This is a genomic window from Candidatus Acetatifactor stercoripullorum (genome assembly GCF_944382095.1).
GTDB classification, from domain to species: domain Bacteria; phylum Bacillota; class Clostridia; order Lachnospirales; family Lachnospiraceae; genus Acetatifactor; species Acetatifactor stercoripullorum.
This window is the reverse complement of record NZ_CALWMU010000005.1, coordinates 1-99,946: the sequence shown is the minus strand read 5'-3', so window position 1 is coordinate 99,946 and position 99,946 is coordinate 1. Positions and strand designations below refer to the sequence as shown.

Annotated in this window: 92 protein-coding genes; 19 read left to right on the top strand and 73 right to left on the bottom strand. The window is 49.1% G+C overall.

The annotated features are described in order from the left end of the window. From SHK35_RS02795 to SHK35_RS02785, 3 genes are all read right to left on the bottom strand, one after another. Positions 1-890: ATP-binding protein (locus tag SHK35_RS02795; protein WP_318708453.1), on the bottom strand; the 890-nt coding region annotated here is incomplete at its 3' end. Between the two features lie 190 nt (positions 891-1,080). After that, positions 1,081-1,932: an SIR2 family NAD-dependent protein deacylase gene (locus SHK35_RS02790; protein ID WP_318708451.1), complete on the bottom strand. Its 852-nt coding sequence runs from the start codon at positions 1,930-1,932 to the stop codon at positions 1,081-1,083. Then, positions 1,929-2,717: a protein-ADP-ribose hydrolase gene (locus tag SHK35_RS02785; protein WP_318708450.1), complete on the bottom strand. Its 789-nt coding sequence runs from the start codon at positions 2,715-2,717 to the stop codon at positions 1,929-1,931. Before SHK35_RS02785 ends, SHK35_RS02790 begins: the two co-directional genes overlap by 4 nt. A 286-nt stretch (positions 2,718-3,003) precedes the next feature. On the opposite strand from SHK35_RS02785, the gene SHK35_RS02780 reads away from it, so the two are divergent. After that, positions 3,004-3,321: a winged helix-turn-helix transcriptional regulator gene (locus tag SHK35_RS02780; protein ID WP_318703711.1), complete on the top strand. Its 318-nt coding sequence runs from the start codon at positions 3,004-3,006 to the stop codon at positions 3,319-3,321. A gap of 12 nt (positions 3,322-3,333) precedes the next feature. On the opposite strand, the gene SHK35_RS02775 is transcribed toward SHK35_RS02780, so the two are convergent. Genes SHK35_RS02775 through SHK35_RS02755 form a run of 5 tightly spaced genes read right to left on the bottom strand, consistent with a single transcriptional unit; the run spans position 3,334 to position 7,037 of the window. Further along, on the bottom strand, positions 3,334-3,753 hold the full coding sequence (locus SHK35_RS02775) for a GNAT family N-acetyltransferase (RefSeq protein ID WP_318708449.1): 420 nt from the start codon (positions 3,751-3,753) through the stop codon (positions 3,334-3,336). Between the two features lie 12 nt (positions 3,754-3,765). After that, entirely contained in the window at positions 3,766-4,635 is an 870-nt protein-coding gene (locus SHK35_RS02770; RefSeq protein WP_318703709.1) for a carbon-nitrogen hydrolase family protein, read from the bottom strand. A 56-nt stretch (positions 4,636-4,691) separates the two neighbouring features. Continuing rightward, positions 4,692-5,267 carry an HDIG domain-containing metalloprotein gene (locus tag SHK35_RS02765; protein WP_318708447.1) on the bottom strand — a complete coding sequence of 192 codons (576 nt, stop codon included), beginning with the start codon at positions 5,265-5,267 and terminating at the stop codon, positions 4,692-4,694. A 50-nt stretch (positions 5,268-5,317) separates the two neighbouring features. Then, positions 5,318-6,547, bottom strand: a complete 1,230-nt coding sequence (locus SHK35_RS02760) for a glycoside hydrolase family 28 protein (RefSeq protein ID WP_318708445.1) — start codon at positions 6,545-6,547, stop codon at positions 5,318-5,320. Positions 6,548-6,557: 10 nt separating this feature from the next. Next, a complete protein-coding gene (locus SHK35_RS02755) occupies positions 6,558-7,037 on the bottom strand; it encodes a methylglyoxal synthase (RefSeq protein WP_318703705.1) in 480 nt (159 codons plus the stop codon). 183 nt (positions 7,038-7,220) lie between these two features. Here SHK35_RS02755 and SHK35_RS02750 point away from each other — a divergent pair, with 183 nt between their 5' ends. After that, positions 7,221-7,829 (top strand): histidine phosphatase family protein, encoded by a 609-nt coding sequence (locus SHK35_RS02750; protein ID WP_318703704.1) that lies wholly within the window; start codon positions 7,221-7,223, stop codon positions 7,827-7,829. A gap of 4 nt (positions 7,830-7,833) precedes the next feature. Here SHK35_RS02750 and SHK35_RS02745 read toward each other — a convergent pair whose 3' ends face one another. The 7 genes from SHK35_RS02745 to cls all read right to left on the bottom strand — a co-directional run bounded on the left by SHK35_RS02745 (position 7,834) and on the right by cls (position 17,055). Beyond that, positions 7,834-8,892, bottom strand: coding sequence for a DUF5688 family protein (locus SHK35_RS02745; protein WP_318708443.1), 1,059 nt, complete (start codon positions 8,890-8,892; stop codon positions 7,834-7,836). Between the two features lie 149 nt (positions 8,893-9,041). Beyond that, complete coding sequence (gene recQ / locus SHK35_RS02740; protein ID WP_318708441.1) at positions 9,042-10,907, bottom strand: DNA helicase RecQ; 1,866 nt, start codon at positions 10,905-10,907, stop codon at positions 9,042-9,044. After that, positions 10,900-11,730: a deoxyribonuclease IV gene (locus SHK35_RS02735; RefSeq protein ID WP_318703701.1), complete on the bottom strand. Its 831-nt coding sequence runs from the start codon at positions 11,728-11,730 to the stop codon at positions 10,900-10,902. Before SHK35_RS02735 ends, recQ begins: the two co-directional genes overlap by 8 nt. Beyond that, complete coding sequence (locus SHK35_RS02730) at positions 11,730-12,950, bottom strand: C40 family peptidase (protein ID WP_318703700.1); 1,221 nt, start codon at positions 12,948-12,950, stop codon at positions 11,730-11,732. Before SHK35_RS02730 ends, SHK35_RS02735 begins: the two co-directional genes overlap by 1 nt. Positions 12,951-12,959: 9 nt before the next feature. Next, positions 12,960-14,351 carry an asparagine--tRNA ligase gene (gene asnS / locus SHK35_RS02725; RefSeq protein WP_318703699.1) on the bottom strand — a complete coding sequence of 464 codons (1,392 nt, stop codon included), beginning with the start codon at positions 14,349-14,351 and terminating at the stop codon, positions 12,960-12,962. A gap of 67 nt (positions 14,352-14,418) precedes the next feature. Continuing rightward, complete coding sequence (gene tig, locus SHK35_RS02720; protein ID WP_318703698.1) at positions 14,419-15,480, bottom strand: trigger factor; 1,062 nt, start codon at positions 15,478-15,480, stop codon at positions 14,419-14,421. Between the two features lie 102 nt (positions 15,481-15,582). Beyond that, positions 15,583-17,055, bottom strand: coding sequence for a cardiolipin synthase (gene cls, locus SHK35_RS02715; protein ID WP_318708440.1), 1,473 nt, complete (start codon positions 17,053-17,055; stop codon positions 15,583-15,585). 191 nt (positions 17,056-17,246) lie between these two features. Between cls and SHK35_RS02710 the strand changes: the two genes are divergently transcribed. Then, entirely contained in the window at positions 17,247-17,723 is a 477-nt protein-coding gene (locus SHK35_RS02710; RefSeq protein WP_318708438.1) for a hypothetical protein, read from the top strand. Between the two features lie 44 nt (positions 17,724-17,767). Here SHK35_RS02710 and SHK35_RS02705 read toward each other — a convergent pair whose 3' ends face one another. The 5 genes from SHK35_RS02705 to ispE form a co-directional block, all read right to left on the bottom strand. Further along, complete coding sequence (locus SHK35_RS02705) at positions 17,768-18,190, bottom strand: DUF1934 domain-containing protein (RefSeq protein ID WP_318703693.1); 423 nt, start codon at positions 18,188-18,190, stop codon at positions 17,768-17,770. A gap of 26 nt (positions 18,191-18,216) precedes the next feature. Beyond that, positions 18,217-19,041 carry a glutamate racemase gene (murI, locus tag SHK35_RS02700; protein ID WP_318708436.1) on the bottom strand — a complete coding sequence of 275 codons (825 nt, stop codon included), beginning with the start codon at positions 19,039-19,041 and terminating at the stop codon, positions 18,217-18,219. 21 nt (positions 19,042-19,062) lie between these two features. Next, a complete protein-coding gene (locus SHK35_RS02695) occupies positions 19,063-19,326 on the bottom strand; it encodes a hypothetical protein (RefSeq protein ID WP_318703688.1) in 264 nt (87 codons plus the stop codon). An 83-nt stretch (positions 19,327-19,409) separates the two neighbouring features. After that, on the bottom strand, positions 19,410-20,096 hold the full coding sequence (locus SHK35_RS02690; RefSeq protein WP_318703686.1) for a GntR family transcriptional regulator: 687 nt from the start codon (positions 20,094-20,096) through the stop codon (positions 19,410-19,412). 35 nt (positions 20,097-20,131) lie between these two features. After that, positions 20,132-20,989: a 4-(cytidine 5'-diphospho)-2-C-methyl-D-erythritol kinase gene (gene ispE / locus SHK35_RS02685; RefSeq protein WP_318703685.1), complete on the bottom strand. Its 858-nt coding sequence runs from the start codon at positions 20,987-20,989 to the stop codon at positions 20,132-20,134. A gap of 191 nt (positions 20,990-21,180) precedes the next feature. Between ispE and SHK35_RS02680 the strand changes: the two genes are divergently transcribed. Next, on the top strand, positions 21,181-21,792 hold the full coding sequence (locus SHK35_RS02680) for a hypothetical protein (protein ID WP_318708435.1): 612 nt from the start codon (positions 21,181-21,183) through the stop codon (positions 21,790-21,792). Between the two features lie 59 nt (positions 21,793-21,851). Here the strand turns inward: SHK35_RS02680 and SHK35_RS02675 are convergent, their stop codons facing one another. The 5 genes from SHK35_RS02675 to SHK35_RS02655 form a co-directional block, all read right to left on the bottom strand. Beyond that, positions 21,852-23,402, bottom strand: a complete 1,551-nt coding sequence (locus SHK35_RS02675) for a DUF3794 and LysM peptidoglycan-binding domain-containing protein (protein ID WP_318708434.1) — start codon at positions 23,400-23,402, stop codon at positions 21,852-21,854. A 62-nt stretch (positions 23,403-23,464) separates the two neighbouring features. After that, positions 23,465-24,373 (bottom strand): dihydroorotate dehydrogenase, encoded by a 909-nt coding sequence (locus tag SHK35_RS02670; RefSeq protein ID WP_318703679.1) that lies wholly within the window; start codon positions 24,371-24,373, stop codon positions 23,465-23,467. Then, the gene (locus SHK35_RS02665) at positions 24,373-25,143 is read right to left on the bottom strand and encodes a dihydroorotate dehydrogenase electron transfer subunit (protein ID WP_318708432.1); all 771 of its coding nucleotides are present in this window, start codon (positions 25,141-25,143) and stop codon (positions 24,373-24,375) included. Before SHK35_RS02665 ends, SHK35_RS02670 begins: the two co-directional genes overlap by 1 nt. Continuing rightward, positions 25,140-26,426 carry a dihydroorotase gene (locus SHK35_RS02660; RefSeq protein ID WP_318703796.1) on the bottom strand — a complete coding sequence of 429 codons (1,287 nt, stop codon included), beginning with the start codon at positions 26,424-26,426 and terminating at the stop codon, positions 25,140-25,142. The genes SHK35_RS02665 and SHK35_RS02660 overlap by 4 nt, the downstream gene beginning before the upstream one ends. Before the next feature lie 71 nt (positions 26,427-26,497). Further along, positions 26,498-26,905, bottom strand: coding sequence for a protease complex subunit PrcB family protein (locus SHK35_RS02655; RefSeq protein ID WP_318703675.1), 408 nt, complete (start codon positions 26,903-26,905; stop codon positions 26,498-26,500). 105 nt (positions 26,906-27,010) lie between these two features. Here SHK35_RS02655 and SHK35_RS02650 point away from each other — a divergent pair, with 105 nt between their 5' ends. Continuing rightward, on the top strand, positions 27,011-27,757 hold the full coding sequence (locus tag SHK35_RS02650) for a lysophospholipid acyltransferase family protein (protein ID WP_318703673.1): 747 nt from the start codon (positions 27,011-27,013) through the stop codon (positions 27,755-27,757). Here SHK35_RS02650 and SHK35_RS02645 read toward each other — a convergent pair. The 9 genes from SHK35_RS02645 to SHK35_RS02605 all read right to left on the bottom strand — a co-directional run bounded on the left by SHK35_RS02645 (position 27,710) and on the right by SHK35_RS02605 (position 38,997). Further along, positions 27,710-29,209 carry a UDP-N-acetylmuramoyl-tripeptide--D-alanyl-D-alanine ligase gene (locus SHK35_RS02645; RefSeq protein ID WP_318708431.1) on the bottom strand — a complete coding sequence of 500 codons (1,500 nt, stop codon included), beginning with the start codon at positions 29,207-29,209 and terminating at the stop codon, positions 27,710-27,712. The two genes, SHK35_RS02650 and SHK35_RS02645, sit on opposite strands and share 48 nt — an antisense overlap. Positions 29,210-29,220: 11 nt before the next feature. After that, positions 29,221-30,249 (bottom strand): D-alanine--D-alanine ligase family protein, encoded by a 1,029-nt coding sequence (locus tag SHK35_RS02640; RefSeq protein ID WP_318703669.1) that lies wholly within the window; start codon positions 30,247-30,249, stop codon positions 29,221-29,223. A 30-nt stretch (positions 30,250-30,279) separates the two neighbouring features. After that, on the bottom strand, positions 30,280-31,572 hold the full coding sequence (locus SHK35_RS02635; protein ID WP_318703667.1) for a glycoside hydrolase family 9 protein: 1,293 nt from the start codon (positions 31,570-31,572) through the stop codon (positions 30,280-30,282). Between the two features lie 51 nt (positions 31,573-31,623). Continuing rightward, positions 31,624-32,835, bottom strand: coding sequence for an amidohydrolase (locus tag SHK35_RS02630; protein WP_318703665.1), 1,212 nt, complete (start codon positions 32,833-32,835; stop codon positions 31,624-31,626). Positions 32,836-32,847: 12 nt separating this feature from the next. Then, positions 32,848-33,780 (bottom strand): M23 family metallopeptidase, encoded by a 933-nt coding sequence (locus SHK35_RS02625; RefSeq protein WP_318708430.1) that lies wholly within the window; start codon positions 33,778-33,780, stop codon positions 32,848-32,850. Between the two features lie 89 nt (positions 33,781-33,869). Further along, a complete protein-coding gene (locus tag SHK35_RS02620; RefSeq protein WP_318708428.1) occupies positions 33,870-34,637 on the bottom strand; it encodes a SpoIID/LytB domain-containing protein in 768 nt (255 codons plus the stop codon). 208 nt (positions 34,638-34,845) lie between these two features. Beyond that, positions 34,846-35,931, bottom strand: coding sequence for a hypothetical protein (locus tag SHK35_RS02615; protein ID WP_318708427.1), 1,086 nt, complete (start codon positions 35,929-35,931; stop codon positions 34,846-34,848). A gap of 257 nt (positions 35,932-36,188) precedes the next feature. Continuing rightward, the gene (locus SHK35_RS02610; RefSeq protein ID WP_318703658.1) at positions 36,189-36,677 is read right to left on the bottom strand and encodes an SseB family protein; all 489 of its coding nucleotides are present in this window, start codon (positions 36,675-36,677) and stop codon (positions 36,189-36,191) included. 31 nt (positions 36,678-36,708) lie between these two features. Next, complete coding sequence (locus tag SHK35_RS02605) at positions 36,709-38,997, bottom strand: hydratase (protein ID WP_318708426.1); 2,289 nt, start codon at positions 38,995-38,997, stop codon at positions 36,709-36,711. Positions 38,998-39,383: 386 nt separating this feature from the next. On the opposite strand from SHK35_RS02605, the gene SHK35_RS02600 reads away from it, so the two are divergent. Further along, positions 39,384-39,764 carry a hypothetical protein gene (locus SHK35_RS02600; RefSeq protein ID WP_318708425.1) on the top strand — a complete coding sequence of 127 codons (381 nt, stop codon included), beginning with the start codon at positions 39,384-39,386 and terminating at the stop codon, positions 39,762-39,764. Between the two features lie 83 nt (positions 39,765-39,847). Here the strand turns inward: SHK35_RS02600 and SHK35_RS02595 are convergent, their stop codons facing one another. Further along, the gene (locus SHK35_RS02595; RefSeq protein ID WP_318708424.1) at positions 39,848-40,231 is read right to left on the bottom strand and encodes a hypothetical protein; all 384 of its coding nucleotides are present in this window, start codon (positions 40,229-40,231) and stop codon (positions 39,848-39,850) included. 161 nt (positions 40,232-40,392) lie between these two features. On the opposite strand from SHK35_RS02595, the gene SHK35_RS02590 reads away from it, so the two are divergent. Continuing rightward, a complete protein-coding gene (locus SHK35_RS02590; RefSeq protein WP_318708423.1) occupies positions 40,393-40,794 on the top strand; it encodes a hypothetical protein in 402 nt (133 codons plus the stop codon). A gap of 52 nt (positions 40,795-40,846) precedes the next feature. Next, positions 40,847-42,490 carry an O-antigen ligase family protein gene (locus SHK35_RS02585; protein ID WP_318708422.1) on the top strand — a complete coding sequence of 548 codons (1,644 nt, stop codon included), beginning with the start codon at positions 40,847-40,849 and terminating at the stop codon, positions 42,488-42,490. Here the strand turns inward: SHK35_RS02585 and SHK35_RS02580 are convergent. The 4 genes from SHK35_RS02580 to ileS form a co-directional block, all read right to left on the bottom strand. Next, positions 42,474-43,487, bottom strand: a complete 1,014-nt coding sequence (locus tag SHK35_RS02580; RefSeq protein WP_318708421.1) for a metallophosphoesterase family protein — start codon at positions 43,485-43,487, stop codon at positions 42,474-42,476. The two genes, SHK35_RS02585 and SHK35_RS02580, sit on opposite strands and share 17 nt — an antisense overlap. Before the next feature lie 116 nt (positions 43,488-43,603). Next, entirely contained in the window at positions 43,604-46,084 is a 2,481-nt protein-coding gene (locus tag SHK35_RS02575) for a glycogen/starch/alpha-glucan phosphorylase (protein WP_442867427.1), read from the bottom strand. Positions 46,085-46,178: 94 nt separating this feature from the next. Next, positions 46,179-47,558, bottom strand: a complete 1,380-nt coding sequence (locus SHK35_RS02570; RefSeq protein WP_318708418.1) for a DUF6056 family protein — start codon at positions 47,556-47,558, stop codon at positions 46,179-46,181. 87 nt (positions 47,559-47,645) lie between these two features. Beyond that, the gene (ileS, locus tag SHK35_RS02565; protein ID WP_318708417.1) at positions 47,646-50,798 is read right to left on the bottom strand and encodes an isoleucine--tRNA ligase; all 3,153 of its coding nucleotides are present in this window, start codon (positions 50,796-50,798) and stop codon (positions 47,646-47,648) included. 593 nt (positions 50,799-51,391) lie between these two features. On the opposite strand from ileS, the gene SHK35_RS02560 reads away from it, so the two are divergent. Both SHK35_RS02560 and SHK35_RS02555 read left to right on the top strand, forming a co-directional pair. Then, positions 51,392-52,672, top strand: coding sequence for a GGDEF domain-containing protein (locus tag SHK35_RS02560; RefSeq protein WP_318708416.1), 1,281 nt, complete (start codon positions 51,392-51,394; stop codon positions 52,670-52,672). 108 nt (positions 52,673-52,780) lie between these two features. Then, positions 52,781-54,235, top strand: coding sequence for a nicotinate phosphoribosyltransferase (locus SHK35_RS02555; RefSeq protein WP_318703639.1), 1,455 nt, complete (start codon positions 52,781-52,783; stop codon positions 54,233-54,235). A gap of 38 nt (positions 54,236-54,273) precedes the next feature. Here SHK35_RS02555 and SHK35_RS02550 read toward each other — a convergent pair whose 3' ends face one another. The 10 genes from SHK35_RS02550 to SHK35_RS02505 all read right to left on the bottom strand — a co-directional run bounded on the left by SHK35_RS02550 (position 54,274) and on the right by SHK35_RS02505 (position 66,374). Beyond that, a complete protein-coding gene (locus SHK35_RS02550; RefSeq protein WP_318708415.1) occupies positions 54,274-55,218 on the bottom strand; it encodes a glycosyl hydrolase 53 family protein in 945 nt (314 codons plus the stop codon). After that, positions 55,215-55,598, bottom strand: a complete 384-nt coding sequence (locus tag SHK35_RS02545) for a glycosyl hydrolase 53 family protein (protein ID WP_318708414.1) — start codon at positions 55,596-55,598, stop codon at positions 55,215-55,217. Before SHK35_RS02545 ends, SHK35_RS02550 begins: the two co-directional genes overlap by 4 nt. Continuing rightward, the gene (locus tag SHK35_RS02540; protein ID WP_318708412.1) at positions 55,595-57,634 is read right to left on the bottom strand and encodes a methyl-accepting chemotaxis protein; all 2,040 of its coding nucleotides are present in this window, start codon (positions 57,632-57,634) and stop codon (positions 55,595-55,597) included. Before SHK35_RS02540 ends, SHK35_RS02545 begins: the two co-directional genes overlap by 4 nt. Positions 57,635-57,662: 28 nt before the next feature. After that, positions 57,663-58,472: a carbohydrate ABC transporter permease gene (locus SHK35_RS02535; protein WP_318708410.1), complete on the bottom strand. Its 810-nt coding sequence runs from the start codon at positions 58,470-58,472 to the stop codon at positions 57,663-57,665. Continuing rightward, complete coding sequence (locus tag SHK35_RS02530; RefSeq protein WP_318708408.1) at positions 58,469-59,359, bottom strand: carbohydrate ABC transporter permease; 891 nt, start codon at positions 59,357-59,359, stop codon at positions 58,469-58,471. Before SHK35_RS02530 ends, SHK35_RS02535 begins: the two co-directional genes overlap by 4 nt. A gap of 74 nt (positions 59,360-59,433) precedes the next feature. Then, the gene (locus SHK35_RS02525) at positions 59,434-60,795 is read right to left on the bottom strand and encodes an ABC transporter substrate-binding protein (protein WP_318708407.1); all 1,362 of its coding nucleotides are present in this window, start codon (positions 60,793-60,795) and stop codon (positions 59,434-59,436) included. Between the two features lie 173 nt (positions 60,796-60,968). Next, a complete protein-coding gene (locus SHK35_RS02520) occupies positions 60,969-62,267 on the bottom strand; it encodes an ABC transporter substrate-binding protein (protein ID WP_318708406.1) in 1,299 nt (432 codons plus the stop codon). Positions 62,268-62,313: 46 nt separating this feature from the next. Then, on the bottom strand, positions 62,314-64,083 hold the full coding sequence (locus SHK35_RS02515; RefSeq protein ID WP_318708405.1) for a sensor histidine kinase: 1,770 nt from the start codon (positions 64,081-64,083) through the stop codon (positions 62,314-62,316). Then, entirely contained in the window at positions 64,067-65,608 is a 1,542-nt protein-coding gene (locus SHK35_RS02510; RefSeq protein WP_318703624.1) for a response regulator transcription factor, read from the bottom strand. The genes SHK35_RS02515 and SHK35_RS02510 overlap by 17 nt, the downstream gene beginning before the upstream one ends. 220 nt (positions 65,609-65,828) lie before the next feature. After that, positions 65,829-66,374 carry a stage V sporulation T C-terminal domain-containing protein gene (locus tag SHK35_RS02505; protein WP_318703622.1) on the bottom strand — a complete coding sequence of 182 codons (546 nt, stop codon included), beginning with the start codon at positions 66,372-66,374 and terminating at the stop codon, positions 65,829-65,831. Positions 66,375-66,522: 148 nt separating this feature from the next. Between SHK35_RS02505 and SHK35_RS02500 the strand changes: the two genes are divergently transcribed. Then, on the top strand, positions 66,523-68,118 hold the full coding sequence (locus tag SHK35_RS02500) for an ArnT family glycosyltransferase (RefSeq protein WP_318703620.1): 1,596 nt from the start codon (positions 66,523-66,525) through the stop codon (positions 68,116-68,118). 7 nt (positions 68,119-68,125) lie between these two features. On the opposite strand, the gene SHK35_RS02495 is transcribed toward SHK35_RS02500, so the two are convergent. The 6 genes from SHK35_RS02495 to SHK35_RS02470 all read right to left on the bottom strand — a co-directional run bounded on the left by SHK35_RS02495 (position 68,126) and on the right by SHK35_RS02470 (position 76,471). Continuing rightward, positions 68,126-69,148, bottom strand: a complete 1,023-nt coding sequence (locus tag SHK35_RS02495; protein WP_318703618.1) for a sugar kinase — start codon at positions 69,146-69,148, stop codon at positions 68,126-68,128. 315 nt (positions 69,149-69,463) lie between these two features. Further along, entirely contained in the window at positions 69,464-72,994 is a 3,531-nt protein-coding gene (gene mfd, locus SHK35_RS02490; RefSeq protein WP_318703616.1) for a transcription-repair coupling factor, read from the bottom strand. Positions 72,995-73,013: 19 nt separating this feature from the next. Next, a complete protein-coding gene (pth, locus tag SHK35_RS02485) occupies positions 73,014-73,610 on the bottom strand; it encodes an aminoacyl-tRNA hydrolase (RefSeq protein ID WP_318708455.1) in 597 nt (198 codons plus the stop codon). A 162-nt stretch (positions 73,611-73,772) separates the two neighbouring features. Continuing rightward, positions 73,773-74,051: a septation regulator SpoVG gene (gene spoVG, locus SHK35_RS02480; protein ID WP_318703613.1), complete on the bottom strand. Its 279-nt coding sequence runs from the start codon at positions 74,049-74,051 to the stop codon at positions 73,773-73,775. A gap of 30 nt (positions 74,052-74,081) precedes the next feature. Then, a complete protein-coding gene (gene glgD / locus SHK35_RS02475) occupies positions 74,082-75,200 on the bottom strand; it encodes a glucose-1-phosphate adenylyltransferase subunit GlgD (protein ID WP_318703612.1) in 1,119 nt (372 codons plus the stop codon). Between the two features lie 2 nt (positions 75,201-75,202). Then, positions 75,203-76,471 (bottom strand): glucose-1-phosphate adenylyltransferase, encoded by a 1,269-nt coding sequence (locus SHK35_RS02470; RefSeq protein ID WP_318703610.1) that lies wholly within the window; start codon positions 76,469-76,471, stop codon positions 75,203-75,205. Positions 76,472-76,758: 287 nt separating this feature from the next. Between SHK35_RS02470 and murC the strand changes: the two genes are divergently transcribed. The 6 genes from murC (at position 76,759) to SHK35_RS02440 (ending at position 83,213) form a co-directional block, all read left to right on the top strand. Continuing rightward, the gene (gene murC, locus SHK35_RS02465) at positions 76,759-78,156 is read left to right on the top strand and encodes a UDP-N-acetylmuramate--L-alanine ligase (protein ID WP_318708404.1); all 1,398 of its coding nucleotides are present in this window, start codon (positions 76,759-76,761) and stop codon (positions 78,154-78,156) included. 271 nt (positions 78,157-78,427) lie between these two features. Then, positions 78,428-79,483 carry a DnaD domain protein gene (locus SHK35_RS02460; protein WP_318708403.1) on the top strand — a complete coding sequence of 352 codons (1,056 nt, stop codon included), beginning with the start codon at positions 78,428-78,430 and terminating at the stop codon, positions 79,481-79,483. Between the two features lie 54 nt (positions 79,484-79,537). Then, entirely contained in the window at positions 79,538-80,530 is a 993-nt protein-coding gene (locus SHK35_RS02455; protein ID WP_318708402.1) for an ATP-binding protein, read from the top strand. A gap of 16 nt (positions 80,531-80,546) precedes the next feature. Further along, positions 80,547-81,731 carry a ribose-phosphate pyrophosphokinase gene (locus SHK35_RS02450; protein WP_318703602.1) on the top strand — a complete coding sequence of 395 codons (1,185 nt, stop codon included), beginning with the start codon at positions 80,547-80,549 and terminating at the stop codon, positions 81,729-81,731. Between the two features lie 236 nt (positions 81,732-81,967). Continuing rightward, the gene (locus SHK35_RS02445; protein ID WP_318708401.1) at positions 81,968-82,537 is read left to right on the top strand and encodes a biotin transporter BioY; all 570 of its coding nucleotides are present in this window, start codon (positions 81,968-81,970) and stop codon (positions 82,535-82,537) included. 169 nt (positions 82,538-82,706) lie between these two features. Then, on the top strand, positions 82,707-83,213 hold the full coding sequence (locus tag SHK35_RS02440) for a QueT transporter family protein (RefSeq protein WP_318708400.1): 507 nt from the start codon (positions 82,707-82,709) through the stop codon (positions 83,211-83,213). Here SHK35_RS02440 and SHK35_RS02435 read toward each other — a convergent pair. The 13 genes from SHK35_RS02435 to SHK35_RS02375 all read right to left on the bottom strand — a co-directional run bounded on the left by SHK35_RS02435 (position 83,191) and on the right by SHK35_RS02375 (position 94,636). Continuing rightward, a complete protein-coding gene (locus SHK35_RS02435; RefSeq protein ID WP_318708399.1) occupies positions 83,191-85,719 on the bottom strand; it encodes a hypothetical protein in 2,529 nt (842 codons plus the stop codon). The genes SHK35_RS02440 and SHK35_RS02435 overlap by 23 nt on opposite strands. Before the next feature lie 10 nt (positions 85,720-85,729). Further along, on the bottom strand, positions 85,730-86,920 hold the full coding sequence (locus tag SHK35_RS02430; RefSeq protein WP_318708398.1) for a class I SAM-dependent methyltransferase: 1,191 nt from the start codon (positions 86,918-86,920) through the stop codon (positions 85,730-85,732). A gap of 148 nt (positions 86,921-87,068) precedes the next feature. Beyond that, positions 87,069-87,470: a hypothetical protein gene (locus SHK35_RS02425; protein ID WP_318703592.1), complete on the bottom strand. Its 402-nt coding sequence runs from the start codon at positions 87,468-87,470 to the stop codon at positions 87,069-87,071. 78 nt (positions 87,471-87,548) lie between these two features. Beyond that, complete coding sequence (atpC, locus tag SHK35_RS02420; protein WP_318708397.1) at positions 87,549-87,953, bottom strand: ATP synthase F1 subunit epsilon; 405 nt, start codon at positions 87,951-87,953, stop codon at positions 87,549-87,551. Positions 87,954-87,974: 21 nt separating this feature from the next. Continuing rightward, positions 87,975-89,366, bottom strand: a complete 1,392-nt coding sequence (gene atpD, locus SHK35_RS02415) for a F0F1 ATP synthase subunit beta (RefSeq protein WP_318703588.1) — start codon at positions 89,364-89,366, stop codon at positions 87,975-87,977. 40 nt (positions 89,367-89,406) lie between these two features. Further along, positions 89,407-90,273, bottom strand: coding sequence for an ATP synthase F1 subunit gamma (atpG, locus tag SHK35_RS02410; RefSeq protein WP_318708396.1), 867 nt, complete (start codon positions 90,271-90,273; stop codon positions 89,407-89,409). A 41-nt stretch (positions 90,274-90,314) separates the two neighbouring features. Then, positions 90,315-91,817 carry a F0F1 ATP synthase subunit alpha gene (gene atpA, locus SHK35_RS02405; RefSeq protein ID WP_318703585.1) on the bottom strand — a complete coding sequence of 501 codons (1,503 nt, stop codon included), beginning with the start codon at positions 91,815-91,817 and terminating at the stop codon, positions 90,315-90,317. 28 nt (positions 91,818-91,845) lie between these two features. Further along, a complete protein-coding gene (atpH, locus tag SHK35_RS02400; RefSeq protein WP_318708395.1) occupies positions 91,846-92,394 on the bottom strand; it encodes an ATP synthase F1 subunit delta in 549 nt (182 codons plus the stop codon). Continuing rightward, the gene (gene atpF / locus SHK35_RS02395; protein ID WP_318703582.1) at positions 92,382-92,897 is read right to left on the bottom strand and encodes a F0F1 ATP synthase subunit B; all 516 of its coding nucleotides are present in this window, start codon (positions 92,895-92,897) and stop codon (positions 92,382-92,384) included. The genes atpH and atpF overlap by 13 nt, the downstream gene beginning before the upstream one ends. A 50-nt stretch (positions 92,898-92,947) precedes the next feature. Beyond that, positions 92,948-93,202, bottom strand: a complete 255-nt coding sequence (gene atpE, locus SHK35_RS02390) for an ATP synthase F0 subunit C (RefSeq protein WP_318684507.1) — start codon at positions 93,200-93,202, stop codon at positions 92,948-92,950. A 43-nt stretch (positions 93,203-93,245) separates the two neighbouring features. Next, positions 93,246-93,977 carry a F0F1 ATP synthase subunit A gene (atpB, locus tag SHK35_RS02385; RefSeq protein WP_318703580.1) on the bottom strand — a complete coding sequence of 244 codons (732 nt, stop codon included), beginning with the start codon at positions 93,975-93,977 and terminating at the stop codon, positions 93,246-93,248. A 4-nt stretch (positions 93,978-93,981) separates the two neighbouring features. Beyond that, positions 93,982-94,377 (bottom strand): hypothetical protein, encoded by a 396-nt coding sequence (locus tag SHK35_RS02380; RefSeq protein WP_318708394.1) that lies wholly within the window; start codon positions 94,375-94,377, stop codon positions 93,982-93,984. Then, positions 94,364-94,636 (bottom strand): AtpZ/AtpI family protein, encoded by a 273-nt coding sequence (locus SHK35_RS02375; RefSeq protein ID WP_318708393.1) that lies wholly within the window; start codon positions 94,634-94,636, stop codon positions 94,364-94,366. Before SHK35_RS02375 ends, SHK35_RS02380 begins: the two co-directional genes overlap by 14 nt. A 175-nt stretch (positions 94,637-94,811) precedes the next feature. Between SHK35_RS02375 and SHK35_RS02370 the strand changes: the two genes are divergently transcribed. Continuing rightward, entirely contained in the window at positions 94,812-95,348 is a 537-nt protein-coding gene (locus SHK35_RS02370) for a GNAT family N-acetyltransferase (RefSeq protein WP_318708392.1), read from the top strand. A 13-nt stretch (positions 95,349-95,361) separates the two neighbouring features. After that, on the top strand, positions 95,362-95,841 hold the full coding sequence (locus tag SHK35_RS02365) for a DUF402 domain-containing protein (protein WP_318708391.1): 480 nt from the start codon (positions 95,362-95,364) through the stop codon (positions 95,839-95,841). A gap of 62 nt (positions 95,842-95,903) precedes the next feature. Here the strand turns inward: SHK35_RS02365 and SHK35_RS02360 are convergent, their stop codons facing one another. Genes SHK35_RS02360 through SHK35_RS02340 form a run of 5 tightly spaced genes read right to left on the bottom strand, consistent with a single transcriptional unit; the run spans position 95,904 to position 99,785 of the window. After that, the gene (locus tag SHK35_RS02360) at positions 95,904-97,070 is read right to left on the bottom strand and encodes a cell wall hydrolase (protein WP_318708390.1); all 1,167 of its coding nucleotides are present in this window, start codon (positions 97,068-97,070) and stop codon (positions 95,904-95,906) included. A 21-nt stretch (positions 97,071-97,091) separates the two neighbouring features. Beyond that, a complete protein-coding gene (locus SHK35_RS02355; RefSeq protein ID WP_318703568.1) occupies positions 97,092-97,577 on the bottom strand; it encodes a deoxycytidylate deaminase in 486 nt (161 codons plus the stop codon). Between the two features lie 13 nt (positions 97,578-97,590). Beyond that, the gene (upp, locus tag SHK35_RS02350; protein ID WP_318708389.1) at positions 97,591-98,220 is read right to left on the bottom strand and encodes a uracil phosphoribosyltransferase; all 630 of its coding nucleotides are present in this window, start codon (positions 98,218-98,220) and stop codon (positions 97,591-97,593) included. A gap of 51 nt (positions 98,221-98,271) precedes the next feature. Continuing rightward, positions 98,272-98,703 (bottom strand): ribose 5-phosphate isomerase B, encoded by a 432-nt coding sequence (rpiB, locus tag SHK35_RS02345; RefSeq protein ID WP_318708388.1) that lies wholly within the window; start codon positions 98,701-98,703, stop codon positions 98,272-98,274. Further along, positions 98,700-99,785: an L-threonylcarbamoyladenylate synthase gene (locus SHK35_RS02340; RefSeq protein WP_318708387.1), complete on the bottom strand. Its 1,086-nt coding sequence runs from the start codon at positions 99,783-99,785 to the stop codon at positions 98,700-98,702. Before SHK35_RS02340 ends, rpiB begins: the two co-directional genes overlap by 4 nt. Positions 99,786-99,946: the final 161 nt, after the last annotated feature.

Below are 99,946 nucleotides of genomic sequence, written 5' to 3'. Positions count from 1 at the left end.
ACTGCAATGGAAGGATCCACAAAATAGCGGGTATTCGAAGTCCGTATTGCTGTTTTAGAGCGAAGATTCGGATTCCAGGCTTCCATTTCCTCAATTACAAATATTTTTTGTAATGCGTTGATATAAGAATATACCGTGTCTGTGTCAAGAGATTCCGCATCATTCGCCATAATGTCATCCTTAAGCAAGGTATTTGTTGCCTGTGAGCCCTGGTTTCTGGCATAAGAACGCATGAGGCGCTTTACCCGCTCCGGATTTCTTGTGATTCCATCCGCTCTGGAGATATCAGATTTTACAACCGCATCATAATAATCAAAGGCCTGTTCAAGCGCAACCTCTCCTTTCAGGTCGGTTGCCCTGGGCCAGCCACCGCGGCACACCAGAAAAGCCAATTGATTCAGGTCAAGCGAATTTTCGCCTTCGATCTGTTCCGGTGTCTCAAAAAGTGCTTTTAAACTCACCTCTCCAGTCGAGTTCAGAGATTCATATAAGCTCATCGGACGCATCAATATCCACGAGAAGCGTCCTGTTCCGGTATGATGAATATGCTCATGGGAAGCCGGAACTGCAGAGCCTGTTAAAATAAACTGTCCCATTTCATCCCTGTGATCGACCTCAAATCTGACGGCATCCCACAGCTTCGGCGCAATCTGCCATTCATCGATCAGCCGCGGGACTTTCCCCTTCAAAAGTCTCCCTGGACTAATTTCTGCCATTGTCAGATTTTGTTGTTCTTTTTCCGGATCTGCCATATAAAGAATACTGCCGGCAATCTGCTCAGCCGTTGTTGTTTTTCCACACCATTTAGCCCCTTCAATCAAAACAGCACCTTTTCCAAGCAGCCGTTTTTCTAATATTTTGTCTGCAATTCTTGCTTTATATTTTCTCATTTAACTTGAGCCTCCTGCCACACAATACCTATTTATATTTTCTCCTGTTCACCCAAAAGTATACCTGTTTTTCGGCATTTTGGCAAATACATTTTCGGCATTTTGGCAGTTGCTTTTTCGGCTATTTGGCTCTTTTATATTTCTTTCATCAATACACAGCGTCCATAGCAGAAACTGAACCTGCTTCTTTTCATTTTAATTTTTTTAATACTTCGCCAATATCCCCGTCAATGCAGATCGAGCGACTGGCAATTTCTTTTGGCGCGCCGGCTTCTCCCAGGTTGACGCAGGCATAAACCGCCTTGGGATTCTCCGCTGTCATTCTCCAGAAGGAAAATTTCACTATGCCCGGGGTATTCATGCCTACTCCCAGTTCCAGATAAAGCACTCGCATATTTTCATGCCTTCTGACAAAATCACTATACCTTTCCGAAGCCTGATACCAGCCCTGATCCTGAACAAAGGAATTGTCCGCCCGCAGATTCATGGTCATAGGCTCGCCGCAGACCGGGCAATGAGGGATCAAATCTGTGGGTACACGCATATCCCTCTGCCGCTCCATCATCCTTCGGACTGTTTCCTCGTTGTCATAGGTCTTGTCGTGACAGGGTTTGGAGCACTGCCACAGTCCGTAGTCCCCCTGGGTATAAAACAGCCGCTTCTTATCAAATCCGGCCTTTTGGAAGCAGTGGTCCACATTGGTGGTAAGGACAAAATAATCCTTATCCTCTATCAGCTGATACAAGTCCTGGTACACCGGCTTTGGCGCGTCCTGATAGCGGTTGATAAAAATATACCGGCTCCAGTAAGCCCAGTACTCTTCCAGGGTGTCATAAGGGTAAAAGCCCCCGGAATACATATCGTGAAAGCCATACTTTTCTGCAAAGTCCCCAAAGTACTGATGAAATCTTTCTCCGCTGTACACAAAGCCAGCCGAGGTAGAAAGCCCGGCGCCTGCGCCGATTAAAACGGCGTCCGCATGGTCAAGCGCTTCCCGAAGCTGCCCTATGGCACCTCTCATTCCACTTTCACGCTTTATCATCTGTCCACCCCCAGAATTCTTTCATAGATTTCCCTGTCCACATCCTTAAATACATTGAATATGACGCGAATATTATAATCACCTGCATCCAAAAAGGATTTTACTGTCTCCACTGCAAGTTCAGCCGCCTGCTCATTGGGAAAGTGAAACTCTCCCGTAGAAATACAGCAGAAGGCAATGCTTCTGCAGTCCTTTTCCACTGCCAGCTCCAGACAGGAGCGATAGCAGGACGCAAGCAATTCACAGTCCCGTTTCGTTACACCGCCGTAAATAATAGGCCCCACCGTGTGCAGAATATATTTTGCAGGCAGATTGAAGGCAGGCGTGATTTTGGCCTTCCCTGTGGGCTCCTCATGTCCCTGTTTTTTCATGATCTCATTGCATAAGAGCCTCAGCTGGATACCGCTTCGGGAATGGATGATGTTATCAATACAGGAATGGAGGGGATGAAAGCAGCCAAGCAGCGCACTGTTGGCGGCATTGACAATGGCGTCGGCCTTTAAGGTGGTAATATCCCCCTGCCATAAAATAAGCCTGTGATCTGAAGGGACAGGAGACAAAAGGGCACTGTCAACAACGCCCCGAAGCTCACATTCCCTGTGCAAATATTCGTCCTGTATTTTTAAAAACTCCTGGCTGACCGGCTTTGGCATACGCACATTCATCAGACTGCGCAGCAGGTCCTTTTGCTCTTTCTCCTGTGCCGGAATAGGAATTTTTTCATATTCCGGTTTCTCTGCCAGCAGTTGGCGGATCAGATAAATCCGTTTCTGGTCATGTGTCATGATCGTGCACCTCTTTCCTTTCTTAGCTTCCCATTTGTAAAATGATTATAGACCGTATTTTCGCCCCTGTTAAGTACGCACTTTTTGGTAACTTACTCCCCACAAAGGTAACCCTTTTATATCCTTTTCCCCAAAGCCATTAAAAAAAACCGGCGGCTGCCGGTTCTGCTTCTTGTTTTCTTTTGCATATAGAATTATAATGTGTTCATAAAGTCAAAAAAGAAATTAAAAGCATTTTGTTATAGTACTTGCCTTTTGGAAACAAATAGAAATTGGATGTCTGTCTATGGAAAAAACATTGCCTGCATGCCCTGTGGAAACCACTCTTATGCTCATCAGCGACCGCTGGAAGGTACTGATCATCCGCGATTTGCTGGAGGGCACAAAGCGTTTCGGGGAATTAAAGCGGTCTGTGGGAAACATATCCCAGAAGGTCTTGACCGCGAATCTCCGTTCCATGGAGGAAAGCGGACTTCTCACCCGCAAGGTATATGCCGAAGTGCCACCCCGGGTGGAATACACACTGACGGAAACCGGCTACAGTCTGAAGCCCATTCTTGACGCCATGGTGGAGTGGGGAACCCAATACCAGCAAAAGTTTTAACAGAGGGGAAAATCAGTTCAGCTTTTTAAACATCCACACATGAGGGCAGCCCTCCTCAAAATCAGGAGCGCCGTATTCTGCATAGCCTTGTTTTTCATAAAAGGGCTCTGCCTGTTTCTGTGCATGCAAAATCACGGTCTCGCCCCCGGCTCTCTTTATCTGTATCTCAGCCTGTTCCAACAGCTCTGCGCCCAAATGCTGTCCCCTGTACTGCCTAAGCACCGCTATCCGGCCAATGACATATTGCTTCCGCTCCCGGTCCAAAAAGAAGCGGCAGGTTCCGGCCGCCACTTCGCCGTCAAATAAAATCAAATGCTTTGCGTAATCATCGATTGTATCAAATTCCTCTTCAAATCCCTGCTCCTGCATAAAAACCATTTCTCTGATTTTTCTTGCCTCTTCCGGCAAATCGTCATACACTACAGTGCGCATTTCCATTTCCTCTCAAAACCTTTTTTCCCTCACAAAGGGTTCTGTGACCTCCTGAGAGATCAATAGCTGATATTTTTCAGGATGCCGGTAAGCATTGCCGTGAACCTCCTCGCGGCGGTACCTTCGCAGCATATCCAGATCAAATTCCGCACAGTAAATCCCTTCCTCCTCCCCAGCCTCCAAAATGCAGGTGTCCCTGGAATCAGCAAGCTCCGGCAGATAGGCGACGCCGTCAAAGGCGGAGGAATGCCCGTTGCAGTCCGGCCAGCCTTCAGGATAATTACAGGTGGCAATTCCCATCATATTTTCGTAGGCTCTGCCCCGCAGCTGGGAAAGACGGTTGATCTCCATAGGACAGGCATTGGGCACAAGCACGATTTCCGCCCCCTTCAGCATAAGGATTCTGGCGCTCTCGGGAAATTCCCTGTCAAAGCAGATCATGGCGCCGATCTTTACCATTCCCTCCGCTGTATCCAGATCCGTCACATAAAAATCATCTCCTGCAGTGAGCCTGCATTCCTCCCCAAAATCACAGGTATGCACCTTGGCATATTCCAGGACCTTTTTCCCATGGCGGTCAAATAGCGCCATCGTGTTTCTGGGAAGCGGCTCGTGACGCTCCAAAAAGGTTACTGCTATAGCCATATCAAGCTCCTTTGCCAGACGGCCAAAGGACATAACAAACTCGCCGTCCGCCGAAACAGCCTCCTGCCTGAGTTTCTCCACATCCTCTGAAATCTGATAGCCGCTGCTCCACATTTCAGGAAACAGTGCGATATCTGCACCCTGTTTCTTGGCCTTGCGGCACCATTCCATTCCAATTTTGTGATTTTCCTCCCGGGAAGCTCCCGGGAGAATCTGCAGTAACGCCACCTTTAGCATAATGGATTATCCTTCCCTTTATATGGCTTTTCTCAATCGGTTTCCCTCAAAGCCTTCTACAGCGTCCCCCTGAGGCCGATCTCATCGGCCCGTTCCTTCATGCCCTCAATAGCCTCCCGCATCACGTCATCCATATCCATGCCCAGCATCTCGCAGCCCTTTTTTATGACCTCTCTGTTTACCCCAGCGGCAAAAGCCTTATCCGTAAACTTCTTTTTCAGGGATTTCACCTCTAAATCCAGCACGCTCCTGGAAGGGCGCACCAGACAGGCCGCATTAATCAGTCCCGCCAGCTCGTCCACGGTATAAAGGGTCTTTTCCATTGGGCTCTCAGGCTTTACATCCGTGCACAGCCCATAGCCGTGGCAGCTCATGGCGCGGATGTAGACCTCATCGATGCCGCGCTCCCGCATAATCTCCTCTGCCTTTTTGCAATGCTCCTGAGGATACTTCTCATAGTCCAGATCATGCAGCAGCCCGGCCACGCCCCAGACCTCCTCATCCTCCCCGTTAAGCCTTGCAAAATGCCGCATAATGGCCTCCACAGCCTGAGCATGACTTAACAGCGCAGGCGTTTTCGTGTATTCCGTAAGCAGCTCCCAGGCTGCCTTCCTTTCCAATTTCTTTTCCATTATCGTTCTCCCTTCCGAAGCGTCACACAGACCACTCCTTATCCTTTTGGCTATTTCACAGCATTTTCCCCTTGACTTTTCCTGCCTGACACCTGTGTGTCCACAGACTGCAGATTTTGAATGTTTTTCGTCTCCATGCCATATTCTCCCGAAGCCTTCACATTTTCGAGGAAAATATTCCTATAGGGCATTTCGGGAAGCCCACAGAGATACACCCCATAGCCCTCTTGTGTATCCACCGTAATATTCTTAAAATAAATACCGTCCACCTCAGGGGTCGTCTCATCCACCTTTACGGGTGCATCCCAGTCAAATTCTTCCTCCCCGTAAAATCCATCCGCATAAATGGCTCCCCGGAACCATTTTGTGGCCTTTACCTCTTTGTCTGCGTTGACCAGCGTACAGTTTTCAAAATGAATATTTCTGATGTAGCCGCCTCTTCCCCGCACCGCCTTAATGCTGGCAAGGCTGAAGGTATTTTCAAAGGTACAGTTTCGCACAAAAACATCCCGGACGCCCCCGGACATTTCGCTTCCCACCGCCACGCCGAAGCCGCTTTTAAAAACGCAGTTCTCCACAGTAACATTGATGGAGGGGAGCCCTATACGCCTGCCCTCCGCATCTCTTCCCGATTTCACCGCAATACAGTCATCCTGGCTGGCAATCAGGGAATTTCGGATCAGCACATCCCGGCAGGAATCCACGTCGATGCCGTCTCCATTGAAAATCCCCTGATACTTTTCCCCGTTTTCATCGTATTTGCTGTGCACGGAAATCCCATCCAGCAGCACATTGTTACAGTAGATTAAATGCAGGCACCACGCCGGCGACTGGCGTATGGTCACATCCCTCAGGGTAACATTTTTGGCATTCCAGATGCAGACGGCACGCCCCCGTTTCCCCTTATTTTCCTCCATTTCCAGGGCAAACAGCTCCACACCGTTGGCGTCAAGAACGCCCTTTCCCTCTATTGTAATATTTTCACAGGGGGCTCCGTTTGTGTTGATCAGGCTCGCATAACAAAGCTGCATAAGCCCCTCAAAGGGACAGCCCACAACCGGAAAATCCCGGATGTCTCCGCTGCCCTTAAGCCTTGCGCCCTCTTCCAGAAACAGCGTCATATCACTTTTTAAAAACAGGGCGCCGGTGACAAATTCCCCCTTAGGAACATACACAATGCCGCCTCGGCCGCAAAGATCTATGGCCCTTTGTATCGCCTTCGTGCACACCATGCCCCCGTCCGGCACAGCTCCAAAGTCTGCTATGTTAAGCCGCTGCATGTTCTCTCCTTTATGCCTCCTGCATGCTCTGTGCCCGCAACGCAATATTCTTGTTAAAGTTGATTACATCATGGTCATAGCATTCATTCATCAGGCTGGAGTGCACCAGAAAATCCGCCGTGGCCTTATTGTTTGCAATGGGAATATCATACACCTGGGCAATGCGCAGAAGGGCCTTTACGTCAGGATCATGGGGCGCAGCCGTCAGGGGGTCGGAAAAAAATACCACGAAATCTATTTTCCCCTCCACAATCTTTGCTCCAATCTGCTGATCCCCGCCCAAGGGACCGCTGTTGTAGCCCTTTACGGGCAGCCCTGTCTTTTCCGTGATCATCCTTGCCGTAGTGCCTGTTCCACACAAAAAATGCCGTCTCAGAATTTCCTCATTGTCCTGACACCACTTTATCATTTCCTGTTTTTTGCCGTCATGGGCAATCAAAGCAATGTTTTTCTGCTTGCCGATCGTAAGTGTAATATAATCCCTTTCCATACCTTCCCGTGCTTCCTTTCCTTTTTTGACAGTCAATACCGTTTTATCAAATTTTACCTTCTTTGCCGCCTTTTGTCGAGTCCCTGCACAGACGCTATTTTCATTTTGTCCGGAAGATGCTATGATAGAAGCTGCTGAGGAAATAGACAAAAAAAACTATTTTCCTCTGAAAGGAGCACACCTATGATCATTTACCTGATACGCCACGGAGAAACCGACTGGAACAAGGCCTTCCGCTTCCAGGGGCAGTCCGATATCCCTCTGAACGCCTCCGGCATTGCCCTTGCCAAAAAAACCGCAGAAGCCTTAAGAACAGTTCCCTTTGAAATGGCCTTCAGCTCTCCTCTGTGCCGGGCTCTGGAAACTGCAAGAATCATAATCGGAGACCGCCAGATTCCCCTGTCCACAGACGACCGGCTCAAAGAAATCAGCTTTGGTGTCTGGGAGGGCACCGTAGTGCCGCCCCAGATGAAGGAGGGGGACTCCAATCCTCTCTATGATTTCTGGAAAAGGCCCAAGCAATATGTACCCGGTCAAAATGGGGAATCCTTCCACAGTCTGTATCAAAGAAGCGCATCTTTTCTGAAGGAGAAAATTCTCCCTCTGGAAGGGGTCTGTGAAACTGTCCTGCTTGCAGGACACGGCGCTTTAAACAGAAGCATCCTAAACACCATAGCGCAGATTCCCCTGGAGGATTTCTGGCATTTTTCGCTGAAAAACTGTGCAGTGTCACAAATTTCACTGAAAAATGGTCATTTCCGCATCTTGGAACCTGGCAGAACCTATGATTAGCGCCCTAAACCTCTATGAGCTCATTTCTCGCCCGGCAATAGCGGTACACCTTGTCGGTGAGCATTTCCCGGCGGTCAAATACAGCGTTGGTATGCTGGATGGCCGCCTTCATCTCTCCCAGAATTTTGTGCTGTACCGGATGAATTACCGCCTCGTGTATGCTGGTAAATCCCACATAAAAGTCCCCATCCAAAAGCTCTGCCAGACGCTGCCTTACACCGGGATAGAAGAATGCAACGGCTCCGTTTAACCATCTCACCGTGGTAAGCCGGTATCCGCACATTCCCTCCTCCTGAGACTGGGGATGGATTTCTATGCTGATTTTCCCTTCCTCCTCCATAAAAATTCCATCCTTCCAGTCATAGGAGGAGCGGATATCCATGCCATGATAAAGCCTGGGCGGCATCTGGGCAAAGGTATTCAGAAGGGCTCCCGTGAGAGCTTCCTCAAAAGATACACCCCATCTTTCCACCATGCCCCTGGTAACCTTCATGGTCATAAAATCCTCTTCCAGATCATAAAGCAAAGCATACAGCACCAGACCGATTTCTCCATAACTCCAATAAACACAGTGCTCCAGCTCCTCTCTGTTTTCCCATATATTAAGGGGCCTCAAAATGAGCCTGCCGCAGTTTTGCTCATAACCCTTCTCCCACAGGGACGCCTGGGGTTCCTGCCCCCTGCTGCCCTGAAGCTTCATGGCAATTTCCGGCAGAACGCTCTGCCAGCCCTCCCGCAGAAAGCGCTCATACAAGGTGCGCACCTTCCAGCAAAGGATTCCGGAATATGCAGGCGCCCTTCCTTCCTCTTTGCACTCCGGCAGAGTATTTGCCTGCAAAGCATTTTCCGCAGGAGCATACTGAAGCAGCACAAGCAGCATATCCTCCTTGACGACAGCGTCCTTTGCAGACGGGGCATTTTGGTTCATGGCTGCAATAGCCCCCATGACCTGCGGCTCCCGGCACACTGTTCCCTTTTCCACAAGCCTTGCCGTTTTTCCCCACAGCCGGGCCTGGTTCAAAGCATTGCGGTACAGTTCCTTCTTAAATTCTTCATAGGTCATAATCCTTCTCCTTTTCACAAAAATTTTATAGTATAAAATGGGTACAATCGGCGAAAAGCCGTTGAAAACAGGTGTGACAGCACATTCTCTGTGCGCCATCCTGAATGAGAAAAGACAAGAGCCCTCAGAAAGCTCTTGTCCTAAGACTATCACAACACCTGGTCTTTGTCCAGAAAAATTGCAAGAAATCTTCTGCCGTATTTCTCAAATTTATATTGTCCCACTCCTGTTACCTGAAGCATCTCCTCTTTGCTTTTTGGCTTTAACACCCCCATATGCTCCAGGGTCTTATCGGAAAAAATCAGATATGGAGGCACCTTTTCTTCCCTGGCAATCTCACTGCGCAATGCCTTCAGCCGGTCAAACATAGGTCTTTGCAGGGAAGCGTTGCGTCCTTTTCCCCGAAAATCTGCTCTCCTCTTTTCTTCTGCAAAAGTCTCCCTTTGCCACAGCTCTTTTTCTTCTTTGGGAAGCTTTGCAAATATACGCTCTCCCTTTTGAGAAATCCGGTCCGATTTGTCTGTCAGCTTCAGGACGGCATACTGGTCATCCGTGGATGCCAGATATCCCTGACACAGCAGGTCGTTTAGCACACTCCGAAGAATCTGTTCCGGTGTGCCCGCCAGTGCTCCGTAATATAGGTTGTAATTCATGCGGTATTTTCTGATTCTGGCCGTATCTGCTCCCCGCACCGTATCCAGAATCACGGAGATTCCAAAACGCTGTCTGCAGGCCGAGACACAGCCCACCAGTGCACCGGCTATCCTTGTCACCTCCACCGTCTCAAAGGAGGAAAGACAGTTGCTGCAGTTTCCGCAGTCATGAGTACCTTGCTCTCCAAAATATTTTAAAATATAGTCTCTCAGGCAATGGTGGGTAAAGCAGTACCATGTCATTTTTTTGAGACGTTCCCTGTCCTTTGCCTGAACCACCGCCCTGACTTCTTCCTCCAGCTCTTCGTTTTCCTGACTGTTTTCAATCAAAAACTGGTTAGTGACCACATCCTGTCCGCCGTAGAGCAAAATACATTCTCCCGGCTCCCCGTCTCTGGCACAGCGGCCTGCCTCCTGATAGTAGGACTCCAGATTCTTGGGCATATTGTAGTGCACCACGTATCTTACATTGGATTTATCAATCCCCATGCCAAAGGCATTGGTGGCAACCATAATAAGCTTTCTGTCATAGGTAAAATCCTCCTGACTGATTCTGCGCTCCTCGTCGGAAAGTCCCGCGTGATACCGGGTAGCGGAAAATCCCTCCTCCTGCAGCCTTTCGCACACCTCCTCCACCAGCCTTCTGGTGGCACAGTACACAATCCCGCACTGTCCCGGATGTCTTTCAATAAAGCTGCGGGCAGCCGCGTACTTATCTTTCGGACTGTATACTCCCAGATACAGATTGGGTCTGTCATATCCGGTGGTCACCACAAAAGGCTCCTGCAGCTTCAAAAGAGAAATCACATCCTGCCTCACCTCTTTTGTGGCAGTGGCTGTAAAGGCTCCCACCACAGGCCTGGCGGGAAGCTTTTGAATAAATTCCGCAATTTTTAAATAGCTTGGCCGAAAATCCTGTCCCCACTGTGACACGCAGTGAGCTTCATCCACCGCTACCATGGAAAGAACCGCATTCCCGGCAAAGTCAAGAAATTCCTCCGTCCCAAGCCGCTCGGGTGCCACATAAATAATAGAATACCGGCCCTGTGCCGCATACCAGAGAGCCTTGCGGTATTGTCCATAGGTAAGAGAGCTGTTTAAATAGGCCGCATGCACTCCTGCCTGGTTCAATGCCGCCACCTGATCCTTCATCAGAGAGATCAGCGGAGAAATCACCAGCGTAATTCCCGGAAGCATCAGCGCCGGAACCTGATAGCAGAGAGATTTCCCCGCCCCCGTGGGCATGATACCCAGCACATCCCTGCCGCTTAGCAGACTGTCTATCAGCGCTTCCTGTCCCTCCCGGAAGCTGTCATAGCCAAAATATTTCTTTAAAACCGCAAGCTTTTCCCCTTTACTCATAAAGCCCCCTGAGCAAAGCGATCTCAGCCTGATACCCCTCCAGCTCGTTTGGCGTCTCCAGATAAAAGGGCAGGTCTCTCAGTCTTGGATGATTGATGATCCTGCCAAAGGCCGCAAGGCCGATTTCTCCCTGACCTATCTTCGCATGCCGATCCTTATGGCTGCCAAGACCGTTTAAGGAATCGTTCAAATGAACTGCTTTCAGCCGCTCTAATCCCAGGATTCTGTCGAATTCCTCTAAAACCTGATCCAGCTTTCCTGCAATATCATAGCCGCCGTCCCATACATGGCAGGTATCCAGACACACTCCCAGCTTATCAGAAAGCTCTACCCGCTCCAGAATACGGGAAAGCTCTTCAAAACTGCGCCCCACCTCGCTTCCCTTGCCCGCCATGGTTTCCAAAAGCACGGTGGTGGTCTGTTCCCTGGTCAAAACCTGATTCAGGGTATCCGCAATGAGCTCTATTCCCTTCTGCGCTCCTTGCTGCACATGACTTCCCGGATGGAAATTGTACATACATCCGGGCAGAAGCGAAAGACGCCGCAGATCATCCTCCAGGGTCTCCAAGGCAAACCTGCGTATGCCCTCGTCCTTTGCACAGGCATTCAAGGTATAGGGGGCATGGGCCAGCAAGCAGCCGATTCCCTTTTTTTCACAAAAGGCAAGCATGGCCTCCACATCCTGTTTCTTCCATTCCTTTGCCGCCCCTCCTCTGGGATTCCTGGTAAAAAACTGAAAGGTATTGGCTCCGATATCTTCCGCCGTCCGGGCCATGGCCAAAAATCCCTTAGATGACGATAAATGGCATCCTATCCGCAGCATCAAATAATTCTCCTTACCGCCAGAATGGTTCTATAGTTGGCATTGCTCACCTTGATGCCCGTCCGCTGCGTGCTGGCGTGCACGATCAGCCCCCCGCCGATGTAGAGGGCCACATGTCCGTCGTAGCAGATCAGATCTCCCGGCTGCGCCTCGTCATAGCTGACTCCTGCACCCGCGCTTCTCTGCTCGTAGGAAGTTCTGGGCAGGCTATATCCGAAATCCTTGTAAACCCGGTAGGTAAAGCCGGAGCAGTCCGCTCCGTTTGTGAGGCTGGTGCCTCCCGCCACATAGGGATTGCCAATGTACTGGCAGGCGTATTTTGCTATCTTTTTCCCCAGATCGCTTCCTGACGCATTCTCAATGGTGGAGGTATAGGAGGTGGGTGTGTAGGTTCCGTTGGCAGCGGAAGAGCTGCTTCCCTGGTTTTGCTGAGCCTGCAGCTTCTTTAACTGGGCCTGCTCCTGCTGCAGCTGGGTCTTGAAAACAGCCGCCTCCTGCTGGGCTCTCTTGATCTCCGCCTCAAAATTGGCGGATTCCTGTTTTTTCTTGGCCAGCAGAGTATCCAGGTTGGCCTTCTGAGACTCTAATGCCGTCCGGTCCGCTTCCAGCTGGCTTTTGTCTGTCTCAAGCTGTGCTTTTTCTGCCTCCAGCTGATCCCAGAGATCGTGAACCTGATTCTTTGTCTCTATGTATTCCTCCAGCTTCTCCTTGTCATACTCATAGATTTTTTCAATGTAGTCCATGCGGTTTAGCATGTCCGCCAGACCCTCGCCCTGGAGAAAAATGCTCAGATAGGTGGATTTGCTGTTTTCGTACATCAGACGGGTGCGCACAGCCATATCCTCCTGCTGTTTTTTCTCCCGCTCCACGGCTGCCTCATACTCCAGCTGGGTTTCGTCAATCTGCACCTGCTTGTCAGAAATCTCCGTCTCCTTGGATGCGATTTCGTCCTCCTTCATCCCAATGCTTGTCATGGTATTGATGATCTCTGAATTCAGGTCGGCTATTTTTTCCTCCACCAGATCCTGCTCATCCGTAAGAGAGCTGATCTTGTCATTGATGCCGTCCAGCTGATTCTGCGTGTCCTTAATCTGGTTCTGGATATCCGTTATGGATGTGGCCTCCGCAACAAGGGGCTGGGGTGCCGCCGTCTGCACCGCTGCGGCGGTAAGTCCTGCAATCAATATAAAATTCATTATTTTAATGGTTTTTTTTCTCATACAGTTCCCTTACAAATCACAGTTGTTTACGGTGCGGGGGAAGGGAATCACATCCCGGATATTGCTCATGCCTGTGAGGTACATCACGCATCTCTCAAAGCCAAGGCCAAAGCCCGCATGACGCACGGAGCCGTACCGGCGCAGGTCAAGGTAGAAATCATAGTCCGCCTTGTTCAGTCCAAGCTCCTCCATCCTGCGCTCCAAAAGCTCCAGCTTATCCTCACGCTGGCTTCCGCCAATGATCTCTCCGATGCCGGGCACCAGGCAGTCCATGGCCGCCACCGTCTTTCCATCCTCGTTGAGCTTCATGTAAAAAGCCTTGATCTCCTTAGGGTAATCTGTCACAAACACAGGCCGCTTAAATTCCTTCTCCGTCAGGAATCTCTCATGCTCCGTCTGCAGGTCGCAGCCCCAGGACACCTGATACTCAAATTCCTCGTTGTGCTTTTCCAAAATTTCGATGGCCTGGGTGTAGGTCACATGGGCGAAATCAGAATTTGCCACATGCTCAAGCCTTTCAATCAGTCCCTTGTCCACAAACTGGTTGAAGAAAGCCATCTCCTCCGGCGCATGCTCCAGCACATAACGGATCACGTACTTTAACATGCTTTCCGCCAGCTCCATATCGTCCGTCAGGTCTGCAAAGGCCATCTCCGGCTCAATCATCCAAAACTCCGCCGCATGTCTGGTGGTATTGGAATTTTCCGCCCGGAAGGTAGGTCCGAAGGTGTACACGTTTTTAAAGGCAAAGGCATAGGTCTCCACATTGAGCTGCCCGCTTACGGTGAGATTGGTGGGCTTTCCAAAAAAGTCCTGGGTAAAATCCACCTTCCCATCCTGGGTTTTGGGAACCTTGTCAAGAGGCAGCGTTGTCACCTGGAACATTTCCCCGGCGCCCTCGCAGTCACTTCCGGTAATCAGGGGCGTATGCACATACACAAATCCTCTCTCCATAAAAAAGGTGTGGATGGCATAAGCGATCAGAGACCTGACCCGAAATACCGCCTGAAAGGTATTGGTTCTGGGGCGCAGATGGGAAATGGTTCTGAGATATTCAAAGCTGTGGCGCTTTTTCTGCAGCGGATAATCCGCCCCCGAGGGCCCCTCCACCGAAACCTCTTTTGCCTGCATCTCAAAGGGCTGCTTTGCGTTTGGGGTCTCTACAATGGTTCCTTTTACAACCAGCGCAGCTCCTACATTGATTTTGCGGATGTCGTCAAAATTGGAAAGACTGTCTCCATACACCACCTGCAGCGGTTCAAAGAAGGTGCCGTCGTTGATCACCAGAAAGCCAAAATTTTTAGAATCCCGGTTATTTCTCACCCAGCCGCCCACAGTGACTTCCTTGCCCGCAAACTGCTCTCTCTTACGATACAAATCTCTGATATCCGTTAAATTCATTTTTAACCTGTCCTTTCCTGTTCCTTCCATTTCTATTTCTATCGCCAGTCTTCGCCCCTGATCTGCGTCATTGACCTGTGCTTTGGTTTACCACCGCGTTTTCCGTAAGAAACGCAAGCACCTTCTCGTACATCAGATAATCCCTGTAATCCTCCAGAGAGGTGTCCCCAACGTATTCCTCCACCGTGTCGTAGCCTGCATTGTTTGCGTATTCCAGCAAAGTAGTGTTCAGCTCCTCGTCATCAATGTTAAGTCCCTCTCTGTTTGCCACCGCCTGCATGGCGATATCCTGCCTGACAGCCTCCTCCGAGTAGGTGCTCACAAAGGTATCCACGTCCATGCCGTAGAAATAGGAGGTCATGGTATCCGCATCCATGCCGTAGCTTTCCGCCTGGGTCTCAAGGCTTTCCCGCGTTACAGTCTCATACTCCTCCACCATGTACTGCGGCACCTCTTCAAACACGCAGTTTTGCATAAAGGCATCCAGCACTGCATTCTGCAGCTCTGTGTTATAGCTGTTTTCCGCATTGGCGTACAGATAGTCATAGGCATACTGACGCAGCTCCTCCACAGTGCCCACTCCCTCAATGCCCACAGAAGCAGCCACTGCATCCTCCATCTCCTGGGGAAGGATGAAATTCACAGTAACCGTAAACACCACATCCTGTCCCGCTAAATCTGCAGAACTATAATTTTCCGGGAAGGTCAGATTCAAATCCACCGTTTCGCCCGGTGTCACCCCGATCAGTCCCTCCTCAAAGCCATCGATAAACCTTCCTGAGCCGATAGTCAGAAGGCTTCCCTGTGCGGTGCCTCCATCAAAGGCTACGCCGTCCCTCTTTCCTTCATAGTCAATGTTTACCGTGTCTCCGTTTTCCACAGCCCGGTCCGTGATTCCCCCGTTTTCCAGCGTCACATTGTTGTTGTAGACCTCTCTCACCAGATTTTCCAGCTCGGTCTCGTCCACTGTGATGGGGTCAATGTCCACCTCAATTCCCTTGTATTCCCCGAGGGTCACGTAACTGTCCACATCCATATCCTTAAGGGGCACCTCTGTGTCACTGCCGCAGCCTCCCAGAATGCCTGCCGCAAGCACAGCCGCCATCCCTGCCATTACTTTCCTGTTCATCTTTTTCTCCATTTCTGATTTTTGTTTTCATTTCCGGCCGCTTTCGGCCAGAATCCTTAACGAACATCTTACCACAAAAGCCTCTCCATTAAAAGCCCCTTTCTACAGCAGAGGAGAGAGCAGCCGGCACACCTGTTCCTTTAAGCGGATGATCAGCGGCCTGGACGCATATACGTCCTTTGTAATCTGTCTGCAGCACTTTAAATCCTCTTTGAAAATCCGCTCCATCTCCTGTGCCTTCTTTTTGCTGTAAACCACTGCATTGACCTCAAAATTCAAAGAAAAACTGCGGATATCCATATTGGCGGTGCCATAGCAGAATACCTCTGCATCCGCCATCACTCCCTTTCCATGCAGGAAACCATTCTCATAGGTGTAACAGTTGGCTCCTGCCATGACCAGATCGCCAATATAGGAGTAGGTGGCCCAATACACAAAGGGATGATCCGGTTTGCAGGGAATCATAATATTTACCTCTATTCCTGAGCGCACGGCGATCAAAAGGGCCTGCAGCACCGCCTCATCCGGAATAAAATAAGGGGTTTGAATATAAATCCTCTCCTTAGCCTTGGTAATCAGCCGCATATAATTATCCCGGATCTGGTCTATGGTATTGTCAGGTCCGCTGGTAATAATCTGCATTTTACAGCCATCCCTTCTTCCCGGTGTGGGATTTATCAGAAGAGCCGGCCGCTGCAGCAGATTTTCTCTGGTAGCATAATTCCAGTCCAGAATAAACCTTAACTGCAGCCCCATCACGCCGCTTCCGCGAATACGAAGATGGGTATCTCTCCAATGTCCGAATCTCTCGCTTAAGCCGATATATTCCTTTCCAATGTTAAAGCCTCCCACATAGCCGATTTGATTGTCTATGACCACAATTTTCCTGTGGTTGCGGTAATTGATGCGCAGATGCAGCCTGCCAAGCCCCGGGGGAAAAAATTCCGCTGTCATAATTCCCTGGGCTCTCAGCTTCTTCCAATACCGGGAGCTTACCGACCTGCACCCCATGCCGTCGTACAGCACTCTTACCTCTACGCCCTGGGCCGCCTTCTCTATGAGCACATCCTTGATGCGGTTAAACAGCACATCGTTTTTGATAATATAATACTGAATGTGGATGAAATGCCTGGCCTTCTTTAAATCCTCTATCAGCGCCTCAAATTTTTCATTTCCTTCCGTAAAGATATCTATGTCATTGTCATCAGAAAGCACAGCGTCGGAGGTTTCCAGATTATACATCACAAGGTCCATGTACTCTCCAAGCTCCCCGCTGTCTTCCCCCGGTTTTCTGCTCTTTAGGCGGGATTCCTGCCTTCTGATGGCTTCGTTTACATGATCCTCCAGCTCTTTTATTTGAAACATTTTCCGCTTGTGCATGTCCACTCCCAGCACAAGGTAAAACACAAACCCCAAAAAAGGAATAAAGAACAGCAAAAGCAGCCAGGCCCATACGCTTTTTGGGTCTTTTCTCTGAAAAAACACGATGATAACGGCAAAAATCATGTTCCACCAAAAGAGATGTCCGAATAAAAATTCCAGCGCCGTCCCTGCAAATTCCCACAAATTTTCCATCCTGCGCACCTCCCGCCCCTCTTTTTCGTCCCGAAGCCGTCCTGTCAGCCATATGTGGCAAGTCCTTACAAGTATACCACAGTTTCCAAAAAAACTGTAGTTTTCTGTAAAATGTTTTATTGCCTATCCCAGCATACCTATGTTACAATGTCCTATATATTCCTATCTATTTATAAGGAGGTCTCAATGCAATGAGTCCAGTGACAATCACATTGTTAGTTATATTGGTGGTGCTTGTCATCGCCATCGTAGTGCTGTATTTTCTTGGAAAAAAAGCCCAGAAAAAGCAGGCCGAACAGCAGGAGCTTTTAGAGGCCAACAAGCAGACAGTCTCAATGCTGATTATTGACAAGAAACGGATGAAGCTTAAGGAAGCCGGCCTTCCCCAGATGGTGATCGACCAGACTCCCAAGCTTATGCGGGGTTCCAAGCTTCCCATCATCAAGGCTAAGGTTGGTCCACAGATTCTTTCCCTGATCAGCGATGAGAAGATATTTGACTCCGTCCCCGTAAAAAAGGAAGTAAAGGCTGTAGTCAGCGGCCTGTATGTTCTGGATGTAAAGGGGCTTCATGGAAAGCAAAATACCGTGCCGCAAAAGAAAAAGGGATTTTTCAAGCGCACCATGGAAAAGCTTCAGGAAAAAGCCGGAGCCAAGCCGGTGAAATAAAGAAAAAGGTGCGCTGCAGGGCGCACCTTTTTCTCCATGGGCCGTCACTTTTCCCTGACGCTGATACGCAGGCAGCTCTCCGAAAGGCTTTGCTCTCCGTGCCACAAGCCATATTTTATCACCACCTGTATTCCCCAAGGCCCTTCCTCCACCCTGACCTCTTTTGTGTCAATTTCCAGGGCAAATCTGCCGTAGGGCGTCACATAATCCGCAGGATGCCTTTTCTTCTCCTCAAAAACCATATGGGTACGGTTTTTCCCCCCTCTTACAAGCTCCATCCTGTCCTTCCCGATTTTGATTCTGCTTTTGGACCGTTCCCCGGTTTCCTCCTCCGTCTCCTCATAAAGCAGATAACGGCTTCCCTCTCTTTCATAATACACGGCGGAAACAGCCTGTTCCACCGGCTCGCCTTCCTCTCCCACACTGCTGTGCAGGCCGTTTATCAAAAGCTCTACCTCTTTTTTCATTTTTGCCCCGGATCCTCCAATGAGCCTCAATACTGCTCAATATTTACCGTTTTTGTAGACAGAATTCCATATTTTATAATGGAATTTGCAAATTGCTTAAATTTTTCAGCCCCGTCGCTTACATAAAACTGGTATTGATTGTCCCCCAGCTCCGGGGGCTCTTCATTCAATATACCCTTTTTGCCCAAAAGCTCCCTGAGCTCCCTGGCGGTCTCATAGGCCGGATTTACCAAAGTCACCTTTTCTCCCATGATTCTTCCCAGGGTGGAGCGGATCAAAGGATAATGGGTACATCCCAATATGAGAGTGTCAATGTCAATGTCGATCAGCTCCGTCAAATATCTCTTGGCGATCTCATCTGTGACCGGGTCCTGCCACAGCCCCTCCTCTACCAGAGGGACAAAAAGGGGACAGGCCTTTCCGTATATGGTCACATTCTCATTCAATTCTTGTATGTACTTGGAATAAATCCGGCTTCCAATGGTAGCCTCCGTAGCGATAACGCCGATTTTCCCGTTGCGGGTTACCTGAACCGCCGTCTTTGCCCCCGGCTTCACCACACCGATAATGGGAATATCCGTCTCCTTCTCCAGCTCATCCAGCGCATAGGCGCTGGCCGTATTACAAGCCACCACAATGGTCTTTACCTGAAAGCTTTGAAGGAATCTTACGATCTGCCTGGAAAAGCGGGTGACCGTCTCCTTGGATTTGCTTCCGTAAGGGACTCTGGCCGTGTCTCCAAAGTATATGATTTTTTCATTTGGTATCTGCCTCATGATCTCCCGCGCTACGGTCAATCCGCCCACGCCGGAGTCAAACACGCCGATTGGCGCCCCGTTTTCCCGCTTCATCTGCCTAAGTCCTTCCTTGCTTTATTTTTTCTGCGGCAATCTATGGTAAAGCTCCTCAAAGAGTCTGCTTTTAAAACTGATCTGGTCAGAATCTGCATTCAGAATTTCCCAGTAAATTTCACTGTCAAAGCTCCATTTTTGTGTTTCTGAGGGCTTTCCTTCCTCTGTGCCTGTCACCACGTAGGTGTCCGGCGTCATGGCAAACTCCGGATATAAAACGCCCCACCAGCCAAGAGCCGCGCAGATTCCCATTACAAGCTTGATTCCAGTCCATTTTTTCTTCATTCAATCTCCTCAGCTTTCCGGGAAAACTCTCCCTATGAGGATGATTGCCGCTTTTTCTTTTCTTATACCGGATTTTCCGCACTCTACTTATTTTTTTCTCTTTCCAGGCGTATCTGCCTGATAATGGCCTTCTTCTGATTATCTATGTGGAGCTTGGCTGCCAAAGAGGCCGTCTCCTTATCCTGATCCACAATTCCCTGATAAATAATTCTATGCTCCTCCACCAGCCTTTCATGCTGGCTGATATCCTTAATATACTCAAACCGATAGCGGTACATCTGTTCGGAAAGATTGTTGACCAGCTGAATCAGCCGGCTGTTGCCGGTGGCCTGTACAATAATATCGTGCAGCGCAACATCCGCCTGTGCAATCTTTTTCACGTCCTTGGTTTTCACCGCAAGCTCAAAGTTGTCGCAGGCCTGCTTTAGGCTTTCCAGCTCCTCCTTCGTAATCCGGTCGCAGGCCAGCTCCACGCACAGCGCGTCCAAAGCGCGCCTGACCTCCAGAACGTCGTTCATGCTCTTTTCCGTGATTTGAGCCACCTCAGCCCCTCTCCTGGGGATCATGGTCACCAATCCCTCCAGCTCCAGCTTGCGGATGGCCTCACGGATGGGAGTCCGGCTGACTCCCAGCCTGTTTGCCAGATGAATCTCCATAAGCCGCTCCCCAGGTTTGAGCTCTCCTGTCAGGATGGCCTGACGCAGTGTGTTAAACACCACATCCCTAAGAGGCAGAAACTCATCCATCTTTACCTGTAAATTATCCTGCATAGCTTCCCTCCATTCTTCTGTATATCCCATGTCCGTCAGCAGAATTCCGTTACAAAAATCTGTTTTGCCAGCTGTCTGCGCCGAATCTGTTCCCCTGCTCTTTTTGCCCGTTCCTCTTCCGTAAAAATTCCAAATACCGTGGGACCGCTTCCACTCATCAGACTGTTGACGGCTCCAAGCTCCTTCATCCGGTTTTTAATTTCCCCAATCACAGGATACGCCGGCACCGTCACCTGCTCCAGCACATTTTCCATGCGGTCTAAAATTCCCTGGAGGCTTCCCTCCTCAATAGCCTCCACCATGCCGTCAATGTCCGGATGGCTTTGGATTTTCCCAAGGTCCAGATGCTCATATACATATTTGGTGGACACACTGATATCCGGCTTTGCCACCAGCACATAGCAGTCCGGCGCCGGGGGAAGAGCCGTCAGCTTCTCTCCGATTCCCTCTGCCAGCGCAGTGCCTCCCATCACACAATAGGGAACATCCGCTCCGATGGCAACCCCAAGCTCCATAAGCTCCTTCAAAGTACAGCCCAAATCAAACATCCGGTTAATGCCCTTCATGACAGCGGCTGCATCCGTGCTGCCCCCGGCCATTCCCGCCGCTATCGGTATATTTTTCTTCAAATGAATGCGAAGCCCCTGGGAAATTCCATAATGCTCCTTCATCAGCCTTGCAGCCTTCCATACAAGATTATCCTGCCCTGAGGTCAGGCTTTCGCTGTCCGTGGTCAGAAGGATTCCTTCCTCCGTTTTTTCCAGGAAAAGCTCATCATAAATGCCAACAGTCTGCATTACCATTTTCACTTCATGGTACCCGTTTTCCAGTTTTCCTATCACATCCAAACCAAGATTGATCTTGGCATATGCCTTCATCAGATATTCATTCATGCTCCTTCCAATCTTCCTCCAAAATGTATTTTGTATACATAGATTGTATTTTATTATATACAAAAATTGGATTTTCGTCAACGCCGCCCCTAAGCTTTTCCCTCTCCCATGCCGATATAAATTACAAAATCAAGGATGATGCACCTTCTAAAATTATGTTTATGGCGCAGCGCGCCGGAAAAGAGGTAAGTATGAATGTAAATGGAATTACATCTACCCAGGCGGCCTACGACTATACGTCAAGCGTAAACACAAAAGAAAAACAGGCCTCCACAAACACTTCGGTTCCCAATACCGAAGAGGCGGGCGCAGTATATGAGCCCTCCAAGAAACAGCAGACAGACTCTGCAAAGAAAATCTATACTCCCGACACCAATCTGATCAACAAGCTGAAGGCAGACGCAGAGGCCAGAACGGCACAGCTTCGCAGCCTGGTAGAGCAGATGCTCTTAAAGCAGGGCACCGCCTACGGACAGGCCAACGATATCTGGCAGTTTTTAAGAAGCGGCAATTACACGGTAGATCCCGCCACCAAGGCACAGGCCCAGGCTGACATCGCCGAGGACGGATACTGGGGCGTAAACCAGACCTCCGACCGGATTATCCAGTTTGCAACGGCACTGACAGGCGGAGACCCCGACAAAATTGAAGAGATGCGGGCTGCTTTTCAAAAGGGCTATGATTCAGCCGAGAAAAAATGGGGAGGCTCCCTGCCGGAGATTTCCAAACGCACCTATGATGCCGTGATGGAAAAATTTGACCAGCTGGCGGCAGAGGCGGGCATTTCCTCCACAGAGGCCTAACCATCCCCTGAAATAAAAAATCAGGAAGAAATCCGGTTTCCCGGTTCTTCCTGATTTTTCTATTTTACGATCAAAAGCTTCTGTCCCGGCTTCAATTCATCACTTGCCAGGCTGTTCCATTCCCGCAGGGCATCCACAGGCACATAATATTTTTTTCCGATATTCCACAGATTGTCGCCTTCCTTCACCATATAGATGACCATGCCCGGCAGGCTGCTCATCTTGGCGCTGTCCAAATCGCTTACCTTCACCTGGCCAATCAGCTCCACAGGCACATTTTTGAAAACGGTGGTAGCAAAGACAAGCACCGCCTTTACGTCCATTTCCTCTCCATCCAGCATAGTCACCTGCAGCTGCTCCACCTCGGTATGCACTCTGCTTAAGTCCTCCGGGGCAATGTCCGGCACCTCCAGCGTATATTGATAGGGTATCTGGGCCTTTGCGCTTCCGTAAGGGTTCTCGTCATCCCCTGTTATGTACATCACCCTCACGGAAAGACTTCCCTTAAGGAGTATGCCGTTTTCTGTCACCTCCTGCTGATCCAGGGAAACGCATCCCTCACTGTGAAGCAGCTGCAGAATGGGCGAACCCGCCCCCGGCACCCGGATGTGATCCGTCACCTTTGTCTTTCCCGTCACTTTGGAAAGCAGTCTGCGCAGACTGGCAGGACGGCTTTCTGTCTCCACCTCCCTGGTAACCCCATAAACATCAGTTACCATCTCCGTCCTTTCTTCCTCATAGACACGTATGGAGATATCCAGCACCAGCTCAAGCCCCACGTTTCGTTCTTCTCCGTCAAAATCTGGCCGGATGACAAGCTCCTGCTGCCCCAGGCTGTAGCGGATATCCGGCACCATTCCGTCCCGACATCCATGACATTCTAAAACACCACTGAAAGGAAGAACCGTCTCAAAGGAGCGGATGGGATGCTCTTCCCCCTCCCCCTCATACAGGATAAAAAAGTGGATGTCCCCCTGAAGCGTCAGCTTTTCCTCCAAAACCTTAAATTCCACGTCCCCCAGGGAAACATGATTCCAGAGAATCTGAAAAATATTGGGATAATTGGATGGCAGGGAAACTTCTTCCTTTATGCGGAAAATATCATTTTTACTTATGGCAATCTGTGCTACGGTAACAGGCATTTTGCGGTACTGCACTGTCTCCTCCCCATGTATGCCGATGGGCACCTCCTCATCATAAAGCTCATCCACCACAGCGTGCAGGGTGACAACCGACTGTACATTAAGCTTTCTGGAATTTATGGTGCTTACAGTGAGGTCCTCCACCTCCCCCTCCACAGCTACGCAGTCGCCGGGAAGTGCTCCCTGGAGATTGATTTTCTCCTCAAAGGGTATTTTTCCCTCCAAAAGAGTCAGGCTCTTTCCTTCCTCCGAAGTGTGATATAAAGCATAAAAAAGCAATCTTCCCCTGACATTCACCACATCCGTTCCCGGCTTAATCTCATCTATAACCAGGACACCCTTTTCCAGATTCAGGCTGCCTACGTCCGGCTTGCTTTCAGGGATATTCACGTCATCCTCCAGGGTAATCTGGGTGAGCGCTTCCGCCCGGATGCGGTCCATATGTATATTCCTCTTTAAAAGCTCCACAAAAATACCTCCATATGTATACTTCTATAAATATACATATGAAGGCCTTTTTCTATTTATGACTATTCCTTCACTGCCCCGATGAGCTCCGTCACGTTTTCCACATGATACTGTTTCATATAGCTTTCAATTCCCTCAAGCACCTCCATGGTTGCACTGGGATTCACAAAATTCATGGCTCCCACGCTTACGGCGCTTGCACCGGCCAGCAGAAATTCTACGGCGTCCTCACCGTTTGCGATGCCTCCCATTCCTACGATAGGAATCTTCACGGCCTTTGCCGTCTGATATACCATGCGCACGGCAATGGGCTTGATGGCCGGTCCGCTCATGCCCCCTGTCTTGTTGGCAATGGCAAATTTGCGGCTGTGCACATCTATCTTCATGCCGGTTATGGTATTGATCAAGGAAAGAGCGTCCGCTCCAGCGGCCTCTGCGGCTTTTGCCATCTCCGTGATATCCGTCACATTGGGACTGAGCTTCATCATCACAGGCTGCTTTGCATGTCTTTTGATCTCGGAGGTAATATGATACAGAGCGTCCGCATTTTGTCCAAAGGCGATGGCTCCCTCCTTTACGTTGGGGCAGGATACATTGATTTCCAGCATAGCCACAGCGCTTTCCTCACCCAGTCTCTCCACTACCTCTACATAATCCTCCACGGTTTTTCCACAGACATTCACAATGATCTTCGTGTCATACTGCTTTAAGAAAGGAATATCCCTTTGCATAAACACATCAATGCCGGGATTCTGCAGCCCTATGGCGTTCAGCATTCCTCCGTACACCTCAGCCACTCTTGGCGTAGGATTCCCCGGCCAGGGAACATTTGCCACCCCCTTGGTCACCACTGCTCCCAGGCGGTTTAAATCCACAAATTCCGAGTATTCCATGCCGGAGCCAAAGGTTCCAGAGGCTGTCATAACAGGATTCTGAAAGGTCACTCCCGCAATCACTGTCTCAAGCTTCATCAGATTTCCACCTCCTCTGCTTCAAAAACCGGACCGTCTGTACAGATTCTGGCGTTGTGCACATGGGAGTGGTGGTCGATCTCCTTTGTTTTCACCACACAGCCCAGACAGGCGCCCACGCCGCAGGCCATGTGCTCTTCCAGAGAAATATAGGCGGGAATGTTCTTCTCCTGGGCATATGCCTTTATGGCCCGCAGCATAGGCATGGGCCCGCAGGCAAAAATCAGATCCGCCTCCAGACCCTTTTGTCTGACTGCATCCATAACATTTCCCTGCACTCCCACACTTCCGTCCTCTGTGGCAATCTGCACCGTCCCCAGTTTTTCCAGATCTTCCTTTAAAAACAAATGGTTATCCCGATACCCAAGAACAATCTGCTTGTCCCCTTTTATCTCCTGGGCCAGCTGTAAAATGGGAGGAATTCCGATACCGCCTCCCATGAGCAGCACTCTTTTACCCTCCCCTTTCTGAAAGGGAAAGCCATTTCCCAGAGGGCCCAGTATAAAGATTTCCTCTCCGGCTTTATAGGAGGAAAATTCTCTGGTTCCCTTGCCTGCAATCCGGTAAACAATGCGGATAGCCGTCTTTTGCTCGTTCACCTGGCAGATGCTGATGGGCCTTGGAAGCAGTGTGCTCTCACTTTTGGGGTAAATGCAGATAAACTGCCCCGGTCCCGCCTCCCCTGCAAGGTCCGTCTCAATCCACATATCGTAAATTTCCGGCGCTGTCTGTCTCTGAGAGAGCACTGCCGCCTTCTGTTTTTGCCTCATATGCTATCCTTCCTTTCCTTTTCTTCATACACCACCCGGCCTGCGCAGATCGTGGCCTTTACTCTTCCCTTAAGCCGCCAGCCGGTAAAGGGGGTGTTTGAGGCTTTGGATGCGTATTTTTCGAAAACTGTTTCCGCAGCCGTGTCGATGAGAACCAAGTCCGCAGGTCCGCCTTCTGCCAGATATCCCGCCCGCAAATGATACAAGGCCGCTGGATTACAGGTCATTTTGGCAAGAAGCTGCTTCATGGTAAGGTATCCTTCGTCCACAAGCTTTGTAATGCCCAGAGGCAGCGCCGTTTCCAGCCCGATGATGCCGCTTGGGGCCTCCGTGATAGGTTTTGCCTTTTCCGAGGCAGTGTGCGGAGCATGATCCGTGGCAATCAGATCAATGGTGCCGTCTGCCAGCCCCCGGATAATAGCCTGCCTGTCCTCCTCCTCCCGCAAAGGAGGATTCATTTTGGCCAAAGCCCCATACTCCAAAACCGCCTCCTCCGTCAGGGAAAAATGATGAGGCGCAGCCTCCGCGTGGATATGAGAGCCTTTCCTTTTGGCCTGGCGCACCAGCTCTACCGCCTCTTTGGTGCTGATATGCTGGATATTGATGTCAGCTTTCGTTTCCAGAGCCAGCTTAAGGTCCCGCTCCACCATAGTGATTTCCGCCTCTCTGGGAGAGCCCTCCACCCCCAGATTGGCGCTGACCTTCCCCTGATTGATGCCATTGTTCACAATATAGCCCGGGTCCTCCTCATGAAAGCTTATAGGCAGATCCAGCCTTGCAGCTTCCTCCATAGCCCGGCGCACCAGCCCTTCATCCAAAAGAGGCATGCCGTCGTCCGTAAAGCCTGCTGCGCCCCTCCCTGCCAGCTCCTCCATGGGAACCAGCTCCTTTCCCTGCATTCCCATAGTCACATTGGCGCAGGTCAGGACATGGATGCCTGTCCTTTTTCCCTTTTCCAGCACATACTCCAGGGTATCCACATTATCTACCGTCGGCTTTGTATTTGCCATCAGCACTACCGTAGTAAAACCGCCTCTGGCGGCTGCAGCGGCTCCGGTGGAAATATCCTCCTTCTGGGTAAAGCCAGGTTCCCTGAAATGCACATGCACATCCACCAGTCCCGGAGCCACCAAAAGCCCCTCCGCGTCTATCACCCTGCAGCCCTTTTTGGGCGCCTCAATCTCCTTTGCAATTTTTACAATGACGTCTCCCTCCGTAAGGATGTCATAATTGCCCTCTAAACCTGATTTTGGGTCTATCACATATCCGTTTTTGATCAGCATCATCCGTGCCTCCCTTGCCACATTTCACCTAAGTTTATCACGTTTTCCGGAAATAGGCAATCAGGGGAAGCTTACTCAAACATTACGGTCTGGTCCAGGTACTCCGTCTTAATCACAATATAAGGATAGGAAACGGTCTTATTGCTCTTTTCCTCCGGCTGCGGGCCCAGCAGACTGGTGTTTACATAGATGGCCGTATCTGTCAGGTACAGATCATTTACCGCAATGCTGTAGCCTCCCGTCTCCTGCGGGCCGTATCCGATACATATGTAAAGAGCTTCCCCATCCTTGTAGGTCAGCTGAAAGGCCTCGCTTTTTTTCTCCTCCAAAATCTCTGCAAGCTCCTGGGGTATTTTTTCCTCACTTAAAACCGTAAAATCCAAGTCTCTCAGTTTGACTCTCTCCTGGCTCATAAGAGTGCATCCACACAGGCACAACACGTTCAGGGCAATCAAAAGCCCCAAAAAAATCCGTCTCATTCTCTCAAATTCCCTGCTTTTGGGTTTTTCTCTATTCTATGTACAGAACGGGGATTTTATGATATACTCGGGAGGAAACGAAACTGGAAAAGGCAAGGTACTTTTATGATACGATTTCTGATAGTGGCACTGTTTGTCATTCTGTTTTTAATTCTCTCCATTCCTCTTCTGATTGCGGAATGGATCATTGGCAGGTTTAACCCGGCTCTCAAGGACAAAAGCTCTCTGGCTATCGTAAACTGGGCCTTCCGTCAGGTTCTGCGCCTGGCCGGCACCAGGGTGATTGTTCTGGGCGAGGAAAATGTGCCCAAGGACACGGCAGTCTTATACGTGGGCAATCACAGAAGCTACTTTGATATTGTGATGACCTATGTACGGGTTCCCCGGCCCACAGGCTACATCGCCAAAAAGGAAATGCTCAAATGGCCCCTTCTGACAAACTGGATGCGTAATCTCCACTGTCTGTTTCTGGACCGGGACGATATCAAGCAGGGGTTAAAGACCATACTGGCAGGAGTGGAAAAGGTAAAAAACGGGATTTCCATCTGCATTTTTCCGGAAGGCACCCGCAACAAGGTTCCCGACACCTTTCTGCCCTTTCACGAGGGAAGCTTTAAGATCGCAGAAAAGGGAAACGTTCCCGTGGTTCCCATGTCCATCGTAAATTCTGCGGCCATTTTCGAGGATCATATGCCAAAGATAAAGCCTGCCACAGTCATCATCGAATACTGCAGGCCCATCTATATCAATGAGCTGGACAAGGAAACCCGGAAAAAGCTTGGCTCCTACGTAAGCGGCATTATCTCAGAGCGGTACTTCATCAACAAGAAAGCATTTTCTGATCAGCTCTGAAAATTCCATGCCGTGAGAGGCCTTCACCAGCACCGTATCCCCCCAGGGGATCAAGGGTTCTCCGTTTTTTTCTCCGCTTTCCATAAGCGCCCTTTCCAGGTCCTGTCTGGCAGCAAAGTAAAGCACTGTCTGTTTTTCATCCGCTGCCCCAAGGGCCCCTTCATACATATGTCTGGCATTTTCTCCCACGCAGAAAATCCTGTGGATTCCTGCCCTTGCCGCCTGGCTTCCCACCTGGCGGTGCAAGGCGTCGGAATCCTCACCCAGTTCAAACATATCTCCCAGAATCGCTGTCTTTTCCGTATCCGCCATTGCAAGCAGATCAATAGCCGCCTTCATGGATACAGGATTGGCATTATAGCAGTCATCAATCAGAGTGTAATGGGAAAGGCGTATGAGATGGTTTCTGCCTGTGACTGCCTTCACCGTTTCTATGCCCCTGGCAATCTGCTCGGGCGTCAGTCCTAAAATACGTCCCACACAGGCTGCTGCCGCAGCGTTCAGCACCATATGCCTTCCCGGCAGAGGAATGTGTATCGGGATTGAAGAAACCACTGCCTCCCCTTCCCTGTTTTCTTCCCCGCATCGTGCGGCGCCTTGCGCAAAATACAAAATGGCATCACTGCCCCAAAGTCCCCTGCTCACAATGTCAGACGCAGAAACCTCCTGGCCCGGCTCATCACCCAGGCCAAAGAAATGCGGTTTTCTTCCCTTTACCTGCGCAATGGCTCTCAGCTTGTCATCCTCTCCGTTTAAGCACACCGCCGCATCCTCGGCCATAAAATCAAAAATTTCCGACTTTGCTTTTAAAATGCCGTCACGGCTTCCCAGATTTTCCAGGTGGCACTGGCCGATATTGGTAATCACGCATACATTGGGCCTTACCATCTTGCTCAACCGGTGCATTTCCCCAAAATCGCTGATGCCCATCTCCACCACTGCCGCCTGATGCTCCTTTCGGATGCGCAGCAATGTCAGAGGCACTCCCACCTCATTATTAAAGTTTCCCTCCGTCTTAAGCACACAATACTTTTGAGACAGCACTCCTGCAATAAATTCCTTGGTGCTGGTTTTTCCCACGCTGCCTGTGATACCCACAATGGGAATGGACAGCGTGCTTCTGTAAAATTCCGCCAAATCCTTCAGCGCCTGAAAGCTGTCCTCCACCAATAGATAGCTGCCCCACTCTTTCACAGGGCCTCCCTGCTCTGTCTCTACCTGCGCCTGGGTTTTTTCCACAATGGCCAGACAGGCCCCCTTCTCGAACACCTGGGAAACAAATTTGTGGCCGTCCACTCTCTGTCCCACAGTGGCCACAAACACTCCGTTTTCCGCAATCTGCCGTGAGTCCAGCGTCACACACGAAACGATTCTGCGGCGGTCTTTGGGATTTCCCTCCCATACCAGTCTGCCCTTACAGGCCTCTGCAATCTGTTCTATGGTAAGCTCCATATCCATACCTCTCATTTATCTGTTACGGCGTACTGCAGGATTTTCTCACACAGCTCCTCAAAGCTCATTCCCACAGCCGCAGCCTCCTGGGGCAGCAGGGAGGTGGGAGTCATGCCCGGAAGAGTGTTGGCCTCCAGACAGAAAAATTCTCCCTGGTCATTTTTCATAAAATCCATGCGGGCATAGCTTTTCATGCGCAGCGCCTCATAGGCAAGCTCCGCCAGCCTCTGAATTTTCTCTGTCTCTTCCCTGGAAAGCCTGGCAGGACAGGTTTCCACAGTGCTTCCCGCCTGATACTTATTTTTATAATCATAAAATCCCTGCTTTGGCGCGATTTCTATGACCGGCAGCGCTTTCCCGTCCATAACTCCCACAGAAAATTCTCTTCCCTCTATGTACTGCTCCACAATCACCTCATTGTCATACAAAAAGGCCTCCTCCTTGGCATTCTCATACTCTCCTTCGTTTCTGGCAATAGAGACGCCAACGCTGGAGCCTCCGCAGCAGGCCTTTACAATGCAGGGATAGGGCACTTTCTCCCGCTCCCTCTCCCCCTTTTTAAGCCGCAGGCCCGCTGGTGTGGGAATACCATATGCCCGGAAAATGTCCTTTGTGATTCCCTTGTCCATAGCAATGGCCGAGCTTACAAAATCTGTTCCCGTATAGGTAATTCCCATAAGCTCAAAGCAGGCCTGTATCTTTCCATCCTCTCCGTTTGCACCGTGCAGCGCCATAAATACGGCGTCCGCGCTTTTGCACAGAGAAAGGACATTGGGGCCGAAAAAATTTTTATCTCCGTCCGGCCTCATGGCTCTGATGACGTCCAAATCCGGGTTTTTCTCTGAGATGGCCCCCACCTGGGCCGCCCAGTCCTCATCCCGCTCAAAAATGCCGTCCACATTTCCTTCATATCCCAGATATACGTCCAGCAATATGGCCTGGTGTCCGTTTTTTTTCAATGCTCTGTAAATCATGCTGCCGGAGCTTAGGGATACATCCCGCTCCGTGCTTGTTCCTCCGGCCAAAACCACTACTTTCATAATCAATCCTCTTTTCTGCGTTTATCCGCGCTATTCATCTATCGTCTGTCCTTCTGTGATATCCGCTGTAGCCGCAAGCTGTGCGAACAAAAGCAGATAGCCGCTCTGAGCCTCCTTGGGGGAATAAAAGCAGACGGACTCTAAATTTTCTCCCATCAGATAATGAAGGAATTTCTCTATTACACTTGTATACTGATAATTATTCAGCACATAGTTTGCGCATGACAACTGTCCGGCCTGATTTAGCAGCTGTCCTGCTCCATTGTTTCTGGCCTCCAGCGGATGAATGATTTCCTCACAGCGCACCGATATCTCCTCGCCACGGTCCATAAGCTTTTCCATAAAAATGCTGCACAGCTCTCTGTCCACCTTCTGCCTGGTGGAAAGATACGTCATGCTTCCGTAAAGATATTCTTCTTCCTCCAGATAGCTTGTGTTGTTCTCAAAATAAGTCCTGTAATCCCGAATCTGTTTTCCGTATGTAGAAAGCCCCGTAGCCCTGAAAAGCTCTGTCAGCGCAAAAAAAATTTCCGTATCCTTCTGCAGCGTGCTCTGTGCCTTTTCAAACACCTGGCTGGCCTTCTGCAGGCACTGGGTTGCAAAGGTACGGTCATATTTCTGGTAAACGTAGCTGAATTTTGCCAGAAGCGCGGCATAGAGCGCATCATTTTCCTCAAAAGCCTCCGCTTCCTCCACAGTCTGTATCCACAGTCCGATTTCCTCTAACGTATCCGGTATCTGATTCTCATCTGCATCTGTCAAAAGCTGGGGATACCACTCGCAGGCGGTCAAAAGCTCCATAACCTCCCATACCTGGGCCGTATTTTCCGTGCACCTTGCCAATATTTCCTGTGACAGCTCTTCGTAAAGCTGTCCGTACAAGTTCTTCTGTATGGAAAAGGAATAGGACCTTCCAATGCCCTGGCATTCCAGATAATAGGTCCCCTCTCCGGTGTATTCGCTAAAGTCCGCGTATCCCATGTACAGCCCAAGCTCCTGGTCGCAGCTTTCCTCTTCAATGGTTCCCCGGTAGACTACCTCTCCCGTCTCCGCATCATACAGCCAAAAGGTCTCCGGAAGCTCCTTCCCCTTTACGGCAGCCTCCTTTTCCCTTCCCGCCTCATATCCGATGCTGTCCACCAAAATATTGGGCGTCAAGTGAGGAAGGGTGTAATCTATCACCGGCGTGCTCTCCATGCTCAGGACCGTTCCCCGGGACAGCCCCTGGGAAGCTCCCTGGGTGTCCGTCCCTGTGCAGCCGCCAAGAAGCAGTGCCGCCAGCCCCACACAGACCGCCGGGCCAATCCCCATGTATCTTTTCAAAACTTTCCTCCTGTGTTTCCGGGCACCCCTTACACGGGGCCCGGCATGAATTCATTTTATCACTATTTTTTGAGAAAGCAACGTCCTTTTTTCGTCCCTGTAAGCGTCGTACACAACTTCACCGTCGATTATGGTGTAAAGGGTTTTTGTAAAAATCTCCATGGGATTTCCATCATAAATGGCGATATCCGCATCCTTTCCCACCTCCAGGCTCCCCAAGCGGTGGGAAACGCCGCAGATGATTGCCGGATAAATGGTCATGGCCTTATAGCCTTCCTCCAGAGGAAGTCCCGCTTTTACCGCAAGACCCACGCAAAGGGGAAGTGTCTGAATCAAAGACACCGGGTGATCGGTTGTGATGGCCGTCATCACCCCCGCCTGATTCAGCACTCCCGCCGTTTTAAAGGCCATATTCTGAACCTCTATTTTATTGCGGCTGGTGAGATCCGGCCCTACAATAGCAGGAAATCCACTCTCTGCGATCTCTCTGGCGATCAAATGCCCCTCCGAGCAATGATCCAGCGTCAGCTTCAAGCCGAATTCCTCCGCAATGCGGATGGCAGTAAAAATATCATCGGCTCTGTGCACATGAGCCTTTAATGGAATTTCTCCGCGCAGCACAGGCAGCCAGCATTCCTTTTTAAAATCCTTTGGAAGGGATTCCCCTCTCTTTTCTGCGCTTTCCTTCTTCTCTTTGTATTCCAGGGCAGAAAACAGCTCCTCTCGAAGCAGTGAAGCAATGGCCATACGGGTACAGGGACTTTTGTTCTGCCCCGAATAATTTACCTTTGGATTTTCCCCGAAGGCTATCTTCATGGCTGCAGGCGCCTTAACGATCAGCTTATCCACCCTTCTTCCCCAGGTCTTTAGAAGAACAAACTGGCCTCCCACCACATTGGAGCTTCCCGGGCCTATCATGGCGGCGGTGATGCCGGCCCGGACGGCGTCGTCAAAGGCTGCGTCCATGGGATTGATGCCGTCAATGGCTCTTAGGTAGGGTGTAACCGGGTTTACGGTCTCGTTACAGTCATCTCCCTCCATGCCCTTTTTTTCCTCAGTAATGCCCATATGGCAGTGGGCTTCCAGCAGTCCCGGCAGAATAAGTCCTTCCTTTACCACAAGGACATGCTCTTTTTCCTTAGGGGAAATGGCGACCTCCCCTTTTCTCCCAATCTGCGCTATTTTACCGTCTGTGATGTGAATCACGCCCTCCGGTATCTCTTTTCCCGCCATGGTCTTGATTCTGCCGCCTACAATATACATGTCCTCCGCTCCCTAAAACAAGCTTTCCGGATTCACGCAGGCTCCGTCCTTTGTCAGTTCAAAATAGAGGTTGCTCCCCTCCACGCTGAAATATTTCGTGGGCGCCGCAACCGTTGCAATGATATCGCCCGCATTCACATAGCTGTCAAGGGTCACCTGTATCTCTCCAAGCTGTCCGTAGGTAGCCTGATATCCGCTTCCCAAATCCAGCGTCACAGCATGTCCGATTTCCTCGTTTTCAAAAATATTTACTACCCGGCCCTCTGCGCACGCCGCAACTGAAGCGCCCTCCTCTGCGGAAAAAATGACAGCCGGATTGTATTTATATTGATCCAGGGTGGCAAAATAAACACTGGCATCCATGCTGTAGGGTAAAAGCACCTGGCCGCTTACCGGCCTGATCAGTCCCTCACTCTCAGAAAAGCTCAGCTCCTTTAAGATCACTGCACTCTCCTTGGCATCCGTCTGTGCGCTGTCCGTCTCACTGCCCGTTTCCCCATCCTCCTGGCCAGACTCCTGCGCCAAAAGCTCCTCTTCGTTCTGGGTCAGAGCGCTGCCATCGGTAAGCCCGGGAATTTCCACCAGACTGGAGCCCGCCTCCATGGGCATATAATCCAGGTCGTCTTCCAGGACCTGGTCATCCTGCAGGATGTTATCCTGTGCGTCCAGACCTTCTTCCCCGGCCAGGGCGCTCTGCCCGTTTCCTTCCATATTCTCCTGCAGGCTGTGGCCGGACTCTGTGGACTGGTTATTTTGGGCGATATCCGTAATGTTTTCCTGCTCATCCAGAGCTGTAAAATCTATGGTATAACCGTCATCCTTGGACTCCACGTTTCCTTCCTTCATATAGATTCCTGTCAGGGTAAGTGCCGTCAAGACAAATGCGGAAGAAGCGATCATGATAATCCGCTCTTTTCTTATGCTGTTTTTCCTGTTTCTCTTCATTTTCCATTCCTTCCTTCCAAATACAGTGAACGCGCCATATGCACGGTTTTTTTCTTCTCTGTTAGTCTTGCCGAAACAGACGCATTTATTCAGGGCTGAAGGTATTTGTCAAATGTAATATTTTGAAAAAAATAGGAAAGAATGGTTTGATAATCAGCTCCCTGGGCAGCCATCTCGTTCGCCGCAAACTGGCTCATTCCAAAGCCGTGGCCTGCGCCTTTTACCTGAAAAAAAACCTTGTCCTGTTGTTCCTCCATGATGATGTGGGCGCTGGAAAGCTTAAGCTTTTTCCCGAGCCACTCACCGGTGTATTCCCGGCTTTCCCCACTATCCGAAGAGACTATGGTCACCCACTCCACATAGCCGGAGTCATCATAGGAAAGCTGTGCAATGGTTCCTCCCAGAAGCTTTTCCAGCTTGGTGCGGCTGTACTTTTCCTGGGTGAGGTAGTCCTGGGAAAGATAGTCCTTGGGACAATCCACCGCGGCCAGATAATCGTATCCCTGTCCCAGAAAGGTTCCTGCGGATCGTGTGCGCCCTGCGCTCACACGAAAAAAACAGGCTTCGATGGGCAGCCCCTCAAAGGTGAGATAAATTCCCCTGGTGCTGCTCACGGCCTGTCTGATTTTTTCCTGATATTCCGTATTATTTTCGCCCCACATTTCCTCCAGCTGCTCATGGGAAAGATAGGTATCCGCCTCCAGAATAAATTCCTGCTTTCCCTCTGCGACCTGCCTGGCAAACGCTCCGATCACCTGGGTCCTGAGAAGGACAGCCTGGGCCCGAAGGCACTCCTGTTCATACTGAACCGGAATTACTAAGGGCAGATAGCCGCAGAGATACTCTTCCATTGTCATGGTAAGCTTTCCCCGCTCATCCTCCAGACAAAGGACAATATCCTCTTGTAAGGACTGTTGGGTCTCTCCTTTCAGGCCTGTGTCATGTCTCCCGGACCAGAGCATGGAAAAAATGTAGGGCAGTAGAAAAATGAAACTGATTAGAACCAAAACTTGTTTTGACTTTTTTATGATAACAATTCCCGCTAAATACTATTCTCTTTTTATTCTATGCCTCCCCTTCATATTTTGCCACATCCACATGCTGAATGGTTCCAGCACTGCCGTTCTCGTATAGAAAAATGCCCGTGCTGCGGATCCTGCCGCTTATCCCGTCCTGTCCCTTCAGGGTAAAATCGGTGGAGACATTCTGCAGGCAGATGGCGCCTACTCCCTTATCTGCCAGACGGTAAAGCACATCCTGTCCGTTTTCATCCTTGCACCAAATCTGCAGCTTGGACCACACGGCGTCATTTTCGTCTATCCACCCGTTCCCATCCTCGTCATACTGTGCAAGATCACGGAAGCCGTCTCCGCTTGCGGTGCCAAACAGCTCCTTTCCGTCATTGATCACACCGTCTCCATTTTTGTCAAGGGCAAGATAGCCGCTGCCCTGTTCCAGCATGGATACCTGATCTTCAGCTCCGTCCCCGTCAATGTCAAAAAAGAATTTCTGGTCGGAAAAAGCGGCTGCGTCCGTGTCCAGATTGATCACCAGAGGATCACACATCTGAAAGGCGGCCAGATTCAGCTCCGTGCTGAAATATTCCTGAAACGCACGGCTCATTCCCACCTCCACATTAAAATGGATTTCCCTTCCGTCGGAGGTTTTTACGGTTCCCACCGTGGAAAATGAAGTACTCTCCCACTCCGTCCTCCAGGTTTCCCGCCGATAGTCTATCATTTTTGCATTGGACACAAACTGGGTATCGGCTGCAGTCTGCCGGGCTTCCTGGGACAGCTGTCTGTTTCGTCTCTCTTTTGGCGAGCCGAAAAGCAGCTCAAAAATATAGCGCACGGTCAACTCTTTCAGCTCCATCATGGTCCGGCTGTTTTCACTGCGCCAGGTCACTCTGTATGACGCTGTGCTGAAACGGTTGTTCCACTCCCATATGTCCGAGACGCTTTCTTTCAATGAGGTCTGGTCTTCCCCATAAGTATCTTCCTTCTCCTGGCTGACCATAGTCCCCACCGACGTACCGCTTAGGGTCACCCCGGTCAGATAGTCCGTAACCCTGTAGCGTCCCACTGTTACCTCAGAAGCCTGATAGCTTCTGGCAGATCCCATGTTTATGGTACTGGAATCAATTCTCAACTCCTTTCACGCTCCTTTGATGAGCACCCATTCTACACCGCCGCGCCGCCCGGCCTTCCCTGGCAGACCGGCGAAGCTTTATAGAACTTTTTTTATGACCAACATCCTGTCCCTCATAAAAAAGGATGGCAGCTATGGGGAGAATCCCTTCTCCCGCATAATTACCATCCGTGGTGTCATTTCTTATTACTCAAAGGCCTGCTGGCCCGGCAGCCTTTTGTAATAAGTATATCGACCTTACTGTTAAAAACTTTAGCTTATTTTTCCTCTGGATTTTTCCCCTTTGCCTTGGCCAGTCTGGCCGCCATAAGCCCCGCAGCCATCTCCTTAGAGATTACAATATTTCCACCATAGGGATTAATGACAAAGCCCAGCGCCGGGCTTGTATTGCCCTGAGCGTCCTTTCGAAGCAGCATGGCAGCATAATCCTCAAATTTTAAGGCAAAGGTCTGCTGGTTTTCCTCGTCCTTCCACTTTTTTAACTCCATCCAGTCTGTAAAGGCCATGAAAAACCGTTTTCCGTCCTTGGTGGTCAGCATGGGAAACTGCACCTTGCTGCCCGCAGCCAGCTTTACCTTTCCCGTCTCGTCAGGCTCCGGAGCCGGTTCTACGATAGCCGGAGCCAGAAAAAACGCCTTCATCATTTCATTTAAAAACATATTTCTGTGATCCGGCGTATCCTCAGCCTTCATCAGCTCTATGGCCCCCACCAGCATAGGATTGGATACAGGTTTGTTAAATTCCATTTTTTCCTCCATTCCGAAGCGTTTCTGCTCCTCATACCCTGTTATAGTTAATCAGGCAGCCCTTTAAAATAATCTGGCGCTCCTCGTCAGTCAAATCTCCCAGGCGCAGCGTAAATTCCTTCAGTCCTTCCTTTGTCACCACATAAGCCGTAATGACCTCCGCCTTCTCCTCCACAGCCTTCTTGATATCCGGCAGGAAAAGATAGTCCAGATTCCGGAAGGGAAGCTCTCCCTCCTCAATCAGGAAGGGAAGCATGCCCCAGTTGATCAGGTTGGAGCGGTAACGCTTGGTGGCATATTCGTTGGCAATATTCGCCCAGCCTCCCAGCACCTTCTGGCAGGAGGCAGCCTGCTCTCTTGCAGAACCGTCCCCGGGCTTTACCGCAAAAATAGTGGAGCCAAAGCCCGTGTTGGCCTGATAAGCCTCAGGGAATTTTTCGTTGATGACCGCCATAACCTCCTTAAGCTGTGGCAGCGCCTCACAGGTCTGCTTTCCCTCCATACGGGCCTTCTCCGCCTTCTGAATGGCCTTTGCACGTCCCACATACTCAGGGTCCTTGCGGCTTAAGGTAAATTCTGCAAGCCCCAGAGGATTGGAACGATAGGAGGAGGTTTCTCCGGAAGGAATCAGCTCATCCGTTGTGGTCACAGGGTCATGAATCTCGCTGACCACCTGCAGCACCAGATTCTCGGGAAGCTCTCCCATTGCAGGCCAGTCCTTGATATTGGGCCCAAAGTGAATCTCCACGTCAGGATCAGCCACGCCCTTGGAATCAAATACCCGGTTTGCATAAATTTTGCTGTCAAAATGATATTTGTATCTGCCAAATTCACCGTCAAAATCTGTAGCCGGGGTAAGAATGCCCTGGTTCGCAGCTGTTGCCGCAATGGAACGGGCGTCCATAAGCGCCACAGAGGCGATCTGTCCGCTCTGGAGCTTGGAGCCCTCACGGTTGGGGAAATTTCTGGTAGAATGCCGGATACTGAAGGCATTGTTGGCAGGCGTATCCCCCGCGCCGAAGCAGGGACCGCAGAAGGCCGTCTTCATCACAGCGCCGGTCTCCATCAGCGTCGCCGCGCAGCCGTTTTTAATCAGCTCCATGTAAACAGGCATGGATGCAGGATAAACACTCAGTGTAAATCCGTCGGAGCCGATATAGCGTCCCTTTAAAATATCCGCCGCCGCGCAGATATTTTCAAAGCCGCCGCCCGCGCAGCCTGCGATGATGCCCTGATCCACCAGGAATTTTCCGTCCTTTACCTTATCCTTTAAGGTAAACTCCACTGCGCCGTCCAAACTTACCTGTGCGCGCTTCTCCGTCTCATCCAGAATATCCAGAAGATTTGCGTTTAATTCCTCTATGGTATAGGTGTTGCTTGGATGGAAGGGCATCGCGATCATGGGCCGGATGGCGGATAAATCCACAACGATCATGCCGTCGTAATAAGCTACATCGCCGGGGCTCAGCTGTGTATAATCCTCCTTCCGTCCGTGAATCTCGTAAAATTCCTCTATGGTTTCATCCGTTACCCAGATGGAGGACAGGCAGGTGGTTTCCGTTGTCATAACGTCGATGCCGATACGGAAGTCGGCGCTTAAGGAAGCCACGCCAGGACCCACAAACTCCATCACCTTATTTTTTACATATCCGTTTTTGAACACGGCGCCGATAATTGCCAGGGCCACATCCTGAGGGCCTACCCCCTTTACGGGCTCGCCCTTTAAGTAAACGCCCACCACCTGGGGCATGTTGATATCATAGGTCTGATTTAGCAGCTGCTTTACCAGCTCCGGCCCGCCCTCTCCCATGGCCATGGTGCCAAGAGCTCCGTAACGGGTATGGGAATCGGAACCCAGAATCATCTTTCCGCCCCCTGCAAGCATCTCTCTGGCATACTGATGAATTACAGCCTGATGAGGAGGAACATAAACGCCGCCATATTTTTTCGCGCAGCTTAAACCAAACATGTGGTCATCCTCGTTGATGGTGCCGCCCACTGCACACAAGGAATTGTGACAGTTTGTCAGCACATAGGGCATAGGGAATCTGGTCAGTCCCGAAGCTCTTGCCGTCTGAATGATGCCCACAAAGGTGATGTCATGACTGGTAAGCTTGTCAAAGCGGATTTTGAGCTTGTCCATATTGCCGGAGGTATTGTGGCTTTCCAAGATGCCATAGGCCATAGTGGCCTTTGCCGCTTCCCTACTGGTAACCTCTTTTCCGGTTTTCTGCTTTATCTCCTGGGCCGCCTGCGGCGTATCAGCCACAAGCTCACTGCCGTTTATCAGGTATGCGCCGCCTGAGAATAATTCTATCATAGCTATTTCCTCCTCTTCTTCATGTCATAATGTAATATTATAAAGGATGAAATCTTGGGATGCAATGAAAAATGTTCTTTTTATCCATCGTCTATAGTCCTTTGAAAATGAAAATTCATAGTTTTATTTTTATTGTTTTCCGAATAAATTGTATATTATTGCAAATATCATTGACATACAAAATATTATATGTTAATTTTAAGAAAATATAAAGTAATGACAGGCGTTTGCGAAACTCGCAAACAAAGTCACGAAGCTGGTCATAATAACCAAAAACGGGTTCCGAAGCAGTGGCTAGTCACCCTTATTTTGGTTATTACGCCCAGCTTCTGATACCAGGGAGCGAGTTTCGCAATTACCTATAAAGCAATGGGGAGGATATAAAAATGAAGAAGATTCTTAACAGCCTGTTTCTTCTGGTGTATCCCTCGCTTTTAGCAACAGGCTTTTGGATTTTGCAAAAAGTCGATGAGGATGCCGCCAGAACCTTCCGTGTTCCCTTAACAGAATTTATTATATGGAATCTGTGCCTTGTCGTATCACTTGGATTGTTTGCATATATTTTTTTAGTGCAGGATTCTTCGTTCTTCGTATTTACAGCGATTCTTGGCATAGCTTCGCTTTTGGTTTTCTTGTGTCTTGGAATGGCAATCTTTAACTTCTCAGGCTCATTTACAGCATTGTCCCGTGGAACATATGTTTTTGAAGCCGTTTTTATAATGTACATAGCCCTTTTTATAAAGGAAAAAAGGAAACGGAAGCAATGATGAACGGTATGTCAGCTTGACATCAAAGAAGGGGTTTGGTTTGTGCCAAACCTCTTTTTAATTTTCTGCCTTCTTCAATATCCCTAGCCCCTCCCCGTAATGCGCAGCCTCAGGGCGCTGCCGTGAAAGAGCGCATCTCCCACAATCTGCGGCACATCCTTCTCCCCTTCTATCACATCCTTGTCGTAAAAGTGCACATGTCCGGCCAAAACCGCTGCCACGGGGCTGTCGGAAGCGGTGGTCATCTCCAGAAATTCCTGAGAGGTCTCATCGGGATAGATTCCGCCGAAATTTCCTCCGCCAATGACAACGCCGCCATTCCACACCTCTCTCGCCTTGGCAAGCACCGACTGGGTGAGAAAAGGCACATGGGCCAGCACAATCACAGGCTTCCCTTTCTCCAGCACCTCCTCGTATTCCTCCAATGCCTCAGGATTGACCTGTCCGGAGCTGTTGTCCACTGCCACCACCACAAACTCCCCGAAATTAATTCTGCAAATCCTTTCTTTCCATTTTAATTATTTGTGCACAATAATTCTCTTTTTTATGAACATAAGCTTGTTTAAAATAAGCTATTTTAGCGATAACATTTTAATACATTATTATTTTGTGTTTGGAGGAATTCATAATGATTAAAAGAAAACTAGCTAAAGCAATGACAGCATTAGGAGTATGTCTATTGATCAGCAGCTCATCGAAACTAAACGTGACAGCTATAGAAAGTGCAGCTACTGTAGATTATGCACCGTTGGCAAAAATTGAAGCTATCTCCGCAGAAATGCAGCAATCAGGTCATTTATGCTCTAATTGCAAAACTAATATGACCTACGCTGGAATGCAGATAGTCAGCCGTGTTCTTTATCAAACAGAAGTCTGTCCAGGAACAGTAGATGGGGGGGATGCCGCTCCCGGTTACCACTACTATTATCGCTCTACAGTACATTATAACTATAGATGCCCTAAATGTAGCAGTACCTATATTGAGGTTGGATACTTGACTGATATGGAATGTTCTGCTGGCATACATTAAATTATTATTGTATAATGTATATAATTATACCATGCAAATCAGGAGTATTGCCTTGTCTCATAAATTAGCCAAAGAAAGCCCTATAAACAAGCCCTCGCTGCTGCAGCTTATTTTAATAAAATACCAGAGCTTCACCGACCTTTGTATCAGTCTTTATATGATAATCGTCATTGTAGTTCTCCCGTTTTATTATACAACAGGCTATTACGGCATTGCCACGGCAAAGGAAGCTGTTTTTATGCTCTCCTGCAGGATACTCCTCCCCCTGCTTCTTGCAGAAGGAGGGCTGTTTCTTTTGGTTTTATTGCTTGGAGACGGCACCCTGAAGGAAAAAGGAATTTTACTTTTTAAAAAGCTTTCCACAACAGACCGGTTTGCGCTTCTGTATGTTCTCGCCCTTCTGCTTTCCTTTGCTTTCACCAATTATAAGGAAGAGGCCCTGTGGGGAGCGGATGGCTGGCAGATGGGATTTTTGCCGCAGCTTATGCTGGCTGCATCCTACTTTAAAATTGCGCACGCATGGAAGCTGAAGCTTTGGCTCCCCTTACTGCTTTTGCCCACATCCATGGTTCAATTTCTATTTGCCTGCATGAACCGCTTTGGCCTCTATCCAGTGCCTATGGACGGCGCCAATCCCCTGTTTATTGCCTTTATAGGAAACATCAACTGGTACTGTGGTTATATGGTAACCATTCTTTTTGGCGTGGTTTATTTCCTGTGGGCGGAATATCCTTGTAGAAAATGGCGCGGTTTCTTATACTGCTATCTGTTTCTTGGCTTTGCCAGTCTGATTACGCAAGGCAGCTTTAGCGGTATATTTACTTTTGTCGCATGTATGCTTCTGCTCCTTTTCCTTTCTGCTTTTTATGGCAGAAATTTGAATTCCCTTTTGCTGGTTTTGATGATATTTTGCATAGCCTGCTGTGGTGTCAGCCTGCTTTGCAGCCTCTTCCCGCAGACAGTCACCTACCCGGAGGGAATTCCTTCCTTACTTACAGCTTCTTCTTTTCCGTGGATTGCTTCTGTCTTTTTGATGATTTTGCTGCTGGCTATACGAAAATGGTCTGATAAGGCTTTCTTTTCAAAGATATTAAGATTTTTCTCCCTGATTTTTCTGTTCCTTATAGCTATGTCGGGAATTATTTTTCTGGCACTTCTTGTGAAAAACACGCTGTCTCCCGGCAGCATTGGCTTTCTGTCCAGATATTCTGTTTTTACCTTTACGCCGGAATGGGGGAGCAAAAGAGGGGCTACCTGGAGAGCCGGATTCCTTTGCTTTGCAGAGCAGCCCCTCCTTAAAAAGCTCATTGGAATCGGCCCGGACTGCATGGGGATTTATACCCTGCAGGATGCAGGTCTTCCCATAAAGGAACTGCTCCAAGCCCAGTTTAGCGGTCTCACGCTCACTAACACACACAATGAATGGCTTACTATTCTTCTCAATCTTGGTATTTTGGGGCTGTGCGGGTTTATGGGAATGACGGGCAGTGCCTGTTTTCGTTTCTTTTGCTGTGGAATAAAGGGCCATGGAAAATATTCTCATTTTATAGGCGCCTGCGGTATGTGCGTTTTTGCCTACACAGTCCATAACCTGTTCAGCTTCCAGCAGATTACCAATGTCACACTGCTGTTTCTACTGTTAGGAATCGGCGAAAACTGCCGCAAAGCAGAAGAATCTCCTAGCCCCTCCCCGTAATGCGCAGCCTCAGGGCGCTGCCGTGAAAGAGCGCATCTCCCACAATCTGCGGCACATCCTTCTCCCCTTCTATCACATCCTTGTCGTAAAAGTGCACATGTCCGGCCAAAACCGCTGCCACGGGGCTGTCGGAAGCGGTGGTCATCTCCAGAAATTCCTGAGAGGTCTCATCGGGATAGATTCCGCCGAAATTTCCTCCGCCAATGACAACGCCGCTTTTCCACACCTCTCTCGCCTTGGTGAGCACCGACTGGGTGAGAAAAGGCACATGGGCCAGCACAATCACAGGCTTCCCCTGATCCAGCACCTCCTCGTATTCCTCCAATGCCTCAGGATTGACCTGTCCGGAGCTGTTGTCCACTGCCGCCACCACAAACTCCCCGAAATCCAAGGTATGGAAGGCCGTGTTTCCTCCCATATAGGGGGACAGCATGGGAAGGTATTCCTGCTTTCCCTTGCTGGTCATATACTCCCAGGGATAAGTCCAGTCATGATTTCCGGGAGTATAGAGATAGGGCATGGAAAGTGTGGAAAGCTCTTCTGACAAAAAGGTAAGATTTTCCTGGGAGGGCGAATCAATGATATCTCCTCCCAGGAGAACCCCGTCCACTCCCTCTTCCCGGGCATAGTCCATAGCCTGTGCAAACATTTCCTGGGAGGAGGTTCCGTCCTGGCCGCAAAAGCCCTCGTATCTGGAAGCCGCATACTCCTGCCGGCGGCTCTCCTCATCCTGTGCTCCTGTCCCAGCCTGCGCTTCCCCGTTCTCCGTCTGTGCTCTCCCGTTCTCCGCCGCTTCTCCCAGAGATACCACATGGCTGTCTGTGAGAAACAAAAGATCGTATTCTCCGGAAATCCCCTGTATCACAATCTGTTCCTCTATAACGCTTTTTTCCCATTCTCCGCTGTCTTTGCCGCAGCCTGTAAGGCAGACGGCGCACACAAGAGAGAAAAACAGCAGGCGCCTTGCTGGACGCCTGCCCGTTTTTTCTGTTTTCATGCTGCCCTGCGCCCTTTCCAATTCATCCTCCGGCTGATGCCAGAGCCATCTTTTTCAGGCTTAGTATATCAGCTTTTTCCTTTTCTGACACGTAAACTTTCGATTCTTAAGAAAGCTTAAGATTTCAGCACAACCTTATCCAGATGCCAGATTTCATCCACATACTGCTGGATTGTCCTGTCCGAGGTGAATTTTCCGGCACAGGCAACATTCAAAATAGCGCTTTTTGCCCAGCCGGCTTCGTCCCTGTAGGCCGCCTCCACTCTTTTCTGGGCCTCCGCGTAGGGCTTAAAATCCTTTAAGATAAAATAGGTGTCCGCCTTTGACGTAGAAAGAGTGTTCAGCAGAGAGTTGTACAAGGGGCGGAACAGCTCCGGATCCTGGGGCGCATAGGTGCCGTTGATCAGCTGCATAAGCACCTTTCTGATATCCTGGTCATTGTTAAAAATCTCCATGGGGTTATAGCCCCCGTGGTTTTCATAATTTATGACCTCTTCTGCGGACAGGCCGAAGATAAACGCGTTCTCCTTGCCTACCTCCTCCACGATTTCCACATTGGCCCCATCCATGGTGCCAAGAGTCAGCGCGCCGTTTAACATGAACTTCATATTGCCGGTGCCGGATGCCTCCTTGCTTGCGGTGGAAATCTGCTCCGATACATCCGCCGCTGCAAAAATAATCTCCGCATTGGACACATTGTAGTTTTCGATGAATACCACCTTTATTTTGCCGTTGATGGAGCTGTCGTTATTCACCACATCCGCTACGGAATTGATCAGCTTAATGGTCAGCTTGGCATTGCGGTAGCCTGCCGCCGCCTTTGCCCCGAAAATGAAGGTTCTGGGGAAGAAATCCATCTCGGGATGCTCCTTTAACTCGTTATAAAGATACATCACATGAAGGATATTTAAAAGCTGTCTCTTATACTCATGGAGACGCTTCACCTGCACGTCAAAGATGGATCTGGGGTCTACCTCGATCCCGTTATGCTCCATGATATATCTGGCCAGCCGCACCTTATTCTGGTACTTGATATTCATAAATTCCTGCTGGGCCTTTTTATCCTCCGCATAAATTTTCAGCCGGCCAATCTGGGGAAGGTCTGTGATCCACTCTCTTCCCACGTGATCCGTCACCCAGTCCGCCAAAAGCGGATTGGCATGGAGCAGAAATCTTCTCTGGGTAATTCCGTTGGTCTTATTGTTGAAGCGCTCAGGATACATCTCATAGAAATCCTTAAGCTCCTGGGTCTTTAGAATCTCCGTGTGCAGACGGGCCACGCCGTTTACGGAATAGCCTGCCACAATAGCCATGTGGGCCATCTTTACCTGTCCGTCGTAGATAATGGCCATCTTACGGATTTTATCCTGCACATTTACACCGGGAACCCCTTCATATTTGTGCTGGATTTCCAAAATGAACCGACGGTTGATCTCCTCCACGATCTGATAGATTCTGGGGAGCAGTCTGGAGAACAGCTCAATGGGCCACTTTTCCAATGCCTCCGCCATAATAGTGTGGTTGGTGTAGGCACAGGTCTTGGTGGTCACCTCCCAGGCCTCCTCCCAGGTAAGATAGTAATCGTCCATCAGCACCCGCATCAGCTCCGCAATGGCCACCGTAGGGTGGGTGTCGTTGAGCTGGAAGGTGACCTTCTCATGGAATCTGCGGATATCATCATGCTTTCTCATGTATTTTTCCACAGCCTCCTGCACGGATGCGGAAATAAAGAAATACTGCTGCTTTAAGCGCAGCTCCTTTCCTGCATAATGATTATCGTTGGGATAGAGAACCTCCACAATGTTTCTTGCAAGGTTTTCCTGCTCCACCGCCTTCTGATAATCTCCCTTGTCAAAGGAATCCAGCTGAAAGCACTCTACCGGCTGGGCGTCCCAGATACGAAGCGTATTTACAATACCGTTTCCATAACCCACGATAGGCAGATCATAAGGGATTGCCTTTACAGACTGATAGCCCTCCTGGGTAAACACGTTGCGCCCTCTTTCATCGGTATGTACAGCCACATAGCCGCCAAACTTTACAATCTTTGCATACTCCGGCCTGCGCAGCTCAAAAGGGTTTCCGTCCGCAAGCCAGTTGTCCGGCACCTCTACCTGGTAACCGTCTCTAATTTCCTGCTTAAACATACCATAGCGATAGCGGATGCCGCAGCCGTAGGCGGGATACCCAAGGGTAGCCAGGGAATCCAGGAAGCAGGCAGCCAGACGTCCCAGCCCGCCGTTTCCCAGCGCCGCATCCGGCTCCTGATCCTCCACGAAATTCAAATCCAGCCCAAGCTCCTCCATGGCCTCCTTGATAGGCCCATATTCCTGAAGATTAATCATATTATTGCCCAGAGCGCGTCCCATGAGAAATTCCATGGACATATAATAGACCATTTTAGGGTCTTCCTTCTCATACGCCTTCTGTGTCTCCATCCAATTTTCCACGATCTGGTCCTTAACGGCGTAGGACACTGCCTGGAAAATCTGCTGTGGGGTGGCTTCCTCCAGCGTTTTTCTGTAAAGTGTTTTCACGTTGTACAGAACGCTTTTCTTAAAAAGCTCCTTGTCAAACTGATTTCTTTTTGTGATCAACTCTCTCAAAATGCCGTCTCCTTTCCAAAATCCCTCAATTCTTTTCAGAATCGTTTTCATTATAACAAATTTCCGCTTTCTTTCCAACTTCTTTTTACAACAGATTTCCTAAAATGCAGATTCCCAGATAACATGCCCCTGCTCCCTTCAGAAAAGTTCCGGGCTTTTGCCCCAAAAAATACTGCAGGTTTCTCAGGGTGACAATCAAGATGGCTGCGGAACAATAAATGGCCGTTCTGTCCCCGGAAGCGTAAAGAGTGGGAGAAAAGCCCACAATCACTCTGGACAAAAGGCCTGCTCCCAGAATCAAAAGCTGGAATCCGGTTTCCCTGCTCTTTCCGTAAAGAAGGGCTATGGTCAGGGCCACACAGGCCATCACAGCCAGATACACAAGGGTCTGAAACACAATGAGCTGTGTGGAAAAATAGGATAACCCCGGAAGCTGCCTGTTCTGGACAAGCACCCCCACGCCGTCTCTGCCTCTTGTAAGAATCCCGGAATCCAGCAGGAAATTTCCAAGATGTCCCACGCCCCAGTAAAAGGCCAGAGGGCACAGGCTTATGAAAAACAGGAGCCGTTTCTTTTTTTTCCCGGTCAGGCTTTTCCTTGCCCCAAGTACCGTCAGAAACAATCCCCCCGCCAAAAGACCGAATAGATAGCTTACCTGCTCATGTCCGGCAGCCAGATAGTAATGGCCCGTCTCAAGAAAGCCCATCCAGAGCTTTTCATATGCAGAAAAGGAGGCAAACTCCGGAAAAAAACGCTCAGTCTCGGAGATTGTCCGCTCGCCATTGCCCGGCGCCCACAGAATAAAGAGAAGGGAAAGCACCACAAGCCCAAGCTGTACGAAATAAAAAGGGGAAAGCTTCCTTTTTTCCGCAAGCAGATACAGCCCCATTACCAGATAAGCCCCCAGCAAAACAGCCCCCATCTGCTCCATGTTTGCCCCATACAGCACACACAAGGGGCAGATTATGTATTCCGCAGGCGGACATTTTTCCCCCTTCAGCCAATGCTTCAAGGGCCGCAAGGCCACAAGACCCAGGGTCAGAGTCCACAGATAATTCACCGTAGTGGTGATCCATCCGGCGCTGCTTAAGGAAAAAAAGGGCACCGTCCACAGCATGGCAAAAAACAATATCTGTGCCTGCAGCTTTTTTTCCGTTCCAAACAAATCTGCCGTAATCCACACAAGAAGCAGGAGCATTAACACATCCAAAATACGCCACACCCAGGGGGAAACCGCAGTAAGGGGCAGCATCACGGCCTCAATCACCACCCGGGAGGACCATTTCAAATAGCGCTCCTGTAAAAATGCAAAAAGGGGCTGTTTTCCCCATATCCCGGCGTAGGTCACATCGTCGCCGAAATCTGGACGGATCAGAGCATGGGCCAGTAAAAGGAGCAGGGCAAAGCCTCCAAAGGCCAGCCATTCATATAGAATATTGTTCTGCAGATGATCTCTTTTGTTCATTTTCCCTCATTCGTTTCCTTCCTGTTAAAAAACGCCGCCCCTTGTGGCAGTTCTACGCAGAAAGCTGTCCCAAGGGGCGTTTCCCAATTAAATCTTTTCTATGGAAATTACCACATTTTCTCCATTTACATTCCACTCCCTGGAAACGGCATAGCCCGCCTCTTTTGTAAACCCATCCGCCAATACCTTTGTACAGATAGCGTCACGGTTTCTCTCGGCAATGGCTGAGAGCCTGTCGTTTCCGCTTAAGGATACTCTGATATGATCCATCACCTCAAATCCCGCATCCTTACGCATGGTCTGTATTTTACTGATGATCTCGTACACAAAGCCTTCCTCCACCAGCTCATCGGTGAGATTGGTGTCTAACACCACCGTCATGCGGTTATCCTCCTGAGACACATAGCCCTCCTTCTGGGACACATCGATCAGAAGGTCCTCTTTGGAAAGCTCCACAGCGGCACCGTCAATGTCAAAGGACAGCCTGCCGTCCCTGTTGAGCGCATCCATGGCCTCATTGCCGGAGAGGGCCGCCAGCGTTTTCTGGATGCCGCCCAGCAGCCTGCCATACTTGGGCCCCACCGTCCGCAGCTGGGGCTTAAAGGTATAAGAGGTAAAGTCTCTCACATCATCAGTGAATATAACCTCTTTTACATTTAATTCATCCGCTATGATATCCTTGTAAAAATCACTGAGGGTGAAGTCCGCCTTCACATACATTTTGCTCACAGGCTGGCGGTTTTTGATATTGGCCTCATTTCTGCAGGCTCTTCCCATAACCACCGCATCCAGCACCTCTTCCATGCTCTCCTCCAGCTTCCTGTCGATAAAGGCTTCCTCCACAGCCGGGAAATCGCACAGATGGATACTCTCCGGAGCGTCCTGATCCACGCTTCTCACCAGATTCTGGTAAATCTCCTCCGTCATAAAGGGAATCATGGGCGCCGCCGCCTTACAGATGGTCACCAGAGCAGTGTACAGCGTCATGTAGGCATTGATCTTGTCCTGCTCCATCCCCTTGGCCCAGAATCTTTCACGGCTTCTTCTCACGTACCAGTTGCTCATTTCGTCCACAAAATCCTGCAGAACCTTTCCGGCCTCGGGAATACGGTACTGGTCAAGGTTTTTGTCCACCTGGCCTACAACAGTGTTAAGTCTGGACAAGAGCCACTTATCCATCACAGTCAGCTTATCATATTCCAGCGTATATTTGGAAGCGTCAAAGCCGTCAATATTGGCATACAGCACAAAGAAGGCGTAGGTATTCCAAAGGGTGCCCATAAATTTGCGCTGCCCCTCCTGCACTGCCTTGCCGGAAAAGCGCTTGGGCAGCCAGGGAGCCGAGCTTGTATAGAAATACCAGCGGATGGCGTCTGCGCCGTAGGTCTCCAGCGCCTCAAAGGGGTCTACCGCATTGCCCTTGGATTTACTCATTTTCTGACCGTTTTCATCCTGCACATGCCCCATGACAATAACGTTCTTGTATGGCGCCTTGTTAAACAGCAGAGTAGACTCCGCCAGCAAGGAATAAAACCAGCCTCTGGTCTGGTCCACCGCCTCAGAAATAAAATCTGCGGGAAACTGTTTCTCGAACAGCTCCTTATTCTCAAAGGGATAGTGATGCTGTGCAAAGGGCATGGCTCCGGAGTCAAACCAGCAGTCAATCACCTCCGGCACACGCTTCATCTGCTTTCCGCATTTAGGGCAGGTGATGGTGATTTCATCAATGTATGGCCGATGGAATTCCACGGTCTTTGCCCTTTCATCTCCGCTCATCTCACACAGCTCCTGCCTGCTGCCGATGGAGTGCATATGGCCGCACTCACACTCCCAGATATTTAAGGGTGTGCCCCAGTAACGGTTGCGGGAAATTCCCCAGTCCTGGATATTCTCCAGCCAGTTGCCAAAGCGTCCCTCTCCGATGGATGCAGGAATCCAGTTGATGGTCTGGTTGTTGCGCACCAGATCGTCTCTGACGGCGGTCATTTTAATAAACCAGGACTCTCTTGCATAGTAAATTAACGGCGTATCGCATCTCCAGCAGAAGGGATAATCGTGTTCAAATTTAGGAGCGGCAAACAGCTTTCCTTCCTTGTCCAAATCCTTTATGATCTCCGGGTCTGCGTCCTTTACAAATTTTCCAGCGTAGGGCGTCTCCTGGGTCATATCGCCCTTGCCATCCACAAACTGCACAAAGGGCAGGTCATAGGCTCTTCCCACTCTCGCGTCGTCCTCGCCGAAGGCAGGCGCTGTGTGCACAATGCCGGTACCGTCCGTCATGGTTACATAGGTATCGCAGGTGATATAATGCCCTTTTTTGTTCTGTTTTGCGGCAGCCTTTCCCGCACAGTCAAAGAGAGGCTCATATTCCCGGTATTCCAGGTCTTTCCCGCTGTAGGTTTCCAGAATCTCATAGGCCGCCTCTCCCTCCTTGGCAAGAGGCCCCAATACTTTGTCCAAAAGCGCCTGGGCCATGTAGTAGGTATAACCGTCCGCCGCCTTGGCCTTTACATAGGTTTCCTCAGGGTTCACACACAAGGCCACATTGGAAGGAAGGGTCCAGGGCGTTGTGGTCCACGCCAGAAAATAAGCGTCCTCTCCCACTGCCTTAAAGCGTACTACCGCCGAACGCTCCTTAACCGCTTTGTAGCCCTGGGCCACCTCGTGGCTGGACAGAGGCGTACCGCAGCGGGGACAGTAGGGTACAATCTTAAAGCCCTTGTAAAGAAGCCCCTTATCCCATATTGTCTTTAAAGCCCACCACTCGGACTCAATATAATCGTCGTGATAGGTCACATAGGGATTGTCCATGTCGGCCCAAAAGCCTACCGTGCGGGAGAAATCCTCCCACATTCCCTTGTATTTCCACACGCTCTCCTTGCATTTGTCGATAAAAGGCGCCAGTCCGTATGCCTCAATCTGCTCCTTGCCGTCCAGGCCCAGCTGCTTTTCCACCTCCAGCTCCACAGGAAGGCCGTGGGTATCCCATCCCGCTTTTCTGGGCACCATATATCCCTTCATGGTACGGTATCTGGGAATCATATCCTTTATGGTACGAGTTTCCACATGGCCGATATGGGGCTTCCCGTTTGCGGTAGGCGGGCCGTCATAAAAGGTGTAGGTGGGCCCTTCCTTTCTTGTCTCCATGCTTTTTTCAAAAATCCTGTTTTCTTCCCAAAATTTCTCTACGTTTTTTTCACGCTCCACGAAGTTTAGATTGGTAGATACCTGTCTGTACATTGTGTTTTTCCTTTCCTAATGAGTGACAGGCGCCTGCGAAACTCGCTTTCAAAGCCACAGACCTGGTCATAATAACCAAAAACGGGTTCCGCAATTACCTGCTTAATAAATGAAATGCTTTTTGTCTCTGCTGCGCTGCGTAAAAAAGGCTTCGTCCTGTAATAGGACGAAGCCTGAATCTTCGCTGACCACCTGTTACATCATACGTTTCCGTTTTGGAAGCCCGGCCTTTCACAGCACAAGGCCCTGCGCCCGAAAAAGACGGAAGTGATATGGCTTCCCGTAACGGAGGAATGCCGTCTGAAACTACTGGCACGGCTGTCCTGGGACTGCCTTCGTTGGTTTCAGCTGCTCGGAAGTGATTTTCCCCGCCTTTCTACTGGTACCGGTCTTTCACCCTCACCGGCTCGCTTTGACTTTCCAAATGCGGCTACTGTCTTCGTCATGGCATTTTTCGGTTGCTATTATCATATAGCCTGCTTTGGAAAATGTCAATACTTCCACTTATTTTTGTTGCGTTTCCGGCTTAAAATAGGTATACTTATAACAGAAAGCACTATTGTCAGACATCTTGGCGAAAGGGGGTTCCTTACATGAAGTCGTTAAACACAAAAAGCAAAATTTCGTACTCTTTGCTGGCAATCAACACCATTCCCTTGATTTTACTGGGTATTCTGATTATGTTTTTAAGCTCCGGCTGGTTTTCCAATGCGATGTATGGAGAGATCGAGGTGGAGCTAAAAAGCGTAGCCTCCACCATCATCACCATGCTGGACACCGCATATCCCGGAGATTACGAGCTGAGAGGAGAAACCGTCTACGATTTCTATAAGGGGGAGCACAACCTGTCAAACGACACCCCGCTGATTGATCATATAAAAGAGGAAACCGGCCTGGAAATTACTATTTTTTACGAGGACGTACGCATTCTCACCACCCTCCGTGACTTAAACGGGCAGCGTATCACAAACACCGCCGCCTCCGAAACCATACGAGACGAGGTGCTGCTTGCTGAGGAGTCCCATTTTTACGATAACGCCATGATTAACGGCACCGGTTATTTTTCCTATTACACTCCCCTGTACAATTCCGACAACACCGCAGCAGGTATCCTTTTTGTAGGAAAACCCCGGGAAAATGTGGATGCTGCCGTGGAAAGCGCCGTCTATCCCCTTCTTGCCGCAGACATTCTCTGCGCCGTTATCATTGCCGCCATTAACTTTATCTACAATAAGAAGCTGGCCCAGGGACTTTTGAAAATACACAGCTTTATGTCCGAGGTTTCCGCAGGGAATCTTTCCGCCAGGCTGGACCCTTCCGTGCTGAGACGAGGCGACGAGCTTCAGGAGATCGGATATTCCGCCATTCATATGCAGCGTACACTGACCACCATGATTGATCAGGATTCCCTGACGGAGCTTTTAAACCGCCGCAGTGCTGACCGCAGGCTGCGCCAAATCATCGCCAATTCCGTAAAAGAGCACACCCCTTTCTGCGTGGCCATTGGAGATATTGATTTCTTCAAGCGGGTAAACGACACCTACGGCCATGAGTGCGGTGATCTGGTGCTGAAAAATATTGCCGCCTGCCTGAAGCGCCATATGGCCGGGAAGGGCTTTGCAGCGCGCTGGGGCGGAGAGGAATTTCTTCTGGTATACGATCATATGGACGTCCGCGAGGCATACAGATACCTGCAGCGGCTCAACTTTGAAATTCACGATCTGGACAGCTGTTTTGACGGAAGGACTGTCCGCATCACCATGACCTTTGGTCTTGTTCCAGGAGACACCGACGATATTTCCCAGCTGCTGCGCAACGCAGATCAAAAGCTCTATGACGGAAAAGCTGCAGGACGCGACTGTATCATGTGCTAAGCCCTTGCTTTTTTGTTTGGATTGGTATATGATAACAGAAAATTTACACCTGTCTTGTCAGACAGGGCGCAGCATGTGCCGGAAGCTCCGGCCGGAATGAGAGGGATTATGGACAGACAAAATCTAACCTTACTGACAGACCTTTACGAGCTCACTATGATGCAGGGCTATTTCAAAAATAAGGACCGCAATGAAACCGTTATTTTTGATGCCTTCTACCGCACCAACCCCTGTGGCGGAGGGTATGCCATCAGCGCCGGACTGGAGCAGGTGATTCAGTATATCAAGGAGCTTCATTTTGACCAGGAGGACATTGCCTATCTGGCCTCCTTGGGAATTTTTGAGGAGGATTTTCTTTCTTACCTGAAGGATTTCCAATTTTCCGGCGACATTTACGCCATACCCGAGGGAACCGTTATGTTTCCCAGAGAGCCCGTGGTAAAGGTAATTGCGCCCATTATGGAGGCGCAGCTGGTGGAGACAGCCATTTTAAACATCGTCAATCATCAAAGCCTCATTGCCACCAAGGCGGCCAGAGTCTGCTATGCCGCCAGAGGAGACGGTATTATGGAATTCGGCCTGCGCCGGGCCCAGGGGCCGGACGCAGGAATTTACGGGGCGCGTGCGGCAGTGATCGGAGGCTGCATCGGCACCAGCAATGTACTGGCAGGACAGCTTTTTGACATTCCCGTAAAGGGCACCCATGCCCACAGCTGGATCATGAGCTTTCCGGATGAGTATACGGCCTTTAAGGCTTATGCCGATATGTATCCCCATGCCTGTATTCTTCTGGTGGACACCTACGATACCTTAAAGTCAGGAGTTCCCAATGCCATCCGGGTCTTTCAGGAAATGCGTGACGCCGGGATTCCCCTTACTTATTATGGTATCCGTCTTGACAGCGGCGATTTGGCATATCTGTCCAAAAAGGCCCGGAAAATGCTGGACGCCGCCGGTTTTACCGACGCGGTGATTTCTGCCTCCAATGATCTGGATGAGTTTTTGATTGACAGCCTGAAGGTTCAGGGTGCTGCCATCACCTCCTGGGGCGTAGGCACAAACCTGATTACCTCCAAGGATAATCCCTCCTTTGGAGGTGTATACAAGCTTGCCGCCATCAAGGGAGAGGACGGCAGCTTCATTCCCAAGATCAAGCTTTCCGAAAATACGGAGAAGGTTACCAACCCAGGCAACAAGATGATCTACCGTATCTATGAAAAGGACAGCGGCAAGATCAAGGCCGATTTGATCTGTCTTGTGGATGAGGTTTACAGAGAAGAGGACGATCTTTTGCTGTTCGATCCCTTAGAGCCCTGGAAAAAGACAAAATTAAAGGGCGGCTCTTATACGCTGCGCCCTATTATGAAGCAGATTTTTAAGAATGGGAAATGCTGTTATACTTCTCCCAGTGTCATGGATATCAGAGCGTACTGCAAACAGGAATTGGATACGCTCTGGGATGAGACAAGACGTCTGGTAAATCCGCACCAGGTTTATGTGGATTTATCGAAAAAGCTTTATGATATCAAGATTCAGCTTTTGGATCAGATGAGTGAAAAATAAAAAAGTGCCGTGAGCACTTTTTTATTTTTCACTGATTATTACTGAACAACCTGTATGAGCCACTTCTGGTTGTCATCCTCCACATCCGGCAGCTGTACGCACAGTCCACCTTCCAAGGCAGAGTTCCCCGACATTCCCAGAACCATTCCGCTGTTTCTGTTGATGATTTTGTAATAACCGTCTGTCGTTTCCTCAAGACACCACATCTGATTCCACCCTCCGTTATAGGTGTATTGAATACATGCCGCCCCCGAAGCCGTGGAAAGCCCGTTGATATCCAACACCCTTCCGGAATTTTTATTTACTATCTTATAATATCCGTCCTCAACCTCCACAAACTGCCATTTCTGACTGTCCCATTCACTGTATTCATACTGTTCAATATCTGCGGCATCAGACTTGGAGCCTCCAGCTACATTTAAAGCCATATCCGAATTTTTATTTTGAATTTTATAATACCTTACCGCATTGGGGAAAATTTCATAAGCGGATTTTTCAAAAGCAGTTACTGCATTTGTAAACCTTAGCGTCTTACTGCTTATCTGCTGTGTCATTCCCAAAGGATATCCATCTGGCAGAATATTGGAATTTGCTTCCGGTTCCCACCAGTAGACCCCCAGGCCCTTTCCTTCAGGAACAGAATGAACCGCATCAATTACGGCCTGCACAAGCTCATAACTGCCGGCGGCGTCTGCTTCGTCTGCCCCAATTTCACAGACCATCACTTCTTTTCCATATCTTTGCGCCATATCAGTGAGATTATACGCCAGATCGTCAATCGTATTTTCAAAGCTGCTTCCGATCCAGTAGGGATAATAGGACATTCCAATTACATCTGTTTTTCCCCCATATGTATTCAAAAAATTGTCAAAAAACCAGCGGAAGGTTTCATTATTCTGTCCGTTTGCCAGATGAGTGACTACTTTGGAGTTTGGGCTTACCGCCTTTACCGCATCATATCCGCTGTTCAGTAATCCCGTCAACTGTTCAAAGTTATTGCTGCTGCCATAAGGAAGAAGAATCCCGCATCCTTTGCACGCTGTGCCATGTAAAGCAGTCCGGTGGTATCGCAATATCCCAATATGCACTCCGTACCATCATTTTTCGTCCACTGGAAGGTAGACGGCGGCCGAACAAAAACTCTCAGTCTGATGGAATCTACTCCGTGTTCCTTCAATATTTCCAATACATCGCCCGTGCTTCCATCCACATCCTGCCAAGTATACCCGGATGCCTCCAGCTGGCTTAGCCACCCTACATCCGCCCCATAAGCAATATCCTGCGCATAAGCCTGTAGAGGAAACACAAACGCCAATACTACAGCAGCCAAGCTAAGCCCCATCCTCTTAAAAATCCTTCTCATATACCTTCTTCTCCTTTTTGCATCTTAAACTGCCGCAACGCCTCTTCCAGCTCCATAACCTGCTTTTGCATTTTATTTGACAACAGTGTCAGTTTTTTCACCTCCTCTTCCTGCAGCAAGGTCCTTTCATTTACTGTTCCAACCGACTCTGCCGCCTTCTGGGTCACCTTCGAAATGCTTTCCATGCTTTTTAACGCCGCTTCCTTTTGGGTTCCCATGCTCACAGCGCTGTCTGTTATCAAAGAAACCTTTTCCATCAGCTGCTTTAGCTGACTTAGCATATCAGAGAAAGCATTCATCGCATTGTCCACCGATTCATCCTGTCTTCCTATAATTTCCTCCGCCTGCCCCGCAGTCTGCACCACCGCAAGGGTGGTATCTGAAATGTCCCCTACAATATTGCCAATTTCCTGGGTTGCCGTCATCGTCTGATCCGCCAGCTTTCGAATTTCCTCTGCAATCACCGAAAACCCCTTCCCTTGCTCCCCGGCCTTGGCCGATTCTATAGAGGCGTTTAGAGACAACAATGCCGTTTCATCTGCAATTCCATAGACCGCGTGGATAATCTGGTGGATTTTTTCTGATTTTTCCTGCAGCTGTCTGATGGACTCCAGGATGCTGTAGGTAATCCGGGAGGTTTCTTTTGCCCTCTTCTTTAAAGAATCAATAGCTTCCCCGCTGTTTTGGATATAGGTCTTTGTGTTCTCTGTGATGGTTCCGATATCCCGGGCCTTCTCTGCCACCTCGCCAATCTGCTCTGCCAGTCCCTCCAGCCGCATACAGCAGGAGGCAGTATCCTTTGCCTGATTGGACATTCCCTCCTCCAGACTTCCCATGACGTCCGTAATAAGCCTGGTAGCTTCCTTTATGGAAAAAGAGGAGGCGTTTACCAGGTTTGCAGAATCCGACACCCCTCCCCCCAGCTTCTTGATTCTGGAAAGCAGTGCCGAGACACCATCCAGCATCCTGTTCATCTGGTCGGAAAGCCGGGCGAACTCCTTTTCCCCTCTGACCTGCATCCGCACATCCATATTCCCTTGTGCAATCAGGTTCATATTCTGAACCATATGCTGCACCGTCCGCTTCATTCCAAGAGAAATCCCCAGCGCAATTACAAGGGCAAGCACACTGGAAGCAAGCAGCGCCCCTACGGTCACATATTGGATTCCTGACACCTGGCTGGACAGCAGCTCGTTCGGAATCAACACACAGGCCATGGCCCTGGTATCCCCGATCCTTCGATAAATAAACAGATTCCCTGTTCCTCCAAAGACCACGTCCTCAATTGTGCCGCTTTTGTCCCCTCCGCCAACTGCAGTCTGATAAAACTCTGATTCATACAGACCCTCTAAGGAGCCGCCGTCCTGACGAATCACTCTTCCGTCTTCTGTCACAAACACAACGCTGCTGCCCTCCCCGGGAACCGCCTTTTCCAAAATCTCCTGGATAACCTCTTTATCGATGTCGATTAAAACAGCCGCGTCCGTCCTGTAAAACTGCTTCACCATCCTGACGGCATAGCTGTCTTTGTCCACGCCGAACATATCATCTATTTCCGGAATCTGGCCAAACCACAAAAAGGATTGACTCTCGGCCAGCGCCTCCTGCCCCTGTGCCGTCTCCAAGAAGGCGGAATATGTTTTTTCCAAAGATTTACTCTCAGTAGAAAGGGAGGGGGCCTGATCTGAAAGCAGATACAGGTTGCTGATAAATAAGTCTGCGCTCGCCTTATTAATCAGCGCCGTCCGGGTTCTGCTGTAATAGGATATCTGATCTCCTTGGGACATCCTGCCGCTTAGGTAGTTTCCCATTTCCGCGTCCGCCAGATAGGTCACAGCCTGTGCAGAGGCATTTTCAAGGCCATACTCTATGTACTCTCCAAGCATATCTAAGGACTGCATGGCAGAGGCCTTATAGCTTTCCATAATAGCCCTTGCCGCTACCGTATAGGATAAAAGCCCTACTACAAGAATACACACTGCCAGTACGCCGTAGGACAGCAAAAGCTTTGTGGTTATGTTAATTTTCTTTCCCACCTTTTTCCTCACATTCTTCTGTTCCCCATCAGCCCTTTACTGCTCCCACAATACCGTTCGCAAAGCTCCTCTGCAATACCAGAAACAGAATTCCTGTGGGGAGAGAGCAGATCAGCACACCCAGCATCAGCACACCATAATCTATGCTGTAGCCCACCGAAAGATTGGCCACCATCATGGGCATGGTCTGGGATGTGCCAGACATCATGATAACCCTGGGCCATAGGTAATTGTTCCAAGCGTTCATAAAGGTCACTGTCATTGCCGCAGCATAGGTAGATTTCATGGTTGGCATAAATATAGTCGCAAATATTCTCAATTCCCCTAATCCATCAATTCTGGCCGCCTCTATAATCTCTGTTGGAAAAGATCTGGCGCTCTGGCGAAACAACATAATCAAAAACGGTGTGGAAATCGTAGGCAGCACATACGCCACCCACGTGCTCTGCAGATGCAGCCCTGTAAACATTTTAAACAGCGGAATCAGCGTTGCCGCAAAGGGCACCATCATGGCAAGCAGCAGAATGGACATCAGTCTGTCTTTTGCCTTGTCATGGTATATTTCAAACCCGTAACCGGCAATGGAGCAGACCACTAAGGAAAGCAAGCTTAAAACGCTGGAGTAAAACAGAGAATTTCCAAATGCCCTTCCCACATTCTGCTGTTCCAGCAGTTTTTCAAGATTATTGAATAAATTCACGCCAAAAATCAGCCTGCCGCCCAGGATATCCGTGCTATTGTTGGTAGCCGCCGCGATCATCCAGTACAGGGGAAACACCGAGAGAAAGGAAACTACGGTCAAAACAGCATACGCCGCCAGATTTTTCAATTTTCTCATCTCTTATCACCTACTTTCATCTGAATAAACGACAATATGGCAACCAGTATAAATATCACATATGACATGGCGGCAGCATATCCAAATTGAGGATTGTATTCAAAGGAGGCTTTGAAAATGTAGTGGGACATTGTCAACGTGGAATTAGCCGGACCGCCGTTTGTGAGATTTACGGATTCATCAAACAGCTGCAGCGTTCCATTGATGGACATAATTGTGGTCAAAAGAATCGTTGGCCTAAGCAGCGGCACTGTAATTTTCATAAACACCTTTACAGGCCCTACCCCGTCAATTCTCGCCGCTTCATATAAGGAATCATCTATATTTTGAAGCCCGGCCAGATAAAAGACCATATTATAGCCGGTCCAACGCCAGATTAACGCGATAATAAGAATCACCTTCGCCGTTTCCACCTGCCCCAGCCAGTTGATTCTGGAGCTGATCAGCCCCATGTTCAGCAGAATCGTATTGATATACCCATCGTAGGCAAATAATGTCTTGAAAATAATAGAGTAGGAAACAAGCGCCGTACAGCAAGGCAGGAAAATTGCCGTTCTGAAAAACGCCTTACATTTTAAATCCTTTTTATTTAACAGGGAAGCCAGAACAATGGCCAGAAAAAGCATAATCGGAACCTGAATAATCAGATAAAAAAAGTTATTTGTCAGCGCCGTCCTGAAAACGGAATCCTCCAGCAGCCTCTTATAGTTGCTCAGTCCGCCCCACACCTGGTTATTGCCGATGCCTGTTTTAAAAGAAAGTATCAGCGCCTGGATCATGGGATAAAAGTTCATGGCAAAAATAAGCAATGTTGCCGGAAGCAGAAACACCCAGCCTGTAATATTATATTTTTGATTTACGGTTAAAGATTTTTTTGGGGAGCTCATACTTATTCCTTTCTCCAAAAAATATCCGAAGGATTGCCAAAGCCTTCAATCCTTCGGATAGTAATCGGTCAATCCTACTGTCCAATATTGAATTCCACAGTGGCCTGTGCTTCGGCAATCGCAGAATCTAAATCGGTGGTTCCGCCAAGTACATTCGCAAGAGCCACACCCAATGCTTCCTTTTCCTCCGACCAGTAAATTCCCTTGTTCACTGTAGGAATCATGCTGCCGTATGATACAATCTTGGAGTAAATCGCCTCCCCGCCAAAGTAATCGGAGGTTTGATTATAGGCCTCACTGTCCGCAGCCGGAAGATAGGTTGCAATAGCGCCCAGGTCTGTCAATATCCTGTCATAAAATTCAGTGCTTCCTGCCCATGTGGTGTTAAAAAAGTCAACTGCCAGATCGTAGTTGCTGCATGTTGAGGAAATCGCCCATGTAGAGCCGCCCTGTGCAGAATAATTGGCTGCCCCATCATAATCATTTAGCTTAGGCATATTGGTTACGGCCCAGTTGCCTTCCTGCTCTGCCTGATCGGTAGACATGATCGTCGCACAAATCCAGGAGCCATTAATGGTTCCCACTACAGTTCCGTTATTAATAGAGCCCTGATAGCCCGACCAGTCCGTCTGTTCCTGAAGAATTCCTTTTTGAACCAATTCCATATATATGTTCATGGCATATTTTAAGCCGTCATTGTCCACAAGGGCAATATTCCCCTGCTCGTCAAAAACAGAAATGCCGGCGGACTGCAGAATCATATTCAAAAGATCCGGTTCTCCCTGTACATTGGTAAGCATAGGCATACCGGTCTTGGCCAGCACATCCTCACCGATCGCAATAAACTCATCCCAAGTGATATCAGTCAGGTCATCAATGGTATAGCCTGCCTGTTCCAGATAGTCTGTTCTGTAGCATGCGATTACTGTGTTGCTGTCATAGGGCACACCGTAATTTCTTCCGCCGCTTACCGAATTCGCCACCTTAGAGGCCGCGAAATCAGAAAAATTAATTCCCGAATCTGTCAGGTCTGCAAATACCTCGGGATAATTCTGCAGATACTTTGCAAATACCTGATCGTCCATTAAGAAAATATCCGGAAGAGCGTTCAGTTCTCCGCTCATGGCATAGGTCTGTACCAGAGTCTGGATATCGCTTGAAACAGTCTCTACCACATCGATTTTTACACCCGGATGATCCGCTTCATAAATCTCTCCCGCCGTCTTCATGGCGTCCACGTTAAAGGAATCCCAGCACCACACCGTCAAGGTCTGCTCCTGCGTGGCTTCCGCCCCTTCCTGTGAGCCGCTCTCCGACACCTGCGTACTCTGCTGCGCTGCTTCACCGGAAGAAGTGGTTTCTTCTGTCTGGCCGCAGGCTGCGAAAGATACCGCCATAGCAGCCGTTAAAAGCGCTGTGATGATTTTTGTCTTCATAAAATAAACCTCCCATATATATGTTTTTGCTTTTGTAGTCTTATTCTAGCATTGGCGGGAGCGTTTCAAGTAGAAATATCTTTGTACTTTTTTTTCAGAATTTAGGAAACAAACAATTTGATTTGCACTTTTTTTATTTTTTTTCAAATAATTAGGAAAAGCAGTGATGAGACTTATTCTCTCACCACTGCTTCCGCCTTCATCTGCACCTTCTGCAGGCATTGCTCCAAATTTCCGTCAATCAGGGCCTCCTGAAATTCTTCCTCTAAAATATCTTCAATTTCATAGGTTTTACTGCCGTAATTTACCGTTTGGATTTCATCGGCCATCCCTGTAAGCAGTTTTGTCACCTGCTGATTCCCAAAGAAAGGGTCCTCCGCTTCATAGTTGGTAAAAACAGAGGGATTCTTTACTGCCGGCACAATGCCGATCTCGCTGATCAGCCTGTCTGTAAATTCATCATTTTCACCAAACATAGAAACCATAAACTCCGTGGCCGCCTGACTGTTTCGAGAGTTTTTTAGTATGTACCAAGCACTGCCGCCCACGTTAGAGGCGGCAGCCGCATTCTCATTCTGCGCTACAATGGGAATCGGCGCCACCCGCCACAATCCCGCTTGTTCCTGATTTTCCTTAATACTGGAAATAATCCATCCGCCGCTTAAAACAGTGGCGACCTCCCCCTTTTGAAAGGCCGATATGAATTCATTCCATCCATTTACGCTTTTTCCGATATTACATGACAGCAGTTCCCGGTAAATCTCCAGAGACTGTTTTAATGCTTCATTTTCTTGAACATCTACAGTGCGGCCGTCCTGCTTTACATACCAGCTTCCATTGCTCTGCATAATAAGCCGCACCAGAGGGAAATCCGTGGGGTCTAATGTAAGCATGGGAATTCCCGTTTCCGCATAAACGTTCCTCCCAATTTCCATATACTCATCCCAGGTCAAATCCTGCATATCCGCTTCGGTATATCCTGCCTTTTTTATAATATCTATCCTGTAAAAAAGAGCGGCGGTTCCGCTGTCAAAGGGAATTCCATACATCCGGCCATTTCTGGAGCACAGCTTCACCTTGAAATCTGCAAATTTGTCATAGTCAATCTCATCCGTCAAATCCACAAATTCATCCTCATACAGCACCAACACCTGCTGAACATCATAGTCCTCAATCATAATGATATCCGGCAGATTTTCATATAGTCCGGCTGACAAAATATTCTGGGTCTGTGCAAGGATTTCCTCCCTTTCCTTAGTCTCTATCAGAATCTGTACGTCCTCATTCTCTTTTTGGTATTCTGCTGCCGCCATCCGTGCCGCTTTTATATTAAAGGTATCGTCCCAGGCCCAGATAACGATTTCCTGGGCTTTGCTTTCCTGTTCCCGGGGCGCCGCTTCACCGCCGCATCCTGACAGAGAAAACATCCATACAGATATCCAAAGCAAGACAAGTTTATGTATCCTCTTCATCTTTTTCACTCCATTCATGCAGACAGCGCCCTTTACGCTTCCGCTTTTACGCCTCCTGTCTTCTGACCGGCAGAGTAATGACAACCTTGGTCCCCGCCTGTTTTATGCTTTCAATTCTGATGCCGTAGTCTCCGCCATATAAAAGCCTGAGCCTGTCCTGTACATTGTGAATTCCGATTCCGGAAAAATGTTCTTTTTTTGTTTCCTGCCTCACTACCTGCTCTGCCTTATTCTGATCCATCCCAATTCCGTCATCTTCAATACAGATTTCCAGATCCTTCCCCTTTTGTCCCATGAGAATTTGTATGGTTCCTATTCTTCCCGAGGGAAAGGCATGAAAAAAGGAATTTTCAATAAAGGGCTGCAAAATCATCTTGGGAATCAGACAGTCATAACAGTTTTGCGACACATAAAATTCCACCTTGACCGCCTCCCCGTATCTGGTGTGATTGATCAAAATATAATTTTTCAGATTTTCTACTTCCTGAGAAATGGTGATAAACTCATCTGCATTACTGATTGTATTTCGCAGCAGACTAATGAACGCGTCTATCATTTGAATGGTTTTTTCCGTATTATTCTGGTATACCAGCCATTTGATGCTGGCCAGGGTATTATAGATATAATGTGGGTTAATCTGCATCTGCAGCGCTTTGATTTCTGATTTCCTTTGCTCCTTCTGGGTTTTTAAAAGTTCTTCTATATAGTTCTTTATATCATCCAGCATATAATTGTAGGTGGCGGCCAGCTCCTGCACCTCATTCGTCCCTTCCACCGTCATATACTCCGCAAAATTTCCTTTCCGGATCATGGACATTTTCTGCACCAGCTTTGACAAGGGTCTGATGGTCTGGCGCGTAAAGATTAGGCAGACCGTCAGAATCAATATACCGATGCACACACATATCATTACAAGCAAGGGCATATTATACAGCTGGTCCAGCGCCAGATTATTATCCGTCACTCCGTACAAGCTGCAGTCTAAATAAGATAGCTCCCGGTGCATAACAGTATAATTTCCCTCATCTGTGTTCACAACAAATCGATTCTGCCCCCTATCTTCAGCCTGACGGTACCACTGTGTTTCCAGCCTGGATCCCACTGCTTTCCTGTCATCTGAGCATATTACAATCCCCTGGCTGTCCACCAAGTACAAGGAGGTATAATCCGTTGTAAAATAGTCGTAATATTTTTTCATGTCATCCAGGGTCAATGTAAGGAGAACCACTGCATATATTTCCTTACTTTCCTGAAAATACAATGCCTTTGACACAATAATCACATCGGAATCCATCGCTGTGGCGGTAAATGCGCCGTGAGAAAAGGTATAGTGCATTCTTTCCGGTTCCTCTATGGTCAGCCTGACAATATCACTTTGCAGAATATCTGCATCGCTCATGGAAATGGTTTCTGTCCTGGATAAATAATGCTTTCCGTTCATGCCAAGCACCAGAATGCTGGGACGCTCCATATCCGCGGGTTTCTTTTGCTCCAAATCCTTTTCCATCTGATAGATATTCTGAAAGGTCTGCACATTGTCCAAATCCTCCTCCCCATTCAGATAGAGACGAAACGCCCAGCTGGAATCAATCGCACTCATCATATCCTGCAGACTCTCATGAAGATCGTTTAATTCCTTTTCCACCTGCTCAAACACCTTTTCCTGGGATTTTCCATAAGTTTCTGTAAAAGCATCCTGAGACATGGCAAGCACTACTGTGCTTACGGTTACCGCAATCAAAAAAATTCCCAGCATAACCATGAATACGATGCGGCCCTGAAAGCTGTTGGCACAGTTCTTAAAATTTTTCTTCATAATAGCGGCTCCTTCTCCATAAGGATGGAGTTTTTCCTGTGACCCTCTTAAATACCCGGCAGAAATAGCTGTGCTCTGAATATCCCACCTCGCTGCTCACCTGAGAAATCGAAAGATCGCTTTCCTCCAGCAGTCTGCAGGCCTTTTCTATCCTCAGACGATTTAAGTAGTCGCTGAAGCCCTCCTTCATCTGCTGATTGAAATACGCCGACAGATAATGGTAATTGAAATTAAACTCTTCTGCCAAATCTTCTAATTTTAAATCCTCCTGATAGTTTCTGGATATGTACTGCAGCATTTTTTCTATTCTCTCATCATTGGAAACGGCGCTTCGTCCTGACATTTCCCTCAGCCCGTTTAAAACCGTCTCCATAGCCTGTCGGTAATCCCCCTCATATGCCGCCTGATTAATTTTCTTAAAGCATTCGTATCGGTAATTATCCTTTTCCTCATCGGAAAGCTGCAAAAAGTCCATATAATGATATATCATGTTTTTTATCTGGTTCTTTAAACCATATACATCCATCTGCACATCAAGGGCAGCGTCATTGTACTTCTGCAGCAGATATAAGGCTTCTCCATACTGCTTTCCTGATAAGAGCTGATTGTACCTGAAAAAATCAAATTTTACCGTTTCCGTATTGCCAGAGCGCTCCCTTGTGCCGTCCACGGCCAGAAAATTCGTTCCCTGATAGTAAAAGGCCTTGTCTACATTTTTCATGATATCTTTCTGATAAACCTCATACAGTTCATCAAGCCTTGCAAAAGATCTGCTGTAAACCCCCAAAATACGATCACATAAAACTGCCAGCTGTCCATTCATCTTTTCCACCATCTGAAGCAGGCTTTTTTGGGCAGACAGCTCATAGCAAAAAATGATGCACAGCATTTCTTCCCGCAGCATAACCCTGACTTTCTGTACGTTCTCAAATCCAAGGAGCTCTCTTTCTACCTTTTTATAGAGAATATCCGACATATCCCAGCCATTTTCATTTGTGATCTTTATATTCACGGCATATATTCGAAAATAGGGCAGTGTAAAGCAATGGGAAAGCTCTTCCAGATTCAGCTCCTTGTCATGACCCAGAAGATATCTTTCTATGATTCTTTCATAGCTGATGCTTCCCCTGTTCGCCTGCAGCTTATAGCCGGGAATCCGTTCCGACACCTTATGCAGAATCCTGATCAATTCATCCTGATTCAACGCAGGCTTTAAAATATAATCTGCCGCTCCGTTCATCAGCGTGCGCTTGACATATTCAAAGTTGTCATATCCGCTCAGTATAATGATCTGAATCTGCGGATACATTTTATGCAGCACCTCAGAAAAATCAACGCCATCCATCAGAGGCATAACAATATCACAGATAATGATATGGGGCTGCAAGGCATCAATCAGTTTCAACGCTTCATTTCCATTGGTAGCCTCTCCCACAATCTCATAGCCTTCCTGCTCCCAGTCAATCATGTACTTCAGACCCTGTCTCATGATGTATTCATCATCTACAATCAATACCCTGACCATATTTTACCTCTGTCTCTGAGAATTCGTTTCTGTATCAATCATTATAGCAATTATTTTATGCAACTGAAAGTCAAAGGGAAAACTTACAAAAAAAATATAAAAAACCTAAAATTTTATTATTTTATATAAAAGCAGCAGCCATCCCGGCACAGGCAGATTTTGCCGGAAATAACTGCTGCTATTACTTGCTGCTTTATTTGCCGTTTTATCTTTTATCTGCTTACTGCTCCATCTGCCTGCCCAGAAAGCCGGCAGCTGAAAGCACAAGCTTTTGTTCCACCTCTCCCATCTTCCCCTTGTTGTCATTTTCCAAAAGCATCACGCTTCCAATCACATCTCCCTCACAGATAATGGGAGCGATTGCCTGATGCTGATACTCCTCGCCCGCCTCATCGCAAATACCGATAAAATTTCTGTCGCCTCTTGACGCCACCAGCATTTCGCGGTGGTTGACCTTCTCCTCCAGCTGTCTGCCAAGGCTCTTTCCCACAAGCTGCTTATAGCCGCCTGCCGCCGCAATAAACTGATCCCTGTCTGCAATCAGCGCCGCATGCCCCGATACCTGGGCCAGGCTTTCCGCATACTGTTTTGCAAAGGTGGACATCTCTCCAATGGGCGAATACTTTTTTAAAATAATCTGGCCCTCTCTGTCTGTAAAAATCTCCAGGGGATCGCTCTCCCTGATATGCAGTGTTCTGCGAATTTCCTTTGGAATCACAATTCTGCCCAAGTCATCAATCCGCCTGACGATTCCCGTAGCTTTCATATAAAAATAAACCTCCATTTACTCTAATAGTATTGATTAGTAAAAATTTGCTCTGCAACTATTATCTGTAAATGAAGAAATATTATTCTTTCGCTTGCCAGGTTTTGTAGTATAATGAATAAATAAAATCTGCATCCGGAGGACGATTATGAATCAGAAAAAAGCAAATTATTCCATTTTGCTCTATAGACTTTTGCCACTCATTCTCATAGGGCTTGGTGCCCTTTTGCGCTTTGCCTGCTTAGGCGTTGTGCCTGGCGGCATCCATCAGGATGAAAGCTTTTCTGTTTTAAACGCACTGGGCCTTTTGCATGAGGGCACAGATACAGCCGGAAGAGTTATGCCCGTTTATTTGTCCGACTGGGGTGACGGACAGAGCGCCCTCTATTCCTGGCTTTTGATTCCCCTCTTTGCCTTAAACGGCGGAAGCTTCAATCTTTTCCTGGCCAGGCTTCCACAGGCAGCCGTTTCCGTTTTCACCCTGTGGAGCGTCTACTGGCTGATCAAGCGGATGTTTGGAAAAAATGCCGGATTATGGGCTCTTTTTTCTCTGGCCATATGCCCCTGGCATATTATGATGTCCAGATGGGGCCTGGATGCCAATCTGGCTCCCGGCTTTCTGATTTTTGGACTGACCTTTTTTATCAAAGGCCTGGACAAAAAGCCCTTCCTTCTTGTGTCCGCCTTTTTCTATGGCCTGAGCCTATACTGCTATGCAGTGATCTGGCCCATTGTGCCCATCATGCTGCTTTTGCAGATTGTATACAGCCTGCGCCATAAAAGGCTTTCCATCGACAAATGGGGGCTTTTGTCTGCGCTGCTTTTGTTTTTGATGGCCCTGCCCCTTCTGCTTTATGTGATGGTAAACTCCGGTCTCATTCCTGAAGTTACCCTTCCCTTTCTGACCATCCCAAGGGCCAGCGGCTACAGGGGTTCCGAAATCGCCCTTCTCCCCAGCGAGATGTGGAGCAACCTAAAGACTGCCCTGCGCCTTTTGCTGTTCCAGAACACAGGCAGCCCCTACGATATCCTGCTTCCCTGGGGACTCTTTTACGATATCGGAAGAATTTTTATAGCAGTCGGTGCGGTTCTGCTGCTGGTAAAGCTTGTAAAGTCCTTTCTGCGCAGAGAATTCGCATGGGAATATTTTCTGTTCGTCCAGCTTTTGGGCGGCGGCATTGTGTGCCTGTTAGTCACCGCCAGACTCCACCAGGTCAACGCCCTGTTTATTCCTCTGGTTCTGTGCGAAGCCTACGGACTTTGGAATACCGCAGCATTTCTGCTGAAGAAAAGGGCAGTCATCGGCCGGGTTTTCACCTCAGCCGTCGCCGCCCTTTACCTGGTCTGTCTGGTTTTGTTCCAGCGAGACTATTATACTGACTATAAAGATACCGTGAACGCTTATTTTGCCATTGGCATAGAGGAATGTGTGGCTTACGCCTTAGAGCAGTGTGAGGAAAAGGGCATTGACACCATTACAGTCGAGAAGGGCGCTCAATGGCCCCGGCTTTTGCTCTACACAAATACACTGCCCTCAGAATATCTGGAGAATGTGGTGTACGATACGCCCCCCGCTCCCGCTTCCTTTGAAACCCACGGCATCCATGTGAACACCCGTATCAACTATGACGCCATAAACAGCCACAGCATCTACATCATTTATTATACCGATGTACCCGTCTTTGAAGAGGACTTTACCCTGACACAGTTCTACGACTGGTATGTGGCCGTGCCCAAAGCATGACGGTGCATTATCGATCCATTTCGGCAATGCGGCCTGTGGACTTGTGCTCCTTGATAATACCCTCGATCTCCTTTAAATCCGTACACAAAAGGTCTCCGGGAATGGTGTTTTTCAGTGCGCTGATGGCATTGCCGTACTCCAGCGCCTTCTGATACTGGCCCTCATGGGCCAGAAGGCCATAGAGAACGCCGGATATGTAAGCGTCGCCGCTTCCGATGCGGTCCACCACCTCAATATCCGAGTAAGGAGCCTCCTCATAATAGGTGTCATCCTTTGCGCTGTAAATGATGGAGCCAAAGGTATGACGCTTGGGGCTGTGCACAATACGCTGGGTGGAGGCCACGATGGAGATGGGGTACTCTTTTGTAAAGCTCTTCATAATGCTTTTTGCGTCCCCCTCCTTTAAGAAGGTCAGACGGGCCGTATCCTCAGAGCAGAAGAAAATATCCACATAGGGAAGGATGGATTCAATACATTCCTTCGCCTCCGCCCCGGTCCACAGATTCCCCCTGAAATTCACATCAAAGGAGATCACCGCCCCCTGGGCCTTAAAGCGCTTCATCATTTCGATGGCCGTCTCCCTGCACTGGGCGCCGAGAGCCAGGGTAATTCCGCTGGTGTGAAAGCAGCGGGCCGCAGAAAACAGCTTCTCATCGTAATCGTCTATGGAAATTTTATTGACAGAGGTATTTTTCCTGTCGTAAACAATACGGGGCTTGCGGGGATATGCTCCGTTCTCGTAATAATAGACACCCAGACGCGCGTCCTTGTCATCGTCATATACCAGATAATCGTCGCTGACTCCGCAGAGACGCACACGGTTCTTAATATACATACCGAGATCGTTTGCAGGCAGCTTGGAGATAATTCCGCACCGAAGCCCCAGCATAGCCGCACCGGTAATGGCATTCAGCTCCGCTCCCCCGGCCTGCTTGCTGAAGGTATCTCCCCTGGTCAGTCTCTCATTGTCAGGCGGAGACAGCCTCAGCATAATTTCTCCCAGAGAAAGCAGATCAAATTCTCTCTTCATTTTCCAAATCCTCCCTTGTGCTATTCCGTGCAGATTCGCTCTGCATTTTCATATTAACTATATCACATTCTCCGGCGCAAGGTAAAGATATGGGGCAGTAGTTAAAAAATTAACACTGCGGTTTGTCCGGCCTTAGTTTTCTTCCACGTATTCTCTATACTCCTGCTCGCTGGCAAACAAAATGTAGCTTCCCGCCACGTATCCCATGTATCCGCTTGCTGTAACGTATCCTTTCATTATAATACCTTCCTTTCAGAATCTGTGTTTTCTTGTTCTGAAAAGAAGGTATCATATTTTGAGTCCTATAATCCGTACTCAATCAAGCAGGACTTTCATTTCTTCCAGCAGCTTTTCCGTTTTTTCCAAGAGAAGCTCCGCGTCGGTTTCCACAAGCCCTGTCCTCTTATATTTGTAGGTAAAAAAGGGATTCCCATATGCGGTAAAGGTCAAATCCTTTCCAATCTTTTTCAGAAGATCGGGAATGCCTGCAGGATTTATGCCCGCATCCGGCCGAAAGGTAAAGGTAATTCTTTCATTTTTCCCCTTTATCTCCGTCATGGAAAGCCCATGGGCTCCCACGCGGATCAAAGCGATGCGCAGCAGATTGTCCACGGATTTTGGAATTTCTCCAAAGCGGTCTAAAAGCTCATCCTTCATGTCGTCCCGCTCCTTTTCATTCTCAATCCCCGCAATCCGCTTATAGATATCCAGCTTCTGCACCTCATTGACAATATAGGAGGGGGGAATAAAAGCGTCCACATCCAGATCGATGACCGTGGAAAAATCGGCGGTAGTAGATATTCCTTTTAAATTCTTTACCGCATCGTTAAGCATCTTGCAGTACAGATCATACCCTACAGCCTCCATGTGTCCATGCTGCTTCACCCCTAACAGATTACCGGCCCCTCTGATTTCCAGATCACGCATGGCGATCTTAAAACCGCTGCCCAAATCCGTAAACTCCCTGATGGCAGCCAGCCGCTTTTCCGCCACCTCCTTTAAAAGCTTATCCCGTTTGTACATTAAAAAGGCGTAAGCGGTGCGGTTGGAGCGCCCCACCCGGCCTCTGAGCTGGTAAAGCTGGGACAGCCCCAGCTGGTCGGAGTCGTGAATGATCATGGTATTCACATTAGAGATATCAAGCCCCGTCTCTATGATGGTGGTGGAAACCAGAACGTCAATCTCTCCGCCGATAAAGTCAACCATAATGCGTTCCAGCTCATGCTCTCTCATCTGCCCGTGGGCAAAGGCTACATTTGCCTCAGGCACCAGCTTTGCAATGGCTGCGGCCACATCCGCAATGTTGTTGACTCTGTTGTAGACATAATACACCTGGCCTCCTCTGGCCATCTCACGCACAATGGCCTCCCTGACCATCTCCTCGTTGTATTCCATACAAAAGGTCTGTATGGGAAGCCGGTCTCCCGGCGCCTCCTCCAGCACACTCATGTCACGGATACCGATCAGGCTCATATGCAGGGTTCTGGGAATGGGGGTTGCCGTCAGGGTAAGCACATCCACATTCTCCTTCAGCTTTTTGATTTTCTCCTTGTGGGCCACCCCGAAACGCTGCTCCTCATCGATGATCAAAAGCCCCAAGTCCTTAAATTTTACATCTTCGGACAGAATTCTGTGGGTGCCGATCACAATATCCACCAGGCCCTTCTGCAGGTCTGTCAGCGTCTTTTTCTGCTCTGCAGGCGTCCGGAAACGGCTCATCAGATCAATACGGACAGGGAAATCCTTCATTCTCTGCACAAAGGTATTATAATGCTGCTGGGCCAATATGGTAGTGGGCACCAGATAGGCCACCTGCTTTCCCTCCTGCACCGCCTTAAAGGCGGCCCGGATGGCAATCTCAGTCTTACCGTAGCCCACATCTCCGCAGATCAGGCGGTCCATAATCTTTTTGCTCTCCATATCCGCCTTAGTATCCGCGATGGCCGCAAGCTGATCCTCCGTCTCCTCAAAGGGGAACATCTCCTCAAACTCCCGCTGCCACACAGTATCCTTTCCATACTGATAGCCCTCGCTCTGCTGGCGCAGCGCATAAAGCTCCACCAGATCCTTTGCCACCTCATTCACAGCGCCCCTTACCTTTGTCTTGGTGCGCTCCCACTCCTTGGTGCCAAGCTTGTTTAGCTTCGGCTTTTTGGCGTCGGCTGAGGCATATTTCTGGATTACGTCAAGCCCCGTTGCAAGAATGTAAAGGTTTCCGCCGTCACGATACTCAATCTTGATGTAATCCTTCACCACATTGGACATTTCCACTTTTTCAATACCGCGGTAAATCCCCAGACCGTGGGTTTCATGAACCACATAGTCTCCCACCTTAAGCTCGTTGAAATCATTGATCTTCTGTCCCTGATACAGCCTTTTTTTCTTTTTCTTCTTTTTTTCCGCCCCGAAAATATCCGTCTCCGAAAGAACCACAAATTTCAGCATGGGATATTCAAAGCCCTTGTTCACATGACCATAATAGGTCATGACCTCCCCGGGAATCACCTCCCGCATGGGGTCCTCCGTATAGATGGCGGGAATCTCCTGATCTCTTAAATCCTCCGCCAGACGCCTGGCTCTGGTGCGGGAGCCTGATAAAAGCAGTACCCGATAGCCCTTTTTGCGGTACTGCTTCAAATCCCGCACAAGGGCTTCAAAGCTGTTGTTATAGGGAGCCAGATTCCTGGCGTTTACATCCAGCTTCTTCTCCGGCTTGAAATAAGCGCTTCTGCCGTCCATGGTGGAGATTGTGACTACGCAGCCCTTCTGTAAGCCTGCCGCCACCTGCTCGCCGCTGTACAAAATGTTCATCTGGCCCGGAAGCGCATACCCCTTCCCGGCCCTCTGCTCCATGCTCTCCCGAAACTCCAGCTCCACAGCGTCCGCCTGCTCCTTAAGCCTGGCAGGCTCATCCAGGAAAAAGACAGGCCGCTCCTTCACCATTTTCAAAAGCAGCTCCGGCAGCGTCACCGTATCCTCATAAAAGTAGCGGACATATCCCTCCACGTTGGCCAGGTTTTGAACTTCCAGAAGCTCCTCTCTAAGCTGTGCCGTCTGGGAGGCAATTCTGTGAGCCGCCTCGGGCTGATGGGCGTCCCGGAAAATTTTTTCCTGCCTGAGCGCTTCCTTTTCCAGTCTGGAAAGACCTTCTTTTATGCGTTCCTTTGACAGCACAAACTCTGTAGCCGGATAAATACAGATATCCTCCAGCTTTTCGATAGATCGCTGGCTTAAAATATCAAAGCTGCGGATGGACTCCACCTCGTCTCCCCACAGCTCAATTCGATAGGGATTTTCCTCTGTCAGGTCAAAAATGTCCACAATGCCGCCTCTGACAGAAAACTGACCGGGGCTTTCCACCTGATAGGTCTTCTCATACCCCATCTCCACCAGACGTGCTGCAAGCCAGGCCTCATCCAGGGTCCCTCCGCGCCCCACCGAAATCCGGTCGCCCTCCTCCCAAAAAACCTGGGGCGTCATAAGCGCGGCATAGGTGGTGACGATGGTCACCGGCTTTTTCTCCATCAGCCGCCGCAGCGTGCGTATCCGCTCTCTGATCAGCTGATTGCCATGGATATCCGCCTGAAAAAATATCAGATCCTTGGCCGGATACAGCATGGCATTCCGGTCATAAAATTTGTACTCCTCATAAATTTCCCTGGCCTTTAAGTCATTATAAGTAACGATGACCTTATACTTCAGGCCATCGCTCAAACCATAGATCATATGAAGCTTTTGGGAATCCACACACCCGGTCAGAGCTATGACGCCAGCTCCTCTCCCAAGCATCTGCTTCGTCTCCTGATATTCCGCCAATTCCGCAAGCGGCGCAAGTAATGCCTGCATATCCTGCCTCCCATCCACCTCACACAGCCGAAGATTCCTCTAAATCTCCGGCCTTTTGATTAAACGCATTCATAGCGGCGTCCGCATCCCGGGCGATCACCATCCGTATGGCCTCTGCCGCTCTTAACGCCGCCTTGTCCATGACGCCGCGCTCTTTATCGGTAAAATGTCCCAGCACATAATCCGCCAGATCATATCCCTTTGGCTTTTCGCCCACTCCCATTTTCACCCGGATAAATTCTTCCGTGCCCAGGCGTGCAATGATGTTTTTCAGTCCGTTATGTCCCCCGGCGCTTCCCTTTTTACGAATCCGTATCTGTCCCGGCTTAAGGCTGATGTCATCCGATATGACGATCAGATCACTGGTCTCATCCACTTTGTAATAATCCACAAGCTCCTTTACGCTGTCTCCGCTCAGATTCATAAAGGTCTGGGGCTTTGCCAGAATACATTTTTGTCCCTCCACATAGCCCTTGCCGATCACAGCCTTGTGCTTCTTCTCCAGGACGCCGATCTTTTCCTGCCCGGCCAAAACGTCTATCACGTCAAATCCAATATTATGTCTTGTATTTTCATAGGTTTTTCCGGGATTTCCCAGTCCCACTATAATATACACCGATACACCCGCTTTCTGCATTTTTACGTGCATTGGTATTGTCTCATTTTTTTGCAAAAAATACAAGTGCCTTGGAAAAAGCAGCACAAAAAGGAGAGGCTGTGCGCCAGCTTCAAATTTCAGCCGGCAGCACAGCCCCCCCTTACTCTCCAGAATACCTATTTACTCATACTCCCTGTCAGGCTCCTCCAAGGCTCTTTCATACCTCTCAATCACAATACTTTGAATGGCTTCCCTGGTAGTGGAATTGATTGGATGTGCGATATCACGATATTCTCCATCCGTTGCCTTTTTACTTGGCATTGCAATAAACAATCCTTTTTCCCCCTCAATCACCTTGATATCATGCACCACGAATTCATCGTCTAAGGTGATAGATACAATAGCCTTCATTTTTCCTTCTTTTGTTATTTTGCGAACACGAACATCTGTTATCTGCATAAGGCATCCCCCTGGTCTGTTAATCTTTTGCTAAATGACATACCTTTCATTGCGCTCCACAACAATCTTAATTTCACCCTCGCCCACATAATGAGAGTTTGCGCGTATGGTGTCCCGGCTTTCCACGATACAATTTTCAATGTAGGTGTTGTCCCCGATATAGACATCATTTAAAATGATGCTGTTCTTAATTACACAATTATTGCCCACGTAGCTTTCCTTAAAGATTACGGAGTTCTCAACAGTTCCGTTGATAATACATCCGCTGGAAATCAGGCTGTTTTTGATATGTGCTCCCACATTGTACTTTGCAGGCGGCAGATCATCCACTTTAGAATAAATATCAGGATACTGCTTGAAGAAATAATCCCGCACATCGGCCTTTAAAAAATCCATGTTGGTGTTGTAATAGTCCTCTACCGACGCGATGTTTCTCCAATAATCCCGCATCTTGTATCCGTAGATTCTCTTGATATCCTTATAGCGGATCAGGATATCCCTTACAAAATCATACCGGTCCTCTTCCGCACACTTCTCGATCATTTCTATCAGAAGTCTGCGGCGTATCACGTAGATTCCGCAGGAGATTGTGCTTGTCTTTGCCTTTAAGGGCTTCTCCTCAAACTCCTCGATGCGGCTCTCCTCATTCATGCGCACCGTGCCAAAACGCTCTATATCCGAGCCCGGCTCCATATCCCGGCACACCACCGTGATATCCGCCTTTTTATCAATATGGTATTCCAGCACCTTGTTGAAATCCATCTTGTAAACGCCGTCTCCGGAAGAGATAACCACATAGGGTTCATGACTGTTTTTTAAGAAGCTTAAGTTTTGGTAGATAGCGTCCGCCGTTCCTCTGTACCAGTTGCTGTTGTCCGCCGTCACCGCCGGGGTGAAAACGTAGAGCCCGCCCTGTTTACGTCCAAAGTCCCACCACTTAGAGGAGCTTAAATGCTCATTCAGGCTTCTCGCATTGTACTGCGTGAAAACTGCAACCTTCTGGATATGTGAGTTGGACATATTGCTCAAAGTAAAGTCGATGCTTCGGTAGCTGCCTGCAATCGGCATTGCGCAGATCGCTCTTTTCTGTGACAGTTCCCGCATTCTATGGTTGTTGCCGCCTGCTAAAATAACTCCAATTGCTCTCACTACTATTCACCTGCCTTAATCAATGTTTTGCCGCTTTCCAGCCGGGAGTTCTCGTAATCCTCCGCCGTGGTGGTTCCGAATACCACGGAATTTTTGCCCACGCTGATATCGTTTGGAATTACACTCTTTTCTCCCACGGTTACAATTCCATGATTATAAATATGAGGCGCCGTCTCGTTTTCGGCCTCTTCCCCAACGCCAAGCTTCACCCGGCTGCCGATCTGCACGTTTTCCGCCACAATAGCCTTATTCAGCTCACAGTCCTCGCCGATCACCGTCTGGTTCATGATGATGGAATCCCGGACCACGGTTCCTTTGCCGATGGTAACGCCGCATCCGATCACGGAGTTGTACACCTCACCTGCAATGTCAGAGCCTTCTCCGATAATGCTTCTCTCCACCACACTGGTATCGGCAATGTACTGGGGCGGCAGGATCTCGCTCTTCGTGTAAATTTTCCAATACTCTTCATACAGGTTGAATTCCGGAACAATATCAATCAGCTCCATATTGGCTTCCCAATAGGAATTCAATGTTCCAACATCCTTCCAGTAGCCGGTAAATTCAAAGGCATAGAGAGGCGCTCCTTTTTCATGGCAGTAGGGAATGACATGCTTGCCGAAATCCAAAGCAGGCTGCTCATTCATGGCAATCAGCGCTTCCTTTAAGGTTTTCCAGTTAAAGATGTAGATACCCATGCTTGCCAGATTGCTTCTGGGATGCTCAGGCTTCTCCTCAAACTCTACTATCTTCTTGTTTTCATCGGTAATCATAATGCCGAAACGGCTTGCCTCCTCAATGGGAACAGGCATGACCGCTATGGTAACCTCGGCTCCGTTGGCCTTATGGAAATCCAGCATCACCTCATAATCCATCTTGTATATGTGATCTCCGGAAAGAATCAGCACATAATCAGGATTGAAGCTCTCCATGTATTCCAGGTTCTGATAAATGGCGTTTGCCGTTCCCGTATACCACTCGCTGTTGGAGCTTTTTTCATAGGGCGGCAGAACCGTCACGCCTCCGATGTTACGGTCCAGATCCCACGGAATACCGATTCCGATGTGTGTGTTCAGCCGCAAGGGCTGATACTGGGTCAATACACCCACTGTATCCACTCCGGAGTTGATACAGTTGGAAAGAGGAAAGTCAATAATACGATATTTTCCCCCGAATGCTACGGCGGGCTTCGCGACCTTGGAGGTTAATACTCCCAGACGGCTGCCCTGTCCGCCTGCCAACAACATGGCAATCATTTCTTTCTTAATCATGTCCTCACCTCTATCTAGCCTTTTACCAATTTATTGATGGACTTATTATAGCATATCCACCAAAGAAAGTGAATATTTATTCCTTAAATTTTTTGATTTTTTACATTTTTAATATGTATTTTTTACATTTTTTAAAAATTTACTTGTATTTATTTGTTTATTTTCTCCAATACAACTTGTATTATGTTCTTTTTTATCCCGTCATTTTAAACATTTTCGTTTTCCATTTGTTTTTTGTGTCCCAGGTGTATATAATATAGGTACAATAAATAAAAGGAAGTGCAATCATGTATCAAATAGATTTTTCGCATCCCTCCCGTGTTTATTTTGCCGGAATCGGCGGCATCAGCATGAGCGGTCTGGCTGAAATTCTGGCCGACGCAGGTTTTCAGGTGTCCGGCTCCGACAGAGTAAAAAGCTCCCTGACCCAGACGCTGGAAGCCAGAGGCATTTCCGTGTTTTACGGGCAGCGCCGGGAAAATATCACAGACGACATTGACTGCGTGGTCTTTACCAGCGCCATACACAAAGATAATCCTGAATACATCGCCGCACATGAAAAGAACATACCCTGTCTGACCCGGGCTGAGCTTCTGGGACAGATTATGAAAAATTACAGTACTCCCATAGCAGTCAGCGGCACTCACGGGAAAACCACCACAACCTCCATGATCAGCGAAATTCTCCTGTGTGCAGACAAGGACCCGACCTTGTCCATCGGCGGCATGCTCAAAACCATAGGCGGCAATATACGCGTGGGAAAATCCGGCCTGTTTGTCACGGAGGCCTGTGAGTACACCAACAGCTTTTTAAGCTTTTTTCCAAAAATTGGAATCATATTAAATATAGAAGAAGATCATTTGGACTTTTTTAAGGATATCGAGGAAATCCGTCTCTCCTTTCACCGTTTTGCCAGGCTTTTGCCTGCAGACGGCGCTCTGATTATAAACGGCGACATTCCCCGTCTTGGGGAAATCATCCAGGGGTTGTCCTGCCGCGTGATAACCTTCGGCGCACACAGTACAGGCGCGGACGGTGGTCCTATGGATTACTATCCCTCCCGGATAGAACACGATGAATGGGGGCATCCCTCCTTTCAGCTTCACAGCCCCGGCGGCTGCGTACGAGAATTCCGCCTTCAGGTGCCCGGTGACCACAATGTAAGCAATGCCATTGCGGCTGCAGCCCTGGCTGATCTGCTTGGCATTGACAGCGCCGTTACCGCGAAGGCTCTCCTTGCCTTCTCCGGCACCGACAGGCGTTTTGAGTACAAGGGCAAAATTGGCGGGGTCACCATAATAGATGATTATGCACATCATCCCACAGAAATTACTGCAACCTTAAAGGCTGCTGAAAATATTTCCCACAACACCCTCTGGTGCGTTTTTCAGCCCCACACCTATTCCCGCACCAAGGCCTTTTTAAAGGACTTTGCACAGGCTTTGTGTCTTGCCGACAAGGTGGTGCTGGCAGATATCTATGCAGCCCGGGAAACAGATACGCTGGGGATCAGCTCCGATACATTAAAGAAGGAAATCGAAGCCCTGGGACATGAGTGCTTTTACTTTCCCTCCTTTGATGAGATTGAAAATTTTCTTTTGGAAAATTGCACAACCGGAGACCTGTTGATAACTATGGGGGCCGGAGACGTGCATAAAATAGGCGAAACTCTTCTTGGAATGTAGTTGTCCACATTATCCACAGTCCGGGCGGCAGATAACATTCCCCTTGGTCTGTGGATAAGCTCCCGCCTTTTTGTGGACAGTTCCGGTGCCGTTTTCCGCACTTTCTCTTTTGAAAAATGAAATTATCCACATTGTCCACATTATCCACATTTTTCCCCTGGGTGCTGCGTTTACGGGGGTTTCAGGAAATTGACTATTTCTTTTTCAAAAGCCTTATGCTATACTGTGATTTGCTTTTAAAGTGACGGGTAAGGGAAAGGATATTGTTGTTATGGCACGATTGACAATTTACAAGGACGATTATGCAGATTCTACCGCCGTGTCCAACCGCTTTATCGATGAATATATGAAGGATGCCAACGACGCTCAGCTGAAGGTCTACCTGTACCTTGTGCGTATGCTGAACGCCAATCTGGCTACCAGTGTGTCCGATATTGCAGATAAGTTTAATCACACGGAAAAGGACGTCATTCGTGCATTGAAATATTGGGAGAAGCAAAAGCTTCTGGACCTGGATTACGATGAGGAAAAAAATCTGACCGGCATACATATGCGGGAGCTAAAAGGAACCGGCACCCAAAAATCGGACGAAAGCCCCGGTGCATTTTCCAGACAGGCTCCTGTTTCTTCTCCGCTTTCCTCACAGGACACCTCCGCAGCCGGGGCTTCTCCTTTTGCAAAGCCGGTTTATTCGGCGGACAGGCTCAGGCAGTTTAAGGACAGCGAAGAGGCCGCCCAGCTTCTTTTTATTGCGGAGTCCTACATTGGCCGTCCTTTGACTCCCTCCGAGATGAAAACCATCCTCTTTTTCACGGATGTGCTTCATTTTTCGGATGATTTAATTGACTATCTGCTGCAGTATTGTGTGGACCGTGGGAAAAAAGATTTCCGGTACATAGAAAAGGTTGCGGTAAACTGGGCGCAGGAGGGAATCACCACGCCAAAGCAGGCCCAGAAGTTTTCCTCCAAATATGATAAGAACGTTTATGCCATCATGAACGAGCTTGGCAAAAGCGCTTCCCCTACCGCCAGGGAGGTAGAATATATCACCCGCTGGATCAGGGAATACGGCTTTACCCTTGATATTATTCTGGAGGCCTGCCAGCGGACGGTGCTGGCAACCGACAAGCACCGCTTTGAATATACGGAAGGTATTTTGAGCAGCTGGAAGCAGGCGGATGTCCACCACAAATCGGATATCCGAAGGATAGACGATCAGTTTCAGAAACGGAAGAGCGCTCCTAAGACCACTTCCAATAAATTCAACCAGTTTACACAAAACAGTTATGATTTTGACGCGCTGGAAAAGGAAATTCTGAGCAATTAATCCGCCAGAGGGGCCTGCCTCCTTTTTCCACGCTCTGCAAGAAGGAGAATATCCGTGGCGTTAGGCAACCAACAGTACGAATCTATTATGAGAGGCTATGAACAAAAGCAGGACCAAAGCCGCAGAGAGGCGGCCAGGCGCAGGGAGCAGGTCTACAGCAGGGTTCCAGACTACCGCAGGCTGGAGGATTCCGTAAGCGCTCTATCCGTTTCCATGGTGAAGGAAATGCTTTCCGGTTCCGGACAGACGAGAGAGGATATCCACGCCTCTCTAAAGGAGCTTTCCCTGCGTAAAAAAAAGCTTCTGACCGACGCCGGTTTTCCGGAGGATTATCTGGAGCCCATATATCATTGCAGCCTCTGCAGGGATACCGGCTATGTGGAGACTCCTTCCGGAAGAAAGGAAAAATGCCGCTGCTTTCGTCTGCAGGAGATCACTCTTTTGTATGAGCAGTCCAACATTCAGAATGTGATTTCCAAAGAGAATTTTTCCACCTTATCTTATGAATATTACACCGGCGACGACCGCAAAAGGTTTGAAGCCGCAGTAGAAATCTGCCGAAATTTTGTACAAAATTTCAAACAGGACTATCACAATCTTTTTTTCTATGGTACAGTAGGAACAGGAAAAAGCTTTTTGTCCGGCTGTGTTGCCAACGAGCTGCTGGGGGAGGGATATTCTGTCATCTATTTCAGCGCATCGGAGCTGTTTGATCTGCTTGCACGTTATTCCTTTGACGCAAAAGCGAAGGAATCTCTTTATGGCTTTTATCAGGATTTATATCACTGCGATCTGATCATTATTGATGACCTTGGCACGGAAATGACAAATACGTTTGTCACTTCCCAGCTTTTTTCCTGCCTGAACGAGAGGCATCTGCGCCAAAAAGCCACTATTATTTCCACCAATCTCAGCTTAGAGGAGCTGCGTGACCGCTATTCAGACCGCATTTTCTCCAGAATCACCAGTAATTACACGATCTGCAAGCTGACTGGACCTGACATAAGAATCTATAAGAAACGCATGGCAAATTCGCCAAACCTATAGAAAGTGAGGATATTTCATGGCAAACCGCGAAGAAAAGCGCAATTTGGAGACCATCCCTGTTGGCTCTCTGGGTATCATTCCCCTGGAGGGCTGCAGGCCCTTGGGAGAAAAAGTAGACAAATTTCTTGTAAAATGGAGAGCGGAGCGTGAAAGCGAGCACAAGGAATCCCTGGCCTTTTCCGGCTATCAGAGAAACTCCTATCTGCTAAGCGCAAAGGTTCCCCGTTTTGGTTCAGGGGAAGCCAAGGGAATGATTCTGGAATCCGTAAGAGGCACGGATCTGTATATTCTGGTGGATGTGTGCAATTACTCCATGACCTACTCTCTGTGCGGCCATGAAAATCATATGTCACCGGACGATCACTATCAGGATTTAAAGCGTATCATTGCTGCAGTGGGAGGAAAGGCGCGGCGCATTACCGTAATCATGCCTTTTCTTTACGAGAGCCGCCAGCACAAGCGTACCTCGCGGGAATCCCTTGACTGCGCCCTGGCGCTGCAGGAGCTTGTGCGCATGGGTGTTGACAATATTATCACCTTTGACGCCCACGATCCCAGAGTGCAGAATGCCATTCCTCTCCACGGCTTTGAGACCGTCCAGCCTGCTTACCAGTTTATCAAGGGTCTTTTGCGCAACGTAAAAGAGCTGCAGATCGATTCCGATCACATGATGGTGATCAGCCCCGACGAGGGCGGCATGGGACGGGCCATTTATATTGCAAACGTCCTTGGACTCGACATGGGAATGTTCTATAAGCGCCGGGATTACACCCGGGTGGTGAACGGACGCAATCCCATTGTGGCCCATGAATTTCTGGGCACCAGCGTGGAAGGAAAGGACATGATTATCATAGACGACATGATCTCCTCCGGGGAAAGCGTTTTGGAAGTGGCCGCCGCCCTAAAGCAGCGCAAGGCCAGCAAAATATTTGTATTTGCCACCTTCGGCCTGTTTACCAGCGGACTGGACAAGTTTGACAAGGCTTACGAAAACGGCATTATCGATAAGGTCTTGACCACCAACCTGATTTATCAGACCCCTGAGCTTCTGCAGCGGGAATGGTACATTAACTGCGATCTGAGCAAATACATCGCCTACATTATCGATACCCTAAACCACGACTCCTCTATCAGCGATCTGTTAAACCCCAACGAGAGGATTCAAAATATTGTAGCACGGTACAAAAAGGGAGAGCTTTAAATACCCAAGAGGCTGCTGCTTTGACAATCAAAAACCTGTCAAGGCGGCAGCCTTTCTATTTTCAGGTACTTGACAATAGCTAGCCTCTGCTATATAATTCTTAATTGTTAACCTATATTAATTATTCTGGTTAACATTGATATGAGTGACTGTGAACTCGACTCCTGGTATCAGAAGCTGGGCGTAATAACCAAAATAACGGTGACGAGCTAATTTTACATTGAAAGGAACTTATCATGAATCAAAAAACCTCCACCATCACCTTGAAACCAAACGCAAAGCAGATGGCCCTGGTGGGCCTGATGGCTGCGGTAATCTGTATTCTGGGCCCCATTTCCCTTGCAATCCCCATAAGTCCCGTCCCCATTTCTCTGGGCTCTATGGCGGTCTATTTTGTGGTTTCCGTTCTTGGCATGAAGCGGGGAACCATCAGCGTGATCATTTATATGCTTCTGGGGTTTGCAGGGCTTCCTGTGTTCTCAGGCTTCAGCGGCGGCGCCGGGAAATTGTTCGGTCCAACGGGCGGTTATATCATCGGCTATCTTTTTATGGCCCTCATCTGTGGTTTTTTTGTGGACCGGTTTTCTAATAAAATCTTATTACTTTTTCCGGGAATGCTCCTTGGCACAGCCTGCTGCTATCTTTTCGGCACCGCATGGCTTTCCTATCAGGCCTCCCTCACCTTTGCCCAGGCTTTGGCGGCCGGTGTAATTCCCTTTATTCCGGGAGACCTGGTAAAACTCGTGCTGTCCCTTTCCATTGGCCTGCAGCTGCGAAAGCGTCTGCAAAAAGCGGGTCTCATATAAGCTCATATAATATCCCCCTGAAAATCTTGACATTCTCCTTTTTCCTGCTATACTAAAAGGGCTGAAATTTTCTCATCCGAAACATTTCAGCCCACCCCCGGTGAGTTCGAAACCTTCCTCACCAACCCGTCCTCTGACGGCAAAAAAACAAAACTAAAGGAGAAAACAAATGAACAAAAAGGTATTATTTATCGTCCACGCAGCGGTTATCGCTGCTCTTTACGTTGTGCTCACTCTGGCAGCCAACGCTCTGGGATTGGCAAATTACGCCATTCAGGTCCGCTTTTCAGAAGCCCTGACCATTCTTCCCCTTTTTACGCCAGCCGCCATACCAGGCCTGTTTGCAGGCTGTATCCTGGCCAATTTTATGACTGGATGCCTGCCCTGGGATATTGTGCTGGGAAGCACCGCCACATTGATTGGCGCCTTTGGAACCTATCTGCTTCGAGGCCTCAGAGTAAAGTGGCCGGCAGTGCTGCCCCCCATTCTGGCAAACGTTCTGATCGTTCCCTTTGTGCTTGCCTATGTGTACCGTTTTGAAGGCTCCATCCCTTATTTCATGCTCACCGTAGGCATCGGAGAAGTGATTTCCTGCGGCGTTCTTGGAATGCTTTTATACAGCATCCTGAAGCGCTACCGGAAATATCTGTTTCCTACTCCACTCTCATATAAGTGATAAAGCGGTTTCCGTTTTCACTAAGCCACTGTGTGGTGTCGTTCATTCCATTTTGGTAAAGCCGTCCGGTGGACGGTTCCATGATCACTACATTATACTCATTAAATCCGGTGATCAGAACCGCCTCCCCATTTTCCAGCATGGCCAGTACGGGGATATCCTGATTTACATAATAGAGCACCGCATCCAGACTGCAGCCTGTCAAATCCAGAATCTGGGCATCCGGCAGGTTTTCCTGCAGAATGTCCAGCGCCGTCTGTCCCTGGCTCAGCAGATACTCGGCGTTTCGGATAATGCCCTCATATTCCAGCATAGTGTCCAGACATACCGCCAGACTTCCCCTTTCCTCTGTGACACTTTCCTCTGTAATGGCCATGATCTGGTTTCTCGTCACACGGTTTCCCCGAAACCAAACAGTGCTTCCGCTGTTGTCCACCACAACGCCCGCCATATCATAGGCCAGGCTCACGGCTCTGGAGGGAAGACTGTAAATGCCTTCCACTCCGTAAGGTCCATAAACATAATATCTGGCAGTTTCCTGTTCGGAGGGCAGTGCAAGCTCCCGTCCCCCTTCAAATACCATCTCTTTGGGCGTCAGTATCTGGATCGTACTGCTGTCGATGGTATTTCTGGTCTGTATCTGCACATATCTTTCATAGATGTCGATATCCGCCGCAACCACCACGTTTTTTCCCTGTTCTGTTTCTACATTATTCATGATCTGATCCTGGGCGGCCGTCTCGTAGGCTCCATTTTCCAGCCTGGTCACTCTGTCCAGCGTGATCTGGTTGTCCCGCACCACACATCCGGTCACATAAATATTGTCCTGGGCATATTCCATCAAAAGCTCGCCCTGGGAATTACAAATCCGCACACAGTACATAGGGAAAAAGACACTTCCGGAGCTCTCCTCCGTCACATCCTCCCTTCGCGCGATTCCATAAATCACATCTTCTCCCATAAACCCAAGGGGAAGGATGGCGTCCCCCGCCTCTGCGGCAATTTCACTCTCAGTACCGTTTCCCAGGTTTTTGATATACAGCCTGCTTCCGTGATAGAAATCCTCTCCCTCCATCCACACGATGATTTTATGATTCTCGGAGACCTGCATACTGTCATCCTGGGAGATGTGCACCAGCTGGGAATAGGTTTTTTCCTCCAGATTAATTTCATACACGATATTGTCCAGGGAAAGATACAGCTTCTGATCCCGGCTTAAATACAAAAGCCGCTCCATCTCCGCCGCAAGCACAGCATATGAATTTTGATAAGGCATATAAATCAATTCCTCAATGGTATTCAGGGAATTGTCATAATTATAAATCTGGATTCCGACCTGTCCCTCATGCCGTCCCCGATTCATATAGCCGTACACTGCAAAGGCGGCGTTCCCCCCTTCATCCACGTCCAGTATTTTAATGGAATGCTCTCCATACAGCGTCCTGGCATCCCTATTGTGCTCATCATAAAAGCTGAAAATCACCGTGAGCTTGTTGTTGGTCACATTATAGCTGAAAAGCTGGTTTGCTGCCAAAAATACAACTACATTTCCGTCCCCGCTCTCCACCATGGGCACATTTTCATCTGTAATTCCCAGCAGTATCTTGTTGTTTGCATACATATTCTGTACATCCGGTATCTGGGTCATGGTTCTCTCATAGTCCAGAAGATACATTCTGTCTGTGGTGTAGCGCACCCGATAGTATTCTTCCACCTGGTAATACACCGTTTCCTCTTCCCCAGAAGTACAGACCATATAATTGATAAGTATGGAAGCGGTCTGGCTTGCAATCTCCTTTAAGGATACCACAGGCTCTCCCACCTCTTCCACCGGCAGGTCTCCCCATGTGATCTGCCTGAAGCTGCTGTGTATATTTACCTTGTGAAAGGAGCTGTTGTCCTCTAAGGAGGAATCTGTTTCAAGATACTTAGTCAGCTCCTCCGCAGCCGTTCTATCGTACAGGCGCTCATGAAAGTCCGTTACAAAGGCAAGCTTTTCATCCACATAAGAGCTGTCGCTCCATACGGCCCGCGTATAGTACCGCAGTTGCGTGTCCTTATCCACCTCAAGCACCACAGCCAGAGAATATTCCGTGTCCTTCTCAATCAAATCCTTCAGGGAAATGGTCCCATAAATCCGCTCCCCGTCTGTCTGATAATCTGTCACAGGCGTATCCTCTATGAGACGCTTGCCGTCCGTGCTCCTGACCTCTATGGAAATTCCTGTAATATTGCGTCCATAGGTATCCACAGTAAAATCGGTGCTGCGGCTTTCATTCAAAACCGTCACCGTGTCCCTTTGGAAGGCTGTCTCCATGGCCTCCCTATACCCATGGAGCTGATTATATGCAATTCCATTTCTCTCCATGGTGACAATAGGATAGGTTGCCTCTGCAAGCTCCATGGTGAGATTATCATGTCCTTGATTCATAATTCTGCCCGCTGCAATCAGGGACACAATAAATACTGCCAGAAAGACAGATAATTTTATTATGGTTTTCTTCATGCTCTACTTCCTATTCCTTCAAAAGCTTCTGCAGCGCAGGCTCTATATGCAGAAATTCCATGATGTTCTGAAGCTTCGTGTCTCCAGAAACAGTCCCTTTTCCCTTCCCAGGCTGCATTTTCTTTGTTTTCACGGCGCGTATCAGAAGATTCTTCGGCGTATGCTCCATGTCAATAAACTCAAGAATCTGTGTATAATACCCCTTCTGCTCCAGGAAATCCGCCCGCAAGGCATCGGTGATTAACGCAGACATTCTCTCCTTGATTACCCCATATTTCAGCACAGGCTCCAGAACGTCACAATAGATCTGCCCGTTGACCTCATGCTGGCAGCAGGGAACCGCCATAATCACCTCCGCTCCCCATTTCACAGCCTTTTCCAGGGCATAATCCGTAGCCGTATCACAGGCATGGAGAGAAACCACCATGTCAGCCTTCTGCTCCCCCTGGTAGGTGCTGATATCTCCCTTTTCAAACTGCAGTCCGTCATAGTGCAGAGACTTTGCAAGCAGGCTGCAGCGTTCAATGACCTCTTCCTTCAAATCCAGCCCCGTTACCTGAATCTCTCTTTTTTTCAGCTGGTGAAGATAATAGTACATGGCAAAGGTCAGGTAGGATTTTCCACATCCAAAATCTATAATTCGAATGCAGCGATCCTTTGGAAGGGCGTCCAATACATCCTCGATAAATTCCAGATATCGGTTGATCTGGCGGAACTTATCGTACTTTGCCCGGACAATTTTCCCTTCTGGAGTCTGCACGCCAAGTCCCACCAGAAAATCCACAGGAATTCCCTCCTGCAGAATATAGCGCTTACTGCGGTCATGGGACAAATCCCGGGATAAGGGGGCATTCCCTGTCTTTTGTCCCTCCTGTTGGGACAGCCGCCTTTTTTTCACCGTCACCTTTCCCTTTTTGCTCACAAGGACAGAGGCCTCCAAAGAGACGCTCTTAAGCTGGGCCTGGCCAAACAGCCCGCTCATATCCTTCAGAATTTTTGCCTTCATCTCTTCCTTTGTATAATTGGTATGAAACACCTGATTTCCCCGGTACAGGGTTTCCTGAAACAGCAGGGCCCCCTTCAAAAGCACCGGGCGGACCTTACTCTTCATCGCCTGCTTTGCATCCCGGGAATTGCTTAAAATGATCTGTATCAAATCCTGGTTCAGTGTCTGATCCAGCAGCTGTTCTAATTCTTCCATTCTTCTTTCCTTCTTAGCAGATGCAATCCCTTTCGGGCCTGCATTCGCATTTAGTCGCGCAAAAAAGTTACTACAACATAGTCCGGCCATGCCATGACTATATTGTAATAACTTTGCCTTAAAATCACAACTAAAATTTTCGGTTCCCCTAAAAAGCAAAAAATCCTCTTTTTCCGCCATGCCGGCGCTTATAAATCTCATTGCACAAAAGCACTTGTATCATGTTCTCCATCCAGTGCCATTTCTCGCCGGATGAATCGGATTCCTCCATTGCTTCCATTTCTTCATTCTGCAATATCTTCAGAATGGTTTTTGTCATATGAAGCAGACTGTACCGGTCAGGATACTCGTCGTATATCATACTTCCCTCATAATCCATTTTGTCCAATATTTCCGCTACCCTGCGCTGGTATTTTCTTACTTCAAGGGGATAGGTCTGCTGCAGATATTCCAGGTCCCGCAGTACGGTATTTTCCTTCCCAGGGCCAAAATAACCGGGATGCGTCATGTAAAAGGGAAGGGGCTTTTTCATTCTCTGCTCAATATCCATACCCAGTGCCTCTTATCTCTTTTTCATAGCATATGCAGAAAAACCCTTCCTGTTACGATGTTTAGGGGATGGAAATCTCTATTTCAGCGCCTGGATGCGGGCCATAGCCCGATACAGCGCCGTCTCCGCCCTCGCTATATCCGTTTCCGGCGTAGGGCTTTCCAGACGCTTTTGGGCCCTCTGCAGCGCGGCAGCCGCCCGCTCGGCGTCAATCTCCTCCGGCCACTCAATGATTTCCGCCAAAATAGTCACCTGATCGGGAAGAATTTCCACAAAGCCCGCATGAAGGGCGGCACGCTTTTCTCCCTCCGGTTCATAAATGTACAATATCCCCGGCTTTATAATCACAGTCAGCGGAATGTGCCCGGGCAGCACTCCTATCTGCCCCTCTGTGGTATTGAATTCCACCATATTTGCCTCGCCCTCATAAAACACCCGGTCGGGCGTGATAATGCGCAGGTGAAAGCTTTTGTCCACTGTCATAATGCTGCCTCTCCTTCCGCGCTATTTCAGCTTTGCCACCACGTCGTCGATTCCTCCCACGTTCAGGAAATAGCTTTCCGGAATATCATCATGTCTGCCCTCCAGAATCTCCTGAAAGCCCCGGATGGTCTCGCTCACCGGCACATATTTTCCTTCCAGGCCGGTAAACTGTCCTGCCACAAAGAAGGGCTGGGATAAAAACCTCTGTACCTTTCTGGCCCTGGAAACCAAAAGCTTATCCGACTCTGAGAGCTCGTCCATTCCCAGTATGGCAATGATATCCTGCAGCTCCTTATACCGCTGCAATATCTCCTGCACCCCACGGGCCGTTTTGTAATGCTCCTCACCTACAATCCTTGGGTCCAGAATGCGGGAGGAGGATTCCAGAGGGTCTACCGCCGGATAAATTCCCAGCTCCACAATAGAACGGGACAAAACAGTGGTGGCGTCCAGATGGGCAAAGGTGGTGGCAGGCGCCGGGTCCGTCAGATCATCCGCAGGCACATACACTGCCTGCACTGAGGTGATAGAGCCCTTCTTTGTGGAAGTGATTCTCTCCTGCAGGGCGCCCATCTCCGTCTGCAGAGTGGGCTGATAGCCCACTGCGGAGGGCATACGTCCCAGCAGGGCAGACACCTCGCTTCCCGCCTGTGTAAAACGGAATATATTATCAATAAATAAAAGTACGTCCTTTCCGCCCTTATCCCGAAAATACTCCGCCATGGTCAAGCCTGTCAGGCCCACCCGCATTCTTGCTCCAGGAGGCTCATTCATCTGTCCGAACACCATGGTGGTCTTATCAATGACCCCGGACTCCTTCATCTCATGATAAAGATCATTTCCCTCTCTGGTGCGCTCCCCCACGCCGGTAAACACGGAATAGCCGCCGTGCTCTGTGGCAATGTTGCGGATAAGCTCCTGAATCAATACCGTTTTCCCCACGCCTGCGCCACCGAACAGGCCGATTTTTCCACCCTTCTGATACGGGCAGAGCAGATCAACCACCTTGATTCCTGTCTCCAAAAGCTCCGTGTCCGTGGACTGCTCTTCAAAATCCGGAGCCGGCTTGTGAATGGGCTCATAATCCACTCCCTCCGGAGCCGGCAGATTATCTATCGGCTGTCCAAGCACATTGAAAATACGGCCCAATGTTTTTTCCCCTACGGGAACAGAAATAGGAGCGCCTGTGGCAGCCGCCTCCATGCCTCTGACCAGCCCGTCGGTGGACCCCATGGCAATACATCTGACTGTGTCGTCGCCCAAATGCTGGGACACTTCCACCGTCAGCTCACCGCCATCCCTGGTAGGAATCCGAATTGCTTCATTTATTTTAGGCAGCCTTCCCTGGTCAAACCGGATGTCCAAAACTGCTCCGATGACCTGGGTAATCTTTCCTATATTCTCTCCTGCCATTTCTATACCTCCCTGTCCGCCTTGACGGACGTCGCTTCCATCATATTTGAAGGGCTTCCGCGCCCCCGATAATCTCTGTGAGCTCCTGGGTAATGGAACCCTGGCGCGCTCTGTTGTACTTGATTGCCAGATCGTTTATCATATCCTCTGCATTGTTTGTAGCGTTGTCCATAGCCTGCATTCTTGCGCCGTTTTCGCTGGCTGCAGCCTCCACCAGGGCGCCATAGATCAGGCTTGTAACATACTTTGGAATAATCAGATCAAGTGCCTGTGACTCCCGGGGTTCAAAATTCATAAGCGGGTCCTTGCTTTCTACCCGGTTTCTTGCGTCCAGATTTCGCTCCACCGGTAAAAGCCTGCGCAAAACGGGCTCATGGCTCACGGTATTCTTGAAAGAAGTGTATGCAAGATAGATTTCGCCGATCTCCTCTTTGGAAAATTCCTCCAAAAGCCTCCCCGCCAGCTTCATGGCATCCCCATAGGCAGGTTCCTCCATGATCCTGGAATCCAGCGCCTCCACATGGTAGCCGCCTCTTTGCAGCGCATCGCGGCCCTTATTTCCAATGGCGTAAATTTTGAGGTCTTCCGGCGTCCATTCACTGTTTTGGGTCACCAGTTTTACCACACTGGAGTTGTAGCCGCCCGCCAGTCCCCTGTTGGAGGTAATGACAATCACAGCCTTTTTCCGGGCCTTCCCCGGAGTTAAATATCTGTGCTCCAAATTCCCCACACGAGAGAGGATGTGATTCACCGTCTCGTACATACAGTCAAAATAGGCTTTGGAGCTCTCCGCTTCTGCCCTGGCGCGCTGCAGCTTCACGGTAGATACCAGCTTCATGGCCTTTGTAATCTGCTGGGTTCCCTGGATACTGCTTTTACGGCGCTTGATATCTCGCATGGATGCCATATTCTATCCTCTCTTTCCAATACAAATTTAGATCCTGCAGATTATCTGGAAGTCTTAAATTCACGGATAGCCTTCTCCAGCAGCGTCTCCGTCTCCTGCGAAATCTCTTTTTCCTCTCTGATTTTCCCCGGCACCTCCGGATATCTGGTGTCCAAAAATTCAAACAATCCCTGCTCAAAAGCTGTAATCTCCTCCACAGGCACATCGAGAAGATGCTTCCGTGTCACCGCATAGATAATGATAACCTGATATTCCACCGGCATGGGCTGATACTGAGGCTGCTTTAATACCTCCTTGATTCTTTCGCCCTGAGCCAGCTTTTCTCTGGTGTCCGCATCCAGCTCGGAGCCAAATTGGGAAAAAGCAGCCAGCTCACGGTACTGGGCAAGCTCTGTACGAATGGGAGCGGCTATCTTTTTCATCGCCTTGATCTGGGCCGCTCCTCCCACCCGGGAAACAGAAAGTCCGGCATTTACCGCAGGGCGGAAACCGGAGTTAAACATTTCCGTCTCCAGATAAATTTGTCCGTCGGTAATGGAAATCACGTTGGTGGGAATATAGGCAGACACATCCCCTGCCTGGGTCTCTATAATGGGAAGGGCCGTAAGAGAGCCTCCTCCGTATTCCTCGCTCATTCTGGCGGCGCGCTCCAAAAGTCTTGAGTGAAGATAGAACACATCGCCGGGATATGCTTCGCGTCCGGGGGGACGGCGCAGCAGCAGAGAAAGGGTGCGGTAGGCGGCGGCGTGCTTGCTTAAATCGTCATAAACCACCAGCACGTCCTCCCCCTTCTCCATCCATTCCTCACCAATGGCGCAGCCCGAATAGGGCGCAATGTACTGCATGGGAGCCGGCTCACTGGCTGTGGATATCACCACAGTGGTATAGGTCATGGCTCCGTGCTCCTCCAGTGTTTTTACAATGTTTGCCACAGTGGAGGCCTTCTGCCCTATGGCTACATAAATACATTTTACGTTCTGTCCCTTTTGATTGATTATGGTATCAATGGCTATGGCAGTCTTTCCCGTCTGGCGGTCTCCGATAATCAGCTCTCTCTGCCCCCGTCCGATGGGCACCATGGAGTCAATGGCCTTGATCCCCGTCTGCAGCGGTGTGTCTACGCTTTTTCTGGTAATAACGCCGCTTGCCACCCTCTCAATTCTCCGGAACTGGTTGGAAAGCACAGGGCCCCGTCCGTCCACTGGCTGTCCCAGCGCATTCACAACGCGTCCTAAAAGAGCGTCGCCCACCGGAACCTCCACCACCCGTCCCGTGGTTTTCACGGTATCTCCTTCATTGACATTTTCAGCGTTTCCAAGAAGCACTACGCCCACATTGTCCTCTTCCAGGTTGAGCACCATACCGTATACATCGCCAGAAAATGCAAGCAGCTCGCCCTGCATGGCCTTTTCCAGCCCATGTACCCGGGCAATACCGTCGGCAACCTGAATGACTGTCCCTACATCGGACACTTCCAGATCTGCCGCATATCTCATAATCTGTTCCTTAATCACAGAACTTATCTCTTCCGGTTTTAAATTCATGGAGATGTCTCACCTTTCTTCCAACGGCTTAACCCAGTTGGATATTTAATAATTGTTTTGTCAAGTGATCCAGCTTTGTGCGGACGCTGCTGTCCACCACTCTGTCATCTATGCGGATCACCATTCCGCCGATCAAAAGCGGATCAATATCATAATAAAGCTCCAGCTTTACATAGCCTGTGGTCTCCAAAAGCCGCTTTTCTACCTGCTCCTTCTGGGTCTTGGTCAGCTCAAAGGCTGTAGTGACATACGCCACGCCTATTTTCTGCAGCTTTTTCATCTGGTCTGTAAAATGCCGGAAAATTGCAGGCAGCTGACTATAGCGCTCCTTTTCCACCACCAGCTTTAAGAAACCGGTAATCTCATCGCACACGCGCCCCCGAAAGACACGCTCCACAACCGCAGCCTTTTCCTGCTTTGGAATACCCGGATGCTTCATCAGTGTGTCAAATTCCGGATTCTGTTCCAGGATTTCACTCACTGTTTCGATTTCTTCCAGCATCTCCTGGCCCTTTCCGGTCTCAGCCGCCGTCTCCAGCAGGGCTTCTGCGTAGATTCTTGAAACTAACTTTGCCATGTGCTCTCACCTATTTCCTGCAGAGTCTCCTCAATAAGACGGTTCTGCACAGCAGTGTCAACAGTGGCAGACACCACCTTGCCAGCCATCAGGGACGCTATGGAAATCATTTCCTTTTTCATATTGTCAGCCATTTTCTGTTTTTCCAGCTCAGCCTCCATGCGGGCTCTCTCCAGAATGCGGGCAGCCTCCTCCTTTGCCTGGGAAAGAATCTGGCTCTCATTTGCCAGCGCCTTTTTGCGGGCAGAGCTTAAAATTTCCTCCGCCTCCCTGTCAATATTTTTCAGCCTTTCCTCGTATTCCGCCTTCAGCCTGCCGGCATCCTCCATGCTCCTTTGGGCTTCGTCCAGCTCTCCTTTTATCTTTTCCTTACGGTTATTCAGCATTTTTCTGGCGGGATTAAACAAAAGATAGCTCAATGCCAGAAACAGAAAAAAGACCGCAATAATCGAAAGGCAAGAATCCGCCAGAAGCTGCCAGTCCAGGTCAAACAGCCTCTCCATGTTTGCCTCCTTTCTTCTATTGAAGCAATAGACCTTTATTCACGGGGCTTTTAGGGCAGTAAGGGCTTTACAAACAATAACAGCATGGCAACCAAAAGACCGTACAGACCTGTTGTCTCCGCAACGGCCTGTCCCAAAAGCATAGTAGAGGTGATGTCCGACTTTGCGCCGGGATTGCGGCCCACAGCGGCAGCAGCGTGTCCAGCTGCGATACCCTGTCCCACTCCGGGACCAATACCGGCGATAAGCGCAAGGCCTGCACCGATTGCAGAACATCCTAAAATAAAGTTTTCATTGAATTCCATTTTCTTTCCTCCTAAAATGTTTAAAAATGTTTCATTTTAATGATCAGCTTTCTCCCCTTGCATCTGCAATATAGGTCATTGTAAGCATACAGAAAACGTAGGTTTGAATAGAACCGGAAAACAGATCAAAATATACATGCAGCGCCGCCGGCCAGGCAGTTGCAATCCAGCCAAGCAGCCCATAAACCAGCGCCATCATAACGGTGCCGGAAAGAATGTTGGCAAACAGACGCAGCGACAAAGAGATCGGCACGGCGATAATGCCGATCAAATTGATGGGCATCCACAAGGGCAGCCAGCGGGGCAGCGGGTAGCATAGCCCATCCCATATTTCCTTTGGAGACTGGCATGTGAATTGATTGTATCGAATGATCACAAAGGACAAAAGAGCGAGGGGAAGCGTGACCCCGTAATCCGCAGTGGGCGGTCTTAGACCCAGCAGACCCGAGAAATTGCTGATTAGAATAAAAATAAAGACAGTACCGATATAATTATAAAATTTTGGCGCGCTTTTCCCAAGAGGGCCATCCACAACACCGTCCAGCTTTTCCACAATCAGCTCCACCACATTCTGAAAACCATCGGGAATCTCCTTCGCCTTTGCCATCGCCCGGTTTGCCGCAATGGCAAATCCCAGAATAAGAAGTATTACAATCAAAAGGCACACATGAGTGGTGGTAATCCACACCTGGTGCCCAAAAAAGGAATACTGAAATACTCCGTGTATCATAAAGTCAATATCAGAGCCGCCGGACAACAGAATTCCATATCTCATATTCTCACCTCCCCTTTTTCAAACTCTCCAGCTTACACCATAATTTATGAGTAACCGGCTGTAAAAAGGCCGCTACCTTCAAACTCATATAAGCCATAAAGACCACCAGAGGCTGCAGCACCCCCGTTGTCATAATGATAAGCAGAATCGCAAAGATTAATACATACCGGATAAGATAGGCCCGGAAAATTATCTTTGACGCGTCTTTGCCTAAATCCAGCGCCCGGTCCAGAGAACGGTACATATGAACGGCGCTGGTCCCCGCAAGCAGTATCCCAAACCACAGGCTTTTTGCATAAAACAGCTGATCTGAAACCACAAAGGCTCCTATGATCTGACAGACAATCCCCAGGAAAAAAATGCCGGCCAGCATTTCCGCAAGGGTTCTATTTATCTTCATCCTTCTTTTCCCGCTCCTTTTTTTCATGATCCTCATCCGTCTCCATGATCTTTCTTGCCAGCCGGTACACATTCTGGGCTCCTGCCAGGGCTCCTGCAAAGAACAGCAGAATCACAAGAAATGAGGTTCCGAGCTTTCTGTCCAGAAAAATCCCAAAGGCCGTCATCAGGCAGATGGGAACCAGCATATCAAATCCCAGCTGCATCACGAGGGCGAGAGAACGATATACGCTTTTATTGTAATGCCTTTTTGGTTTCATAGGGGCCCCCAAAGCAAAATCTATAGTAAATTATACCCAATTTTTCCGAAAAAGTCCAGCAAAGGGATGAGAATTAAAAAAATAATCAGTTTCTCGTTGACTTTCCTGTTTTCAGGAAGTAAGATTTGTACAAAGCAATATAAGAGATTACGACAAACGCAAAAGGAGTAATATCATGCTGCATATCCGCACCGCCTGTGCCGAGGATGCTCCCGGGTTATTGGAAATTTATGCACCCTATGTGGAAAACACTATGATTACCTTTGAATACCAGGTTCCCTCCCCCGGGGAATTCAAAGAGCGGATCTGCCGTACTTTGGAAAATTACCCTTATCTGGTGGCAGAAGCCGACGGCAGGCTGCTCGGGTACGCTTATGCCTCCGCCTTCAAGGACCGGGCTGCTTACGCCTGGTCTGCAGAAACCTCCATCTACGTACAGCAAAACTGCCGAAGAAATGGAGTTGGCCGGGCGCTGTATACAGAATTGGAAAGGCTGCTCTTTGCCCAGCATGTCTGTAACCTCTGCGCCTGCATCTCCTACCCCCACCCGGAAAGCATTGCCTTCCACGAAAGCTTTGGATATCATATGGCTGCGCATTTTACCGCCTCCGGCTACAAGGCAGGAAAATGGCAGGACATGGTGTGGATGGAAAAGGAGCTGTTCCCCAGACAGATTCCTCCCAAGCCCTTTCTTCCCTTCTCCCAGCTATGAAAGGATACGACAAATGGAACCTTTAAAAATTTATCGGAAACGAATTATCCCACAGGAAATTGTGCTTTTAAAGGACGATGTCATCGTCAAGGCTGACGATGACATAATTGTCACAAAATGGAACACCTTAAAGCCCAAGACAGGCTTCAGCCATGGCTGTTCCTGCTATTATCTGAAAAAGGGCGTCAAGGTCAGCAAATTCTACAGAGAGGACAATTCCCTGCTCTACTGGTATTGTGACATCGTGGATTATGAATTTGACCGGGAAAAAAACACGCTCACAGTGACGGACCTGCTGGCCGATGTGATTCTTCACCCCGGCGGAGAAATGCAGGTAGCGGATCTGGACGAGCTGGCGGACGCTTTGGACAAGGGTCTGATCACACCCGGGCTTATGTCCTGCTGCTTAAGAAGGCTTCATTATCTTCTCTCCCTGATTTACAGGGATAAATTTGACCGTCTGCAGAGCGCTTTCAATGATTTGGGACTGTAATTTCTTACAGTCCCATTTTTTATGCCGTATGTCCGGCGAAGCTGGATCACACCTGCCGGCCCTTAATAAAACACATGCCCGCCTATATTAATGCCGCTTAAGCCTTCCACCGGCGTCCGAAAGTACACACAGTTGCCCACATTGGTCACACCGGACATGGCCTCGTCGGCAGCCCGGTAGCAGCTCTCGGTGGCCTTGTTGGAGGCAAGGGCAAGCTCAAGACGTCCGCTGGCTACCGGAGAAAATTGTCCGCTCTGGTAGATCACTCCTACAATGGTATCCGGATACAGAGCGCTCAGCACTCTGTTTACCACCACGCTTCCCACCGCAAGCTGTCCCTCGTAGGGCTCTCCTCCCGCTTCGCAGTAGATCAGGTTTGCAAGAAGATATCTGTCCCCCTCCTCAAAGGTTACCTCCGATATATCCCGCCAGGTAGCATTTGCAGCAGCCTGTGACATGGCCAGCTCTTCCTGAAGCTTCTTTCTTAAGTAGTCCAAGTCCTCTTCCCTCTGCTTGATTTCCGCCTCATAGGCCAGCGCCGCTGCTTCTGCGTCGGATATCTGATCCGCATACTGGGTAATGGAATTGGAGGTCTGGCTGATCAGGCCGGAAACCTTGCTTTTCTCCGCCTCTGCCTGGGTTTTCAGATTCTCAAGCTCGGCCCGGTCAGACTGAAGCCTTGCCTCCTCCTCTTCAATGAGCTGGCGGTTCTGGGTATATTCCGCCATGAGGTCCTGATCATAGGCCGCTATTTTCTCAAAGTAGCCGGCCGCATTGAGCATATCCGCAAAGCTTCCCATGCGCAGGATGGCATTGAGTATATCCGTTTCATTGTGCTCATAGGTATAGCGGATACGGGTTACCATAAGGTCATACTGCCAGGCTTCCTTCTCCTGCGCCTGTGCAAGCGCCTCCTGTGCCTCCAGAATATCCTGCTCCTTCTCTGAAATCTGGCTTTCCAGCTCTTCCAGATTCTGGCTGACTTCAGACAGCTGTGTATTCAGATTGTTCAGCTCTCCCTGAAGAGAGCTGTGCTCCTCCCGCAAGCCCTCAAGATCCTGCTGGGTCTGATTCAGTTCATTCTCCAGCGCTTCCTTTTCCTCTTCCTTCTGCTGTATCTGCTGCTGTGTGGTGGACGCGCTCACCATGGCCCCGTCCCCATCGGCGCGAAAGGTCTGTGCCAGCAGCACAATTACCAGGATCGCAGCAAGCCTTCTAAAGCCCTTCAATTCTTTGGTAACCTCGCCTTTCTATACTTCAATATGAATCTGTCTTCCTGATTTATGATACGGATAATAAGCAACCCCCGCAGCGTCGAACATCCGCTTGGACGCCCTGTTGGAAGGGCTTCCCTCATACTTGTCACTGTCATAGACAACCGTCTTTATGCCCGCCTGGATAATAGCCTTTGCGCATTCGTTACAGGGAAACAAGGATACGTACAGCTTTGTCCCCTCAAGGGAGCCGCCCCTGTAATTTAATATGGCGTTCAGCTCGCTGTGGGTCACAAAAGGATACTTCGTATCCAGCTCCTCCCCCTCCCGCTCCCAGGGAAAATCATCATCCGAGCAGCCAGACGGAAATCCGTTATAGCCCATGGACAATATTTTGTTATCGCTGCTGACGATACAGGCGCCTACCTGGGTGTTGGGGTCCTTTGAGCGCATGCCCGAAAGATGCGCAACACCCATAAAATACTCGTCCCAGGTAATATAATCTTTTCTTTTTGCGCTCATATGCCTTCCTCTGTTATTTTGTGCCGAAAATTCTGTCGCCGGCATCTCCAAGCCCGGGAACAATATAGCCGTGATCGTTCAATTTCTCATCCATGGCTCCGATATAAATATCCACATCAGGGTGGGCCTCCCGCATAGCCTTCACGCCCTCAGGCGCTGCAATAATACACATGAAATGAATATTCCTGCAGCCTCTGTCCTTCAGCATCTGAATTGCAGCCACGGAGGAACCGCCGGTAGCCAGCATGGGGTCCACAACAAAAACCTCTCTCTCTGCGCAGTCCGCAGGAAGCTTGCAGTAATATTCTATCGGCTTAAGGGTCTGAGGGTCTCTGTAAAGACCGATATGCCCCACCTTTGCCGCCGGAATCATCTGAAGCATTCCGTCCACCATGCCAAGCCCCGCTCTCAGGATGGGCACAATGGCCATTTTCTTTCCTTTTAAAGCCTTAACCTTTGTTTTGCAGATGGGAGTCTCTATCTCCACATCATCCAGCTGCAGATTTCTGGTGGCTTCATAGCAGATCAGCATGGCAATCTCGCCGATGGTCTGCCTGAAATCCTTGGTTCCCGTTTCCTTTCTGCGAATCAGCCCGATCTTGTGCTGAATCAGCGGATGATCCATGATAATTACGTTACCCATTTTTCCCTCTCATTCTGCCGCGCAAGCGGCTTTGTAATTATTTTCCCTTTGTTAAATTTTTTCGATCTGTTCCACTCTTCTTCGATGCCTTTCCTCACCGGAAAAGGGTGTGTTTAAAAATGTATCTACAATTTCCAGCGCAAGGTTCTCTCCCACAATGCCCGCGCCCATGGCAAGCATATTTGCATCATTGTGCAGCCGCGTAAGCTTTGCTGAGAGACTGTCCGCACACAATGCGCAGCGAATCCCCTTCACCTTATTGGCGGAAATACTGATGCCGATGCCCGTAGTGCAGATTACAATGCCCTTATCGCACTGCCCGGAGGCCACCGCCTTTGCCACCGCATGCCCGAACACCGGATAATCGCAGCTTTCACTGCTGCCGCATCCCATATCCTGATAAGGAATGTTATGCTCTTCCAGATATCGAATCACCTTTTGCTTCAATTCATACCCACCATGGTCACTTCCCAGTGCGATCATATGTTTTCCATATCCTCCTTTAACTCTACCACTCTGTAGCCTGCCGCCTTCAAAAGCCGGTTCATAATAGCTTGTCCAAATCCCCGGCTGGAAAAGCCCTCGGAATAAATTTTAGTAACCGCTTCCCTGTCAAATTCCCGCAGTATATTGTAGAGATGTCTGGCAATTTCCTCCTCATCCCTTCTGCTGCCCACACTTTTGACCACATCTGCCCGGTAAAGGGAAAGAGCTTCTTTCGTCGCAATCACTCCTACCTTCTCTCCCTCTGCCTTCTCTTTGGCCGCCCGGGAATTGATGTAGCGCACCACCTCTTCCTGAGGCCCCTGCACAATGGTCAGCTCGCCCCTTGGCGCATAATGCCGATACTTCATCCCGGGCGCTCTTGGAGGCTTTTTGCTGTCCCCAGACAGCAAGACGGCGTCCTCCTCCACCGTTCCCAATACCTTTTCCAGCATTTCCCTGGTCACGTATCCCGGACGGAGTATCTGGGGCGGCGAAACCGTCAGGTCGACTATCGTGGATTCCAGACCGATTCCAACCTGGCCGCCGTCCACGATCATATCTATTTTCCCCAGCATATCCTCCACAACGTACTGCGCCGCAGCAGGACTTGGCTTTCCCGATGTGTTGGCGCTGGGTGCCGCCACAAATCCTCCGGCACAGGCGATCAGCTCTCTGGCCGCCGGATGGGAAGGCATACGCACAGCCACCGTATCCAATCCCCCCGTGGTCTCCCTGGGCACCAGATCAGACTTGGGAAGTATCATGGTCAAAGGCCCCGGCCAGAAAGCCCTTGCAATCCTCTCCGCCTCCCCGGGCACCCAAGAAGCGATCTGATAAATATCCTCAAACCTGCAGATATGCACGATCAACGGGTTGTCCGAGGGCCTGCCCTTGGCCGCATATATCTTTTGAGAGGATGCCTTATTCAGCGCATCCCCTCCAAGACCGTATACCGTCTCCGTGGGAAAAGCCACCAGACCGCCCTTTTTCAACACCTCTCCGGCCTCTTTCAGCGCCGCCTTGTCCTCCGGGGACAAAATGCCGTCCCCACATTCCAGTTTTACAATTTTTGTCTCCATCTTATGACTCTTTTCCGGAAAAATCACATACTCAAGGGTAGTATATCACAGATTACAGAAAAGGAAAAGAAAAGTTCTTACAGTCCAGTTTTGAAAGGTAAATAACTTCATATCCTGTCACTCTCTTCTGAATTCCTTTTTTCAGGTCTTATTCAGATATT

What these genes read in the sequence shown, in the direction of transcription:
- SHK35_RS02790 (WP_318708451.1), bottom strand. Translation starts at nt 1,932, where the DNA reads ATGATAAAGCGTGAAAGTGGAATGAGAGGTGCCATAGGGCAGCTTCGG.
- SHK35_RS02785 (WP_318708450.1), bottom strand. Translation starts at nt 2,717, where the DNA reads ATGACACATGACCAGAAACGGATTTATCTGATCCGCCAACTGCTGGCA.
- SHK35_RS02780 (WP_318703711.1), top strand. Translation starts at nt 3,004, where the DNA reads ATGGAAAAAACATTGCCTGCATGCCCTGTGGAAACCACTCTTATGCTC.
- SHK35_RS02775 (WP_318708449.1), bottom strand. Translation starts at nt 3,753, where the DNA reads ATGCGCACTGTAGTGTATGACGATTTGCCGGAAGAGGCAAGAAAAATC.
- SHK35_RS02770 (WP_318703709.1), bottom strand. Translation starts at nt 4,635, where the DNA reads ATGCTAAAGGTGGCGTTACTGCAGATTCTCCCGGGAGCTTCCCGGGAG.
- SHK35_RS02765 (WP_318708447.1), bottom strand. Translation starts at nt 5,267, where the DNA reads ATGGAAAAGAAATTGGAAAGGAAGGCAGCCTGGGAGCTGCTTACGGAA.
- SHK35_RS02760 (WP_318708445.1), bottom strand. Translation starts at nt 6,547, where the DNA reads ATGCAGCGGCTTAACATAGCAGACTTTGGAGCTGTGCCGGACGGGGGC.
- SHK35_RS02755 (WP_318703705.1), bottom strand. Translation starts at nt 7,037, where the DNA reads ATGGAAAGGGATTATATTACACTTACGATCGGCAAGCAGAAAAACATT.
- SHK35_RS02750 (WP_318703704.1), top strand. Translation starts at nt 7,221, where the DNA reads ATGATCATTTACCTGATACGCCACGGAGAAACCGACTGGAACAAGGCC.
- SHK35_RS02745 (WP_318708443.1), bottom strand. Translation starts at nt 8,892, where the DNA reads ATGACCTATGAAGAATTTAAGAAGGAACTGTACCGCAATGCTTTGAAC.
- recQ (WP_318708441.1), bottom strand. Translation starts at nt 10,907, where the DNA reads ATGAGTAAAGGGGAAAAGCTTGCGGTTTTAAAGAAATATTTTGGCTAT.
- SHK35_RS02735 (WP_318703701.1), bottom strand. Translation starts at nt 11,730, where the DNA reads ATGCTGCGGATAGGATGCCATTTATCGTCATCTAAGGGATTTTTGGCC.
- SHK35_RS02730 (WP_318703700.1), bottom strand. Translation starts at nt 12,950, where the DNA reads ATGAGAAAAAAAACCATTAAAATAATGAATTTTATATTGATTGCAGGA.
- asnS (WP_318703699.1), bottom strand. Translation starts at nt 14,351, where the DNA reads ATGAATTTAACGGATATCAGAGATTTGTATCGTAAGAGAGAGCAGTTT.
- tig (WP_318703698.1), bottom strand. Translation starts at nt 15,480, where the DNA reads ATGAACAGGAAAGTAATGGCAGGGATGGCGGCTGTGCTTGCGGCAGGC.
- cls (WP_318708440.1), bottom strand. Translation starts at nt 17,055, where the DNA reads ATGGAAAATTTGTGGGAATTTGCAGGGACGGCGCTGGAATTTTTATTC.
- SHK35_RS02710 (WP_318708438.1), top strand. Translation starts at nt 17,247, where the DNA reads ATGAGTCCAGTGACAATCACATTGTTAGTTATATTGGTGGTGCTTGTC.
- SHK35_RS02705 (WP_318703693.1), bottom strand. Translation starts at nt 18,190, where the DNA reads ATGAAAAAAGAGGTAGAGCTTTTGATAAACGGCCTGCACAGCAGTGTG.
- murI (WP_318708436.1), bottom strand. Translation starts at nt 19,041, where the DNA reads ATGAAGCGGGAAAACGGGGCGCCAATCGGCGTGTTTGACTCCGGCGTG.
- SHK35_RS02695 (WP_318703688.1), bottom strand. Translation starts at nt 19,326, where the DNA reads ATGAAGAAAAAATGGACTGGAATCAAGCTTGTAATGGGAATCTGCGCG.
- SHK35_RS02690 (WP_318703686.1), bottom strand. Translation starts at nt 20,096, where the DNA reads ATGCAGGATAATTTACAGGTAAAGATGGATGAGTTTCTGCCTCTTAGG.
- ispE (WP_318703685.1), bottom strand. Translation starts at nt 20,989, where the DNA reads ATGAATGAATATCTGATGAAGGCATATGCCAAGATCAATCTTGGTTTG.
- SHK35_RS02680 (WP_318708435.1), top strand. Translation starts at nt 21,181, where the DNA reads ATGAATGTAAATGGAATTACATCTACCCAGGCGGCCTACGACTATACG.
- SHK35_RS02670 (WP_318703679.1), bottom strand. Translation starts at nt 24,373, where the DNA reads ATGAAGCTTGAGACAGTGATTGCGGGAGTGACCTTTCAGAATCCTGTT.
- SHK35_RS02665 (WP_318708432.1), bottom strand. Translation starts at nt 25,143, where the DNA reads ATGAGGCAAAAACAGAAGGCGGCAGTGCTCTCTCAGAGACAGACAGCG.
- SHK35_RS02660 (WP_318703796.1), bottom strand. Translation starts at nt 26,426, where the DNA reads ATGCTGATCAAAAACGGATATGTGATAGACCCAAAATCAGGTTTAGAG.
- SHK35_RS02655 (WP_318703675.1), bottom strand. Translation starts at nt 26,905, where the DNA reads ATGAGACGGATTTTTTTGGGGCTTTTGATTGCCCTGAACGTGTTGTGC.
- SHK35_RS02650 (WP_318703673.1), top strand. Translation starts at nt 27,011, where the DNA reads ATGATACGATTTCTGATAGTGGCACTGTTTGTCATTCTGTTTTTAATT.
- SHK35_RS02645 (WP_318708431.1), bottom strand. Translation starts at nt 29,209, where the DNA reads ATGGAGCTTACCATAGAACAGATTGCAGAGGCCTGTAAGGGCAGACTG.
- SHK35_RS02640 (WP_318703669.1), bottom strand. Translation starts at nt 30,249, where the DNA reads ATGAAAGTAGTGGTTTTGGCCGGAGGAACAAGCACGGAGCGGGATGTA.
- SHK35_RS02630 (WP_318703665.1), bottom strand. Translation starts at nt 32,835, where the DNA reads ATGTATATTGTAGGCGGCAGAATCAAGACCATGGCGGGAAAAGAGATA.
- SHK35_RS02625 (WP_318708430.1), bottom strand. Translation starts at nt 33,780, where the DNA reads ATGAAGAGAAACAGGAAAAACAGCATAAGAAAAGAGCGGATTATCATG.
- SHK35_RS02620 (WP_318708428.1), bottom strand. Translation starts at nt 34,637, where the DNA reads ATGACAATGGAAGAGTATCTCTGCGGCTATCTGCCCTTAGTAATTCCG.
- SHK35_RS02610 (WP_318703658.1), bottom strand. Translation starts at nt 36,677, where the DNA reads ATGGAATTTAACAAACCTGTATCCAATCCTATGCTGGTGGGGGCCATA.
- SHK35_RS02605 (WP_318708426.1), bottom strand. Translation starts at nt 38,997, where the DNA reads ATGATAGAATTATTCTCAGGCGGCGCATACCTGATAAACGGCAGTGAG.
- SHK35_RS02600 (WP_318708425.1), top strand. Translation starts at nt 39,384, where the DNA reads ATGAAGAAGATTCTTAACAGCCTGTTTCTTCTGGTGTATCCCTCGCTT.
- SHK35_RS02590 (WP_318708423.1), top strand. Translation starts at nt 40,393, where the DNA reads ATGATTAAAAGAAAACTAGCTAAAGCAATGACAGCATTAGGAGTATGT.
- SHK35_RS02580 (WP_318708421.1), bottom strand. Translation starts at nt 43,487, where the DNA reads ATGAAAACAGAAAAAACGGGCAGGCGTCCAGCAAGGCGCCTGCTGTTT.
- SHK35_RS02570 (WP_318708418.1), bottom strand. Translation starts at nt 47,558, where the DNA reads ATGAACAAAAGAGATCATCTGCAGAACAATATTCTATATGAATGGCTG.
- ileS (WP_318708417.1), bottom strand. Translation starts at nt 50,798, where the DNA reads ATGTACAGACAGGTATCTACCAATCTAAACTTCGTGGAGCGTGAAAAA.
- SHK35_RS02560 (WP_318708416.1), top strand. Translation starts at nt 51,392, where the DNA reads ATGAAGTCGTTAAACACAAAAAGCAAAATTTCGTACTCTTTGCTGGCA.
- SHK35_RS02555 (WP_318703639.1), top strand. Translation starts at nt 52,781, where the DNA reads ATGGACAGACAAAATCTAACCTTACTGACAGACCTTTACGAGCTCACT.
- SHK35_RS02545 (WP_318708414.1), bottom strand. Translation starts at nt 55,598, where the DNA reads ATGAGAAGGATTTTTAAGAGGATGGGGCTTAGCTTGGCTGCTGTAGTA.
- SHK35_RS02535 (WP_318708410.1), bottom strand. Translation starts at nt 58,472, where the DNA reads ATGAGAAAATTGAAAAATCTGGCGGCGTATGCTGTTTTGACCGTAGTT.
- SHK35_RS02530 (WP_318708408.1), bottom strand. Translation starts at nt 59,359, where the DNA reads ATGAGCTCCCCAAAAAAATCTTTAACCGTAAATCAAAAATATAATATT.
- SHK35_RS02525 (WP_318708407.1), bottom strand. Translation starts at nt 60,795, where the DNA reads ATGAAGACAAAAATCATCACAGCGCTTTTAACGGCTGCTATGGCGGTA.
- SHK35_RS02520 (WP_318708406.1), bottom strand. Translation starts at nt 62,267, where the DNA reads ATGAAGAGGATACATAAACTTGTCTTGCTTTGGATATCTGTATGGATG.
- SHK35_RS02515 (WP_318708405.1), bottom strand. Translation starts at nt 64,083, where the DNA reads ATGAAGAAAAATTTTAAGAACTGTGCCAACAGCTTTCAGGGCCGCATC.
- SHK35_RS02510 (WP_318703624.1), bottom strand. Translation starts at nt 65,608, where the DNA reads ATGGTCAGGGTATTGATTGTAGATGATGAATACATCATGAGACAGGGT.
- SHK35_RS02505 (WP_318703622.1), bottom strand. Translation starts at nt 66,374, where the DNA reads ATGAAAGCTACGGGAATCGTCAGGCGGATTGATGACTTGGGCAGAATT.
- SHK35_RS02500 (WP_318703620.1), top strand. Translation starts at nt 66,523, where the DNA reads ATGAATCAGAAAAAAGCAAATTATTCCATTTTGCTCTATAGACTTTTG.
- SHK35_RS02495 (WP_318703618.1), bottom strand. Translation starts at nt 69,148, where the DNA reads ATGAAGAGAGAATTTGATCTGCTTTCTCTGGGAGAAATTATGCTGAGG.
- mfd (WP_318703616.1), bottom strand. Translation starts at nt 72,994, where the DNA reads ATGCAGGCATTACTTGCGCCGCTTGCGGAATTGGCGGAATATCAGGAG.
- spoVG (WP_318703613.1), bottom strand. Translation starts at nt 74,051, where the DNA reads ATGCAGATAACAGATGTTCGTGTTCGCAAAATAACAAAAGAAGGAAAA.
- SHK35_RS02470 (WP_318703610.1), bottom strand. Translation starts at nt 76,471, where the DNA reads ATGATTAAGAAAGAAATGATTGCCATGTTGTTGGCAGGCGGACAGGGC.
- murC (WP_318708404.1), top strand. Translation starts at nt 76,759, where the DNA reads ATGTATCAAATAGATTTTTCGCATCCCTCCCGTGTTTATTTTGCCGGA.
- SHK35_RS02460 (WP_318708403.1), top strand. Translation starts at nt 78,428, where the DNA reads ATGGCACGATTGACAATTTACAAGGACGATTATGCAGATTCTACCGCC.
- SHK35_RS02450 (WP_318703602.1), top strand. Translation starts at nt 80,547, where the DNA reads ATGGCAAACCGCGAAGAAAAGCGCAATTTGGAGACCATCCCTGTTGGC.
- SHK35_RS02445 (WP_318708401.1), top strand. Translation starts at nt 81,968, where the DNA reads ATGAATCAAAAAACCTCCACCATCACCTTGAAACCAAACGCAAAGCAG.
- SHK35_RS02440 (WP_318708400.1), top strand. Translation starts at nt 82,707, where the DNA reads ATGAACAAAAAGGTATTATTTATCGTCCACGCAGCGGTTATCGCTGCT.
- SHK35_RS02435 (WP_318708399.1), bottom strand. Translation starts at nt 85,719, where the DNA reads ATGAAGAAAACCATAATAAAATTATCTGTCTTTCTGGCAGTATTTATT.
- SHK35_RS02430 (WP_318708398.1), bottom strand. Translation starts at nt 86,920, where the DNA reads ATGGAAGAATTAGAACAGCTGCTGGATCAGACACTGAACCAGGATTTG.
- SHK35_RS02425 (WP_318703592.1), bottom strand. Translation starts at nt 87,470, where the DNA reads ATGGATATTGAGCAGAGAATGAAAAAGCCCCTTCCCTTTTACATGACG.
- atpC (WP_318708397.1), bottom strand. Translation starts at nt 87,953, where the DNA reads ATGACAGTGGACAAAAGCTTTCACCTGCGCATTATCACGCCCGACCGG.
- atpD (WP_318703588.1), bottom strand. Translation starts at nt 89,366, where the DNA reads ATGGCAGGAGAGAATATAGGAAAGATTACCCAGGTCATCGGAGCAGTT.
- atpG (WP_318708396.1), bottom strand. Translation starts at nt 90,273, where the DNA reads ATGGCATCCATGCGAGATATCAAGCGCCGTAAAAGCAGTATCCAGGGA.
- atpA (WP_318703585.1), bottom strand. Translation starts at nt 91,817, where the DNA reads ATGAATTTAAAACCGGAAGAGATAAGTTCTGTGATTAAGGAACAGATT.
- atpH (WP_318708395.1), bottom strand. Translation starts at nt 92,394, where the DNA reads ATGGCAAAGTTAGTTTCAAGAATCTACGCAGAAGCCCTGCTGGAGACG.
- atpF (WP_318703582.1), bottom strand. Translation starts at nt 92,897, where the DNA reads ATGGAGAGGCTGTTTGACCTGGACTGGCAGCTTCTGGCGGATTCTTGC.
- atpE (WP_318684507.1), bottom strand. Translation starts at nt 93,202, where the DNA reads ATGGAATTCAATGAAAACTTTATTTTAGGATGTTCTGCAATCGGTGCA.
- atpB (WP_318703580.1), bottom strand. Translation starts at nt 93,977, where the DNA reads ATGAGATATGGAATTCTGTTGTCCGGCGGCTCTGATATTGACTTTATG.
- SHK35_RS02380 (WP_318708394.1), bottom strand. Translation starts at nt 94,377, where the DNA reads ATGAAGATAAATAGAACCCTTGCGGAAATGCTGGCCGGCATTTTTTTC.
- SHK35_RS02375 (WP_318708393.1), bottom strand. Translation starts at nt 94,636, where the DNA reads ATGAAACCAAAAAGGCATTACAATAAAAGCGTATATCGTTCTCTCGCC.
- SHK35_RS02370 (WP_318708392.1), top strand. Translation starts at nt 94,812, where the DNA reads ATGCTGCATATCCGCACCGCCTGTGCCGAGGATGCTCCCGGGTTATTG.
- SHK35_RS02365 (WP_318708391.1), top strand. Translation starts at nt 95,362, where the DNA reads ATGGAACCTTTAAAAATTTATCGGAAACGAATTATCCCACAGGAAATT.
- SHK35_RS02355 (WP_318703568.1), bottom strand. Translation starts at nt 97,577, where the DNA reads ATGAGCGCAAAAAGAAAAGATTATATTACCTGGGACGAGTATTTTATG.
- upp (WP_318708389.1), bottom strand. Translation starts at nt 98,220, where the DNA reads ATGGGTAACGTAATTATCATGGATCATCCGCTGATTCAGCACAAGATC.
- rpiB (WP_318708388.1), bottom strand. Translation starts at nt 98,703, where the DNA reads ATGATCGCACTGGGAAGTGACCATGGTGGGTATGAATTGAAGCAAAAG.
- SHK35_RS02340 (WP_318708387.1), bottom strand. Translation starts at nt 99,785, where the DNA reads ATGGAGACAAAAATTGTAAAACTGGAATGTGGGGACGGCATTTTGTCC.